Raw genomic sequence first — 90,235 nt, forward strand, 5'->3', positions numbered from 1 at the left:
CGGAGTCGTGAAGCGTCGCAACTCCATGATCACCGATGCGGCCTCACCCGCTCCTTGCGCCTCCACAGAGGCCAAACCCGTCTCGAAATCCCTGGTCAGCAGCCCGTCAGCCGACTACGCAATCGCCCTGGCTCCGGACGTACCGAGCACAGAAGCGGTAACGCAGCACATCAGGCCCTCGCGTCCGATGTGGCATGGGGGGTTTATCGCTACCGCCGCGATTACTGGTGGTCTCGGACATTCGTTGGTCCTCGTCGCCGGCGGCTGTAGGCACGGCTACGAGTGCAGGATCCATGCTCGGGCGCGCTTCGGGAAAGCAGGGGCGCAGCGTTAGCTCGCTTTGTTGACTGCTTCGAGGTGGGGCTCGACGAGGGCCAGTACTGCGTGGTGTGTGGCCGCGTCGGCCGAGATTATGAGGCCACGTCCGGTGTTCAGCGGGTCTCCCGCCAGGTCGCTGACCGTGCAGCCTCCCGCCTCGGCGATGGCGATCCCCGCCGCGAAGTGGAGGTTCTCGTGGAAGGTGCCATCGGAAACGTATACCGCTCTTCGGCCGGCTGCTACCCAGGCCACGCCCCAACGTAGAGGAGATGACGCGGTGCCCGTAAGCACCGCGCACCTGAGGATCATGTACGAGTTGTCCGCCGACGAACGGCCGATCGAGAGGGCCGTCGCAGTTGATCTCGATGAGGCCGGAGGCCGCAGACGGAGCCAGCGGACGGTCCTTGCCGTAGGCGCGCAGGTAGGCAGCCGATCCGTCGGTCCAGAAGACCTCGCCGGCGATCGGGTCGGCGCAGGCGGCGGCACAGCCTATCCCGTCTTGCAGTAGCGCGACGTTGACCGCGACCAGAGGTGTGGTGGCAGCGAAGTTCACAGTGCCGCAGAGCGGGTCGATGAGCCAGCGTCGTCTCGCTGCCCCGGAGCCAGACCCCCCGGTCTCCTCGCCGATGCTTGAGTCGGCGGGACGGTGACGCGTCAGGACCCTCACGATCGCGGCCTCCGCCTCCAGGTCCGTGCCGGTCGCGAAGTCAGTCGCAGACTTCGCGAAGCGAACATGGTCCGCACCGTAGTCCCGAACGACCACCTCGGTCCCCGCGAAAGCTGCCGCAATGGCAACCTCAGCATCCGTCAGGATCATGAGGCGACCCTAGCCACACGACCTACGCACCCGCACCAACCCGTGAACAAGGCCCGACTCGCGGCATGAACGCCGCACCAGGTGCGGCAAATCCGCGCACTACGCGTTCGCGGAGCCAATCTTGCAGACCAGCATGTACCCGTACGAGGGCTCCGCCCCCTCGGGTGGGGTGCTGCCCTGGAAAACCATGGCGAACCCGGCGGCGGCGAAGCGGTCCTCCATCTCCCGAGCCGAAAGCCAGTACCGATCAAAGTCGACGCCAAGACTCCCGACGCGGCTACCCGGACCGTTACGATGCCCTGACCCGTCGCCGTGCTTGAACGCCGCCACCAGATAGCCGCCCGGCCGCACGACCCGGGCCAGCTCGGCAAACGCCCGCACCCGTGCCTCCGGTGCCAGAAAGATCAACGAAAACCAGCACACCACCCCAGCCAGCGACGCGTCCCCGAACGGCAACTCCCGCAGATCGGCGACCTCATAGCCGAAACCCGGATGCTCCCGCCGCGCCACCTCCACCATCCCCGGCGACAGATCCACCCCGCACGGCGACAGACCCCGACCCGCGAGGTACGGAAGAAGCCGCCCGGTACCGCAGCCCACGTCCGCGACCTCCGCACCCACAGCCAAGGTCAACTCGGCGAACAGATCGAGCATCGCGCGCTCGACCGGCATGCCCTCCAGCACCCCGACCAGGTTCTCCGCATACCACTCCGACAACACGTCGTGCGCGTCCCGCAGCTCCTCAGTACTGGCGTCCATCCCCCGCTGACCCTCCCCATCCACTGCCGTCGCGGCAGCGAATCTACCTCAGGACGCCGAGCTCAACACTGAAAAGAAAATTCGACTCCACCCACAGCAAAGTTGCATGGCGTAACGACCCGATCGCGGTATGAGCGTGCGCTGTTACGACTCGGCCAGCCAGGCGAGGAATCGCGGTTCGTCCTCATCGGGAACAGGAATGTCGGTATCCACGCGCCAGAGGACAGGGTCGGATGTGCAGTGGCACCGCCAGGCGTCGAGCGGCCTGGGAGCGCGTCATACCAAGTCCTCGAAGGACTCTTCGCCGGGACGCCAGCACATACAGCGCCCGTCCCTGAAGCCACTCAAGAGCGCGATCTCCGGCCCGAGAACCTCGTCGACCTTGGGATGCAGACAGATCGCCCCTTCGTCGAACTCGATCCGAAGGCCACGGCCGGTCTCCTCAACCGTCGCAACAACGTGGCCCGGTATGAACGCGCGCAACGCGTCGGCGTAGCCCACCTGCCCCGGAGCGATCAGACTGGTCGGCGTCTCCACGACGGGAAACACATCGCAGTTGAGGACCGGCATGTCGTCCGTCGGACCATCAAAACGCAGTTGAACGTAGTCCATGACGAACTCGACCGAGTAGAGACGGAAGCCGACGAGACGACCCAGCAACGCGTTGGGAACGTATGCACCGTGCTGCAACGGCATGCCGTCATAATGCCCGAACAGCCGCCAGCGAAACATCCTCAATTCGGCATGACAGCGCGCCGCCGGTTGTCCCGGCAGGCCGGATCCCGCCGCCCTGCGATCCGCCCTGCCGGGCACGCGCCAGCGTGCCGCCGCAAAGGTCACCGGCGCTCGGCGGGGCGACACCGACCAGACCGCGTACGGGCGACCGCCGGGCCGCCCGTGACGAGAGCCCTGCTGGGATCCACCCACGCAGGACGCACGGCAAAACCGGTCGAAGGCGCCGCCATGACCCACCACGTTCTGCGGCACCGGCGCCGTGCCGGAATCAGATGCCCGTCCGACCCCCGACCGCCACCACCGGCACTCCCCCAGACCGGCACCCGGACACCCCACCGCCGAACCGGGCCCAGGTCAATAGCGGCCAACCGCCACAGGCACCACCAGACAAACAAGATCCACCACAAAGACCGCAGTGGACAGTAGGCCACCCTCACATACGGCACCCGGCCATGATCCAGACCAGGCGACACACAAACGCACTGGTCAGCACCACCCGGCACGAACCCCCACCCGGACCGCACGGTGACGCTCGAGCACCAACGGAGCACCACCGTCCCAACAGACGGGAAACACGGCCACGGAAGTGGGAAGGAAAATGGCCGTGACCGGCGTTTCCGCTGGTCACGGCCTTGATCGTTTGCGCGCCCGAAGGGACTCGAACCCCTAACCTTCTGATCCGTAGTCAGATGCTCTATCCGTTGAGCTACGGGCGCTGGTGCTCGGCCAGCATACACACCCGGCCTTCGCGCGGAGACTCCGGGATTCGAACCCGGGAGGGGCTTTAAGACCCCAACCGCATTAGCAGTGCGGCGCCATAGACCAGACTAGGCGAAGTCTCCCCGGTGGTCCGCAGACCACCGCGCCCGAGAATACAGGCCCGGCCCGGCCGGGAGCAAAGCGACTACCGGAACGAGCCGTACGCAGGGTGCCAGAACGTCTCCCGCTGTACGTTGCTGTGATCAGGACTACGCTCCATCGACATGCAGGAGCAGTCGCCCAGCGAGCAGAACCGCCGTGAGCCTGCTGAGGGAGCCCGTCGACGCTCCCCGGAGGCGACCTTCACGCCGCCTCCGGCGCCGGAACCGGCACCTCGGGAGGAGCAGGAGAAATCCCGTCCTCGGCGGGCGAAGGCGGCACCGAGGGTGCTCTTTCAGCCGCCGCCAGTGCCGGAGCAGCCGCTACCGCGCCAGCCGAGCTCGACTGCGTCCGGGCCGCCGACCACGCCGGTGCAGCCCTTCGCCGCTGGCGCGGAGTCGGCGGCGACCGGCCGGGGCGACGGCACCCCGTCACCGACCGCCGGAAAGGCAGCGGGCGCGACGTCGGCCGTCGGGAAGGCTGCCGCCGCGCCGTCGGCCGGTGAGAAGGCTGCCGCCGCGCCGTCGGCCGGTGAAAAGGCTGCTTCGGTGCCTGCGTCGCGTCGCCGTGGTCAGACTGACCGGTCGGCGGCAGCGGATGCCGCCGGGGCGAGGCAGACCCCAGAACAGCCGCTCGGGGGGACAACTGGAGCGGATGCGGCTCAGGCTGGCACTCGACCTCGGCCAGCCCGCAAGAGGACCACCCCGAGCAAGGCGCTACCGGCAACGACCGAATCATCCGGTTCCAGCGCCGAGCCTCCCGATTCCGACCCGGTGCCGGGCAGCGAGAGCGCTGACAACGCAGCCGCCGGGGCCGGGAAGGCTCCGGCGCGGAAGGCGGCGAAAGCAACGGCGCGGAAGAGGGTTCGGGCAGGCGACGAGCGGGCGGCCGAGTCGGCCACCGTAGAGAAGCCGAGGAAGGCCGCCCGGCGGGCGGGCCCCGCCACCGCCCCAGCCGCAGGTACTGCCGTGACCTCAAGCACAGGGACCGCCGCGTTCCCAAGCGCAGACACCGGCACGGCACCAAGCGCTGGCACCGCCACAGCCCCAGACACAGGTACCGGCACGGCCTCGGGCGTGGTTGGGGCGACGAGCGACACAGCGCCAACCGTCACCGAGCCGACGCCGTCGTCTTCTGAGCCAGAACCGATCAAGGCGGCCCGGAAGGCCACGAAGAGGACCGCCCGGAAGGCGACCAGGACCACCGGGGCAACAAGCGCCGCCCCCACAGCCGACGACGCAACGAGCGCGACCACCACAAGCAAGACGACCAGGAGCGAAATCGCCACGGGCGGGAAGACCACGGGCGCGGCGACCGACGAGGCCGGACCCGGGGCCGCGACTGAGGCCGACCGTGGCACCGGGCGGGACCTTTCGGGGCGTACGCCGGAATCGGAGCTGCGGATGCTCGGCGCGCGGGTGCTCGACCACCCGGGCTTCGCCCCGGAGTTGTTGGCGCTGAGCGCTGTGGAGGCCCTCGGGCCCGGCGCGGCCGAATGGGCGCGGCGGCTGCGGGAGTCGTATCCGGGAGCGGGCGCGCACGGGTTGGCTCGGCTGGCTACTCGGCGCTTCGTTCGGCAGGCCGGGGTCGGTGGGGCGACCGCCGCACTGACGGGGGTTTTCGCGCCGGTGGTCGAACTGGCGGCGGTGCTCTGGTCGCAGGCGAACCTGGCGCTGCACCTGGCGGCGGCGTACGACCATGATCCGACGCACCCGGACCGGGCGGTGGAGTTGCTGGCGCTGACCCAGGTGCACCCGGATCTCGTCAGCGCGCGGTCGGCGCTGGCGGCGGCGCGGGCGGCCGAGGGCCCGGAGACGGAGCCCGGCCCTCGGGCGGTCGAGGCGGCCTGGCGGCTGGCGGCACCGCTGGCCGCGCAGGCGGGCGGTTGGTTGGCGCTACGGCTGGCGTCCCGGCTGCTGCCGGGTTCGGCGGCGTTGGTCGCGTTGGCGGGCAACTCGGCGGGGGCCGAACGTCTGGCTGCCCGGGCCATCGCCCTTTACCGCCCACCGCACGGCACCGGCGGTCAGAGCCAGGAGAACCATTCCCGGGGCAGCAGGGCGTAGCCGACGAAGGCGACGATGTCGAGCAGGGCGTGGGCCACGATCAGTGGCATCACCCGGCGGGTACGCAGGTAGAAGAGGCTGAACACCACCCCCATCACCGCGTTGCCGATGAACGCCCCGAACCCTTGGTAGAGGTGGTACGAGGCGCGCAGCAACGCGCTCGTCGCGATGATCGCGCCGACCCGCCACTGGAGTTGGCGCAGCCGGGTCATCAGGTAGCCGACCACGATCACCTCCTCCAGGATGCTGTTCTGGAACGCGGCGAGGATCAGCACCGGCACCGTCCACCACAGGTCGGGCAGGGCCGCCGGCACCAGGGTGGCGTTGATGCCGAGCTGGGCCGCCACCCAGAACAGCGCCAGGCCGGGCAGCCCGATCAGCGCGGCCAGTCCGGCACCCCGGGCCAGGTCGTAGCCGGGTCGTCCGGCGTCCAGGCCGAGGGTCCGCACCGGGTCGCCGGGGTTGCGCGCCAGCAGGTGTACGGCGAGCAGCACCGGCAGCAGCGCGAAGGTGATGCCGAGCAGCTGGTACGTCAGGTCCAGGTAGGGGCGGGTCGACGCGGAGGTGTTCAGCGCGGCGGTCTGCCGCGACAGGCCGCCTTCGGCGGTCAACTTCGCGATGATCGACACGGTGGCGTAGACGGCCGACTGGCCGAGGGACAGGCCGAGTACCAGCATCGTCTCGGTGCCGAGCGTCCGGCGGGTCACCGGGCGGGCGAGCTCATCGGTCACCGGACCACTCTGCACGACCAGCCGTCCCCGGGTGTCGTTCACCCTCCGCCGAACAGCCTTCACGAGGCGATCGCACATTCTGTGCGACCTTCATACACGCTCCGTGGAGATTCTGGATGGGCCCGATCCGCCGTCAGAAGAAGGAGCGCCCCCGGTGGACAACTTCGCGCGGCTGCTGAAGGAGAGCTGGACCCTGGTCGAGGAGGACCGGGTTCGGCTGAGCGGTCACTTCTACGCCCGGCTCTTCCTCCTCGACCCCGAGTTGCGCAAGCTCTTCCCGGTGCAGATGGCCGGTCAGGGTGACCGACTGTTCGAAGCGATCATCGCGGCGATCCACACGGTGGACGATCCGGAGGGCTTCGACGAGTTCCTCCGCGCGCTCGGCCGGGATCACCGCAAGTACCACGTCGAGGCGACCCACTACGACACGATGGGCGTGGCGCTGCTGGACGCGTTGCGCAGCATCGCCGGTGACGGCTGGAACCTGGAGTACGACCAGGCGTGGCGGGAGGCGTACGCGGCGATCGCCGAGAGGATGCTCGCCGGAGCGGCATCGGACGACGACCCACCGTTCTGGCACGCCGAGGTGCTGACCCATCAGCGGTACGGCCCGGACACGGCGGTCTTGACCTGCCGGGCGCTCCAGCACCCGCTGACCTGGAAGGCGGGTCAGTACGTCAGCGTGGAGACGCCGCGCCATCATCCCCGGGTGTGGCGGACGTACTCGATCGCCAACGCACCGAACGACGACAACGTGTTGGAGTTCCACGTCCGTACGCCCGCTGACGCCGCCGGTTGGGTTTCCGGCGCGTTGGTCCGTCGTACCAAGCCGGGCGACCTGCTGCGGATCGCCGCGCCGATGGGTTCGATGACCATCGACCGCTCGTCCGAGCGGGACATCCTGTGTGTCGCCGGTGGTGTCGGGCTGGCCCCGATCAAGGCGCTGGTCGAGGAGCTGGCCGGCTACAACCGGGCGCGTTGGGTGCATGTCTTCTACGGCGCCCGGACCGAGGCGGATCTCTACGGTCTGGACCGGCTACGGGAGTTGGTCGCCGCCCATCCGTGGCTGTCGGTGACTCCGGCGTGCAGCGACGACCCGGATTTCGACGGCGAGCAGGGCGACATCTCCGACGTGGTGGCGCGCTACGGCCCGTGGACGACGCACGACTGCTTCGTCTCCGGCTCGGTGTCGATGGTGCGTTCCACGCTCCGGGTGCTCGCTGCGGATGATGTTCCGCCGCAGCAGACCCGGTACGACACGTTCGGCAACCTGTAGGACTTTTCTCCCCCCGAACCGGGGCGCGTGCCCCTGCCCCCTGGGGCACGCGCCCCGGTCCCCAACCGGGCGGACCGGCACCGCCCGCGCGCCACCTCGCCCGTCCGGCCGTCGTTCCCACCCGGGCGGGCGGGGTTGCGCTGCGACACGCGGTGCGTGATCGGCTCAGTAGCGCCAGGGGTTGCCGGATTCGCGGTACTCCTCGATCGGCACCAGTGGCACTCCGGGTGCCATCCGGTCGACGTAGAGCCGACCCTCCAGGTGGTCGATCTCGTGCGCGACCAGCCGGGCCATGCCGAACTCGAAGGATGTGATGATCCGGCTGCCGTCGTACTGGGCGTGTTCGACGTCCAGGCGCAGGGGTCGTGGCACCAGTCCGCGATGGTCGAAGAAGGAGAGGCAGCCTTCGTACTGCTCGTCGGTGTGTGGCGCCTCGTCGACCACCCGGGGGTTGAGCAGCACGATCGGCTCGGCGGTGCGGTCCGGCGGGCGGACCACCGTCGCGGCTCGGTCGATGTCGAGTTGCGGGGCGGCGATCCCCACTCCCTTGGTGAAGGGGTGCAGTTCGTCCAGCCTGGCCAGCGCGGCCAGCAGCCGGTCGATGATCTCCCGGGCGACCGGTTCCTCGCGGGGCAGGTCGAGCGGGCGGGCCGGCCGCCGGAGCAGGTCGGCGCCGCGCTGGACGATGCCGAGCCCACGCATCCGGTCGGACGGCCGGACTCGCCCACCCTCCGCCTCGGGCTCCGGTTGTGCCCGGAACCGCCATTGCAGCCGGTACCGGGCGTTCAGCGGCGGATCGTCGGTCGCCCAGTCGAAGATCGCCCGGTCGCCCTCGTCGCTTCGGGTCACCGCGGTCCGCAGCGGGCCCTCCTCCGCCGAGAGCGAGGTTTCCGCGCCCCAGACCTGCGGGTCCAGCGCCACCGGCAGGTCCAGACGTACGGCGAGGTGCCGGGTCGGTACGCGGACCGCCCGCTGGAACCACGGCCCCCACTTGTCCTGACCGACGGTGTACGCGTACTCGATGGTGGCGCGGCGGCCGGGGTAGAGCGGGAAGCGTCGTTCGCCGTTCTCGAAGAGCAGCCAGATCTCCTTGAACGCGTCCCGGTCGTGTTTGGCGCGCCAGTGCATGGCTTCCCGCTCGCCGGCCTCCTCGCGGTACGCGCACAGTTGCAGCTCGGCGAAGCTGAGTGGGTGTTCCCGGTGGTGCCGGTTGGAGCGGCCCGGATCGTTGGGGTAGCGGTCGACGGCGACGCGGACCAGGTATCGGGTGACCGGCTCGACACCGGCGTTGTACAGCTCACGTCGAATGACGCAGCGGTAGGAGTCGTCGGTGTGGGTGAGGGTGGCTATCTCCCGTTCCACGATCAGCCCGGTGCCGGGCGGCATCCATTGGCCGGGTATGCCGGGTTCCCGAGGGTGGCGTTCGTTGCGGGCGTGACGAAGCTCGTCGTACTCCCGGAAGCGTTGCCAGATCGCGCCGCTGGCCTCCAGGACGGCTTCGGCGCGGCGGGCGAAGTCCTCCGTGGGTCGGTGTCGTCGCCCCTCGACGTGGCTGACGTACGAGGGGTCGAATCCCATCAGGTTGGCTAGCTGTTTCTTGGACAGCCCCCGCTCCGTTCGATGCCGGGCGAGTTCGGCGGCGAAGGAGTCGGCAGCCCGATCGAGCGGTGAGGTCGTCATCAGCTTCCTCGTGGCCGGGAGTACCAAGTTTCACGTTGAGTCGCCGGGCGCACACACATCTGGCACCTTGTCGACAAGTGCCTTGACTGCTGGGGGATTCCTACCGATACTGCCCCGAGTCTCCGCGCCAGCACTGTGCGTAGTCATCGCCCGGCACGTGACCCGGGTCGCCTGTCTTACCCCTCCGTCGGGTTCCCCTGCGCCCGAAAGTGTGGTTAGGCTAGCCTTAGTTGGGCCATGACGGCTTCGCATCGGGTGGGTCGGGTGACGTGGGGGTGGATCAGGTGACAGCGGTGCTGCCCCTCAGGGATCCGGCAGCCACACCCCTGGCCCCGGTCACCGCGACCCTGCGGAGCATGTTCGGCACCGACGACCTTCCCGGGCTGACTCCGGGCCTGCTCGTCACCGACGAGGCCGGATGGGCTCCGGCGACCACGCTGACCGGCACCCGACTGCCGGAGCTGCTTGAGTCGGCCGTACGGCTCTGGGGTGGCACCCCGCACGCCTCCGCCGCGCTCGCCTGGAAGGCGTACAGCTACTGGACGGCGCTGCCGGTGGTGCTCGGCTGGGCCGCCGCTCGACGGGTGCCGCTACTCGACCACACCATGGCCTTGATCCACTTCGCCGATCCGCGGGCCCTGGTCACCGTGGGACTACGCGAGTCGGTCCCGGTCGCGGTGCTGCCCAACGATCCGCTGGCGCTGTCCGGGCCGTCCCAGGTCCGGGTGGTCGCCGACGAGCGGGAACTGCTCGCCACAATGCGGGCCACCCTGCTGGACGGGCACTTCTCGCCGCTGGTCACGGCGATCCAGGGCGAGGTTCGCATCGGCGCCCGTACCCTGCTCGGCTCGGTGGCCTCGGGCATCGCCCACGGGCTGCTGCGCGCCGCCGACGGGTTGCCCGGTTCCACGGTCGAGGCGATCGACACGCTGCTCGATGCGCTCGGCCTGGCCGACCTGGTGGAACTGGTACCCGGTCCGAACGGCGAGCCGACCGTGCAGCGCCGCACCTGCTGCCTGGCGTTCACCCTGCCCCAGCCGAAGGTTTGCCAGGGCTGCTGCATCCGCAGCTGAGCCGGCCCGCCGTTCACCCCGTCAGGGGGCGTACGTCCCAGACCCAGACGCCACCCACGTACTCGGGCTCGATGCCGGTCAGCTCGGTCATCCCGGTACGCAGTGCGTCGGCGTGCTCCTGCGGCCCGAGGATCACCACGCCGGCCCGCCAGTACCGCAGGTCCGCCACGGCCTCCTGGCGGGACCGCCCGGTGACCGGTGGCACCTCGCCGGTACGCCGGATGGTGCCGAAGAAGCTGCTGGTGGGCCGGGGTGGCGCGGAGAACAGGGCGACCAAGCCCCGGCCCGGTCGGGTGTCCGGGCCGAGGAAGTAGCCACGAGCGATCGGCATCTCCTGCCGGGTGTGCGCGGACCAGCGCAACGGCTCGGCATACTCGGTGTCGGGCAGCGGCAGGGTCACCACGCTGCGCCCGCCCTCCAGGTAGGGACGCCAGGCACCGGAGGTGACGAACTCGGGGGTCGGTTCGATCCGCTTCGTCGGCAACGGGGTGGGCAGCACCGGCACCAGCGCCATCGCCAGCCCGGTCACCGTGACGAAGCGGATCTGCGCCCGGCGGTCCGGATGCCGGGCCGCCACCTCACGGGCCTGCTCCGCGCCGTACGCCAGGAGCAGCCCGATGATCGGGGTGATGGCCAGCGCCCAGCGGGTCGGCACCACCGAGTGCAGGATCGGCAGGTCCTCCAGCAGGGCCCACGGCCCGGGAACACCGGTGTCACGACGGTCGAAGCGGATCTCCCGACCGAGCGAGAGCACCGCGAAGAGCAGCCCGAGCACGGCCAGCCCGACCACCACGGCGTTGCGCCGCAGCCACCACACCAGCGCCACCACGAGGATTACCAGGGGCCAGCCGAAGAAGGCGTTCTCCTCGGTCGGGTTCTTGGCGAGCCCGGCGGCGCTGCGGGCGTCACCGGCCAGCGACTCCCGCGAGTAGGCGAAGAAGGAGGCCAGGTCCGTGGAGTAGCCCCGGATCAGCCAAGGCAGCCCTCGGTAGGCGCCGGGACCGAAGAACTGCACGTAGAGCGGGTAGGCGAGCAGCAGGGCGGAGACGGCGGCGGCGACGCCGAGCCCGGCGGCGAACGGACGGGCCCGGGCCCGTAGCTCCGGCCGACCGATCAGCATCGCGCCGATCACCACGGCGAGGCCGATGGCGGTCATCAGCAGGATCTCCAGGTTCAGGAACGCCTGCCAGACGATCACCAGGGCGAGCAGCAGACCATTGCGCCACCACCGCCCGGCCTCGGCGAGCCGCAGCGTACGCCAGATGATCAGCGGCACCACGTACTGCGACACGATGTTCGGATGCGCGTTGGCGTGCGAGACCATGGCCGGCGCGTACGCGCAGAAGGTGGCGCCCAGCCAGGCCGGTCCCCGCGAGCCCGGCAGTAGGACGCGGGCGAGCAGGAAGTACCAGGCGGTGGCGGTGGCGATCATGCCGAGGGTGAGAAACACCAGAAACGCGGCCCGGGTACCGAAGAGCAGGGTTATCGGAGTCAGGGGCAGCGATACGGACAAAACCGATGTATTCGCCATCAGGTTGACCGATTCCGGCACATTCATCCGGTCTGACGTGAATGGATAGGCGAACTCGGTGACCACCCGCGCCCCATGCGCCATCATCCACTCGAATTGGGGCATATCTGTTGGGTTGTCCCGAATGCCGTCGCCGGGATTCAACCACATCCGCGCGGTCACCCAGAAGCCGAGTGCGGCGAAGCTCGCCACGGCGGCGACGTCCTTCCATCGCCCGCGACCGTCGCCCGCCGAGCGCTCCGACCGGTCAGCGGCCCGTCCCGCCTCGGACTGCGCGACAGGTCGGCCCGAATCGGGAGTAGTCATAACAATTCACAGCGTAGTCGGCTTATGTGGCCACCGTGCAGGGTTCGGGGCACTGGCGTAGTATCGGCCGAGTTCGCTGACCACCACCGATCGTGCACATAACCCCGACCGTTAATCGGCTATCGAGGGCCCCGATATCCCCGCCGTCCGGGCGGATGGTTCACTCAGTCGGTCCCGGCGCGGGTCGAGTCGTATCGTGAGGAATCGACGCATGGCAGAAATCACTGGGGATCAGCGCGTGCAGTCCGAGGTCTTGGAGGGTCTCGCCACAGCGGTGAATCACCGGCGCTGGTTCGTCGAGTTGGCCGTGCCCTACCTGGGCGACAATCCCATCGAGATCGGTAGCGGCCTCGGCGACTACGCCCTGGAGTGGAGCGAGCAGTTCCCCCGGTTCACCGCCACCGAGGCGGACCCGGACCGCCTGATCGCCCTCAAGGAGCGCCTCGCCGACCATCCCTCGATCGAGGTACGGCAGATGCTGCTGCCCAACTCGGAGCGGGGCGACTACAGCGCCGCGGTCTCGTACAACGTGTTGGAGCACATCGAGGACCACGTGGGCGCGCTGCGCAGCATGGGCCAACTGGTCCGGCCGGGCGGAGCCGTGGTCATCATCGTGCCGGCGTTCCAGTTCGCGATGAGCCCGGCCGACATCGCCACCGGTCACGTCCGGCGCTACACGAAGAAGACCCTGACCGCCGCGATGACCGAGGCGGGCCTCCGGGTGGAGAAGATCCACTACGCCAACGCGCTCGGCTTGATCGGCTACTTCATGGCCACCAAGGTCTTCCGCCTGATGCCGAAGGAGGGCCCGATGGTGAAGGTCTACGACACCCTCGTCCTCCCGGCGACCAAGGCCGCCGAGCAGATCGTCCGGCCGCCGTTCGGCCAGTCCGTCTTCGCCGTCGCCCGCACGTCGAGCTGACGCCCCCGCCACCACCCGCCGTCGATCATGAGGTCAGCGGCACACTGACCGTCGGCCCTGCCGCCAACCTCATGATCGATCGGGGATCGATGCTGGTCAGCCGGCGATCTGGTAGGTGGGGCGGATGGTGGCGCGGGCCAGGGTGTGGAAGGCGAGGTTGAAGCCGACGTAGGCGGGCGTCGACTCCGGCGTCACGTCGAGGCGTTCGACGTCGAGCGCGTGCACCGCGAAGACGTACCGGTGCGGACGGTCACCGGCCGGCGGGGCGGCACCGCCGAAACCGTGCTCTCCGTAGTCGTTGCGCACGGTGAACCCGCCCCGCAGATCGTCACCGGTCGCACCGCGCGGCAGCTCCGTCACGTCGGCCGGCAGGTTGACCAGCACCCAGTGCCAGAAGCCACTCCCGGTCGGCGCATCCGGGTCGAAACAGGTCACCACGAAGCTCTTCGTCTCCGCCGGGAAGCCCGACCAGGCCAGATGCGGCGAGACGTTGTCGCCGCCGGTGCTGCCGTGGGCGTGAGCCGCGTCCATCGGCTCACCGTTCTGCACATCTTCACTGGTCAGCGTGAAGGAGGCGACGGTCGGCAGCAGCTCGTACGGGTCGGGAGCGATGGGACGTTCCAAGGTCATCGACACAGGTCCTTCCGGAGGAGGCGGTGCTCTGCGCTCCTTTCTTACCCTGTGCGGCGCTGACATTCGACAGAACCGACCCTCATGTCTGCCGTAACCGAGAGCCCTTCACGGCGGTTGTCACCCTGCAACACCTACCCGAAGGAGTTCCTTGGCCAAGGTCTGGCGCGACTTCATCGCCGCCATCGTCGATGCCGTACGTCGGCGTGACGAGGCGGCCCTCAGCGACGAACGCCGCCGAGCAGTGGACCGGCTCGCCGACGAGAAGATCCGCGAGGAACAACGCAAACACCCACCAGAAAACACCTGAGGCGTACGCGACGGCTTCACGTCACCGCCCTGCCGGTCGCCCGGCGGAGGTGGCCGCATCACGACAAAGGCGGAGGGTGTGGGATTCGAACCCACGAAGACATCGCTGCCTTACCGGTTTTCAAGACCAGCGCCATCGGCCACTAGGCGAACCCTCCCGGACCACGCGGTGCGTGGCCGGTGCCTAGTCTGCCACGCCGGGCACGGCGGTGTATGAGCGAGCTACCCGGTGTGGCGCGACCACCGACAGCGGGTGGAGGTTGCGGGGGCCGAGGTGGAGGCGGCCGGTGATCGGGTAAGACTGGGCCATGCGCGCGATCACCATTGTCGAGCCGGGCGGACCTGACGTGCTGAGGTGGAGCGAGGTGCCCGACCCGCAGCCGGGGCCGGGTGAGGTGGTCGTGGACGTCCGGGCCACTGCGGTGAACCGGGCTGACCTGTTGCAGCGGCAGGGGCACTATCCGCCGCCGCCGGGCGCGCCCGCGTACCCCGGTCTGGAATGTTCGGGGGTGGTGAGCGCGACCGGTCCGGACGTGACCGGTGTCCAGGTGGGTGACCAGGTCTGCGCGCTGCTGGCCGGTGGCGGGTACGCCGAACGGGTGGCGGTGCCGGTCGGGCAGCTGCTGCCGGTGCCGGACGGCGTCGATCTGGTCGACGCCGCCGCCCTGCCGGAGGTGGCGTGCACGGTGTGGTCGAACGTGGTGCAGGTGGCTCGCCTGACGGCGGGAGAGACGCTGCTGGTGCACGGTGGTGGCAGCGGCATCGGCACGTTCGCGGTCCAGCTCGGCGCGGCGCTCGGCGCGACCGTGGTGGCGACCGCGCGGGCCACGAAGCACGAGCGGCTGCGTGAGCTGGGTGCCGACGTGCTTGTCGACTATCGGGAGCAGGACTTCGTCGAGGAGGTTCGGCGGGTCACCGACGGGCGGGGCGCGGATGTCGTCCTGGACATCATGGGCGCGTCCTACCTGGGCCGTAACGTGGCCGCCCTGGCCGCCGACGGGCGGTTGGTGGTCATCGGCTTGCAGGGTGGCCGTAAGGGTGAGCTGGATCTGGGCGCGCTGCTGGCCAAGCGTGGCACGGTCGCGGCCACCGCGTTGCGTTCCCGGCCGCTGGCGCAGAAGGCCGCGATCGTGCGTGGGGTACGCGAGCAGGTCTGGCCGCTGGTCGAGGCGGGCCGGGTGCGTCCGGTGATCGACCGGCGGCTGCCGATCGTGGACGCGGCGCAGGCGCATCGGCTGGTGGAGTCGAACGAGCACGTCGGCAAGGTGCTGCTCACCGTCGGTTGAGCGGCGCGGCAGCCGCGCCGCCGACACCGGGGGTCACCCGAAGGCAACCGGCGGGCGAGGGCAGCTACCGGCGAGCCGGTGGTCAGCCGGGCAGGACGAGGCGGGCGCCGGGGCCCTCGCCGCCCAGATTGTCCTCCGGGTTGTAGAGGGTGCAGCGGCGCAGCGAGAGACAGCCGCAGCCGATGCAGGCGTCCAAGTCGTCGCGGAGTCGGCTCAGCAGGCGGATCTTCTCGTCCAGCCGGGCCCGCCAGGCGGTGGAGAGCTCGGCCCAGTCCTCGGCGGTGGGGGTACGCGCGGCGGGCAGGGAGTCGAGCGCGGTACGAATCTCCTCCAGCGAGATGCCGACCTGCTGGGCGATCCGGATGAACGCCACCCGGCGCAGTTCGCTCCGGTGGTAGCGGCGTTGGTTGCCGCTGGTCCGCTCGGCGCGGATGAGTCCCAACCGCTCGTAGTAGCGCAGCGCGGACTGCGCCACCCCGCTACGGGCGGAGAGTTGACCGATTGTCAGAGCTTCCTGCATCACGTCGCCTTGATTTGAACCTCGCTTCAACTTGCAGGCTATCCGCATGACGATGCTCGCTACCACGGCCCGGGTCGCCGAGGCCGCCGCGCCGCTCGACGGCCGGGAACCACTCACCACGCTGCTGGAGCGCGTACGCGCCGGTCGAGAGTTCGGCCCGAACGTCCTGTCGACCCTCGACGTGCTCCAGGTGCTCTACGACCGGGTGCTGCGGATCACTCCCGCGACCGTCGACGACCCCGACCGCGACCGTTTCCTTCTCTCCAAGGGGCACGCGGTGGCCGGCTACTACGCGCTGCTGGCCGCGAAGGGATTCATCCCACCCGACTGGTTGGACGACCAGGGCGGGCCGGACAGCCGACTCGGTGATCATCCGGATCGCACCCTGATCCCCGGCGTGGAGATCGGTTCGGGCTCGCTCGGGCACGGACTGGGACTGGGTGTCGGCACCGCGCTCGGGCTGCGCGCCCAGGGTCTGCTCACCCCCCGGGTGTACGTGCTGCTCGGCGACGCCGAACTGGACGAGGGCTCAAATCACGAGGCGATCGCCTACGCCGGAGCGGTCGGCCTGGCCAACCTGACCGCGATCGTGGTGGACAACTCCTCCGCGACCCACGGCTGGCCGGGTGGCCTGGCCACACGTTTCACCGCCAACGGCTGGACAGCCGCGACCGTCGACGGGCGGGACCACACCGCTGTCCATACGGCGCTGACCGGGCACCACGGACATCGGCCGCACCTCGTGGTGGCGGTCGTCGAGGCTGGGGAGCGGTGACGATGCGGGACAGATTCGTGGACACCACCACCGCGTTGTTGGCCGAGGATCCACGTACCGCACTGGTCCTCGCCGACATCTCCGCCAGCGCGTTCGCCCCGGCGGCCGAACGGCACCCGGATCGGGTGCTCAACGTCGGCATCCGGGAGCAGTTGATGGTGGGTGTGGCCGGCGGGCTGGCGCTGACCGGGCTGCGACCGATCGTGCACACTTACGCGCCGTTCCTGGTGGAACGGGCGTACGAGCAGATCAAGCTCGACCTCGACCACCAGGATGCGAGCGCGGTGCTGGTCAGCGTGGGTGCCTCCTATGACCGGGCGGAGGCCGGCCGTACCCATCTCGGTCCGGCCGACGTGGCGTTGTTCGACACCCTGTCCGGGTGGACGGTGCACGCACCTGGTCATCCCGACGAGGTACCGGCGCTGCTGCGCGCGATGGTCGCCGCCGAGGGCTCGGCGTACCTGCGGCTGTCGACGCTGCACAACGCCGAACCGCACGGTGGTGACGGCGCGCTCGTGGTGGTCCGGGACGCGGGGCCGGGTGCGGCGCTGCTGGTCGCGGTCGGTCCCGTGTTGGACGCTGCTCTCGACGCGACCTCGGGCCTACCGGTCAGCGTGGCGTACACGCATCGGCCACGGCCGTTCGACACCGCCGGGCTGCGGGCGCTCGCCGACCGTGAGGTGATCCTGGTGGAGCCCTATCTGGCGGGCACCTCGACCCGGGTGGTCGCGGCAGCGTTGGCCGACCGGCCGCACCGGTTGCTGGCGTTGGGGGTGCGACGCGAGGAGTGGCGCCGCTACGGCTCGGCGACGGACCACGCGCGCTGGCACGGGCTGGACGCGAACGGGTTGCGCCGCTCGATCACCGACTTCCTGGCACCGGCGTTGGTGTGATCGCCACGCGGCATGTCGGCGGCGACGCACCGCCCCGACCTGCCGCGATCCGACGCCCGCCCGCAGTAACGGAGCGGTCAGGGGGTCAGTTGGGCGCGATGTCGCGCTTGCGGCGGGTGCGTTCCCGACCGAGGATCCAGAGCGCCTCGACGCCGTCCCGCCAGGTGATCTTCTTGCCTTCCTCCCGGCCCCGCGCCCGGTAGCTGATCGGCACCTCGTACGGCCGGATGCGGCGGCGCAGCAGCTTGCCGGTCACCTCGGCTTCCATACCGAACCCACGGGAACGGATGTCCAGGGAGCGGTAGAGCTCCACCGGCATCAGCTTGAAGCAGGTCTCCAGGTCGCCGATGTAGGAGTTGAACAGCACGTTCGCCGCCATGGTGACGCCTTTGTTGCCCATCACGTACCAGAAGCTGTAGGCACTGTGGCTGCCGAAGGTGCGGTTGCCGTAGACCACCGTCGCCCGCCCGTCCAGCACCGGGGCGAGCAGCTTGGGGATGTCCTGCGGGTCGTACTCCAGGTCGGCGTCGAGGATGACCATGTACTCGCCGTCGGCGTTGGCGACCGCCGTGCGGATGGCCGCGCCCTTGCCCGCGTTGCGTTGGTGCGTGATAACCCGCAGCCGGGCGTCATCGGCGCGGCCGAGGACCTCTCCGGTGCCGTCGCGGCTGCCGTCGTCGACCACCACGAGTTCGATCTCGCACGGGTATTCGACGGCCAGCGCCTGCTTGAGGGCATCCGCGATGCGTTCTTCCTCGTTGTAGACCGGCATGAGGATCGACAGCTTCACGGGAATCTCCACGAGGGCGCACAATGTGTCGGCCATAGCCTAGCCCGGCAGGTCAGCCCGCTGGTGCAGACCACCGATGGTGATCCATGGTTGGGCACCCAGGCTGATGGTGTTTACTTCCGGCCATGTCGGCCGCCGGCTTCCTGTTCGTCCTGTTTCCCGTCGCCACGCTCGCTCTGCTCAGCGTGGCGCTTCGACCACGGGTCGTGGGCGCGGCGACACCCCGACGGCTCGCGGTGGTCCGGGCGGCCCTCGCCGTCGGCGCCTTCGCGGTGGTGACCGTCGAGGTGCTGGGGGCACTGCGGCTGCTCAACCCACTCGCGTTCGGCTTGGCCTGGCTGCTCTGCCTCAGCGCGGCGGCAGCCGCCGCCTGGTGGCGGCATCGGGTGGACGCCACGGTCGCCGTGGCGGACGCGCCCGGGTTCACGGTCGTGGGCACCACCGCCGCGTCACCGGGCCGGGCCCTGGCGTCAGGATCGTCGGGCGTCCTCGCCGCACCGGCCGGTGGCGTGGCGGTCGACACGGTGACCGTGGGGCCCGATCGACCATCGGCACCGTCCGGGCCGGGCACCGTGGCGGCCGGCGGCTGGCGCGCCGCCGTCGGCGACTTCTGGCGTACGGCGAGTCGTGGCGAACGGCTGCTCACCGGTACGGTCGCCGGGCTGGTCCTGGTCGAGTTGCTGATCGCCCTGCTGGCCGCGCCGAACAACTTCGACTCGCAGACGTACCACCTGCCCAAGGTGGAACGCTGGGTGGCTCAGGGCGACCTGACGTTCTGGGCGACCGCGATCCACCGGCAGGTCACCATCCCGCCGGGTGCCGAGTATCTGCTGCTGCACCTGCGCCTACTCACCGGCGGCGACGCGTTGCACCACCTGGTCCAGTGGGCGGCCGGAGTGCTCTGCCTGCTCGTGGTGGCCCGGGTGACCGCGCAGCTCGGCGGTGGTCGCCGGGCCCAGGTCCTCACCGTCTTCGTGTTGGCCACCACGCCGATGGTGGCTCTCCAGGCGACCAGTACCCAGACCGACCTGGTCTGCGCCGCCTGGGTGCTCTGCACCGGGACGTTGGCCTTGGACGGGCTGCGCCGACGCGCACACCTGGTCGACCTGCTCGCCCTCGGTGCGGCCACCGGGCTGACCGCGGTCACCAAGACCAGCGGGCTGCTGGCGGTCGGTCCGCTACTCGTGCTGTGGGGGGTGGGCCAGCTTCGCCTGGCGTACGTCGACCGGCCGGTCCCACGCCGCCGGGCCCCGGTCGCGGAAATCGCCCGTACCGTCGGGGCCTCCGCGCTGATCCTGCTGGTCGCCGTCGCGGTGGTCGGCCCCTTCCTCGGTCGGGTGCACGCCGAGTTCGGTCACCCGCTCGGACCGGACCGGCTGCGCACGTCGGTTCCGATGGAGCGGCACGATCCGGCGTCGGTGCTGGTGAACGCGCTCCGGATCGGGCACACCGCACTGGACACTCCGCTGGCACCGCTGCGCGACGTCTCCGCCGAGGTGATCGTCGGGGTGGCCGGGCTGCTCGGGGTCGACCCACAGGACCGCGCGATCACCTTCGGGCAGGAGATCTTCCCGGTGGCGTCCTGGTATCCCGACGAGGATCGGGCGGCGTTCCCGCTGGCCGGGGCGCTGGTGCTGGCCGGTGTGCTGGCGGCACTGCGCCGCCCGGCCCGGATCAGTCCGGACGCGGCCGGTGCGCTGCGTGCGTACGCCGTGGTGATGGTCGTCGGCGTGGTGTTGCACACCGCAATGATCAAGTGGCAGCCGTGGGGGAACCGCCTGATCCTCTACGCCCTGGCGGCCTCGGTGCCACTGGCCGGGCTCTGGCTCGACGCCGTCGTCCGCCGTACGGGGCGGTTCGCGCCTGTCGAATCACCGCGCGGTGGCCCGGTGGGCAGGCGGCCAGTCGCCGCCGGACTCGCGGTGACGGTCCTCGCCACCTGTGCGTTGGCCGGGGTGTTGTCGGTGGCGTACGGCTTCCCGCGCCGACTGGTCGGCACCGCCTCGGTCTTCACCACCGCCGAGTGGGAGAGCCGGTTCGTGCGGCGTCCGCAGTGGGCGGAGGAGTACCGCTGGGCGGCGGACGCGGTCCGCGCTGCCGACGCGCGCCGGATCGGGCTCTCCCAGCGCAACGACGACTGGGAGTACCCCTGGTGGCTGCTGCTGCGCGACGCGGACGGTTCACCACCTGACCTGCTGGCACTTCAGTCGGTGTTGGACAACCGACCGCCGACCGACCCGGCCTCGGTCGACGCGATCCTCTGTGCGGGCAGCCGGAAGCTCTGCGCCGACCTGGTGCCCGCCGGTTGGCGGTTGGAGTTCCGCAGCTACGTCGGATACGCCCTGCCCGGCGAGCGGTGACCAGGCACGGGGCAGGCTCGAGCGGTCCGGGCTGAAAAGGGGCCATTGGCCCGGGTTGGCGCAGCGCGGAAGTATTCCGAGAGGTATTCACATACCTGCATCACAGGCGCTACCGTCCGGTAACTCGATCGACGTCCCGCGATCGTGCCGAAAGGAGTGCGTCGATGTCTGGTACCCCCACCAGGCGTGAACGGACGCATCGACGGCGCCTTGCCCAGGTCGCCGTCCTCGCCACCGCTCTCGTCCTGCCGATGCTGGCCACGGCCTCACCCGCCGCCGCGGCCGACCGTCCCGCCGTCCAGCCACTTCCCGCAAACCTCGAAACCATCCGTGCCGCCGAGGCGACCGCGCTCTACGGCAGTCCCGGCATCCGCCCGATCGACCAACGGCGTACCGCGCTGATCAGCATGGGCGACAGCCAGATCTCCGGCGAGGGGGTGGGCAACTACGTGCCCGGCACCCACCAGCCGGGCAACTGGTGCGACCGCTCGTACGACCAGGCGGTCTTCCGGACCGGTATCACCGCCGACGAGCGCTACAACATCGCCTGCTCGGGTGCCACCCCGTGGAACCTGATCGCCGGTGGCCCCACCCAGCACAACGAGCTGAACCAGGGTGACCAACTCGCGATCAAGGCACGCAACACGAACATCAAGCTGATCTGGGTGGTGGTCGGCGCCAACGGCGACGGCACCATCCAGTTCGGCCCGGTCGCCACCGACTGCGCCGTCCGCCGCGTCTTCTTCCAGGGCCCCTGCTGGCCCACCTACACCGACCAGTGGGCGGTACGCACCGACGGTAGCCGTCGGGCGGTCGAAGAGGCGCTGACCGACATCCGCCGCACGATGACCAACGCCGGTTACCTCGCCTCCGACTACGAGCTGGTGCTCATGTCGTACTCCAGCCCGGCCAGTCCGGACGTGGAGGACAACCCCAACTTCCCCGGCTGGTACTCCGGCGGCTGCCTGCTGTACCTGGCCGACGCCGCGTTCGCCCGGAACAAGGCGGTGCCGATGTTCGAGTCGGCGCTGCGGGCGGCGGCGGCCAACACCGGCACCCGCTACCTCGACGCCAGCCGCCTCTTCCACGGACACGAGGTGTGCACCGACAACACCTCGGTACGCGGGCTCTACATCGAGCTGGGCATCTGGGACGAGAACGCGGCCCGCCAGTCGTTCCACCCGAACAAGCGGGGGCACGGCATGTTCGCCCAGTGCATCACCCAGTTCTACGCCTCCGGCCAGCAGCAGGGGACCTGCGTCGACCCGGCCAGCACCGGCAACGGCCAGCTCTACCCGGGGCTGATGGAGTTCCGGCAGCTGCGTAACGCGGCCACCGGCACCTGCGTCGACGGCAAGGGGTACGACTCACGCAACGGCACCGTGCAGCAGTCGTACCGCTGCCACGGCGGGCGCAACCAGGGCTTCTGGTACGACCCGACCCGGCAGTCGCTGCACTCCGAGCTCTCGCACGACCGGTGCCTGGACGTCTCCGGTGGTTCGTTGACTTCGGGCACGGCGGTCAACATCTACGACTGCCACGGCGGCACCAACCAGAAGTTCACCTTCTCCGGCAACCAGATCCGCGCCGCCGGTAACACCAACCTCTGCCTGGCCTTCGACAACCCGCTGCTCGGTACCCCCCGACTGCGGCTGGCCACCTGCTCCAGCAGCTCCCGGCAGCAGTGGTCGTTCGAGTCGCGGTCGTTCGCCCAGCCGGTCGGCTATGGCCGGGACGACTTCATCGGCTCCCGCGTCTACTGACGGCAGAAAGCAGCGGGCCCGCCGTGCTCACCGTGCTGGTCGACCGACCATCACGGGTCGGGCACGGCGGGTCCGTGCTACGCCACGAGCGGCGCGAGGTCCGTCGCAGGCTCTCCGGTGCGGGGCCCGGTCAGCGGGCCGCGACGGGTTGGAAGGTGGCCGGTCGAGCGGTCGGCGACTCGGCGACGGTGGCCACGATCCGGGGCTGCTGACTGCGTACGCGGGTGCGGAAGGCATGGTTGAGCAACGCGTCCAGCTGCCACACCTGCTTGGGGTACTGGGTGCGGATCAGGAAGCGCTCGCGGATGCCGTCGATAGCGGTGGCGGCCAGTTCCACGCAGTGCAGTCGCGGGTCGGGGCTCCAGGTGACGTGGCTCAGCTCGCGCAGCTCCGTGTTGAGGTGCAGGCGGAGTCGGTGCAACACCCGGGTCTGCCGGGTGACCACGAGCCGCCGGTGGGTGAGCAGCAGCAGGTACTCCCCCTTGACCGGTCGGTCGGGCCGACTGCACCGGGTGACCAGGATGGTGGCGTCGCCGGAACCCACGCAGCGACGGAACACCGGCATGTGCCGGCTGGCGGTCTGAAGCGCCAGGCCAGCCTCGGCGGCGGCCGGAAGGAACGTTCGGGAGAAGACGTCCATGACCTGCCCAACGACCCTGCCGGTGCCGTGACGTGGCCGATGGACATGCTTTTTGCAATTTCCACATCACGCGCCGTCGGCACGCACCGTCCGCCGCCGACGATCGGTGCCGCCGCTCCGGCCGTCGGGTGCTACCTCCGGCTGCTCAGAGCAGCTCGACGATGGTCGCGTTGGCCATCCCGCCGCCCTCGCACATGGTTTGCAGACCGTAGCGGATTCCGTTGTCCCGCATGTGCGCGAGCATGGTGGTCATGATCCGGGCACCCGACCCGCCGAGTGGATGCCCGAGGGCGATCGCGCCACCGCGCGGGTTGAGCCGCTCCGGGTCCGCCTCGGTCTCCGCCAACCAGGCCAACGGCACCGGGGCGAACGCCTCGTTCACCTCGTACACCCCGATCTCCTCGATGCCCAGCCCCGCGCGGCGCAGCGCCTTCGCGGTAGCCGGGATCGGCGCGGTCAGCATGGCGACGGGGTCGTCGGCCGCCACCACCGCCGTGTGGATGCGGGCCAGTGGGCGCAGCCCGTGCCGGCTGGCCCATTCGCTCGTGGTCACCGCGAGTGCGGCGGCCCCGTCGGAGATCTGCGAGGCGGAACCGGCGGTCACCACGCCCTCCGGATCGAACGGGGTGGCCAACTCGCCGAGCTTCTCCAGCGAGGTGTCACGCCGGATGCCCTCGTCCATCGCGAACTTGCCGCCGTCGGCGAGCACCACCGGGGCGATCTCGGCCTCGAACGCGGCGGCGTCCTGCGCGGCAGCGGCCTTGTCGTGGCTGGCCAGCGCGAACTCGTCGAGCTGGGTACGGGACAGCCGCCAACGTCGGGCGATCAGCTCCGCCCCCACGCCCTGGTTGAAGGGGAGCGGGGAGTCCTCGGCGACCCCCTCGACCCCCCGGTAGCGGGCCAGGATCTGCTCGCTGAACGGCATCCCGCCGGCCACGCTGGAGCCCATCGGCACCCGGGTCATCGACTCCACACCGCCCGCGACGACCAGGTCCGCCTGCCCGGAGAGCACCGTGGCCGCGGCGAAGTGCAGCGCCTGTTGGCTCGAACCGCATTGCCGGTCCAGGGTGGTGCCGGGCACCGACTCGGGCCAGCCGGCGGCCAGCACGGCGTTACGGGCGACGTTCCACGACTGCTCACCGACCTGCGAGACGCAGCCCCAGATCACGTCGTCCACCTGGGCCGGATCGATCCCGGTGCGCTCGGCGAGGGCGCGCAGCACGTGGGCGGACAGGTCCACCGGGTGCACCGTGGCCAGGCTGCCCTTGCGCCGCCCGACCGGGGTACGCACCGCACCGACGATAACCGCGTCACTCATGTCTACTCCCCGGTAACTTGGGCTACCCCGATCCTACGCCCACCCGGACCGACCGTCCCGTCCCCGCCCTCCCGTGCCGTCTCCACCGCCGCCGGATGCCGGGATACGACGGCACTGGCATCCTGGGTGCCGTGGCGTACGACACGATCGCGCAGCAGTGGCGGGTGCCGCTGGCCCTGCCGATCCTCAAGCTGGTCACGGCGATCGCCGTGCTCGCCCTGGGGGTCCTGTTCGCCGAGGGCGACCCGCTCCGGCCGGTGCTCGGCGGGTTGGCTGCGGCGGTCCTCACGGGTTGGGGCCTGCGGGACCTGGTCACGCCGGTCCGGCTGGCGGTGGACGCGACCGGCATCACCGTGCCGGCGGGGCTGCTGAGCCGACGCCACCTGCCCTGGCCGACGGTGGAGACCATCCAGGTGCAGCGATCCGGCCGCGCGTTCGCCGGCCCCACGCTGGAGATCGACGCGGGCGATTCACTGCACCTGTTCAGCCGACTCGACCTCGGCACCGACCCGGCCGAGGTCGCCGAGGCGTTGCACGCCGTCCGCGCCGGACGCCACGACGACGTCGGCTGACCCACCTCGTGCCGGTGAGACCGTCGGGCCGCGCGGCGGGCCGTGGTCAGCCCAGCAGTGCCGCCGTACGGACCAGGGCCATCGCGAGCAGCACCACGACGATGACCGCCCCGCCGACGAACTGCACCAGAGTCCGACGCGACCGGGGAGCGTAGGCCAGCACCAACGCCATCAGCGCGCCGAACACCAGGCCACCCAGGTGCCCGGCGATCGAGATCTGCGGCACGGTGAAGGTGAAGATCAGGTTGATCACCAGGATGGGGAGGATGGCCGAGGTGTCCCGGCCCAGCCGTCGCATGATCACGAAGATTGCCGCGAAGAGGCCGAAGATGGCGGTCGACGCACCCGCCGACATCTGGTTGGGCGCGCTGAACACGTAGACCGCGACGTTGCCGCCGAACCCGGCGATGAAATAGAGCGCGGCGAAGCGCAGCGGCCCGAGCACCGCCTCCAGCGAGCGGCCCAACACCCACAGCGCCCACATGTTCAGCAGCAGGTGCACCACGCCGTAGTGCAGGAACATCGCGGTGATCAGGCGGTACCACTGGCCCTCGGCCACGCCGCCGATGGTGCCGTCGAGGAACATCGCCCGGCCCAGCACCGCACCCCACTCGGTCAACGGGGTGCTGCCGCCCATCAGCCCGCCGAAGCCGTTCCCGCCGGCCGCCGCGTCCCCGCCCCGGTCGGAGGCGATCGAGGCCAACATGACCAGCAGGTTGAGCGCGATCAGGGTCTTGGTCACGTAGCCGTGTCGACCGGCGACGCCGCCACCGAAGGCGGTCCGTGCCGGGCGGACGCTACGCCGCCCCTCCGCCACGCACTCCGGGCACTGGAACCCGACCGATGCCTCGTTCATGCAGTCCGGGCAGATCGACCTGTCGCACCGGGTGCAGCGGACGTACGTCTCCCGTCCGGGATGGCGGTAGCAGGCCGGCGTGGTCGGCGGGGACTCGCTCATCGCCGACCCCAGATGCCCGAGCGCTCAGTCATGCGAGCAAAGGTACCTTGAGCCTTCTCCCACACGCTCTCTCCGACGGGTCGCGGCTGGCCCGGACACGGGTGTCGTGCCCGGGCCAGCCGCCGACGCCACGGTCGTCGTCCGCCCACCGCCGGTGGTCGCGACCAGCGAAACTGGTACGCCGGACCGCAGCACTCGCAGGCCGGTCCGACGCCCCCTGCGGACGTACGCTCAGGCCGACCGCTCGATCTCGACGCGCTCGATGACGACGTCCTGAAGCGGCCGGTCACTGGGGCCGGTCGGGGTGTTGGCGATCGCGTCCACGACTTTGGCGGACTGCTCGTCGGCCACCTGCCCGAAGATGGTGTGCCGGTTGTTCAGGTGCGGAGTCGGCGACACGGTGATGAAGAACTGCGAGCCGTTGGTGCCCGGCCCGGCGTTCGCCATCGCCAGCAGGTACGGCCGGTCGAACCGCAGCTCGGGGTGGAACTCGTCGGCGAAGGTGTAGCCCGGCCCGCCACGGCCGGTCCCGGTCGGGTCACCCATCTGGATCATGAACCCGCTGATCACCCGGTGCGCGATGGTGCCGTCGTAGTACGGCCCTTTGCCCGGCTGCCCGGTCCGCGGGTCGGTGTACTCGCGCGTGCCCTCGGCCAGCTCGACGAAGTTGCGGACGGTCTTCGGCGCGTGGTTGGCGAAGAGTTCCAGCCGGATCGGGCCGGCATTGGTGTGCACGGTGGCGTAGACAGCCTCGGCCACGGGTACTCCTTACTCGTTGGTCAGTTCCATGCGGATCCTCCCATGTGCCCGATCTGGACATGCGGAGGCATCCGAAGGTGGAGGATGAGACAGAGCAACTCCCAGGAGGTGGGACCGTGTTTGGAAACTGGCGGCGCAAGACCCAGGCGCAGTTGGCCCGGGCCGAACTGAACCGCGGCGTCGGTCATCTGAGGCAGGCCGCCACGCATGCCGCGAGGGGAGCCGGCGACACGGTCGGCCCGCGGTTCCAGGCGGCCCGCAGTGCGGTGGCACCGACCGCCGTCGTCGTTCGGGACCGGGCGTCCAGCGGTCTCGCGTCGACGGCCGCCGCCCTCGCACCGCTCGCCCTGGCCGTACGTCAGGCGCAGTCCGAGGCGGCCGATCGGGCCGGCAAGGGGAAGAAGGCCGCTGCTGCCAAGCAGACGTCGGTCAGCAGGAAGGCGAAGAAGATGAAGGCGAAGAAGAAGTCCCGCCGGAGCGGCACGATGGTCGGTCTGCTGGCCGCCGGTGTGGTTGCCGGACTGGCCGGCGCGGTGGCCCTGCGGCGATACCGCGAGCAGCAGGAGTGGGCCGAGTACGACGCGGGTGCCGCGTTGGAGCCGATGCACGAGGAGGTGGAGACCATCGAGGTGCGCACGGCCGGTCCGGCCGGTGCCGGCAAGGCGGCGACCGGAGCGGGCAGCTCGGCGGTGGCCGGCGGCGACAGCGCCTCCACCACCCCCACCGCCACCGCCTCCCGGGTCACCCCCAACGACAAGGTCCCCTCCGTCGCCGAGGGCGCCCGGACCAGCTCCGGCCGTCCCGCCGACGACCTGACCAAGGCCACCAACCACAAGGCCCAGACCCGTCCCTGAGCACGCGTCACCCACATCGATCATGAGGTTGTTGCCGCGCCGTTGCGCGGCAACAACCTCATGGCCGACGGGCGCGGTCAGAGCCAGTCGTTGCGGCGGAACCAGCGGTAGAGGGCCAGGGACGTGGCGAGCATCAGGGCCAGCACCCCGGGATAGCCGTAGGTCCAGCTCAGCTCCGGCATGAAGTCGAAGTTCATGCCGTAGACACCGGCGATCGCCGTCCACACCGCGGCGATCGCCGCCCACGCGGCGATCTTGCGCATGTCGTTGTTCTGGTCGACCGTCACCTGGGCCAGTCGCGCCTGAAGAATCGAGTTCAGCAGGTCGTCGTGGGAGTTGACCTGCTCCACGGTGCGGCTGAGATGGTCCTGCACATCCCGGAAGTAGCGGCGCACCTCCTTGGGCACGTCCCGGTTCATCTGCGCGGTAAGCGTCAGCAGTGGGCGCTGCAACGGCATCACCGCCCGCTTGAACTCGACCAGTTCGCGTTTCATCTGGTAGATCCGCTGGATTCGGCCGCTGGTCTGGCGGTCGAACACCTCCGTCTCCAGCACGTCCATGTCGTCCTCAAGCTGATCGGCAACCTCCAGGTAGAGGTCGACGACCCGGTCGGTGATCGCGTACGCGACGGCCCAGGGGCCGTTGAGCAGCAGCTCCTGACGCGCCTCCAACTCCTCGCGTACGGGTGCCAACCGGCAGGCGTCACCGTGCCGGACACTGATCAGGAACTGCGGGCCGATGAAGAGCATCACCTGCCCGGTCTCCACCACATCGGAGTGCTCGGTCAGCTCGGTGTGCTCGCAGTACCGGGCGGTGCGCAGCACCAGGAAGCTGACGTCGCCGAACCGCTCCAGCTTCGGGCGCTGCTGGGCCTTGACCGCGTCCTCCACGGCCAACTCGTGCAGGCCGTAGGTGGTGGCGATCTCGGTCATCTCGGCGAGGTCCGGCTCGTGCAGGCCGAGCCAGACGAACCCGGACTCGGCGGCGTGGGCCGCTGCCAGCGCGTCGGCGTAGTTCCAGTCCCCGGCCTGCCGCTGGCCGTCGAGGTAGAGCGCGCAGTCGACCACCGCACTGCGCCGTTGGCCGGTCGGCGGCTGGCCGGGCTGCGCTGCGTCCGGGCTGAGTCGACGCGTCACGGCCCGCATCGGCGACCAGTTCCGAGGCCGCAGGGAGCGACCTGCGCTGGTGCTGGTGGTCCGGTTGTCCTCGGCGGCCGGGTCGTCCGGTGAGGCGGCCCTGGCCCGCTGCGTCCGCTCCGTCATCACGGCCCTCCCCCCGCCGACTGCGGCTTGCAGGTTACGCCGCCGCAGCGAGCATGGTCGTGCGGCAGGGGTGGCGCCGGACGGACCGGACCGCATCCGGGGGGTGAGGGGGGCGATCCGGCCCGCCCGGCGCCATTGGGGGCGGGGGGTTGTGCTGGCCGCGTCACACCAGCGCGCGGGCGGCTGGGCCGCACCGGTGGCCGGGGGTGGGGCGGGTGCGGGCCGCCCCGATCTCCCGTACGCGTGGTGAGTGACGCTCGCAGCATTGTGGGCCGCGAGTCGCTTCGACGGGAGTCCCAGGCTGACGGATATCGCTGTTCTGTCAGAAAGACGACAGAAAATTAGCCGCGTACCGCCTTCATCGCGTCGGCCAGCCGCCGAACACCCTCGTCGATCCGGTCCGCGGTGACCGCCGAATAGGCCAGGCGGAGGGCGTGCCGCCCACCGTCCATGACGAAGTCGCTGCCCTTGACCACCGCGACCCCGCGCTCGGCCGCCGCCGGGGCGAGCCGCTCGACCTCGACGTCCTCCGGCAACTCGACCCAGAGGAAGTAGCCACCGTCCGGCTCCACGAAGCGGGCCTCGGGAATGTGCCGGCGCAGCGACTCGGCAAGCACCGAGGCCCGCTCACCGAGGGCGGCCCGGACCGTCTCGATCGACCGCTGGATGTCCCCCGAGACGCAGAACTGGTGCACGATGGCCTGCGAGACCATGCCGGGAGAGATGTAGAGGCTGGTCGCCTTCTTCGCGATGTCCCCGATCAGGTCCGCCGGGCCCACCAGGTAACCGACCCGCACGCCGGGGCAGACGGTCTTGGTGAAGCTGGAGGCGTGCACCACCACGTCGCGGGTGTCCATCGACAGCATCGACGGCAGCGCCTCGCCCCGGAACCGGATGTCCGCGTACGGGTCGTCCTCGAAGATCGTGAAACCGAACTCGGCGGCCAGGTCCAACAGTTCGCGACGCTTCTCCAGGGACAGCGTCACACCGGCCGGGTTCTGGTAGTTCGGGATGACGTGGGCCAGCCGGGGGCGGACCCCGGACTCCAGCAGCTTGCGCAACTCGGCGGTGTCCAGACCGTCCGGCTGGATAGTGACGGCGTGCAGTTCACTGCCCAGGTTGCGCAGGTTGAGCAGGGTGCGGTCGTAGGTGGGGCGCTCCACCACCACCGCGTCCCCGGGACGGACCAGGTGATCGAAGAGGAAGGCGTCGGCCTGCAACGAGCCGTTGGTGACCAACACCTGCTCCGCCTCGACGCCGTGCTTCTCGGCGATCCACTTACGGAGCGGGACGTAACCGACGGAGGTGCCGTACGCGGTCACCCCGGCGGGGTCGGCGTCGAAGGCGCGAACGGCGGCGGCCTTGAGCCCCTCGACATCGACGATGTCCAGCGAGGGGGCGCCACGGGCGAAGGAGATCAGCTGCTCGGCGGTCATGGCTGTTCAGCGTACGGCCGGTGGCGGGAGGTACGCCGACGGCACGACGATGTCCGCATCCTGAGCCACCGGGTCGGGTGAACGACGCCCCCGGTGGATGGCCCCCTCCCGCCGGCTGTGCGGCAGGTCAGGCCGCCAGCCGCACCGGTCCACGCGTCATCCGCCGCTGCCGACCATCCGGCTGGCCGCCCACACCCGCATGATGTCGCGTACGGAGATGACGCCGGCCACCTCACGACCATCGAGGACGACGAGGTGCCGGAACCCACCTCGGGCCATCGCCGCCGCCGCTTCCTCGATCGTCCACTCCGGCCCGGCGTACACGACGTCCCAGGTCAGGTGAGCCCCGGTCCGCTCGACATCACAGTCGAGCCCGGCACCGATCGCGTTGAGCACGTCCCGCTCGGTCATGATCCCGACGCCCTCGGAATCCGGGTCGATCACCACCGCCGACCCGACGCCGCGCTCCGACATCATCCGCGCCGCCTGACGGAGCGTGTGCTCCGGACCGACCACGAGGATCTCACTGGACATAGCTTCCCGAACCTGCATGACACATCACCCCTTTGGGACGGCCGCACCCGGATACCCGCAATGGTGAGGCCCGTAGGTTTCCGGGACAAGACCGGACAACGTCACGGGTGCGGCGGCCACGGTTACAGTTCTCCATGTGTCCACCGAGCCGCTGCGCTGCGCCGGAGCGTTGATCGTCGCTCCGGACGGGCACCTGTTCTTCCAGCGCCGTTCCCCACACCGGCGGCTCTTCCCCAACTGCTGGGACATCGTCGGCGGGCACCTCGAACCAGGCGAGTCCGTGCAGGAGGCGCTGTACCGGGAGGTCACCGAGGAGACCGGTTGGCGGGTGTCCGAGGTGATCGCCGAGGTCGGCGAGTACCGCTACGTCGGCGACGACGGCCTGACCCGGATCGAGAGCGACTGGCTGGTCCGGGTCGACGGCGACCTGACGGCCCCGGTGCTGGAGGCGGGCAAGCACACCGAGTACCGCTGGCTCGGACCCGACGATCTCGACCTGCTCGACGAGCACCGCGACGTCAACGACGGACTGATCCGGCGGATCGCCGAGCAGGGCTTCGCCGTCCTGCGGTCCATCGGTTCGTGAGCGGCCCGGTCGAGCTGCCTCCGCACTGGTACGCGGCGCTGGCCGCGCCCGCTATCCTCCTCCGGTGAGCGCCACGAGAACAGGAACTGATGCCGGCATGGTCGGAATGGTGTTGGCAGCTGGTGCCGGCCGACGGTTACGCCCCTACACCGACACCCTGCCCAAGGCGCTGGTGCCGGTGGACGGCGAGACCACCATCCTCGACATCGCGCTGCGTAACCTGGCCGAGGTGGGCCTCACCGACGTCGTGGTGGTGGTGGGATACGCCGCGGACGCCGTCCGGCAACGTCAGGCCGACCTGGAGCGCCGGTACGGAGTCACCCTCACCCTCGTGCACAACGACAAGGCCGAGGAGTGGAACAACGCGTACTCGCTCTGGCTGGCGCGTGACTGGTTCTCCCGTGGCGTCCTGCTGGTCAACGGGGACACCGTGCACCCGGTGAGCGTGGAGAAGACCCTGCTGGCCGAGCGTGGCCCCGGTGTGCTGCTGGCGGTCGACACCATCAAGCCGCTGGCGGACGAGGAGATGAAGACCACCTTCGACGCCGCCGGCCAACTCACCCGGATCACCAAGCTGATGGACCCGGCCGAGGCGTACGGCGAGTACATCGGGGCGACCCTGATCGAGCCGCAGGTGGCCGAGGCCCTCGCCGACGCGCTGGAGGCCACCTGGCGGCGCGACCCGAACCTGTACTACGAGGACGGCTACCAGGAGTTCGCCGACCGAGGCGGCGAGGTGCGGGCCGCGCCCATCGGCGACGTGCCCTGGGTCGAGGTCGACAACCACGCCGACCTGGCCCGGGCTCGGGAGATCGCGTGCCGCTACTAGCCCGTACGGTCACCACGCCACTGTCGATCGAGGTCCGCCGCGGCGCGGTGACGGACCTCGGCGCACTGTTGGCCGACCGGCGGATCTCCGGTGGCGGGGACGTCGCGGTGGTGGTCGGCCCCGGGCAGGGCGAGAAGATCGCGGAGCTGTGCCAGCCGTCCCTCGGCTCGGCCGACATCTTCACCGTCAGCGGCGGCACCGTCGACTCGGCCAACGAGCTGGGTGACCAGCTTCGCCGCCGGCACTACGACGCGGTCGTCGGCATCGGCGGTGGCAAGACCATCGACACGGCCAAGTACGCGGCCACCCGCTACGCCCTCCCGATGGTCACCGTGGCGACCAGCCTCGCCAACGACGGCATCGCCTCCCCGGTGGCGTCGCTGAGCCACGAGGGCGGCAAGGGCTCCTACGGGGTGCACATCCCGATCGCCGTCCTGGTCGACCTCGACTTCGTGGAGAACGGGCCGGGCCGGCAGACCCAGGCCGGGATCGGCGACGCGGTGAGCAACCTGAGCGCCTGCGCCGACTGGGAACTGGCCCACCGGGTACGCGGCGAGCCGATCGACGGTCTGGCCCTGACGCTGGCCCGCACCGGCGCGGAGGCCCTGCTCAACCACCCAGGCAAGATCACCGATGACGCCTTCCTGACCACCCTGGCCGAGGCGCTGATCCTGGGCGGCATCTCGATGTCGATCTGTGGTTCCAGCCGACCGGCCAGCGGCGGCGACCACGAGATCTCCCACGCCATCGACCATCTCTTCCCGGGCACCGGCTCACATGGGGAGCAGGTCGGCCTCGGCGCGCTGTTCTGCACCTTCCTCCGTGGCGATCTGGAACGCTTCGGGCAACTGGCCCGCTGCCTGCATCGGCACGGGCTGTCCACCCGACCGGGCGACCTGGGCCTCACCGACGAGCAGTTCGTCGAGGCGGTGACCTTCGCGCCGCGTACCCGGCCGGACCGTTACACGATCCTCGAACACCTCGCGCTGTCCGCTGACGACCTTCGTATCCGGCTGGGAGACTACGTTGACGCCCTCCGTGAGCACCTTGGCTGAGCCGTCCCGCCCCACGGTCGCCGACTTCCACCGGGTGAACCGGGGCGGTGGCCTGTTCAGCGAGTCGATCAGCCAGTGGATCGGTGCGGTCTTCGCGCTGGTCGCCCAGCGTCTCGGGCTCCGGCCGACGGTGCTGACCATCACCAACCTGCTGCTCGGGTTGGCCACCTCGGTCACCGTGGTCGCCCTCGCCGGCCCGGTCGCCGCCGGGGACGTGCCCGCTCCGGTGGTGGGGTTGCTCGCCCTGGTCGGCTGGCAGGTGGCGTACGCCCTGGACTGCGCCGACGGGCAGTTGGCCCGGGTGACCGGCCAGGGCAGCGCGGCGGGTGCCCGGGTCGACGTGCTCTGTGACGTGGCCGCCCAGATCGCCCTGGTCGCCGCGTTGGCGGCGACCGCTGTGGCACAGCGCCCGTCGACGCCGGTCTGGCTGGTGGCCGCCTTCGCCGGGACCTGGATGGTCAACCTGGTCACCTCGGTGATGCAGTCCGGGCCGAACGCGGCCAGCATGGTCACCTCGACGTCGCTGCCCGTACGCCTGGTGAAGCTGGTCCGCGACTACGGCGCGGTGATCTTCGCCGCCGCCCTGGTGTTGACCTTCGCCCCGGCGCTGGCGTTCTGGGTGATCGTGGCGTTCACGATCGTCAACGGCGGCTTCCTGCTGGCCAGCATCGCCTTCTCCGCCCGCGCCAGCCTGTAGCTCTTCTCCCCGGAGAGCAAGACGCGTTCGGCGGCCGTCACGCGCCCGATTTTTCCGATGCGTCCGCCACGCCGGGGCCATTGATAGAGGTCATCGGCAATTATTGACACCTCAATCAATGCCGTGGGAAGATCCTCATAGATGAAGATCGCTTCATGTCGAAGCTGACGTCAGTCTTCCCATGCCACCCCACCACTGGGAGATGTCATGCCCAAAACCGCCAAACGGATCGCCTCGGTCCTCGGTGCCACCGCCCTGACCACGTCCCTGGTCGCCACGCCCGCAGCCGCCACCGAGCCGGAGCGGGAGCCGTTCAAGTCGCCTGACCAGGGCCTGGTCCTCTACACCGCGAACAGCGCCTACGTGGTCGCCCGGCACACCGAGGTCGACGACCTCTGCCACCCGATGCAGGACGCGGTCACGTCCATCGCCTGGACTCCCGTGTACGCGATCGCCTACGCGAATGACGACTGCACCGGTCCCGGGTTGGGGCTCGGCATCTGGCGGAGCTGGAACTCCGGCCAGTTCCTCTCCTACAAGCTCGTCTCCTACTAACCCCACTATTTCGCCTGAACGGCGGTGTCCGCGTGGGTCGGATACCGCCGTCCGGCGGAATGGAGTCGATCAGGAACGGGCGAGGTCCGCGTACACGGCGAGGAGCTGCTTGGTGACCACGTCGGGGTGGAAGACCCGCTCGTAGCGGGACCGGGCAGGCACCGCGAGCGCGGCGGCACCGGCTGCGGCCAGCGGCAGCGCGGCGGCGAGCGCCGCCGGGTCCGGCGGCACCACCCAACCGGCCTCACCAGCCTGGACCCCACCCGGCAGCGCACCCTCGGTGCCCGACGCACCGCTCAAACCGGCCGGGCCGCTGGGAGCGGGTGGGCCACCGGGGCTGGCCGGGGCGGAGGCCGTGGCGGTCGCGGCCGGGCCGGTGCCCGCAGGCTCGCGCGGAGTGTCCGCGCCGACCAGGTACGGAATGCCACCCAACGCGGTGCCGAGGACCGGACGGCCACTGGCCAGCGCCTCGAGGATCACCGTCGGTAGTACGTCGTGCCAGGTGGAGGTCGCCAGCACCACGGCGCTGGCGGTCAGCGCCTCGCGGACCCCGGCCCGGTCCAGCGGCCCGAGGAAGGTCACGTCGGCTCGTTCGGCCGCCGCCGCCTCGACCAGCGGACGCAACTCACCGTCACCGGCCACCCGCAGCGGCCCGAGCGCCCCGTCGGGGTGCCGACGCCACGCCTCCAGCAGCAGGTCGAGCCCCTTCTCGGGGGAGAGCCGGCCGAGGAAGAGGAAGCCCTGACCGAGCGGGGTCGGCATGCCGGGATCGGGGATGCCGTTCGGCTTGACCACGATCCGGGAGTCCGGAATGCCGTAGTCACGCAGGTGGTCGGCGACGGCGCTGGTCAACGCGATGAACCGGTCCACCGACTTCCAGGTGCCCCGGTGCACGGCCAGGGTGGTGGCCATCAGCGCGCTCTGCGCCCGCGACCCCCGGTAGCAGCGGTGCACCACCGCAGGAACCCCCAGGGCCCGGCCCCGGCAGTCCTGGCAGATCACGCCGTCGCGGAAGTACAGCCCGGAGGAACAGACCTGGCGGTAGTTGTGCACCGTCTGCACCACCGGCACGCCGTGTTTGTGCGCGGTCCGCACCACCCAGGGCGACAGCAGCGGGTACGGGTTGTGCAGGTGCAGCACGTCCGGCCGATGCTCGGTGAGCAGCCGGGACAGCTCCTGCTGGGCCCGGGGCGCGTAGATCGGGGAGATCGGCAGCAGCGCCTTCGCCGTCCTCGGCATCGACGGGATCTCGTCGGAGCTGCGCAGGAAGGGCAGCACCTCCACACCGGCGGCGGTGAGCTGGGAGATCTCCGCGTCGACGATGGTGTTCTCACCGGAGGGCTGAGCTTCCCGGTACCGGTTGTGCGCCACCACGATTCTCACGGGAAAGAAGGCTACCGTTGGGACGTGCCCGAACTACCGGAGGTGGAGGCGCTCGCCGGTTACCTGCGACAGCGCGCCGTGGGCAGGCGGGTCGACCGCCTGGAGATCGCCGCGATCAGCGCCCTGAAGACGTACGACCCGGCGCCGAGCGCCGTCGCCGGCCGCCCGGTGACCGACGCCCGGCGGCACGGCAAGTTCCTCGACGTGGTCTTCGACGGTGACCTGCACCTGGTGGTCCACCTGGCCCGCGCGGGCTGGCTGCACTACCGGGAGGCGTTCGCCTCGAACGTCCCGTTACGGCCCGGCAAGGGCCCGATCGCGATCCGGGTACGCCTCGACGACGGCTCCGGTTTCGACCTGACCGAGGCCGGCACGCAGAAGAAGCTCGCCGCCTATCTGGTGACGGACCCGCAGGTGGTGCCCGGGATCGCCAGGCTCGGGCCGGACGCGCTCTCGGCCGACCTCGCCACCTTCGCCGGTGCCCTGCGCAGTCGTCGGGGCCAGGTCAAGGGGGTGCTCACCGACCAGGCGGTGCTCGGTGGGGTCGGCAACGCGTACTCCGACGAGATCCTGCACGCGGCGAAGCTCTCGCCGTTCGCGTTGACCGACCGGCTGACCGACGACCAGATGGCGACCCTGCACACGGCGACCCGCCGGGTGCTCGGCGACGCGGTGACCCGCTCGCTGGGGCAGCGGGCCGCCGAACTCAAGGGCGAGAAGCGATCCGGGCTGAAGGTGCACGCCCGCACCGGGCTGCCCTGTCCGGTCTGTGCAGACACCATCCGGGAGGTCTCCTTCGCCGATTCCAGCCTCCAGTACTGCCCGACCTGCCAGACCGGCGGGAAGCCTCTTGCTGACCGACGGTTGTCGAGACTCGTACGGTGAGTAACGCCACTGCCGATTACGGAGCGGAATCGGACGGCCGGTGCGCAACCACTGGTCTGGCGCTCTACCCGGGCCGCCATCCATCGGTATAGTGGCCCGGTCCCCAGCCTCCGAATGGGTGGGGCCGGCCAGATCCCAGGCGGTAGGTGGCCGTCGTGCAATGTCTCTCGGGTCAGCGACGGAACGGAACGCGCGTGGGAAACTGGAGCGGTGGGCGACCCGGGGCGGTCACGGCGAGTGAACGTGACGGGTCATGCGGGAGGACATGGGTGAGGTGACGGCTAGCCTCCAGCGCCCGGTTACCAACGAAGGCCGGAGCAAACTCGTGCGGCACGTCGACAGCTTCGAGATCGAGCCGCCGAACCCGTCGTCCACGAACGGTGTACCCCGATCGGCGTGGGCCCGGGCCCGGCGGCGCGTGTCGCGCTGGCACCGGCCCTACACGGCGATCCTGCTGCTGCTCGACTTCGCCGCGGCCGCCTTCGCCAGCTTCACCGCGATCCGCACCTTCGACCAGGCCACCGCGGGCTTCTACGACGCCCAGAACGACCCGACCTGGTTCTACACCGTCGCGTTCCTGCTGCTGCCGCTCGGCTGGCTGATCATCCTCTGGTTCAACGGCGCCTACGACCGGCGCTGTCTCGGGCTCGGGCCGGACGAGTTCAAGCGGGTGATCCGGGCCGGGGTGGCCGTCTGCGCGGCGGTGTCGTTCCTCGCCTTCGCCACCGTGACCAACCTGTCCCGGTTCACCGTCGGCACGGCGCTGCTGCTGGCCCTGCTGCTGATCCTGCTGGGCCGGATCCTGGCCCGTTTCGTGCTGCACACCATCCGGCGCAACATCCAGCAGGCGGCGCACCGGATGGTGCTGGTCGGGACCCTGCCGGAGTGCCTGGAGGTGTACACGGCGGTCACCCGCACCCCGGCAGCCGGGCTCGTCCCGGTAGCCATCCACATCACCGACGGCTACGCGGCGGCCAAGGGCGTGCAGACCCCGGTTCCGGTGTACGCGGGCCGTGACGTGCTGGCCCTGGTACGCGAGGTCGGCGCGGACACCATCGCGGTCTGCGGCTCGGCCAGCGCCGAGCCCGGCGAGCTGCGCCGTCTGGCCTGGCAGTTGGAGGGCTCCGGGGTCGACCTGGTGGTGGCCCCGCAGCTGACCGACATCGCCGGTCCCCGGGTGCATATCCGCCCGATCGAGGGCCTGCCGCTGCTGCACGTCGAGGAGCCCACCCTGTCCGGGCCGGCGCTGCTGGCCAAGAGCATGATGGACCGCGTCGCCGCCGGAATCGGGCTGCTCATGCTGGTCCCGGTGTTCGTCGCGATCGCCATCGCGATCCGGATCTCCGATCCGGGTCCGGTCTTCTTCCGGCAGCCCCGGGTGGGGCACGAGGGGCGCACGTTCCGGGTGTGGAAGTTCCGGACCATGTACGTCGACGCCGAGGACCGGCTGGCCAGCCTGGTCGACCAGAACGAGACCGACGGCCTGCTGTTCAAGATGAAGGAGGACCCCCGGGTCTTCCCGGTGGGTCGTTTCCTGCGGGCCTCGTCGCTGGACGAGCTGCCCCAGTTGATCAACGTACTCAAGGGGGAGATGTCGCTGGTCGGGCCGCGCCCGCTGCCCGCCGACGACGGTGACTTCCTGGGTGATGTGCGACGTCGACTACTGGTCCGCCCCGGCATGACCGGTTTGTGGCAGGTGTCCGGCCGCTCCGATCTCTCCTGGGACGAGGCCGTCCGGCTCGACCTGTACTACGTCGACAACTGGTCGCTGGCGTACGACCTGGGCATCCTGTGGCGCACCATCGGCGTGGTGGTGGCCCGCAAGGGCGCATACTGACGCACACCGCCCCTTCCCCACAGCGCCCGAAACCAGCAGGATCGTCGACGTGGGTGGCAACATCTCCGCCGTGATCGGCGTCTTCTCTCTGGTCAGCGTGCTGGCCGGGGCGCTGTTCGCGGTCGGTCGGCTACGCGGTCGGCGTGGCATCGCCACTCCCGGGCAGCGGGCCACCTACGAGGTGCTGCACACCGCCGGGCTGGCGGCCGAGCCGTTGCGGGCCGGACTGAACCCGGCCGGCGCGGCGAAGGCCGCCCGCCACCTGCGCACCCTGATCGGCTCCGAAGGGCTGGCGTTGGCCGACACCGACGACCTGCTCGCGCTCGACGGACGCGGCGCGCACCATCGGGAGCAGTTGCGGGCCGCCGCTCGTCGGGTGATCACGTCGGAACGGTCCACCGTGCTGGGCGAGGCGGAACTGACCTGCAACCGGATCGACTGCCCGGTCCGGGGCGCGGTGGTGGCCCCCCTCGGTGGGGCGTCGGGCCGGATCGCGGGCGCGCTGGTGGCGGTCACCGGCGGCGCGCCCGCACCCGGTCTGGTCCAGGCCACCCTGGAAACCGCCCACTGGGCCGGCAGTCAGGTGGCGCTGGCGGAGCTGGACTCGTCGCGGGAGCGGTTGGCACGGGCCGAGGTACGCGCGCTGCGCGCCCAGATCAGCCCGCACTTCATCTACAACGCGCTGACCGCGATCGGCTCCTTCGTCCGGACCGATCCGGAGCGGGCCCGGGAGCTGATCCTGGAGTTCGCCGAGTTCACCCGCTACTCGTTCCGGGCACACGGCGAGTTCACCACGCTGGCCGAGGAGCTGCGCTCGATCGACCGCTACCTGACCATCGAGCGGGCCAGGTTCGGTGACCGGCTCCAGGTGCGGCTCCAGATCGCCCCGGAGGTGCTGCCGGTGACCCTGCCGTTCCTGTGCCTCCAACCGCTGGTCGAGAACGCGGTGCGCCACGGGTTGTCCCGCAAGCCGGGCACGGGCATGGTGAGCATCGAGGCCCAGGACGCGGGCGCCGAATGTCACATAACGGTGGAGGACGACGGAGTGGGGATGGATCCGGCCACGCTGACCGCAGGAATAGCAGAGCTGGCCGGGTCGACCGGCGACCCGGGCGACGACCCGGGCCAACACGTCGGGCTGTCGAACGTCGACGAGCGCCTGCGGTCGGTCTTCGGCGACCGCTTCGGCCTGGTCGTGGAGACCGGCGTCGGTTCGGGCACGAAGGTGAGCATGCGGGTGCCGAAGTTCCATCCCGGCGTACGGGCGGGTTCGTGACCGCCACCGGCCCGGCCCCGGTCACCGGCTTCCTGCGGGTGCTGGCGGTCGACGACGAGCCACCGGCGCTGGACGAGTTGGCCTACCACCTGCGAGCCGACCACCGGGTGGCCCGGCTGCACACGGCCGGCGACGCCACCGAGGCGCTGCGGGTGCTCCGCGACGACGACGTGGACGTGGTCTTCCTGGACATCCGGATGCCCGGCCTGGACGGCATGGAACTGGCCCGGGTGCTGCGCCGCTTCGCCCGGCCCCCGGCGATCGTCTTCGTCACCGCGTACGACGACGGTGCGGCGGACGCCTTCGACATGGGCGCCACCGACTACGTGCGCAAGCCGGTACGCGCGGAACGGCTGGCCGAGGCGTTGCGCCGGGTGGTCGGCTCGCGGGTGGTGCCCGCCCATCCCGCCGCGTTGGCCAGGGCTGAGGAGGATCCCACCATCCCGGTCGAGCTGGCTGGCACCACCAGGATGCTGCCCCGCTCCGCGGTGCGGTGGGTCGAGGCGCAAGGTGACTACGCCCGGCTGCACACCGCAGACGGGTCGCACCTGGTGCGGGTGTCGCTGGCCACGCTCGCCGAGCGGTGGGGCGACGCCGGTTTCGTCCGGATCCACCGGTCGTACCTGGTGCAACTGCGGCTGATCGCCGAGCTTCGCCTGGTGAACAGCGGCTATGTGGTGGTCATCGACGGCACGGAGTTGCCGGTGAGCCGCCGGCACACCCGGGAGCTGAAGGACAAGCTGGTCCGGGCCGCCAAGCAGGAGTGGAGCCGCTGATCGGCGGCACTGTCCACCGGGTTGTCCACAGGCTCGACCCGTTATCCACAAGTTGTCCACAGCCCTCTTGACATTCCCGTCCGGCGGACAAGACTGCCGGGATGGCCGCCGAGGATGCACTGCCGGCACCCCGCCGTCCCGATCCCGCCGAGACCTCCGCCGAGCCGGTCGGCTCCGGACCTCCCGGGCGTACCCGGGTGGTGTTGGCCGAGGTGTCCCGCCGACCGCACTGGGTCGCCGGCATCCACACCGAGCTGACTCAGCAGACCCGGGTCGGTGAGGCACTCATCCGTGGGCTGGTCCGCGCGCAACTGGCCCTGGCGTTGCAGTTGTCGGCGGTGGTGCTGATCGGGTTGGGCGGGCTGCCCTGGCTGTTCGCCATCGCACCCTCGGTCGGCCGGATGACCGTGCTCGGCGTCAACCTCCCGTGGCTGCTGCTCGGGGTGCTCTCCTTCCCGTTCCTGGTCGCCGTCGGATGGACGTACGTGCGCCTGACCGAGCGCAACGAGCAGGACTTCACCGACCTGGTCCAGCGACCGGAGCGCTGACGTGGGCAACGACCTCGTCGTACCGGCGATCGTGGCGGTCACGCTGATCACCGTCGCCATCGGTTTCTACGGGCTGCGGCTGGCCCGCACCACCTCCGATTTCCTGGTCGCCTCCCGGGTGGTCAGCCCCACCTGGAACGCCGCCGCGATCGGCGGCGAGTACCTCTCGGCGGCGAGTTTCCTCGGCGTCGCCGGGTTGATCCTCAAGTACGGCGTGGACGTGCTCTGGTATCCGGTCGGGTTCGCCGCCGGCTATCTGGCACTGCTGCTGTTCGTGGCCGCGCCGCTGCGCCGATCCGGTGCGTTCACCCTGCCCGATTTCTGCGAGCTGCGGCTCGGATCCCGCCGGCTACGGACGCTGGCCACCATCTTCGTGATCTTCATCGGCTGGCTCTACCTGGTGCCGCAGCTCCAGGGCGCCGGCCTGACGCTGGCCACCCTGACCGGCTCGCCGTACCCGATCGGCGCGCTGGTGGTGGGCGCTGTGGTGACCGCGAACGTGGCGCTCGGTGGGATGCGCGCGGTCACCTTCGTGCAGGCGTTTCAGTACTGGCTCAAGCTGACCGCGCTGGCCCTACCAGCGATCTTCCTGGCCCTCCAGTGGCAGGCCGACGGCCGCCCGGCGGTGACCCCGCCCGACGGTGCCACGTTCCGGACGGCGACCACCGTCGTGGTCGAGCAGCGTGCCGTGCTCACCCTGGGCGACGGTCAGACCCTGGAGGTACGCCCCGGCGACGAGCTGAGCTTCGCCGAGGGTGAGCCGGTTCCGGAGGTCTCCGGCGTCGCCAACGGGGCCACCGACTGGCTGCTGCCCAGCGACGCGGGTTCCGACGACCGAGGGCTGTTCGCCACGTACTCGCTGATCCTGGCGACGTTCCTGGGCACCATGGGGCTGCCGCACGTCCTGGTGCGCTTCTACACCAATCCCGACGGGGCCGCCGCCCGCCGGACCACCCTGGTGGTGCTGGCCCTGGTCGGCGTCTTCTACCTGCTGCCCACGATCTACGGCGTGCTGGGTCGGATCTACACGCCACAACTGCTGGTCACCGGGCAGACCGACGCGGTGGTGGTGCTGCTGCCGGAAGCGGCGCTCGGTGCCGGGACGACCGGTCGCCTGCTGGCCGCGTTGGTCGCCGCCGGAGCGTTCGCGGCATTCCTGTCCACCTCGTCCGGGCTGCTCACCAGCGTCGCCGGAGTGATCTCCACCGACGTACTCGGCCGGGGCTCGGTACGCGGCTTCCGGCTGGCCACGGTGATCGCCGGGGTGGTGCCGATGGTCCTCGCCCTCAACGTCTCCGGGATGGACGTCTCGCAGGTGGTGGGGTTGGCGTTCGCCGTCGCCGCGTCCAGCTTCTGCCCGCTGCTGGTGCTCGGCATCTGGTGGCGGGGCCTCACCGACGCGGGTGCCGCCGCCGGCATCCTGGTCGGCGGCGGCGCTGCCGTGACGTCGGTCCTGGTCACCGTCCTCGGTCCGGCCCTGACCGGCTGGCCGGCCTCCCTCATCGCTCAGCCGGCCGCCTGGACGGTGCCGTTGGCCTTCACGGTGATGGTCGCGGTCTCCCTGGCCACCCGACGCCGCGCCCCGACCGACGTCGGCCGCACCATGCTCCGGCTGCACGCTCCCGACGCCCTGCGATCGTGAGGGGCCCCGGTCACGCCGGATGGCGGCCCACCGGTGCCAGCCCCGGCCCGTCGGTGTGGGCACCGGGGTTCCGCTGCGCCTCCAACTCGGGGATGAGCTGCGGATCCTCCTCCGGTCGGGCGGCGAGCTGGTCGAGACCGGATACGGTCGGGCGCATGACTGGAGAGCACCCGGCGCTGGCGCTACGTGGCCTGGCAAAGAGCTTCGACGGCAAGGTCGCGGTGAACGGCGTGAATCTTGACGTGCCGGCCGGATCCTTCTACGGGCTGCTCGGCCCGAACGGTGCCGGCAAGACCACCACCCTGTCGATGGCGGTCGGTCTGCTGCGGCCCGACGCGGGCGGCGCGTGGGTGCTCGGCCACGACGTGTGGGCCGACCCGGTCACCGCGAAGCAGTTGCTCGGCGTCATGCCGGACGGGGTACGCCTCTTCGACCGGCTCACCGGCGCGGAGCTGCTGGCGTACCACGGCCTGCTGCGCGGCATGGAACCGGACGTGGTCGACCAGCGGGCGGCGGAGCTGCTCGACGTGCTGGCCCTCGCCGACGCCGGTCGGACCCTGGTGGTGGACTACTCCGCCGGTATGAAGAAGAAGATCGGTCTGGCCTGCGCGCTGCTCCACGGGCCCCGACTGCTGGTGCTTGACGAACCGTTCGAGGCGGTCGACCCGGTCTCGGCGGCGCTGATCCGGGACATCCTCCAGCGGTACGTGACCGGTGGCGGGACGGTGGTCTTCTCCAGCCACGTCATGGAGGTCGTGCAACGGCTCTGCACCCACGTGGCGATCCTCGCCGAGGGCATCATCAAGCGGGTCGGCACGCTGGAGCAGGTACGCGGCGACCGCTCGCTGGAGGAGGTCTTCGTCGAGGTGGTCGGCGGGCGCACCGCCACCGGTGAGGAGTTGGCGTGGCTGGCCCAGTGACCACACCGGCCGCCCAGGCGCGGCCGGTCTCGGCGCGTCACTTCGTCCGGCTCAAGCTGCGGGTGATGGGCAACAACTTCCGCGGTCAGGGTTGGCGGGTGGCGCTGTTCCTGGTCGGCTCGCTGCTCGGGCTCTGGTTCGCGGTCGGCGCCTTCTTCGGCCTGGCGGCGCCCGGCCTGATCGGCAACGACCGGTACGCCCTGATGATCGCCGCGTTCGCCGGCGGGCTGATGGTGCTCGGTTGGCTGGTGCTGCCCCTGGTCTTCTTCGGCGTCGACGAGACACTCGACCCGGCCCGGTTCGCCCTGCTGCCACTGCCCCGCCGCACCCTGGTCATCGGGTTGTTCGCGGCGGCACTGGTGAGCGTACCCACGGTCGCGGTGCTGCTCGCGCTCTCCGGCCTGGTGGTCACCGCCGGGGTGTTCGGCGGCTGGTCGGCCGCCCTGGTCGCCGCCGTCGGCGTGGTCTGCGGGCTGCTTCTCTGCGTCGCCGGTGCCCGAGCGTTGACCAGCGCGTTCGCCTCCATGCTCCGGTCCCGCCGGGTTCGTGACCTGGCCGCCGTGCTGCTCGCGGTGGTGGCCGCGCTGCTCGGGCCGTTGCAGATCGCCGGTGTGGCCGCGATCCAGGACACCGACTGGGACCGGCTGACCGGCTTGGCGACGGTGATCGGCTGGACTCCCCTCGGCGCCCCCTGGACGGCGGGCATCGACGTGGCGCAGGGCCGGGCCTGGGCGGCACCCCTGAAGCTGCTGATCACCATCGCCACGATCGTCGCGCTGCTGGCCTGGTGGTCGCGCTCGCTGGAGTCGGCGATGACGGGCGTGGCCAGCAGCGGGCCGAACCGGGCGAAGCCCGAGGTCACCGGCGCGGTGGTGGCCCAGCTCTTTCCCCGGGCCGCCGGCTGGCTGCGGCGGGACCGGTTCGGTGCCCTGGTCGCCCGCGAGGCCCGCTACTGGTGGCGGGACGCGCGACGGCGAGCCAACCTGATCACCGTCGCGGTGGTCGGTCTCTTCGTGCCGGTGATGGTCAACTTCGGTGGGCAGGGTTTCTCGTTCGACAGCACGGAGGGCTTCACCCCTGCCGGCAGTTCGTCGCCGGTCCTGGCCAGCCTCTCCATGGTCTTCGTCGGCCTGCTCGCCGCGGTGACCCTGGCCAACCAGTTCGGTTTCGACGGCAGCGCGTACGCGGCCAACGTGGTGGCCGGCGTGCCCGGCCGGCTGGAGCTGCGCGCCCGGATCACCGCCTTCTCGCTCTACATCCTTCCGATGCTGGCGGTGGTCGCGGTGGTGATCGCGCTGGTGCTGGGCGAGCCGACGTGGATCGGGCTCATGGCGGGTGCGCTGGTCGCCACCTACGGTGTCGGGCTGGCGGTCAACTCGTTCGTCTCCGTGCTGGGCGCGTACTCGTTGCCGGAGACCAGTAACCCCTTCGCGATGAACAGTGGCGCCGGGGTGGTGAAGGGGCTGCTGACCCTGCTGGCCATGGCCGCCACCGCCGCGCTCGCCGTGCCGATGGTGGTCGCCGCGGCGCTGCTCGACGACGTCTGGCTCTGGCTGGGCCTGCCGCTGGGCCTCGCGTACGGCGTCGGCGCGGCGCTGCTCGGCGTCCACCTGGCCGGCGACGTGCTGGACCGCCGACAGCCCGAACTCCTCGCCCTGGTCACCCCCCGCCGCTGACGCCGGGCGCGCCCTCGCCCGGCGTCAGCGGCGGGGTGCACGGATGCGACACACCCCGACGTGGGGCTCCGGCCCGCGAACCGGATCCAGGGGGTCAGAATGTTTCACGTGAATCATGAGCCGGGTGCCCGGATCCACCACACCGACCCGTTCGCCGCGCCAGCCGACACGCGTTCGCCGGTGCGCCGGCTACGGGGGCGGCTCGCCGCGCCGGTGACGCTCTGGACGGCACCCGGCCCGGCCGGGCTGACGGTGTCGTCGACCCTGGTCGCCGAGGGCGAGCCGGGACGGCTGCTGGGCCTGCTCGACGCCGAGTCGGACCTGTGGGCGGCGGTCGAGGAGACCGGCCGTTTCGCCGTGACACCGCTCGGCCCTCCGCACCGGCAGCTCGCCGACCGGTTCGCCGGTCTCTTCCCGTCGCCGGGCGGCCTCTTCGCCACCGGTGGGTGGCTCGACACGCCATACGGGCCGGTGCCGGACGACGCGGGTGGCTGGGCCGGTTGCCGTCTCGACGGTGCCCGGGAGTACGGGTGGGCCCTGCTGGTCGAGGCGACCATCGAGCGGGTGGAACTGGCCGACGAGGCCGAGCCGCTGCTGCACCACAGGGGGCGTTACCGGGAACTGGCGTGACCATGACGACGAATCACCCACCCGCTGCTCTAGGCTGACCGGTCATGAAGGTTGAGCAGCGCTTCGGTCCCGGTCACCGGGTCCTGGTCACCGGCGGTGCCGGTTTCGTTCCCTCACACCTGGTGGATTCGCTGGTCGAGCGCGGCTGCACGGTCGTCGCCCTCGACAACTTCGTCACCGGGTCCAAGGAAAACGTCGCCCACCTGCTCGACACCCCGACCTTCACCCTGGTGGAGGCAGACATCTCCGACGGGCTGCCCAGCCACCCGGCGTTGGCCGAGCGGTTCGACGCCATCCTGCACATGGCCTCACCGGCCAGCCCGACCGACTTCGAGAAGCTGCCGGTCGAGATCCTGCGGGTCGGCTCGGTCGCCACCCTGCACCTGCTGGACCGTGCCGCCGCCGACGGCGCCCGGTTCCTGTTGGCCTCCACCTCCGAGGCGTACGGTGACCCGAAGGAGCACCCGCAGCGGGAGACCTACTGGGGCAACGTCAACCCGATCGGCGTGCGCAGCGTCTACGACGAGGCCAAGCGCTTCTCGGAGGCCGCGACGATGGCGTACCGCCGTAGTCGGGGCGTGGACACCGCGATCGTGCGCATCTTCAATACTTACGGGCCGAGGATGCGGCCCGACGACGGACGCGCCATCCCGACCTTCATCTCCCAGGCGCTGCGCGGCGAACCGATCACCGTGCACGGCACCGGCAACCAGACCCGGTCCATCTGCTACGTCGCGGACCTGGTCCGGGGCATTCTGCTGCTGCTCGACTCGACCGAGGCCGGGCCGGTGAACTGCGGCACCGAGCACGAGATGAGCATGCGGGAACTGGCCGAGACGATCGTGTCGCTCTGCGACAGCCAGTCGCAGGTGACGTATGTCACGCGCAGTGCGGACGACCCCGAGATGCGGCGACCGGATCTCACCCTGGCCCGGGAAACGCTCGGCTACGAGCCGACCGTCGCGCCCGAGGAGGGGCTGCGGCGCACCATCGAGCACTTCCGCCAGCGACTCGGGTAGGCCGCGCCGGCACCGCCATGAGGGCGTTGTTGGCTTGTGCTGCGTACATTGAGTGACATGTCAGCGACGTTTCCCGCCGTACTGCCGGTCCTTCGTCTGCCGCGCAGCGCCGGCCGGGCGGCGGTACCGGGCCCGGGACGCGGCAGCCGGGCCGGCGAGCCGTCCCAGACCCGGTGGTATCCCGCGTACGACGATGAGCCGGTCCCGTCCGGCGGGCCAGGGGGCCCGCGTGGCCCGGTGGGCCCGGGTGGGCCCGGTGCTGGTCCTCCGGCGCGTCGGCGGGGACCGCACTGGCGTCGCATCGCGCTGGTGGCGGGCGTGGCCGTGCTGGTGCTGGCCCTGGTCGGCGGCGCGGGTGCCTGGTTCTACGCCCGCAGCCTCGACAACAACATGGCCCGCACCGACCCGTTCTCGGAGATCACCGGCGGTCGGCCGGCCAAGACCGTCGACGGCACGCTGAACATCCTGCTGGTGGGCACCGACTCACGGGATCCGGACGCACCGATGGACCGGGCCGGCGAGTGGCGGGCCGACACGATCATCATCATGCACATCCCCGCCGACCACCAGCAGGCATATCTGGTCTCCATTCCACGTGACCTGTACGTGCCGATCCCGGAGAGCGCCGGGGCGGGCTGCGAGACGGGCCAACGACGCAAGATCAACGCTGCCTTCGCGTTCGGTGGGCTGCCGCTGGCGGTACGCACCGTCGAGTGCTTCACCGACGTGCACATCGACCACGTGATGGCCATCGACTTCGCCGGGTTCAAGCAGGTCACCGACGCCCTCGGCGGGGTGGACCTGGAGGTGGAGCGGACCATCACCTCGATCCACAAGCCGTATCGCAAGTTCACCAAGGGCACCAACCACATGAACGGCACCGAGGCCCTGGACTGGATCCGCCAGCGCAAGCAGTTCCCGGACGGTGACTTCGCCCGGATGCGCCACCAGCAGGACTTCCTCCGGGCCCTGATGGACAAGGCGGCGAGCACGGGCACACTGACCAACCCGAAGAAGCTCAACGCCTTCCTCCGGTCGGTCACCGACGCGGTCACCGTCGACCAGGGCTTCTCGCTCACCGACATGGCGGTGCAGTTCCGCAACCTGCGGGGCGAGAACCTGACCTTCGTCACCAGCCCTCACCTGGGCAGCCAGACCATCAACGGCGAGTCGGTGGTGGTCTCCGACCGGGAGAAGGCCCTGACCCTGTACCGGGCGATAACGGCGGACACCATGGCCGACTGGATGCGGGCCAACAAACCGACGACCACCGGCAACGGCTGATCACGGCCGAGTAGGCGAGGAATAGTCGATCGGCTGATTTGTTCTGGCCGATCGGCTATTTCAGCAGGATGTCGCGGCAAAGAACGCGAATTGGGCACCAGGTGAACTCGCCACCACGGGAACGCGAACGTAAAGTGTTCCCGCCCCCCTCTGCGAACACGAACTGGAGCACGCATGCCGGTTCACAGCCCCTCACTGCTTGAGCCGTCGCACGCGTCCGCAGCCCCACCCACCGCGCCGGACGGAGGTTCCGGCAAGTCCGGCAAGAAGCGCACCCGACGCAAGGACCCGCTCTGGGCCCGACTCACCGTGATCTTCGGTGCCGCGTTGATGATGACCAGTGGCGTGGCGATCGTCGGTAGCAAGGCGGTCATCAGCCAGGCCACCGGCAACATCGCCCAGCGCAACCTGCTCGGCGACGCGAGCAAGACCACCGAGGAGGGTGGGGCCGACCTCAAGGGCCCGATCGACATGCTGCTGCTCGGGGTCGATGCCCGGGAGCGGTGGGCCGCCGACGACGTACGCGCGGACAGCATCATCGTGTTGCACATCCCGGCCACTCACGACCAGGCGTACCTGATCTCGATCCCGCGCGACACCGAGGCGCGGATCCCGCCCTTCGAGAAGACCGGTTACCGGGGCGGCGTCGGCAAGATCAACTCCGCGTTCCAGGCCGGTGCGCAGAACGGCGGCGGCTGGGAGGGCGGCGCCCAGCTGATGGCACAGACCATCAAGGAGATGACCGGCGTCAGCTTCGACGGCGCGGCCATCATCAACTTCGGCGGCTTCAAGAAGGTGATCGACGCCCTGGGCTCGGTGCGTATCTGCCCGAAGCAGGACGTCAAGTCGATCCACATGTCGTACGTCGACGGCAAGCCGATGTGGAACGCGGACGCCAAGAAGACCGGCAAGCCGCGTACCCCGGTGGTGCACAAGAAGGGCTGCCAGGAGATGGAGGGCTGGGCTGCCCTGGACTTCTCCCGCCAGCGGTACGGCCTGAAGAACAGCGACTACGACCGCCAGCAGAACCAGCAGCAGCTGATCAAGGCGATGGCCAAGAAGGCCACCCAGAACGGCAGCCTCACCAACCCGGTGAAGTTGAACGAGCTGGTCAAGGCGGCCGGTCAGGCGTTCATCCTGGACACCGGCGGCGTCTCGATCGAGGACTTCGTCTTCACCATGCGCGGGGTCACCGGGAACGAGCTGATCATGCTGAAGACCAACGGTGGCACGTACAACGCCAAGGGCAACGGCAACGAGGCGCTCAGCGAGCAGACCCTGGACATGTTCCGGGCGGTTCGCAAGGACAAGCTCGCCGAGTTCGTCTTCTACAACCCCGAGGTGATCTCCTCCCGCAAGTGACCGGCAGGAGCATCACGGATAGCCGAAACCGCCGTCACGATGAGTGGACCTTCCGTAGCCTGATGTGAGCCACATTCACGTCAGGCCCACGGGAGGGACGTCACGGCCAGGACACGGCGTACGGGGGAAAAGCGGACGAGCCGGCACGTCCGGACACCGCGATGGCCCCGCGTACTGCTCGGCATCGGGCTGGCAGCGGTGTTGCTGGCCGGGCTCGCCGCAGGCGGAATCCGGATGCTCACCGACCGGTACGAACGCACGATGACCCGGGCGGAACTGCTCGACCCGGCCGCTCGGGCGGACCGCACCGACCTGGACGGCCCACTCAACTACCTGCTCGTCGGCTCGGACCGGCGACCCGGTGACGCCGGTTCCGGGCAGCGCACCGACACCATCCTGATCGTGCACGTGCCACCCGGGCTACGCGAGGGCTACCTGGTCTCCGTGCCGCGCGACCTGCTGGTGCCCATCCCGCCGGGCGGCGGATACCCGGGCGGCGAAGACAAGATCAATACGGCGTACGAGTACGGCGGGGGCGGTCAGCCCGGCGCGTACCTGCTCTCGGCCACCCTGTCCCAGCTCACCGGCATCCGATTCGACGGTGCCGCCCTGGTCGACTTCGCCGGCCTCCGCAACGTGATCGACCTGCTCGGCGGCGTCGACATGTGCGTACGCAGCGAGGTGCGGTCGATCCACACCGACCGGGTCTTCCACCCCGGCTGTCAGCGGATGGACGGCGCGCAGGCGCTCGACTACGTACGCCAGCGCTACGACCTGCCGGGCGGTGACTACGACCGGCAGACCCACCAGCAACAGCTGCTGGGGGCGATGCTGGAACGGGCCGGTGAGACCCGACTGCGTACCGACCCGGTGCGGCTGCACCGGTTGATCGGCGCCGTCGGCGGCTCGTTGACCGTGGACACCAACGGCGTACCGGTGGAGGACCTGCTGCTCGCGCTGCACGGCCTGGCCACCGACGGACTACGGGGAGTGCGGGTGCCGTCCTACCCCCAGGTGATCGACCAGGTCTCCTACGTCCGGCTCGACCAGGACAGTGACGGGCTGTTCGAAGCGGTACGCGGCAGCCGGATGACGGAGTGGGCCGGTGCTCATCCGCGCTGGGTGACCCAGCTCTGAGACCACCGACGGGCGCTCCCGCCGGGTGTCGTCCGCCGGGCCGGGGCAGCCGCGCGACGAGGTTCTAGGCTTGGTACCCGTGTTCGGACCTCAGATACCCACCGTGACCGTGCCCGAGATCAACGACGAGACGTACCTGCTCGACGTCCGTGAGGACGACGAGTGGGCCGCCGGTCACGCCCCCGGCGCGCACCACCTGCCGATGATGGAGCTACCGGCCCGCCTGGCCGAGGTGCCGACGGACCGGGACGTGGCCGTCATCTGCCGCTCCGGCGGACGTTCCGCCCAGGTCGTCGCATACCTGCTGCGCAACGGCTGGGAGCAGGTGAGCAACGTCGCCGGTGGGATGGGCGACTGGGAGGCAGCCGGTCGGCCGGTGGTCGGCTCGGACGGGCAACCCGGCCGGGTGCTGTAGGACGACGGCCGTGGACGGACCCCTCGTCTTCGCCCACCGGGGTGCCTCGTACGACCTTCCGGAGCACACCCTCGCCGCCTACCTACGCGCCCTCGACGAGGGTGCCGACGGGTTGGAGTGCGACGTCCGGTTGACCCGCGACGGGCACCTCGTCTGCGTGCACGACCGGCGGCTGGACCGGACCAGCAACGGCCGGGGCCTGGTCAGCGCCCGTACCCTCGCCGAGCTGGAGCAGCTGGATTTCGGTTCCTGGCACCCCGGCGGCGTGCCGGCCGACGGCGACGAGGTGCTCGACGACTCACACACCCGGCTGCTCACCCTCGAACGCCTGCTGGAGGCCGTGCTCGCCGCCGACCGCCGGATCCGACTGCTGGTGGAGACGAAACATCCGACCCGCTACGGCGGCAACGTGGAGCGCCGCCTGGTCGCCCTGCTGCGCCGGTACGGGCTGGCCGAACCGGGTCCGGACGCGCCCGTGCAGATCACCGTGATGTCCTTCTCCCCGCTGGCGATACGCCGGATCCGCACGCTGGCCCCCGCGCTGCCGACCGTGCTCCTGCTGGAGGTGCTGCCCCGCTGGCTGCCGCTGGGGCGACTGCCGTTCGGCGCGGGCATCGCCGGGCCGGGGCTGGCACTGGTCCGGGCCCGCCCCACCCTGGTGCCGGCGCTGCGGGCCGCCGGGAACCAGGTCTACGTCTGGACCGTGAACGAGCCACCCGACCTCGACCTCGTGCTCTCGGCCGGGGTGGACGGCGTGATCACCGACCGCCCGGCGCAGACCCTCGCCCGGTTGGGGCGGTGAGCGACCGACGGCAGGGCGAAAGGGATGCGGGCCACTCGGGGGTGCCGGGGAACGTGAGCCGCGGTGCACACTCGGGTCATGCCCGACCGCACCGACTACTCGGCTCTCATCGCCGGGCACACCACCGTCATCGAAATGATCAATTCCGGTGACGCGGGTCTGCCGGTCCTGACCCACCTGCTCCGGGTGACCCAGCCGGCGCTGGGCGCCGCCGGGATGGCGTTCGTGGAGTTCGCGCCCAACGGCGGCCGGGTGATCGCCGCCACCGGAGCCGCCGAGTGGACCGTCGGTCGGCCACTGCCCGTCAACGACCCGGCCACCATCTGCCTGCTCGGCGGTCCTCGGGTGCAGTGCGTACGCACCGACCAGTTCACCAACCCGCTCGTCAGCGAACTGGCCCAGCGCGGGCTGCACCGGATGGTCGTCTCCCGGGCCGAGATCGGCGGCCACACCGTCGGCAGCCTGCACGCGCTCTACCTCGCCGAAGACGGGGAGCCCAGCGCCGAGCACCACACCGTGATCGGGTACCTCGGATCCTGCATCGCCCACATGTACGGCGACCAGAGCGGCCTGCCGGTGCACGGCGACGGCCCGGTGGTCGCGGCGCTCGCCGACGGGCTGGCGGTGGTCGACCGGGACGCCCACGTACGCCTCTGGAATCCGGCCGCCGCCCAGGTCACCGGCCGGTCCGCCGACGAGGCGATCAACAAGCCGTTGCCCTTTCCGCTTCCGCCCTCCGGGCAGGTCCTCGATCACCGCCTGCCCAACGGTCGCTGGTTGCGGATCACCTCGGGGGAGTTGCCAGGACCGGGCACCCTCCGGGTGGTCACCTTCCGGGACACCACCGACCAGCAGCGGCACGACCACGAACGGGACCTCTTCGTCGCGGTCACCAGTCACGAGCTACGCACCCCGGTGACCGTCATCAAGGGCTACGCGGACACTCTCACCGACCATTGGGAGTCGCTCACCGAGACCGACCGGCGGCAGGCGGCCCGGGTCATCGGCCAGCGGGCCAACGAGCTGGCCCGCCTGCTCGACCGGCTGCTCTCCTCGGCAGCCGAGGCGTGGCCGGGCGACGGACCGCCGGCCGCCTTCGACCTCGCCGAGACGCTCCGGGTCGCGATCACCGACCTGCCCACCGACCTGCGGCGGCGGATCACCCTCCAGGTGCCGGCCGACCTGCCCAGGGCGATCGGGCACCGGCAGAGCCTGGCCACCGTGCTCACCGAGCTGGTCACCAACGCCGGCAAGTACTCCCCACCCGACTCCGCGATCGACGTCACCGCCGACGCCGACCGGCAGACTGTCTGCTTCCGGGTCAGTGACCGGGGCATCGGTGTCCGCCCGGAGCACGTGGAACGGGCTTTCGACCGGTTCTGGCAGGGCGACTCGGGTGACCGGCGTCGCTATCCCGGCACCGGTCTGGGCCTCTATCTCGTCCGCAGGATCGTTGAACAACAGAATGGCTGGGTATTCCTCCGACCGAGAAGCGGTGGGGGTACGGTCGCAGAGGTGCGGCTGCCCCGGAGGTGACAGTGGGGGTCACGGGGCGAAAGAGGGGCAGAGGTGGCGACGACGACGGCCGAACGAGCGTGGTGCGTGGTGGTGCCGCACCATGCCAGCGGGGCACGAATCGCCCGGCACCGACTCGCCGCCGAGTTGGCCGGGGCGGTCTCCCCGGCGATGCTGGCGGATCTGGTGGCGGTCCTGGCCGAGCTGGTCGGTAACGCGGTCCGGCACGCCGACCCGCTGCCGGGTGGTGTGGTCCGGGTCGCCTGGCGGCTGCGGGAGACGCCCGACGGTCCGCAGCTCCGGCTGCGGGTCACCGACGGCGGTGCCGCCTGCGCCCCGTGCGTCCGCCCGCCGAACGTGGACGCGGCCGACGGTCGGGGCCTGCACATCGTTTCCGGCCTGGCCACCGACTGGGGTGTGGAGCGCGACGGTCTCGGTCAGAGCGTCTGGGCCGACTTCGACCCGGCCGGTGACCGGCCGCCACTGGTGACCGCCGGCTGACCGACTGTCCCGGCGGGGCGGGTCCGGCCCCCATCGACGGCCGGTGGGCTCTAGGCTGTCTCGCCGTGAGCAAGCGTCGAAAGAACCAGCGGGCCGCCTCCTCGTCCAGCAAGCGCGAGCGCGTCCGGGACGTCTTCGTCCCCCGTCCCTTCGAAGGGCTGGCCGACGAGTCCGAGTGGATCGCCCTGCGGGAGCTGGTGCCGGCCGCCTCCGCACCGCTGCGCCTCACCCCGGCGATCGTCGACGAGTACGGCGACCGGCCGGTCACCCTGGCCACCGTGCTGCCGATGGCCGCTCCCGCGATGAGCCGGGACGACGGTCACGTCTTCATCGGGCTCCAGCGTCACCTTCAGTCCGGTGACGTCTCCCGCGACCTCGCCGAGTCGCTGCTCTGCGCGCTGCGTACCGCCCCGGGTGCCCAGGTCACGGTGCCGCCGCTGCCAGGTCCGGGGCCACGGCTGCAGGACATCCTGGTCGACGGCCCGCTGGAGGTCAGCCTGCACGAGGGCTTCGAGTTCTGGCTGTCCCCGGAGGCCGCCGAGAACCCGACCGTGCAGGCCAGCCTGGAACGGGCCAACGCGGCGATCTATCCGACGGTGCGGCTGGCTGCCGCGCGTGCCGCGTACTGGTGCCGGGTGACGGACAAGGCCCACGTCCGCTGGGTGCTGCCCGAGGCGGAGGAGGCCGCCCTGGACGCACTGGCCCGGCTGAGCGCGGCCGGCTCACTGACCCTCGGCGAGGAGACCAAGTTCGCCGGCATGTTCCGCGCCCACGGGCGGCTGGTGCCGGTCTGGGATCTGCCCGAGGAGATCCCGGCCGGTGACTGGGAGCAGCCCGTCGCCGACTTCGCCAAGCGGTACGCCGACGCCCTCACCGAGACCGGTCCGCTCGACGCCGCCGCCCGTCGGTCCCGCCAGGGGTTGCTGGGCCGCCAGCTCACCCTGCGCTGACCCTGTTAGGAAGGGTCCCCTCCTATACCGCAGGCGTTAGGAAGGGGCCCTTCCTTGCTCGCGGAGCAGGGGGCAGGACATGCAGCGGGGGCCGCCGCGCCCCGAGCCCAGCTCCGAGCCGGCGATCGGGATGAGTTCGATCCCGGCCCGCTCCAGTTGGGCGTTGGTCTCGACGTTGCGCTCGTAGCCGACGCAGAGACGGGGCGCGATGGCCAGGGTGTTGTTGCCGTCGTCCCACTGTTCCCGCTCGGCGGTCACCGGGTCGAGCCCGGTGTCGATCACCCGTAGCCGGTCCAGGTCCATCGCGTCGGCGGCGGCCCGCAGGAACGGCGCCGGTCCGTCGACCCGCGGGTCCTCGCCGTCGGCACCGGCGATGACGGTGTACGCCGACAGTGTGTTGGCCACGTTCGGGTACATCAGCACCGCGTCGGTGTCGACCATCGTGCAGATGGTGTCCAGGTGCATGGTCGCCCGTTCCTGGGCGATCGGGACGACGAGGATGGTGTGCGCCAGTCCGGCTGCGAAAACCCGGCGGGCGAGCCGCTCGGCACCGGCCGGGGTGGTCCGCTCACCCACGCCCACGGCCAGCACCCCGGGTCCCAGCAGTAGCACGTCGCCCCCTTCCAGCGGCTCCAGGCCCGGTCGGTAGACGAACTCGGTGCCGGCGAACCGGGGATGGTGACGGTAGATCGCGTCGGTCAGCGTCGTCTCCCGCCGCCGGGCGGGCATCGCCAGACTCGTCACACCGACCCGGTCGCCGATCCAGAGTGACGAGTCACGGGTGAACAGCAGGTTGGGCAGCGGGTCGATGATGAAGTCGTGTCGGTCCATCAGGGTGTAGACGAGGCCACCCCGGCGGCCTCCGCCGAGCCGCAGCTCCTCGTGGGCCAGACCGGCGACGAGGACGTCGGTCAACGCGGCCGGATCGAGGTACGCCAGGTGCCCGGCGACCCGGGCCCGCAGGGTGTCGCCGAGCCGGGGCGAGTTGAGCACCTCGTCGGTCAGTTCCGCGCGGGCGTCCGGCACGGCCAGTGTCTCGGTGAGCAGGTCGGTCAGGTAGAGCACCTCGACGCCGCGTTGCCGCAACGCCGCCGCGAAGGCGTCATGCTCCTCCTGCGCCCGGCCCACCCAGGGGATCGCGTCGAAGAGCAGCGAGTCGTTGTTGCGTGGGGTGAGCCGGGCGAGTTCCGGCCCCGGCCGGTGCAACAGGACGGTGCCGAGCCGGCCGACCTCACTGTCCACGTAGTGGCTCACTATCGCAGCGTAGGACAGGGTTTGGCGGCATCCGGTAAAACAACCGTGGGTGAATATGGCATTCATCCACAGTCATTCCGGCGCTCCGGCTTGCCGAGCACCGGGACTAGCAACGTAGGGTAGTGAGAACGTAACTTCGAGGGACCTTTTGCCGGAGGTCGCGATGACTGTCTACCCCACTCGTCGAGCCGTACCGTCCGCCAGGGCACTGCCGCCAGTGGCGGTACCGCACCCACGGGTCGAGTCGCCAGGGGTGGTCGCGGCTCCTCGCCCGTCCCCGTTGGAGTGGGCACGCCGCCGCCGGGCGGAGCGGGGCGCGCGGCGGCTGGAAGCGGCCGGGGCCCGCGCTCTCGGTCAGCTCAACCATCTCGGGCCGGCGTGGCACGTCATCGACTGGCCCCGCACCGACGCGACCGACGTCCTGCTCGACGACCACGCGGACAACCGCGCCGGGTTCCTGGCCATCGGGCCGAGCGGGCTGTTCGCCGTCACCATCGCCGACCACGGCCGCGCCCGCGTCCTGGTCGCGGGTGATGTGGTGCAGATCAACGGCAAGCGCCCGCCGTACGTCGCCGAGGCGCGCCGCGACGCCCGGCGGGCGAGCAAGGCGCTGACCGAGGCGGTCGGTCACCCGATCCCGGTGACCCCGGTGCTCACCTTCGTGGGTTCGGGGGTCATCAGCGTGTACGGCCTGCCCAAGGACTGCCTCATGGCGACCCACCGGGAACTCGACCGGCTGCTCGTGGCCAGTGGAAACCGGATCAGCCCGGCCACCGCCGAGAAACTGTCCCGGGTCGCGCAGCACCCCAGCACCTGGGGAAACAGCGGCTACCCGCCGGCGGCGGACTACCGGTGGTACGAGGACGGCCGAACGGCCGCTGACAAGCCGGCCAGCCGCCGGTAACGTCAGCGGCGAGGCCACGCGGCCGGGCACGGCTCAGCTCCCGCCGGCCCGCGCCGTCGCCGACCGGGCGCTGATCAACACCGACGGCACCGTACGCCCAGCACGGTCGGCGGTCGCTACCGCGACCGGCTAGCGTGGACGTACCGTCGGTGTGCATAGGAGGCTCGGTGGCCCACGTCGAACTCTCGCTCTCGGAAGTGTTCGTGCCGTCCGGCCAGACACCGACAGAGCCTGGGTGCGACAACATCGGCCGCTGGTCGGCCACGGTTTCCAGCGCCCACGAACCCTGCCTGCTGATCGACGCCGAAACCCGGGTGCTGGCCGTCTCCACCGCCGGTTGCGAACTGCTCCAACTCGGCGCGCCGGAGGACGTGATCGGTCTGCCGCTGCTGGAGGGCGGGCTACGGCTGCTGGACTTCACCGCGTACCGGGGTGAGTTGACCGAGCCCGAGATCGACAAGATCCCACCGCTGCTGGCGCTCACCTCCGGCCGTCTGGCCCGTGGGCTGCTGCGGATCGAGGCGGCTACGGAGGGCGGTCCCGACGCGACCGTGGACGCCATCTCCACACCCGTTGTCGCCGACGGTGCGGTAGCCGGCTCCCTCACCTTCTTCTCCGAGGTCTGACTTCCTCCTACCATGGGCTCGGCCCCCCGCCACCCCGAGTCTCCTGCCCTGAGGACCACCCCGTGCCGCCCACCCCGCCGTCGCACGCCGAGCCCGACCGCCGCACCGTCGGCCGCCGGTGCGGTGTCGGCGTCACGCCCCGGCCGTACCGTCGGCTGGCCGGTGTCGCCGTGCTGACCGTGCTGCTGACCGCCGGATGCGGCGAGCCCCCGGAGGTACGCGACAGCGGAGGCAGGCTACCGACCCAGGCCGCCACCACATCTCCGAGCAGCTCCCCCACGTCGTCGTTCGACGCACTTCCGGAGGTTGTGCCGACCCTGCCGTCCGCCGACCCGGGGCTGGTCGCGGTGGCCTGCACCGGTGAGCCGTCGGCGCAGCGGATCATCGAGCTGGTGCGCGGTCGCCGTGGGCTGCTGCCCGGCAACGCCCGGGTCAGCGTCCGCAGCGGTCCGATGTGTGCCGCCGACTGGCAGTTGACCGTCCTCGACGTGGCCGGGTACGAGCCGCTCCAGGTGGTGACCCGCGACCGGGCCGGCACGCTGAGCCTGGTGACCGCCGGCACCGACGTCTGCACGGCCGAGGTGCGGGTCGCCAGTCCGGCCGGCATCCAGACGCTGGCCTGCGGCAGCGACGGCGGCGGCTTCCCGGCACCGGTCGACCCGCCGACCTCGTCGACGCCGTCGCCCTCGACCTCACCTTCGCCGTCGGCCTCGTCGCCGACTCCGGGTGCGTAGGCTGGGCGCATGCCGGGAACGCCACCGACTCGTTTCGTCTACCTCGGGCCCGAGGGCACCTTCGCCGAGCAGGCGCTGCGTACCATACCCGCCGCGGAGCGGGGTAGCCGTACGCCGGCCCGCAGCGTCGGCGAGGCGCTGGAGGCCGTCCGCGCCACGGAGGCCGATGCGGCTCTGGTGCCGCTGGAGAACTCCATCGGAGGCGCGGTCGGGGTGACCCTCGACGAGTTGGCCGAGGGCGAACCACTGGTCATCACCCGGGAAGTGATCCTCCCGGTGGAGTTCGTGCTCGGGGCGCGTGCGGGCACGCTGCTGTCGGCTATCCGCAGCGTCGCCGCACACCCGCAGGCTTCCACCCAGTGCCGGGGCTGGCTGCGGACGCACCTGCCCGACGCGGTCGTGGTGGACGTGCTGTCGAACGGGGCGGCAGCGGCCGGGGCGGCCAACGGTGAGTACGACGCGGCCATCTGCGCCCCCATCGGCGCGGCCCGGCACCGACTCGCCGTCCTGGCCGACAAGATCGCTGATCACCCCGACGCGGTGACCCGTTTCGTGCTGGTGTCGCGGCCCGGTCCGCCCCCACCGCCCACCGGCGACGACGTGACGTCGCTCGCCGTCTACATCGCGCACGACCGGGTGGGCGCACTGCTGTCCGTGCTGATGGAACTGGCTGTCCGGGGCGTCAACCTGACCCGGATCGAGTCCCGACCGACGGGTGAGGCACTAGGCCGCTACGTCTTCTTCCTCGACTGCACCGGGCATGTGGCCGACGACCGGCTCGGTGAGGCGTTGCAGGGGCTGCGGCGGGTCTGCGCCGACGTCCGCTTCCTCGGCTCCTACCCGCGACACCGGTGGGAGGAGTCGGCCCGGCAACGGCCGGTGGCCGCCCCGGCGGGCCTCTCCGACGCCGACTACACCGACGCCGCCGCCTGGCTCGCCCGCCTGCGCGCGGGCGAGCTGACCTGAGCGGCCCGGCTCAGCCGAACAGGCCGCCGAGCACCCCGCCCTGGTCCTGCTGGCCACTACCCATGATCGGCGGTTCCTCGGAGGGCTGGACGACGACGAAGCCGTGCCCGGCGAAGCTCATCGTGTACGCCTCACCGGTGGTGCGTCCCAACAGCGTGCCGAGCCCGATCTGGTCGGCCCGGTGGTAACCGGTCTGTAGGTTCGCCGACCAGCAGACGGCGGCCTGCGGGTCGACGTAGGTGGGCGCGTCGACGGCGAGCACGACCGGGGTTCCCCGGGTGGTGACGGCGATCCGGCCGTGCCCGGTGAACACGCAGTTGAACAGGCCGGTGGAGGCCATGCCGGCCCCGCCGACCATCCTGATGTCGTACTTCAGGGTGCTGTCGAACGCCAGCACGCTGGAGCCGTTGATGGACAGGGCGTCGCCCGGCTCCAGGTCGATGATGTGCACGTCCTTGGCGAAGTCGGCGAGGAACACGTCACCGCGCCCGGTGAGCCTCATCAGCGGTACGCCCTCGCCGGTGAGCTTCTGCTTGAGAAAGTTGCCCAACCCGCCGGAGCCGAGCGCCTGGAACTGCACCTGACCCTGGTACGCGACCATCGAGCCGACCCGGGCCAGCGCCTCGCCGTTGAGTTCGATCTTCAACATCTTGGCGTTCTGCAAGCGCATGCCGGGCTGGGCCGACTGCTGCTCCAGATTCGCCGCCGAGAACAACTCGCTGCGCATGGGTGCCTCCCGCACTCGCCGTACCTGGTCGAGACGGTAGGGCCAGCCCGCAACCCGGCCCCGGGACGCTCAGCCCCAGCCCAGCTCGTGCAGGCGTGCGTCGTCGATGCCGAAGTGGTGGGCGATCTCGTGGACCACGGTCACCGCCACCTCGTCGATGACGTCCTCGTCGGTGTCGCAGATGCGAAGGATGGGGTTGCGGTAGATGAGGATGCGATCCGGCAGCACGCCCGCGTAGTCCCAGCCCCGGTCGGTCAACGCGTGGCCCTCGTAGAGGCCGAGCAGATCCTCGCCGGGCGGCGGATCGTCCTCGACCAGGATCACCACGTTGCTCATCAGCGCGAGCAGTTCCTCCGGAACCTCGTCGAGCGCCTCCCCCACCAGTTCCTCGAACCGCTCACGCTCCATCTCCACCGGCACAGCGTCATTCTCCCCACCCATCCGCGATCGTGCACTCCCGGTCGCCGCGACGCGGCCGACAGCCGGTGACGGCCGACCGGGAGGGCACGATCGACGCGGGTCAGGAGGTGAGGCGGGCGGTGAGGGTGATCTCGGCGCCGGGTGAGAGCAGCCGGGAGATCGGGCAGTTCTGCTTGGCGGCCTCGGCCAGCTTGGCGAACTGCGCCTCGTCGATGCCGGGCACCGCACCGACGGTGTCCAACTCGATCCGGGTCACGGTCATCCCGGCGTCGGTCTTGTCCAGGTGCACCTTCGCGGTGGTCTCCACCGAGGTCGGCGTGGTGCCGGCGTCGGCGAGCGCCTTGGAGAAGGCCATCGAGAAGCAGCCGGCGTGCGCGGCACCGATCAACTCCTCGGGGTTGGTGCCCTCACCCTCCTCGAACCGGGACTTGAAGGAGTAGTTCCCCTGGAGCCCGCCCTTGCCGGTGCGGATGGTGCCGGAACCCTCGGTCAGGTTACCCTGCCAGCGTGCTGAAGCGGTACGGATAGGCATACACCTGACGCTAGTCCACCGGGAGCCGGCAGGCGACCGACCGCCCCGGCCGCGCCCGTGTTCCTCGCGTCACGCTCCGGTTGTGTCATGATGCGACACATGCCCCACGGGGCACGGCGGCCTGGCCACCAGGAGAGGTGAGCGATGACCAACGACCTCCCCATACCTCGGCAGGACGACCGCTCCGAGGAAGCCAGCGTCATCGAGTGGGGCACGGCGGAGGAGTCACCCACGGCGGGACGGTTCCGTCGAGCGCTCGGCGGTCTCGGGCGGGACCACCGGGTGCCGGTGCTGCTGGCCGGTCTCGGCGCGGTGGCCGCCTTGGCGTCACTGCTGGGCGAGTGGTCCACGATCACGGTTCCCAACGGCGGGCCGGAGCCGCAGACGCCGCTTCGGTTGACCAGCGGTGTGGCCGACATCGGGCTGGGCCCGGCGTACGTGGTCGGACTCCTGGCGCTCGCCACCGCGGTGGCGCTCGCGCTGCGCGGCACCGACTCCGTGCGGGCCAATGCCCGGGTGGCCGGGTTGGCCCTCGCCGCCGGCGTTCTCGCGCTGCTCGCGACCATCGCGGTGTCATTCGACGACACGATGCGACGGACCATGTACTACAACACGGAGTGGACCTTCGTCGTCGCGTACGAGCGCGGGCTGATCGTCGCCTTCGTCGCCGTCGGTCTGTTCGCTGCGGCGCTCCTGCGGACGGCGGCCGGAGCACGGCCGGCCTCGGACGGGCCGCGACCGGGCAACCGGCGGTCGTCCGAGGAGGCGGAGCCGGAGGACAGACACCCACCTGCGGACATCACCGTCACGCCCACCGTTCCCTTCGCCCGGGGCGCCTCGCTCGACTGATCCCCGGTCATCTCCGGCACATCGCCCGTTGGCATCCGATTCGCCTGGAAGCCGTGGTTGCGACCGGTTCTGCGAGGTACGGTTGCTGCCCGCCGTCACACCGGTCGCCGATCGACGAGGCGAACGGCTGGTCGCGACGGCGGCGGGCGAAGGAGGAACGATGACCCGCCCGGGCCTGCCCAAGCTGATCGCCACCGACCTCGACGGGACGCTCGTCCGCAGCGACGACACCGTGTCCGCGTTCACGCACGAGGTCCTCGACCGGGTCCGCGCCGCCGGTATCCCGGTGGTCGGCGCCACCGGTCGCGGTCCCCGACTGACCGAACTGACCCGCAACGACATCCGCGCCGCCGACTTCCTCGTGCTGGCCGGTGGCGGCCGGGTGGTCGACCAGAGCGACCCGGAGGGGCCGGTGGTGCTGCGGGACGACCGCCTCTCCAGCGAGGTGCTGGCCGCCCTGTTGGCCGAGCTGGAGGCTGCGGTCGGCCCGCTGACGGTCATGGTCGAGGCGTCGGACGAACACGAGGCCCCGCTCTGGGGCGACTACCATCCCGCCTGGCCCTATCAGGACGCGTTCGAGGTGCGTAGCCGCGCCGAGTGCCTCGCCGGTGACGTGATCAAGGCGTTCGCGCGTACCGCCGACCACCACGTGGACGAGCTGCTGGCCGCCGCCCGGGAGATCGTCCCGCCGCATCTCGCCACCCTCACCCAGGCGGGCCTGGGCTTCATCGAGATCTGCCCGCCCGGGGTGGACAAGGCGTCCGGCCTCAGCGTGATCGCGCAGAACCTCGGGGTGGATCCGGCCGACGTGCTGGTCTTCGGTGACATGCCCAACGACCTGCCGATGTTCGAGTGGGCCGGCTGGGGACGGGTGGCCGTGGCCAACGCCCATCCGACCCTGCGGTTGGCAGCCGACGAGATCACCCTGCGCAACGACGACGACGGGGTGGCCGTTTATCTCGACCGGCTACTGTCCCGGTGATGGATTCCACGCCACACCTGGTTGCCAGCGACATCGACGGGACGCTGCTGCGCGACGACCGCACCCTCAGCGCCCGCACCGCCGACGTGCTGGCCCGGATCTCCGCCCGGGGCACGCCGGTCGTCCTGGTCACCGGTCGGCCGATCCGCTGGCTCCGGCTGGTGTACGAGCAGCTGGCCGCGCCGCTGCCGGCGGTCTGCGCCAACGGCGCGGTGGTCTACGACCCGCACAACGACGAGGTGTTGCGGGCCGACCCGCTGGCCCCGGAGCTGCTCGCCGAGGTGGTCCGACGCCTGCGGGCCGAGATATCCGGGGTGAGTCTGGCCGTGGAGATCGTGGACAGCCGGCAGATGCGCCACGAGGCGCACTATCCGCTGCGTTGGGACGCCGACGCCGAGGCGATCCGGGCGGTGGAGACCGCCGAGGAGTTGCTGTCGGTGCCTGCGGTGAAGCTGCTGGCCCGAGCCGGCGAGCAGCAGGACCCCGACCAGTTCACCCGGCTGGTCACCGCGGCCCTCGCCGGAATCGCCGAGGCCACCCACTCCTCACGCTCGGGGTTGGTGGAGATCTCGGCGGCCGGCGTGACGAAGGCCGCAGGTCTGGCCTGGTACTGCCACCGAATCGGGGTCGCCGCACCGGACGTGCTCGCCTTCGGTGACATGCCCAACGACCTGCCGATGCTCACCTGGGCGGGGCGAGCCGTAGCGGTCGCCAACGCGCATCCGGAGGTGCTGGCGATCGCCGACGAGGTCGCCCCGGCGAACTCGTCCGACGGTGTGGCCACGTACCTGGAGAAGGTTTTCGGGGTGGACTAAGCCCGGCCATCCGGCTGCGGCGCGGGCCGCAGCCGGATGCCGATGTCAGAGGTACTGGCCGGTGCTGTGTCCCTCGCCGCCGCCCGACTGCCCCATGCCGGGCATTCCCGGCAGCATCGCCCCTGCCGGTCCGCTGGGCAACGCCTGCCGCCCGGAGCGCATCTGCTCCAGCTGCACCCGCGCCGCCATCTGCTGCGCGACCAGGGCTGCCTGGATGCCGTGGAACAGCCCTTCGAGCCAGCCGACCAGCTGGGCGTGGGCGATCCGCAGCTCCCCCTCGCTCGGTGCGTGGTCCTCGGAGAACGGCAGCGAGATCCGCTCCAGTTCCTCCCGCAGCTCGGGGGCGAGACCCTCCTTCAGCTCGCCGATCGACCGTTCGTGGATCTCCCGCATCCGATGCCGGCTCGCGTCGTCGAGGGGAGCGGCCTTGACCTCCTCAAGCAGCTGTTTGATCATGCTGCCGATCCGCATCACCTTGGCCGGCTGTTCCACCAGGCGCGAAGGGTCCTCGCCCGGTCCGTCGTCGGTCTGCACGGTCCCGACCGGCCGGCCGTCAGGTCCCACCACCACCACGGTCCCGGAGGGGCCGGCACCGTCCCGGCCAGGCTCGTCGTTCTGTCCAGCGGAGCGCGCTTCGGTCATGCCCTCCATCTTTACCCAACCGGGCCGGTCAGCACCCGTCGGCCCGTCGGTGCCCGCAGCCGGGGCGACGCACATCCTGCCGGGGCCCACGAACCGCGCTACCGTCGGTCGATGTCCTCCGATCCCCGGGCGGTGTTGACCCGCCCCGCGCCCGAACCGGACGTGACGGTCGCCTACGGCGGTCACCCGGACCAGATCGCCGACCTGCGCCGACCGGCCGGCTCCGGTCCACCCCGGCCGCTGGTGGTCGTGATACACGGTGGTTTCTGGCGCGCGGAGTACGACCGCCGGCACACCGGGCCGCTGGCGAGCGCACTGGCCACCCTCGGATACCCGGTCGCCCAGCTGGAGTACCGGCGGACCGGGCAGCCCGGTGGCGGCTGGCCCGGGACCCTGACCGATGTGCTGGCGGGGGTCTCCGCGCTACCCGAGTTGGCCGCGACCGCACTGCCGGGGCGGGTCACCTCGGCACCGCCGGTGCTGGTCGGCCATTCGGCCGGCGGCCACCTGGCGCTGTACGCGGCGGCCCATGCGCCCGGTGCCGTCGCCGGGGTGCTGGCCCTCGCGCCCGTCGCCGACCTGGTCGAGGCGTACCGGCTGGATCTGGACGCCGGCGCCGTGGCCGCACTGCTCGGCGGCGGGCCGGCCGACGCACCGGAGCGGTACGCGACCACGGATCCGCGGTCGCTGGTCCCCCTACAACCACGGACGGTAGTGGTGCACGGAGCACTGGACCAGCAGGTGCCGATCGACATATCTCGAAATTATGTTACCGCCGCCCGTGCGGCGGGTGCCGATATCCACCTGATTGAGCTGCCGGATTGCGAGCACTTTGGGCTCATCGCTCCCGGCTCGTCGGCATGGCCCAAGGTTACCGACGCGTTGCGTTCTCTGCACGAAGATCACTAGCCATTGACGCAGCGTCGCCAACCAGGTAGAACGCCGGAGGGGCGGATGCGCCCGGCTACACATTCGAAGGGAACCCGGTGTCGCAGATGAACCGCAGGCGCGCACTCCAGTTGCTGGCCGCGCTCGGTACGGGCGGACTCGCCGCTGGGTGTGCCTCCGACGCCGAGCCGAAGGATACCGGCGCAGAACGCCCGGTCAAGATCGGGCTCATCGCGCCTCAGTCCGGTGCGGGCAAGGCCATCGGCGACGAACTCAGCAACGGCTTCGAGCTGTACCTGGACCTCAACGACAGGCGCCTGGGCGGCCACCCGGTCGAGCTGGTCACGGCCGACGAAGGTGACAACGTCAAGTCCGGCCAGGCCGCCGTGGAGGGGCTACTCAAGCAGGGTGTGCTCGCCCTCACCGGGGTCGCCAGCTCCTCGGTCATGTTCGGCATCAGGGACATCGTCGAGCAGGCCCGGGTTCCGTTGATCGGCTCGAATGCCTCACCGACGAACCTGCAGAGCGTCGTCTACATCTGGCGTACGTCGTACGTGCTCGACGAGGCGGGCCGGGCACTCGGCCGCTACCTGAAGGACGAACTCGGCTCCTCCGACCGGGTCGCGACCATCCTGCCGGAGGGGGTCGTCGGCGTCGAGGACGTGCTGCGTGGCTTCCGCGAGGAGTTCGGCGAGGCCGACCCGCGCATCGCCGCCCCGGTGGTCTGGACCTCCGGCAGCAGCAACCCCAGCCGGACCGCCTACGTGTCGGACATCAACCGCGCCCTGGCCAACAACCCGTCGGTGGTCTTCTGCTTCTACTCCGGCGCGGCGGCGGTCGAGTTCATCATGCAGCTGCGTGACGCGGGGTTCCGGGGCCGGATCTACGCTCCCGGCTTCCTCACCGAGGGGTCGGTGCTGGAGGACATCCGGCCGGCGAGCGACGCCATCGGCATCCGTACCGCGCTGAACTACTCCGCCGACCTGAACAACGCGGCGAACCGCCGGTTCGCCTCGGCGTACCGCAAGAAGCACAACGCTTCCCCGACCACGTACGCGATGGCCTCGTACGACGCGGCCAAGGTGCTCGACCAGGCGATCCGTCTCGCCGGTGCGACACCCACCGCACAGCAGGTCAACCTCGCGCTGGGTCGGATCGGGCAGATCGACAGCCCGCGCGGCGCCTGGCAGTTCAACCAGCCCCGGACGCCCCAGCAGAAGTGGTACCTGCGCGAGGTGCAGCGCGACGGCCAGGTGGTGTCGAACGTGCTGGTCAACGAGTTGGCCACGCTCGGCTGAGTCGAGGTACGCGACGAGGTCGCCCCGGCCGGGGCGACCTCGTGACGGGACCTCAGTACCGCAACTCGGCGACGCAGCACTTCACGCTGCCGCCGCCCTTCTTCAGTTCGGCCAACTCCACCGGCACCGGGGTGTAGCCGGCCGCCTTCAGTCGACCGGCGAGCCGGCTGGCCTCGCTGTTGAGCACCACGTTGGCGCCGTCGCTGACCAGGTTGAGCCCGAAGGCGAGGGCGTCCTCGTCGTCGGCCAGCACGGCGTCCGGGAAGAGTTGCGCGAGCACCCGCTGACTGGCGGCGGAGAAGGCACCGGGGTAGTAGACGATGTTCCCGTCGTCGATCGAGGCGAGCGCCACGTCCAGGTGGTAGAAGCGCGGGTCGACCAGCCGCAGCGAGATCACCGGCCGACCGAGCGTCTCCTGCGCCTCGGCGTGCGCCGGCAACTCCGTCCGGAAGCCGTGCCCGGCCAGGATCAGCCCGCCGTGCGCCTCCGGCAGGTACGCGAAATCGCCCTCGCCCTCGTTGGTCTCGTTCGGCGCGATGAACCGCCAGCCCTGCGACTCGTGGAAGGTCCGGTGAGTGGCCGCCTCGGCGGACCGCTGCTCGTGCTTGAACCGCGCCCCGTAGACCGTGCCGTCAACCATGAACGCGCCGTTGGCGGCGTAGACCATGTCGGGCAGGCCGGGCTCGGGCACCAGCAGATGCACCTCATGGCCGAGGCCGACCAGCGTCTCGCGCAGCCGGTCCCACTGCTTGACCGCCAGTTCCGCGTCGACCGGGGCGGTCACGTCCATCCACGGGTTGATCGCGTACTCGACCGCGAAGTGCTCGGGAGAGCACATGAGATATGTCCGCTTTCGCGGCACTCGCTGCTGGTTCACGATGACCAAGGGTAGGTACCCTACAACTTTGGTAACAGCCGCAAACATTGCTTCCCAGAGGCGGAACGTTGCAGATCGACACCGTAGACCAGCGAATCATTGCGTTGCTTGTTGCTGACGCCCGTGCCTCGTACGCGGACATCGGCACCCGGGTGTCGCTCTCCGCTCCGGCGGTGAAGCGCCGGGTCGATCGACTGCGGGCCGCCGGGGTGATCAGGGGATTCACCGCCATCGTGGATCCCGCCTCGGTCGGCTGGACCACCGAGGCCTTCGTGGAGCTGTTCTGTGCCGGCCGGACCACGCCGGCCCAGATCGGGGCCGCCGTGCGTCGCCATCCCGAGGTGGTCGGCGCGTACACCGTCTCCGGCGAAGCCGACGCGTTGGTGCATCTGCGCGCCGCCGACATCGCGCACCTGGAAGAGGCGCTGGAGCGGCTGCGGGCCGAGACGTTCGTGACCTCCAGCCGCAGCACCATCGTGCTCTCCCGGCTCGTCGAGTCCCCGGGCGTCGGCCCCTCCACCAGCTGACCCCCAACCGCTCGCGCCCGAGTGGAACCGGACGGAGCGTCGCCGCGTCGAACCGCCCATGAAACGGGGCACCAAGCTCGCCACGACCGGCGGTTCGCTGCTCGTGCTCACCCTGCTTGCCGGCAGCATGGCCGTGTCGCAGTCGTCGCCGAACGAGCCCGGAACCCCCACCGCACCGACCGCGCCGATGGTGCCGGTCGGCCTGGTCTCCTTCGACTCCTGCGCCGACGCCCTCGCGGAGCTGCGGGCGGCGGCCACCGCGTCGGTCGGCCCGTACGGCTTCGCCGGTGACGCGGTGCTGTTCGGCGACCGGACCGCCGCGATCGGCGGCGCGGAGTCCAAGGCCCGCACCTTCGCCGAAGCACCGGGAGACGCCGCCGTCCGGGACGCCGGAGCGGGTCACTCGACGACCAACAACCACGAGGCCGGCGCGGACGAACCCGACCTGGTCAAGACCGACGGGCGACGGATCGTCACGGTCACCGGCGGCGTGCTGCGGGTGGTCGACCCGGTTACCCGCCGGGTCACCGGGCGGCTCGACCTGACCGACGACCGGGAGGAGCTGCGCTGGCAGGAGCATCGGCTGCTGCTGCTCGGCGACCGTGCGCTGGTCCTGCGCGAGGATCCGCCGCGCCCAGCCGACTCGCTGCGCTCGATCCGGCGTGCCGGTGCGACCCGGCTACTGCTGATCGACCTGTCCGCCCGTCCCCAGCTGCTCGGCACGTACCGGGTCGGGGGCAGCACGGTCGACGCCCGGCTGACCGGCCGCACCGCCCGGGTGGCGGTCCGTACCTCCGCGCAGCTGCGGTTCCCGCCGATGGCCGAGGGCACCGACCGGGTCCGGACGGAACGCAACCGGGCGGTCATCGCCCGCGCCGGTGTCGAGGCATGGCTGCCGGAGTACGAGTGGACCGCCGGAGCGGAGCGGCACACCGGCCGGGTCGGTTGCGACCGGCTGAACCGGCCGGACCGGATGACCGGCTCGTCCACCCTCACCGTGCTCAGCTTCGACCTCACCGCCGACCGGCTCGGCGACGGTGACCCGGTCGCCGTGGCGGCCGACGCCGACACCGTCTACGGCACGGCGACCAGCCTCTACCTGGCGGGTCGCCGACCGGCTCCGATCACCGGCGCACCCCGCTGGCAGCCGCCCTCCACCGAACAGGTCACCGACGTCTACCAGTTCGACACCGCCGAGCCGGGCCGTCCCCGTTTCCTCGCCGCCGGATCGGTGCCCGGTTGGCTGATCAACCAGTACGCGCTCTCGGAGTGGGCGGGACACCTGCGGGTGGCCACCACCACCGGCGAGTTCGTCGGTGACGGCACCGCTTCCGAGTCGGCGGTTCGGGTGCTCCGGCGTGACGGCGGAGCACTGGTGCCGACCGGCGAGGTCGGCGGCCTCGGGCGGGGTGAACGCATCTACTCGGTGCGCTATCTCGGGCCGGTCGCGTACGTCGTCACCTTCCGGCAGACCGATCCGCTGTACGCGCTCGACCTCACCGACCCGACCGCTCCCACGGTCACCGGCGAGCTGAAGATCACCGGCTACTCCGCGTACCTGCATCCGTTGCCCGAACAACGCCTGCTCGGGGTCGGTCAGGAGGCCGACCGTCAGGGACGTACCAAGGGCTTGCAGGTCTCCCTCTTCGACGTCCGCGATCCCGGCCGACCGAACCGCCTGGACCAGTGGCACCTGCCCGGTGGGTGGTCCCAGGCGGAGTACGACCCGCACGCCTTCCTGTACCGCCCGGACACCGGTCTGGTGGCGCTGCCGGTCAACGACGGTGTCCGACTGTTGCGCGTCGGGAACGACACGATCAGCGAGATCGGCGAGGTGACCCATCCCGCCGCGAGCGTCCGGGACGGAGTGCGGTGGGCCCCACCGGTACGGCGGTCACTGGTGGTCGACGACGTGCTCTGGACGGTCTCCGAGGCGGGTCTGCGCGCCACCGACCCGGCCTCGGCACGCAACCTCGCCTGGATCGCCGCCACCTGAACCTTCCTCCCTCAAGGGTGGGGCCCGGTTTCTCGGGGTTTCCGGGCCCCACCCGCCTCAGCCTCGGGCGACCACCGCCAGCGGTACGCGCGAGGTCGAGCGGGCGACCTCAGAGGTACATGCCGGTGCGGTGCTCGCCACGTCCCGGCTTGTCTCCCTCGCCGAAGAACCGCTTGCCGCCGAACTCGCCGTGCAGGCGGTCGTCCAGTTCGTCGGCCAGCCCGGTCATCACCTGCACGGCCAACATGAGGTGGGTCGGCTGGAAGTTGCGGCCGAAGACCGGGATCGACGCCCAGACCGTGTCGTCGGCGCAGTAGAGCCGACCGATCGGCATCCGGTTGGTCAGCTCGGAGAGCTTGACGTAGAGCCGCTCGGTCGGCTCGACCTCCGTCAGCACCGGCGAGAACACGTCGACCAGTGGCGGATTGTCCCGCACCCGGACGAACACCATCGCCGAACCAGCCCGGATGTTGATGTCACCGTCGGAGTCGACCTGTAGCCGATCCGAGTCGGACCTGAGCATGGTCGACACGACCGTACGGACCCGCTCGGCCAGATCCAGCACCTCGGCGTCCGCGCCGTCCTCGTCGGCCACGGCCAGCGCCTTCTCCAACTCGGAGCCGATCTCACGAGCCAGGTTGGCCGCGCTGCGGGCGGTCCCCAGCGCCCCTCCGGGGATCGGTTCACCCTCGCCGTCCTCGATCGAGTAGACGAGGAAAGCCGGATGCGGGGCACCGTAGATGTCGCGCAGGGTGCGGGCGAGCAGCGCGGCCAGCCGAGGAGCTTGGTCCGCTGCGGAATCCAACCCGAACTGGTCCCCCGAACCGTCCACCACACCCGGCGGTGACCAGCCCAGCGCGACCATGTCGGCGACCGCCGCACGGTCCAGCCGGTATCCCGGCGGCAGGTTGGCGTTGCCCACCGCCCGCGCGGCGAACCGGCCGTCGGCGCTCACCTCGACGTAGACGGAGTAGACGGCCTCGTCGGTGCCGGAGGCGGTCGGGTCGAGGGTCAACGCCACCTGCGCGCCCGGTGGCAGCGCGGACAGCCGCTCCGCCAACGCCCGAGCGAACTCCCGCCACGCCTGGGTCACCTTCGCCCGCAGGTCGGCCGTGCTCGGCTCGTCGAGCAGGATCGACTCCGGGTGCACCGACGTAGCGGGCGGTGCCGAGGGGTGGTCAGCCGTCATGATCGCCTCCGTCCGTTCCGGCCACCCTACCCAGCCGACCGCCGGTACGGATCAGGGCGACCGTGATCGGACAACAGCCGCCGACCGTCAGTCGCGGACGGGTCCGTCCGGGTCGCTTCTCGGGTGCGGGTCACCGCCCAACTCCACCGGCCAGGTACCGGCCAACTCGGAGAGCCGGGCGGCTGTCGCGGCCGGATCCGCTCCCCGCCCGACGGCCAGACCGAGCAGGTACGCGGTGACCGGCGCACCGGGCCGCAGCACCTGGTGGGCCACGTCCCGGGCCAGATCCAGCACCGCCGGCACCGGTACCTGACCCGGGTCGAGACCGAGTTCCGCGCAGGCGGCCGTGACCCAGTCGTCCAGCACCGTCATCGCATCCACCCCTCCGCCCGGCGTAGGTCACGCTCAGTGTCGCAGTCGAACCAGGGCTCCGGGCCGTCACCGTGCCAGCTGACCGCACGCACGCTCAGGTCCGCGAGCAGTTCCCGCAGCGGCGCACCGGTCACGTCGCCGCCCCGCCGAACGGTGAGGCGATCGAGAGCAGTACGCAGCGCGGCCGGTCGCCACACCCCGCACAGCGTCTGCCGCCGTCCCGCCCCGTCCACGTAACAGGCGCCGTCGACAGCCGCCCCGCTAGCCGACGTCGCGCCGTCGTGGCGCTCGACGCCGGTGCGGTGCAGTTGGTCCAGCAGGTCGCCGACGGCCGAGCGGGTCAGCAGCGGCAGGTCGGCGGCGAGTAGCGCGACAGCGGGCACGTCGGTGTCGAGCAGGGCCAGCCCGGCGGCGACGGCCGCCACCGGTCCGCCGCCCGGCGGCACCTCCCGGGTCAGCCGTACTCCGGCGACCGCCGGTCCGGGGCCGACCACGATTCGGGGCGAGGCGTCCGCCACCGCGGCCAGCACCCGCTCCCGCATCGGCACCCCACCGACCGGCATCGCGGGCTTGTCGCGTCCGCCCATCCGACGCCCGGCACCCCCCGCGAGCACCACCGCCGCGTACGCCGTCATTGCGCCACGTTAACCGCCCGCGCCGCGCGGGAGTGTTCCGTGCCGCCCCCGGTAGGCAGGTCCTGCGCCGAGCGGGAAGGGTGAGCGGGGGACTCGGGTGGCGGGGGGTGCCCGCGACTGCGGTCGGCCGGGGCAGGATGGACGGCGTGGGACGGGCTTCCGATCGGCGTGGTGTGGTGCGGGTGGACCTGGATGCGGCGGAGGCGAGCCGACGTCGGGTTCGGCGGCCGGACACGATCGCCGCCGAGGAGCCGTTGGAGTTGCGGGTCGGCCCGGCCGGGCCGGGGCGGCGTCGACCGCTGACCGTGACCATGCGTACTCCCGGAGCCGACCTCGACCTCGCTGTCGGCTTCCTGTTCACCGAAGGACTGATCCGCTCGGCGGACGATGTGGCCACCGCGCAGTTGTGCGCCGGGGCGGAGACCCCGAACACCTACAACGTGGTCGACGTGACCCTCGTGCCCGGCGTGCCGGACCCGGTCTCCGACACGACCCGGCACTTCCACACCACCAGCGCCTGCGGGGTGTGCGGCAAGGCGAGCATCGACGCGGTGCGTACCCAGTCACTCTTCGACGTCGGCGACGACCCGCTCAGCGTGCCTGCGGAGCTGTTGGCCGAGTTGCCGCAGCGGCTGCGGGCCGGACAGCGGGGTTTCGACCGGACCGGCGGGCTGCACGCCGCCGGCCTGTTCTCCGCGGACGGCGACCTGGTGGTGCTGCGCGAGGACGTGGGCCGACACAACGCGGTCGACAAGGTGGTGGGCTGGGCGGTACGCGAACGTCGGCTGCCGCTGAGCGGCCACATGCTGCTCGTGTCGGGCCGGGTCAGCTTCGAGTTGACCCAGAAGGCGTGGATGGCCGGGGTGCCGTTGCTCGCTGCGGTCTCGGCCCCGAGCACCCTCGCGGTCGACGTGGCCGCCGAGGCGGGACTGACCCTGGTCGGGTTCCTGCGGGGGCGGACGATGAACGTCTACACCGGCGAGCACCGGGTCACCAGTTGACGGCGGTCGGCCCGACCGTCAACGGGCCAGCAGCTCGAACAGCTCCAACCGGGCCGCCGCGTCGCGGGCGATCAGGAAACCGGCGATGCCCAGAACCCAGCCGAGCATGCTGCCCGAGGAACGGACGATCCACGCGTTGAGCCGGGCGAGCACCGGCTCCACCGCCCTCGGCCACGCCACCCGCGCGCCGAGCAGCAGCATCGCCGGCAACACCATGACCAGGCAGTATCCGGCGAGCAGCGCCACGCTGGTGGGCACCGCCAGACCGGAGGTGGTGAGCAGGCCCAGGGCACCGAGGTACGGCAGCATCGTCGCCACCTCGGCCAGCGCGGCGAACAACGCCAGCCCCACCAGCCAACGCGACGACGAGTCACCGGCGGTCACCCGGTCCCGCCAGCGCAACACCCGCCCGGTGCCGGTGCCGCGCTTGCCGTCGTACCGGAAGCTGAGCACGAACAACCCCACCCCGAGCACCAACTGGCCCCAGAGCACCGGCCGGTTGTCCAACGCCCCGCCCAGGAACTCGGCCAGGGCGCTGCCGCCGAAGTACAGCAGCAACCCGACCGCGAAGTAGAAGCCGGCGATGGTGCCGAGGTAGGTCATCACCCGCCGGACGTTCACTGGCCCGGGAGTGAGCAGCAGCCACACCGGGATGAACAGGGTGCCGATGCTGGTGCTGTCCACCAGCGCCAACCCGGCCAGGGAGAGCAGCAGAGCAAGACTCATGTCACACCAAGATCAAACGAGGACATGCAGTGATTATCCGCCATCGCCGCACCCGGCCACCTGCGCGGATTGATCATCGGGGGCGTCGACGTGCGCGTCGTCTCGCCCGACGCCGTGCTCTCGGTAGCCCCGTAGCCGGCCAGCCGTCCAGGCGAGACGGAGGCACTCCCCGGCGGAGCAGGTCGTCCAGCAACAGCGCCAGCGAGTAGGTCGGATGGTCGGCCAGCACCCGTTCCAGGGCCACCGCCGCGAGCGCGCCCTGCCCGTCCCGCCAAGCGGCGAACGCGAGCAGCGAACCGGGGGCGGCGATCAACTCCGGCGCGGACCGACGCAACATCTCGGCCCAGAACACGACGTCCTCGTCGCGGCCGTCGGTGCGCTCCCAGGCGTGGTCGCGTACCGGCAGGTGGGTGAGGAGCAGACAGAGCCAGGCGATCTCGTCGTCGGTCAGCCGTGCGCCGTCGCGGTGGCGACGCCGCGCGGTCCGCAACGCCGCCGCGCCGGCCGTACGCACGGCCCGAGCGCCGAGCAGGTCGGCGGCGGGTGCGGCGACCAGCAGCTCGGTGAGACGTCGCTGCGCCCGTTCGACCGCCTGCCGCATCGCCTCCCCACCGACCGGGGCCACCTGCGCGGCGAGTGCCGCACGATCGGGTAGCGCGACCTGGCCGGCGAAGACCGCCGCCGCGGGCACCGTGCTGGCCAGCGGGTCGTACGGAGTGCCCTCGGGCGGGCAGCAGCTCGGCTCGTCGCAGATGTAGGACCACCACCGCCCGTCGGTGACCCGCAACGCGTCGAGAACGGCCAGCCCCGCCTCGGTCAGCGCGGCCCGGACCGCGTCCACCGCCGGGGTGACCCGGTCGGCCGGGCCGTACCCGACCACGGTGGCGGAGTCGGCGCCCTGGCGGGCGGTCACCGCCGCGATGTGTTGACCGGGCTCGTAGGGATCGGCGTCGCCAGGCAGATCACCGCGCGCCGCGAAGATGATCCGCTTACCGGACAGCGCCACCACCACGATGCTGTCGGCGGGATGGAACCCGAGCAGGTACGGCACGGCGGCGATGAGATCGGCGGGAGAGCGTACGGACAGTGGGGGCAGGTCGGTCGAGTTCATGCAGGCAGACTGCGATCCGGCGGCCGGCTGCGCCGCCCCTGTGGACGACACTCGGGTTATCCACAGTCACCGAGCGTGTTTACGCTGCTCACGCCGAAACGGCGACGGCCAGGAACCCCACCGCACGTCCGGTTGGCGATACGTTGCGGGAATGGACCTGGCGTACCTGCGGGCGCATCCCGAGCAGTTGCCCACCTTCCTGACCCATCAGCGCATCCGGGAGACGCCGGTGTCCGGCGGCGACATCTGCGCCGCCTCCCGGCTGACCCTGGACGACGGTCACTCGGTGTTCGCGAAGACCTGGCCGGAGGACGCGGGGCGGCCGGTGCCGGAGGGGTTCTTCGCCGCCGAGGCGGCCGGGTTGCGCTGGCTGCGCGAGGCCGGCGCGGTCGCCGTCCCGGCGGTGCTGGTCGCGTTGCCGGAGTTGCTGGCGTTGGAGTGGGTCGAGCCGGGCGAGCCGAGCCCGGAGGCAGCCGAGCGGTTCGGGCGGGAGTTGGCCGAGTCACACCGGGCGGGCGCGCCGATGTTCGGTGCCGAGTGGCCAGGGTTCATCGGTGCGCTACCGGCGGACAACACGCCTGACGACGGCCCGTGGGCGCAGTGGTTCACCCGGACCAGGCTGCTGCCCTACCTGCGCCGCTCGGTCGACGGTGGCGCCCTCACCAGCGCCGACGCCGCCCTGGTCGAGCAGGTCATGGCCCGCATCGACGAGTTCGGCGGTGACGAGCCACCGGCGCGCATCCACGGTGACCTCTGGCCGGGCAACCTGCTCTGGGGCGCCGAGGACCGGGTTTGGCTGGTCGACCCGGCCGCGCACGGTGGCCACCGGGAGACCGACCTGGCCCAGTTGGCGCTCTTCGGCGGCCCGCCGCACCACGATCGGATCCTGGCGGCCTATCAGGAGAGCTGGCCACTGGCCGACGGGTGGCGGGCCCGGGTGCCGCTGCACCAACTGCACCTGCTGCTCGTGCATACCGCGCTCTTCGGTGCCGCGTACCGTGATTCGGTAATCAGGACCGCCCGGGACGCCCTGAGCGGGGCTGGTCGCGCTACCGTCGACCGGTGAGCCTTCACCCGCCGACCGGCCTCGTCGACCGGTACGGTCGTGTCGCCCGGAGCCTACGGGTGTCCCTGACCGACAAGTGCAATCTGCGCTGCACCTACTGCATGCCGGCTGAGGGTCTGCCCTGGCTGGCCGGGCCGCAGGTGCTCACCGACGACGAGTTGGTCCGGCTGATCCGGATCGCGGTGTGCCAGCTCGGCGTCGACGAGGTGCGGTTCACCGGCGGTGAACCCCTCATCCGCCCAGGTCTGGTCGGCATCGTCGCCGCCGTCTCGGCACTCGACCCGCGCCCCCGGATCTCGTTGACCACGAACGGCATCGGTCTGGACCGGGTCGCTCCCACCCTCCGCGCCGCCGGTCTCGACCGGGTGAACGTCTCACTCGACACCCTGGACCGGGAACGCTTCCTCCGGCTCACCCGCCGGGACCGGTTGGCCGACGTGCTGACCGGGCTGGCCGGTGCGGCCACCGCCGGGCTCACCCCGGTCAAGATCAACACTGTGTTGATGCGGGGCGTCAACGACGACGAGGCACCGGCGTTGCTCCGCTTCGCCCTCGATCACGGCTACCAGCTGCGGTTCATCGAACAGATGCCGCTGGACGCCCAGCACGGCTGGGATCGCGCCGCCATGGTGACCGCCGACGAGATCCTGACGGCGCTGCGGTCCGCGTACGATCTCAGCCCGGATCCGGCCGAGCGCGGTGCCGCTCCTGCGGAGACCTGGCTGGTCGACGGTGGCCCGGCCCGGGTCGGCGTGATCGGCACGGTGACCCGGCCCTTCTGCGGCGACTGCGACCGGACCCGCCTCACCGCCGACGGGCAGATCCGCAACTGCCTGTTCGCCACCGAGGAGTCCGACCTACGCGGCGCGTTGCGGGCCGGAGCCGACGACGAGGAACTCGCCCGCCGCTGGCGGGCGGCGATGTCGAGCAAGCGGGCCGGGCACGGCATCGACGATCCGTCCTTCCTGCAACCGGCCCGGCCGATGTCGGCCATCGGAGGCTGATCATGGCGACCGTCACGGTCCGGTACTTCGCCGGGGCGCGCGCTGCGGCAGGCCGCGCCGAGGAGTCCACCATTGCCGGCCGGTCATTGGACGAGGTGGTGGCTGAGCTGGCCGAACGGCACGGTGAGCGGCTGGTTTCGGTCTTGGCGGTGTCGAGTTTTCTGATCGACGGCGTGACCTGTCATGATCGGCGGAAGCCGCTGCCGGCCGGGGCGACGATCGACGTCCTGCCCCCCTTCGCCGGCGGCTGAGGGGGATTCCACACGTGTTCGCGGTACTCGGCTTCGTGACCACCCTTGCCGTGATCACCGGGTTGATCCATCTCTACCTGTGGAAGCGGCTGGTCAAGGACACCACCACCGCCGGGCGCTGGCGGCGGATCGGCACCGTCACCGCCGTGGTGCTGGCCCTGCTCGTACCGGCGACCATGATCGGCACGCGCGCCGGGATGTACTGGCTGGCCTGGCCGGGCTACCTATGGCTCGCGCTGATGTTCTACCTACTGGTGCTGCTCGTCGTGCTGGAGGTCCCGATGCTGGTGGCGCGGCTGGTGCTGCGCCGCCGGGCGGGCCTGTCCGCACCGCAGCCGGTCCTCGTCGGCCCGGACGGGGCCGAGTCGTCGGACGGCCGGTCGACCACCGAGCCGCCTCCGCCGACCGGCGACGCCCCGGTGGCTCCCCCGGCGGTCGGTGCCGTCGGCGGTGACCACGATCCCAGCCGTCGCCTGCTGCTCGCCCGCAGCGCCGCGATCTTCGCCGGGCTCACCGCCACCGGTCTGGTCGGCTACGGCGTACGCACCGCGATGGGGCCACCACGGCTGGACCGGGTGCAGATCCCGCTGGCCAAGCTGCCCCGCAGCATGGACGGACTGCGCATCGCCACCGTGTCGGACATCCACATCGGGCCGCTGAGCGGTCGGGCGCACACCGAGCGGATCGTGGCCGCGATCAACCGGCTGGACGCCGACATCGTCGCCGTGGTCGGGGACCTGGTCGACGGCACGGTCGCCGAGTTGGGCAACGCCGCGGCGCCCCTGCGCGACCTGCGGTCGCGGCACGGCAGCTACTTCGTCACCGGCAACCACGAGTACTACTCCGGCGTGGAGGAGTGGGTGACCGAGGTGGACCGGCTCGGGCTGCGGGTGCTCCAGAACCGACGGCTGGAGATCGCCACCCGGGGCGGGGCGATCGACCTGGCGGGGGTCAACGACGTCTCCGCTGCCGGCAGCGGCGTCTCCGCGCCGCCGGACTACGACGCCGCGCTGGGCGACCGCGATCCGTCCCGGCCGGTGGTGCTGCTGGCCCACCAGCCGGTGGCCGCGTTGGAGGCCGCGCGGTACGGGGTCGACCTGCAACTCTCCGGCCACACCCACGGCGGCCAGATCGTCCCCTTCAACCTGCTGGTCAGGCTCGAACAGCCGGTCGTCTCCGGGCTCGGTGAGGTGGACGGGACGAAGGTCTACGTGACCAACGGCGCCGGCTTCTGGGGCCCGCCGGTACGCGTCGGCGCGGAGCCTCAGATCACCCTCGTCGAGCTTCGCTCGGCATAGCGCAGCTCACCTACGTGCGTGGCGCCGAGCGGGAGCGCGGCCGGTCGTGGCAGGATGCGGCGTGCCTCCGTTCAGCGCCGTACCCCCCGGTGGCCCCCCGCCCTTCGTCGCGGACCTGCACATCCACTCGAAGTACTCGCGGGCCTGTAGCCGTGACCTGACCCTGCCGAACCTCGGTTGGTGGGCGCGACGCAAGGGCATCGCGGTGCTCGGTACCGGCGACTTCACCCACCCCGCCTGGTACGACCACCTGCGGGAGACGTTGCACCCGGCCGAGCCGGGCCTGTACCGGCTGTCACCGGAGGCGGAACGGGACATCGCCCGGCGGCTGCCACCCCGGCTGGCCAGCACGGCGGAGAGCGACCCGGTCCGGTTCATGCTCAGCGTGGAGATCTCCACGATCTACAAGCGGGACGACCGGACGCGCAAGGTCCACCACCTCATCTACCTGCCGGACCTGGACGCCGTGGGCAGGTTCAACGCCGCCCTCGGCCGGATCGGCAACCTCGGCTCGGACGGCCGTCCCATCCTCGGCCTCGACTCGCGGGACCTGCTGGAGATCACGCTGGAGGCGAGCGAGGACGGGTACCTCGTCCCGGCGCACATCTGGACCCCGTGGTTCTCGGCCCTCGGCTCGAAGTCCGGCTTCGACGCGATCGCCGACTGCTACGCCGACCTGGCGGAGCACATCTTCGCGGTGGAGACCGGGCTCTCCTCCGACCCGGAGATGAACTGGCGGGTGGGCAGCCTGGACCGCTATCGGCTGGTGTCCAACTCCGACGCGCACTCGCCACCGGCGCTCGCCCGGGAGGCCACGGTCTTCACCTCACCCCGGGACTACTTCGGCATCCGGGAGGCGCTGCGGACCGGTGACGGCCTCGCCGGGACGATCGAGTTCTTCCCGGAGGAGGGCAAGTACCACGCCGACGGGCACCGCCTGTGCGGGGTGAACTGGGCACCGGAGCGCACCAGGGAAGCCGGGGGACGCTGCCCGGAGTGCGGCAAGCCGCTGACGGTGGGCGTACTGAGCCGGGTCGAGGACCTGGCCGACCGACCCGAGGGGTATCGCCCGCAGCACGCTCCCGAGGTGACCCACCTGATCCAGCTCGCCGAGATCCTCGGTGAGATCAACAAGGTCGGTCCGCGCTCCAAGCGGGTCGAGGGGAAGCTCACCGAGCTGGTCGCCGCGCTCGGCCCCGAATTGGAGATCCTCACTCGCGTACCGCTGGACGAGATCGGTCGGATCGGCGGCGAGGTGCTCGCCGAGGGTATCGGTCGGCTCCGCCGGGGCGAGGTTCGTCGGGTGCCCGGCTACGACGGCGAGTACGGCGTGATCACCCTGTTCGACCCGACCGAGCTGAGCGGCACTACGGCGTCCACCGGCCAGGAGACGCTGTTCGACGTACCGGTGCCCGCGCAGCGGCGTGCTCCGCAGGCCGCACCGAAGACGGAAGCCGGTGCGCGGCGGACGGCGGCGAAGCCCGAGCCGAAGCGCCGGGCGGCGGCGACCCCGGCACCGCCCATCGCGCCGGCCCCCTCCCCGCACGAGCCGTTCGAACCGATGCTCGCCGGCATGGAGGAGGTCGGCACCGGTCTGCTCGACCGGCTCGACGCGATGCAACGGGTGGCCGCCTCGGCCCCCGGAGGCCCGCTGCTGATCGTCGCCGGGCCGGGCACCGGCAAGACGCGGACGTTGACCCACCGCATCGCGTACCTCTGCGCCGAGCTGAACGTCTTCCCCGAGCAGTGCCTGGCCATCACGTTCACCCGGCGGGCTGCGGAGGAGCTGCGGCATCGCCTCGACGGCCTGCTCGGCCCGGTCGCCGAGGACGTCACCGTCGGCACCTTCCACTCGCTCGGGCTGACCATCCTGCGGGAGAACGCCGAGGCCGCCGGTCTGCCCGAGGATTTCCGCATCGCCGACGACGCGGAGCGGGCGACCGCGCGGACCGATGCCGGGGACGATCCGGCCCGCTACGCCGCGCTGCTGCGCAAGCAGGGACTGGTGGATCTGGACGATCTGCTCACCCTGCCGGTGGCGCTGCTGCGGGAGGACCGCAAGCTGGTCGACCGGTACCGGCAGCGGTGGCGGTGGATCTTCGTGGACGAGTACCAGGACGTCGACGCGGTGCAGTACGAGCTGTTGCGGCTGCTCAGTCCGGCCGACGGCAACCTGTGCGCGATCGGCGACCCGGACCAGGCGATCTACTCGTTCCGGGGGGCCGACGTCGGGTACTTCCTGCGCTTCTCGCAGGACTTCACCGACGCCCGGCTGGTCCGGCTCAACCGCAACTACCGGTCCTCGGCACCGATCCTGGCCGCCGCGGTGCAGGCGATCGCCCCGTCGTCGCTGGTGCGGGGTCGCCGGTTGGATCCGGCCCGGCTCGACCCGGAGGCACCGCTGGTCGGTCGGTACGCGGCGGCGTCCGTCGCCGACGAGGCCGACTTCGTGGTACGCACCGTGGACGAACTGGTGGGCGGCCTGTCCCACCGGTCGCTGGACTCCGGCCGCATCGACGGCCGGTCGACCACGCTGTCCTTCTCGGACATCGCGGTGCTGTACCGCACCGACTCGCAGGCCGCGCCGATCGTGGACGCTCTGGCCCGAGCCAACATCCCGGTGCAGAAGCGCTCGCACGACCGGCTGCGGGACCGGCCCGGGGTGACCGCCATCGCTCGCGAGCTGCGGCACGCCACCGGTGTCGACGGTGCGCTGCCCGCACGGGTACGCCTCGCCGGACAGGTGCTCGCCGACCGGTTCGCCACCCCGACTCTGGACGGCTCCGGCGGCGTACGCCCGGAGGATGTCCGTACCGCCGTCGACCTGTTGACGCCACTGGCCCGTCGATGCGGTGACGACCTGGAGATGTTCCTGTCGCAGCTGGCCACCGGCGCTGAGGTGGACGCGCTCGACCCGCGCGCCGAGGCGGTCACCCTGTTGACCCTGCACGCCGCGAAGGGGCTGGAGTTCCCGGTGGTCTTCCTGGTCGGCGCCGAGGACGGTCTGCTGCCGTTGCGCTGGCCCGGCACCACGCCCGACGAGGCCGCGATCGCCGAGGAGCGACGGCTCTTCTTCGTCGGCTTGACCCGGGCCCAGGACCGGCTCTACGTCAGCCATGCCGCCCGCCGGTTCCGGCACGGCGCGGAGCGGGACTGCCGCCCCTCGCCGTTCCTCGACGTGGTGGACCCGGGCCTGTTCGAGCGCCTCGGCGACAGCGAGGGCCCTCGGCGACCCAAGGACCGGCAGCTACGCCTCATCTGAGGATCGGCGGTCCGCCCGGGCACCGGTTCGTCGGTAAGGACGGTGAGTGCCCCCGACGCCCGCTACCCTTCCGGCAGGCGCGGGGTCGCTTGGCTACCGTACGCACTGGCGGTGTGCGGCGGACAAACCCACCGGCTTCCACCCCCGAAGGCTCAGGAGGGCGTGCATGGGGAACTACGGACCACCGGGTCCAGGCCCGCAGCCGTGGCACGAGCCGGAACCCGGTGAGCACCCGTGGCGCGAGCCGCAACCCGAGCAGTGGTACGGCCACGGTCAGCCGCCCGGCCCCTCCCACGACCCGGGCCGCGCCTACCAGCCGGGTCAGCCCTACGGTGACCAGTCCTACGGCGACCAGTCCTACGGTGGCGCTCCCGGGCGGACCTACGGGTCGGGTCCGGAGTACCCGCCCGCCCAGCACCACGGGTACGGCCAGGACTACGGCTACGGGGATGGCCAGCGGTACGGGTCCGGCCAGTCGTACGACCCGGGCGGCGAGCGGTACGACGCGACCACGGCGGCACCGGACGGGTGGACGCAGTCCGCCGACCGACCTGATGTGGCCACCGGCTACGCCGGCACACCCGCGCCCCCGCCGCAGCGTCGGCGCGGCTGGATGCTCGTCGCCCTGGCCGCCGTGCTGGTGCTGGCGTTGGGCGGCGCGACCACGTACTACCTGGTCGGGCAGGACGACGAGACAACCACTCCGGTGGCTGCTCCGACCGAGGAGGTGGCATCCACGCCGGATGCGGGGGACGAGGAGGATCTCCCCGACGAGCCGGCTCCCGCCTCCTCCGCAGACGCCCGCTTCGTGCAGGCCGGGCAGTGCGTACGCAACGAGGCAGCCGCCGGTGACCAGCCCAGGTTGGCGCTGAGCGACTGCGTGCCGAGGTCGTACGAGGTGCTGAAACGCTTCGACGGCAAGACCAGTGGCGAGCGGGACGCCGAGGAGAAGTGCGCTGCGGTGGACGGTTACACCAACTGGTACTTCTACGACAGCGAGCTGGATTCGCTCGACTTCGTGCTCTGTCTCAAGCGGCGCGACTGACGGCCGATTCCCAAAACTAGCGCTGTCTAGCGTGGAGGCTAGACAGCGCTAGTTTCTGGTCGAGGGCAACACGCCGATGCCGCCGTCTATCCATGTCTAGCCTCTCCTCTAGACAGCCCGATACTCTGCGATGCGTGGATCCGGTCCGCAACCCGTACGCCCCCGGCGCCGGTCAGCGTCCGCCCGAACTCGCCGGTCGGGGGCGGGAACTGGACGTCTTCGACATCGTCCTCGAACGCATCGCGCGGGGCCGACCGGAACGCAGCCTGATGCTCACCGGGTTGCGTGGCGTCGGCAAAACCGTTCTGCTGAACACGCTGCGCTCCCAGGCGATCAACCGGCTCTGGGGCAGCGGCAAGATCGAGGCCCGCCCGGATCAGTCGTTACGCCGACCGATCGCCGCCGCCCTGCACATGGCCATCCGGGAGCTGGCACCGCGACACCGGGCACCGGAGCGGATCGACGCCTTCCTCGGGGTGCTCAAGGCATTCGCCCAACGTGGCACACCGACCAAGGGCGGCAGGTCCGCGCCGAAACTGCGCGACCGTTGGCAACCCGGCATCGACGTACCGGCGGCCAGTGGCCGGGCCGACTCCGGCGACATCGAGATCGACCTGGTGGAACTGCTCACCGACGCCGCCTCGGTCGCCAGCGACGTCGGCACCGGCGTCGCCATCTTCATCGACGAGATGCAGGACCTCGGGCCGGAGGACGTCTCCGCGCTCTGCGCCGCCTGCCACGAACTCTCGCAGCTCGGCGCGCCGCTGATCGTGGTCGGTGCCGGCCTGCCGCACCTACCGGCGGTGCTCAGCGCGGCCAAGTCGTACTCCGAACGGCTGTTCCGCTACCAGCGCATCGACCGTCTCGACCGGATCGCCGCCGACCACGCGCTCTGCGCGCCAGCCGAGCGGGAGGACGTCGAGTACGAGGCGAAAGCCCTCGATCTGCTCTACGAGAAGTCCGGCGGGTATCCGTACTTCGTGCAGGCGTACGGGAAGGCCACCTGGGACCATGCCCCCCGGTCACCGATCACCCCGGCCGACGTACGCGTGGCCGCGCCGGAGGCCGAGGCGGAGTTGGCGGTGGGTTTCTTCGGCTCCCGTTTCGAGCGGGCCACTCCCGCCGAACGCGAGTACATGCGGGCGATGGCGACGCTCTCCCTGGTCGAAGGGGAGAGCGACGGCGGTGGCCGGGACGACATGGACGCGGCCGTGCCGACCGCGGAGATCGCCCGAGCGCTCGGCCGTAAACCCGCCAGCCTCTCCCCGGCCCGGGACGCGCTGATCAAGAAAGGCCTGATCTACTCCGGAGAACGCGGCACGGTCGCCTTCACCGTCCCGCACTTCGGCCGCTACCTGCGCACCCAGCCCGCCTGATCATCGACGGGCCTGGCCGAAGGCATCCCCTGGCAGACACGCACCGCCACCGGACCGGCCCGACTTCAGACCTTCGACCAGGGCGGCGGGAAAACCACCTCACCCTGCGGTGGCGGTGGCTCGTCGCTGGTCGCCGGTGGCAACACCAGTGCCTGCCACGGCTCTCCGAGACCGGACCACGGGCTGGTCAGGCCCATCTGGTCCGCGCGGCTGAAGCCGAAGCGCCGGTAGTAGGCCGGGTCGCCGAGCACCACCACCAGCCGCTCGCCGAGCTCGGTAGCCGCTTCCAGGGCGGCCTGCACCACCGACGTGCCGAGCCCGATCCGCTGCCGGTGGGGGGCCACCGCCACCGGGCCCAATGCCAACGCCGGCGTGGTGCTCGTACCCGACTTGACCATCACCCGGGAGAGCAGGGCGTAGGCGACGATCTCACCGCCGTACTCGGCCACCATCGCCAACTCCGGCAGCCACGCGTCGCTGCCGCGCAGCTCGTCGACGAGGCGTACCTCCGGCGGGACGGCCACGTCGGGTCGGGCGAACGCCGCGGCCAGCACCCGGCGGATCGCGCCGGTGTCGGCCGGGTCCTCGGGTCGCAGCCGCAGGGTCGTCACGCGGCGTAGGGTACCCCGGAACACGCGTCCATCCGCGACGGTCTACGAACCCGGGCGCGGCGTCACCGGCCACCCGATCGATCGACATCCCCCGAGGCGGGGCGTAATGGTGACCGGGACAGGGTATGACTGATCCATGACGCCCGTACGATCCCTCGCCCGCGCCATGCTCAGCGGCATCTTCGTGGTCAGCGGTGCCCGCAACTTCGCCAACCCCGGCCGCCTGGTGCCCGCCGCGAAGCCCGTCGTCGACCGGGTCACGCCGCTGTTGGAGCGGACCGATCCACGAATCCCCACCGACACGGAAACGCTGATCAAGGCAAACGCGGCAGTGCAGTTCGGAGCCGGGCTGATGTTGGCCACCGGGCGGTTCACCCGGCCGGCGGCCCTGGTGCTGGCCGGCACGCTGATCCCGGTCACGCTCGCCGGGCATGCCTTCTGGACCAACGACGACCCGGCCGCGAAGCAGAACAACCAGATTCACTTCCTGAAGAACCTGGGCCTGTTCGGTGGGTTGCTGCTCGCTGCCGCGGACACCGAAGGAAAGCCCGGTCTGCGCTGGCGGGCCGGTCACCGGATCGGCCACTCGCGACGGTCGGTGCGCCGCGCCGTCCGGACCGCCCGTCGGGAGGCGCGGATCGCCCTACGGTCCGCCTCCACCGCTCGGCGACTCCCTGGCTGAGCTGCGAATCCTCCACCCCATCCCCGGCTAACGCCGCGAATCACCTGAACCGCCCGGTAGGCGTTAACGCGGTGGAAATGTCAAAAGAATGTGTGGGATCGGACACGGTCGCATAACGCGGGAGGCAGTGACGTGAGGCGCCGTTCTAGGCTCCGTACCGGACCTGGACGGGTAGGACGACCTTGGTATGGGGGTGGCCACGCCATGCCGACGATCGTCGGTAAAGGGCTGGACCGCCTCGCCACAGTCCGCCGCGTGACGCGTGGGATCGATCGTAGGACAGTCGTACGGGCCGGCATCGTCGCCGCCGTCGCCTACGCCGCATGGCTTGCCATCGGCGCGTTCGGGCGTCCGTACAACTTCTTCGACATGAAGATCTACCATGGCGCGGTTGTCTGGTGGGCGAGCGGTCACGAGCTGTACGAGTTCGTCGCGCCGGACACAACCCTGGGCTTCACCTACCCACCCTTCGCCGGGCTCGCCATGCTGCCGATGGCGCACCTGCCGGTGACCCTGGCCGGTCTGGTCAACGCCGTGGTCAGCATCGCCGCCCTGGCCGTGGTGCTGGCCGCGCTGCTGCGCCCGATCGTCGACCGGCTGGGCTGGCCACTGTGGTACACGGTGGCCATCGCCACACCGCTGGCCGTCGCCATCGAGCCCACCCGGGAAACCCTCGGCTACGGTCAGGTCAACCTGCTGCTGTTCGCGCTGATCCTGGCCGACCTGATCGCCCTGCGCTGGCGGTCGCGTCGGGGCACCCACCAGGCCGAGGACGACGGCCCGCTGCTGCGGTTCGTCTACGGCGGCGCCTGGGCCGGTGTCGGCATCGGCCTGGCCACCGCCATCAAGCTGACCCCGGCCCTGTTCATCCTGTACCTGATGATCACTCGACAGTGGCGGGTGGCCGCGACCGCCATCGGTACCGCCGTCGCGGTGACCATCGGCAGCTTCGGCATCGTCGGTGCCGAGTCCCGCGACTACTTCGGCAGCGTGCTGTGGCAGACCGAGCGGGTGGGCGCCGCCGACATGACGCCCAACCAGTCCCTGGCCGGTCTGCTGGCCCGGCTCTACGACTCGATCGAAACCCCCGGCCTGCTCTGGCTCGCCTTCTCGGTGCTGGTGCTGGCGCTCGGTCTGTCCCGCGCGTCCGACGCACACTCCGACGGCGACGAACTGACCGCCTTCACGCTGGTGGGCCTGACCGCCAACGTGATCAGCCCGATCTCCTGGACGCACCACCTCGTCTGGGTCATCCCGGCCATCATCGTCCTCGGTGACGCCGCGATCCGTCGCCATGAGGCCAGCCGGGGACCGGTGGCACGGTCGGCGTCAGGAGCGTACGGCGGGCCGCCCGGAGTGTCCGCTCTCCGATCACCCATCTGGTACCCGACCCTGACCGGGTTCCGCCACGGCATCGCCGCCATCGGGCTCTACCTGCTGTTCCTGATCTCCCCCATCTGGCCGTACGAACACCAGTTGCCGGAGGTCTCCCACTACGAGGACGGCCTGTTCGGCGCGTTGATGGAGAACTCCCTGGCGCTGGCGCTGATCGTGCTGGTGGCGGCGCTGCCGTGGCGGCCCGGGGCGGAACCCGCGTTCCACACCGATCGGGCGGCACGCGCCTTGATGTCGCACGGACGGCGGTAGGTAGGCCGCCCGTCACCGGTCAGGGGCAGTTGACCCATTCCTCGGTGCCGTCGGTGAACACCTGCCGCTTCCAGATCGGCAGCCGGGCCTTCGCCTCGTCCACCAGGCGGGCGCAGGCCGCGAACGCGGCGGCCCGGTGGGCGGTGCTGACCGCCGCCGCCAAGGCCACGTCGCCGATGCCCAGTGGACCGATCCGGTGTGACACCGCCACCGCGTACACGTCGGGATCGGCGGCGATCTCGTCGGCGACCTCCCGGAGCACCTGCCCGGCGCTCGGGTGGCCCTCGTACTCCAGGCTGACCACCGACCGTCCGTGGTCGTGATCGCGGACCACCCCGGCGAACGAGACCACCGCCCCGGCCCGGCGGTCGGCGACCGCCGCCTCGTGGGCGGCGAGATCCAGTGGCTGGTCGGTGACGGTGCTGATGACGGTCACCATGCCCGCTCCCCGGGGAGCAGCGGCAGCGGCACGATCGGCACCCGGTCGCCCACCGAGCCGGTGGTGCCCGGCCCGATCACCGCGAACCCGTCCGCGTTGGCAAGCCCCCGCAGCATGGCCGAACCGACGTGCCGAACCGGACGGGCCGTCCCGGCGACCCGGTCGAGCCGGACCAGCGCCAGGTGGGTGTGATCACCACGACCGGGAACAGGATCGGCGAGGGCCGCGTGCCCGAGCACCGGCTGCGGCCGACCGGCGAGCCCGGCCAGCAGCGGGGCGACCAGCGACACCAACGCGATGATGGCGGACTGCGGATTGCCGGGCAGCCCGGCCACGAACCGCACCTTCCCGTCGGCGTCGACCAACCGGGCCAGCAGCATCGGGAAGCCGGGACGCACCGCGACCGTGTTGACCACGTAGTCGGCACCCAACGCCGCCAGTGCCGGATGCAGGTGGTCGACCGGGCCGTGCATGGTGCCACCCGTGGTGCAGACCAGATCGGCGTCGGTCAGGGCGGCCCGCAGCGCGGCCACATGGGCGTCCAGCGTGTCGGCGACGGGGCCGACCACGTCGTTCGGATCGATCTGACAGCCGTACCGGCGTAGCCAACCCGGCACCGCCGGGCCCAACGCGTCGCGTACCCGCCCAGCACCGGGCGGGCCCACCGTGAGCAGCTCGTCGCCGAAGACCAGCAGCGCGGCGCGCGGTTGTCGGCGTACCCGCAGAGTGTCGTGGCCGCAGGAGGCGGCCAGACCGATCACCGTGGGATCGACAGGTGTCCCCGCCGGCAGCAGTTCCTCACCGGCGGTGGCCTCCTCGCCGGGCTGCCGCCACTCCGGCGTTGGGCGGGGCACGCCGTCGACCAACCCCGCCGGGGTACGCCTCGACTCCTCGACCCGGAGCACCGCCGCGGCACCCGGCGGCACCATCGCCCCGGTGGCGATCTCGACCGTCGTACCGTCCTCGGTCAACGGGGCAGCCGTACTCCCGGCGAGCACCCGACCGACCACCCGCCAGGGGCCCGCGCCGCGCACCGCCCAGCCATCCACACTCGACGTCGGAAACGCCGGCAGGTCGGTGCGCGGGGTGAGCGGGTCGGCGAGGGTGTGCCCGTCGGTCTCGGCGAGTGGGCGCTCGACGGCGGGCAACGCGGCGGCCAGACCCGCCGCGTACGCCTGGGCACGCGCCTGGGCCCAGTCGGCCGGTGGTGGCGCGGAGACCTCGTCGGTGGAGGCGGTTTGCATGCTCACCGGCCGAGCCTAACCGGCCGTCGGATGGTCGCCACCGCGCAACTGATCGATGGTGTGGGCGAGAATCGGCCCCAGCACGGCGAGGCCGTCGCGTGCCCCGCCGGTCGAACCAGGCAGGTTGACCACCAGCGTGCGGCCGGCCACCCCGGCCACCCCACGGGACAGCGCGGCGGTCGGCACCTTGTCGCGGCTGTACGCACGGATCGCCTCGGCGATGCCGGGGATCTCGTAGTCGAGCAGGGCCCGGGTCACGTCGGGAGTTCGATCGGTGGGGGTGACCCCGGTGCCGCCACTGGTCAACACCACGTCCACGCCGTCCGCCACCGCCATCGAGATCGCCTGACCGACCGGGTCGCCGTCCGGCACCACCGATGCTTCGTCCACCTCGCAGCCCAACTCCCGCAGCCCGGCGACAAGAAGCGGGCCGCTGGTGTCGGCGTAGACCCCAGCGGCGGCCCGGTTGGAAGCCACCACCACCCGGGCGCGGATCACGGCCGCTCCTCCGGGCGCTCCCAGTGGCCGGTCTTGCCACCCTCCTTGCGCAGTACCCGGATCGCGTCGACGCTGGCCGCCGGATCAACGGCCTTGACCATGTCGACCAGGGCCAGCCCGGCGACCGCGACCGCGGTCAGCGCCTCCATCTCCACCCCCGTGCGGTCGGCGGTGCGGGCGGTGGCGGTGATCTCGACCGTGTCGGCGGTCAGCGTCAGGTCGACCGAAACGCCGTGCAGGGCGATCGGATGGCACAGCGGGATCAGATCGGGAGTGCGCTTGGCGCCCATGATGCCGGCCAACCTCCCGACCGCCAGGGCATCGCCCTTGGGCAGCCCTTCCCCGCGAAGCAGGTCGATCACCTCGCGGGTGGTCCGCAACCGACCGGCGGCCGTGGCCGACCGACCGGAGACCTGTTTGGCGGAGACATCGACCATGCGGGCCGCGCCGGTGGTGTCGACGTGGGTGAGCTGGGCGGGTTCGGTCACGGACGCGAGCCTATCCCTGCCCTGTGACAGTGGTGGTCCCGGAAGGAGCGGCGCGGGGACACCGCTCCTTCCTTGCCTGCCTCGGGGCTGCTGGGGACGCCCGGCGGCAGGGGTCGCGACGAGATCCGACAACCGCCGGATCTCCCCCCGTCGGCGACCGCCCCAGAGACTAGCCTCGGTCTTTCGCTAGCTGTTGATCAAGGCCGTGATCTGGGCAGTTGATCTTCTCGGTTTGGGGTTGGGTT

General features: G+C 71.0%; 90 protein-coding genes and 3 tRNA genes. 56 read left to right on the forward strand and 37 right to left on the reverse strand.

Annotated elements, in window-relative coordinates; translation table 11 throughout:
• Positions 1-106 precede the first annotated feature (106 nt).
• The 5 genes from FF096_RS21700 to FF096_RS21720 form a co-directional block, all read right to left on the reverse strand.
• On the reverse strand, positions 107-1,135 hold the full coding sequence (locus tag FF096_RS21700; RefSeq protein ID WP_309223728.1) for an inositol monophosphatase family protein: 1,029 nt from the start codon (positions 1,133-1,135) through the stop codon (positions 107-109).
• Positions 1,136-1,234: 99 nt separating this feature from the next.
• Positions 1,235-1,894, reverse strand: a complete 660-nt coding sequence (locus FF096_RS21705) for a class I SAM-dependent methyltransferase (protein ID WP_155221411.1) — start codon at positions 1,892-1,894, stop codon at positions 1,235-1,237.
• A gap of 276 nt (positions 1,895-2,170) precedes the next feature.
• Positions 2,171-2,734 carry a hypothetical protein gene (locus tag FF096_RS21710; protein ID WP_230462840.1) on the reverse strand — a complete coding sequence of 188 codons (564 nt, stop codon included), beginning with the start codon at positions 2,732-2,734 and terminating at the stop codon, positions 2,171-2,173.
• 538 nt (positions 2,735-3,272) lie between these two features.
• Positions 3,273-3,345: transfer RNA gene (locus FF096_RS21715), tRNA-Arg, on the reverse strand.
• Positions 3,346-3,380: 35 nt separating this feature from the next.
• Positions 3,381-3,471: transfer RNA gene (locus FF096_RS21720), tRNA-Ser, on the reverse strand.
• A 1,419-nt stretch (positions 3,472-4,890) separates the two neighbouring features.
• On the opposite strand from FF096_RS21720, the gene FF096_RS21725 reads away from it, so the two are divergent.
• Positions 4,891-5,550 carry a hypothetical protein gene (locus tag FF096_RS21725; protein ID WP_230462851.1) on the forward strand — a complete coding sequence of 220 codons (660 nt, stop codon included), beginning with the start codon at positions 4,891-4,893 and terminating at the stop codon, positions 5,548-5,550.
• Here the strand turns inward: FF096_RS21725 and FF096_RS21730 are convergent.
• Positions 5,511-6,281, reverse strand: coding sequence for a type II CAAX endopeptidase family protein (locus FF096_RS21730; protein ID WP_309223729.1), 771 nt, complete (start codon positions 6,279-6,281; stop codon positions 5,511-5,513). The genes FF096_RS21725 and FF096_RS21730 overlap by 40 nt on opposite strands.
• Positions 6,282-6,435: 154 nt before the next feature.
• Here FF096_RS21730 and FF096_RS21735 point away from each other — a divergent pair, with 154 nt between their 5' ends.
• Positions 6,436-7,557 carry a globin domain-containing protein gene (locus FF096_RS21735; RefSeq protein WP_309223730.1) on the forward strand — a complete coding sequence of 374 codons (1,122 nt, stop codon included), beginning with the start codon at positions 6,436-6,438 and terminating at the stop codon, positions 7,555-7,557.
• 165 nt (positions 7,558-7,722) lie between these two features.
• On the opposite strand, the gene FF096_RS21740 is transcribed toward FF096_RS21735, so the two are convergent.
• Positions 7,723-9,237: a peptide deformylase gene (locus FF096_RS21740; RefSeq protein WP_155221413.1), complete on the reverse strand. Its 1,515-nt coding sequence runs from the start codon at positions 9,235-9,237 to the stop codon at positions 7,723-7,725.
• 356 nt (positions 9,238-9,593) lie between these two features.
• On the opposite strand from FF096_RS21740, the gene FF096_RS21745 reads away from it, so the two are divergent.
• Positions 9,594-10,310, forward strand: a complete 717-nt coding sequence (locus FF096_RS21745; RefSeq protein WP_196222608.1) for a ferric iron reductase — start codon at positions 9,594-9,596, stop codon at positions 10,308-10,310.
• A 13-nt stretch (positions 10,311-10,323) separates the two neighbouring features.
• Here FF096_RS21745 and FF096_RS21750 read toward each other — a convergent pair whose 3' ends face one another.
• Positions 10,324-12,147: a hypothetical protein gene (locus FF096_RS21750; RefSeq protein WP_155221414.1), complete on the reverse strand. Its 1,824-nt coding sequence runs from the start codon at positions 12,145-12,147 to the stop codon at positions 10,324-10,326.
• A 211-nt stretch (positions 12,148-12,358) separates the two neighbouring features.
• Here FF096_RS21750 and FF096_RS21755 point away from each other — a divergent pair, with 211 nt between their 5' ends.
• Complete coding sequence (locus FF096_RS21755; RefSeq protein WP_155221415.1) at positions 12,359-13,069, forward strand: class I SAM-dependent methyltransferase; 711 nt, start codon at positions 12,359-12,361, stop codon at positions 13,067-13,069.
• Between the two features lie 96 nt (positions 13,070-13,165).
• Here FF096_RS21755 and FF096_RS21760 read toward each other — a convergent pair whose 3' ends face one another.
• Positions 13,166-13,699 (reverse strand): YbhB/YbcL family Raf kinase inhibitor-like protein, encoded by a 534-nt coding sequence (locus tag FF096_RS21760; protein ID WP_155221416.1) that lies wholly within the window; start codon positions 13,697-13,699, stop codon positions 13,166-13,168.
• A gap of 151 nt (positions 13,700-13,850) precedes the next feature.
• On the opposite strand from FF096_RS21760, the gene FF096_RS21765 reads away from it, so the two are divergent.
• Entirely contained in the window at positions 13,851-14,009 is a 159-nt protein-coding gene (locus FF096_RS21765) for a hypothetical protein (protein WP_155221417.1), read from the forward strand.
• Between the two features lie 70 nt (positions 14,010-14,079).
• Here the strand turns inward: FF096_RS21765 and FF096_RS21770 are convergent.
• Positions 14,080-14,166: transfer RNA gene (locus FF096_RS21770), tRNA-Ser, on the reverse strand.
• Between the two features lie 150 nt (positions 14,167-14,316).
• On the opposite strand from FF096_RS21770, the gene FF096_RS21775 reads away from it, so the two are divergent.
• Positions 14,317-15,294 (forward strand): NAD(P)H-quinone oxidoreductase, encoded by a 978-nt coding sequence (locus FF096_RS21775; RefSeq protein ID WP_155221418.1) that lies wholly within the window; start codon positions 14,317-14,319, stop codon positions 15,292-15,294.
• A gap of 82 nt (positions 15,295-15,376) precedes the next feature.
• On the opposite strand, the gene soxR is transcribed toward FF096_RS21775, so the two are convergent.
• On the reverse strand, positions 15,377-15,814 hold the full coding sequence (gene soxR, locus FF096_RS21780) for a redox-sensitive transcriptional activator SoxR (protein ID WP_155221419.1): 438 nt from the start codon (positions 15,812-15,814) through the stop codon (positions 15,377-15,379).
• Positions 15,815-15,860: 46 nt separating this feature from the next.
• Here soxR and FF096_RS21785 point away from each other — a divergent pair, with 46 nt between their 5' ends.
• Both FF096_RS21785 and FF096_RS21790 read left to right on the forward strand, forming a co-directional pair.
• On the forward strand, positions 15,861-16,589 hold the full coding sequence (locus FF096_RS21785; RefSeq protein ID WP_155221420.1) for a transketolase: 729 nt from the start codon (positions 15,861-15,863) through the stop codon (positions 16,587-16,589).
• A gap of 2 nt (positions 16,590-16,591) precedes the next feature.
• Entirely contained in the window at positions 16,592-17,482 is an 891-nt protein-coding gene (locus FF096_RS21790; protein WP_155221421.1) for a transketolase family protein, read from the forward strand.
• Positions 17,483-17,567: 85 nt separating this feature from the next.
• Here the strand turns inward: FF096_RS21790 and FF096_RS21795 are convergent, their stop codons facing one another.
• Positions 17,568-18,272 carry a glycosyltransferase family 2 protein gene (locus FF096_RS21795; protein ID WP_309223731.1) on the reverse strand — a complete coding sequence of 235 codons (705 nt, stop codon included), beginning with the start codon at positions 18,270-18,272 and terminating at the stop codon, positions 17,568-17,570.
• A gap of 125 nt (positions 18,273-18,397) precedes the next feature.
• Here FF096_RS21795 and FF096_RS21800 point away from each other — a divergent pair, with 125 nt between their 5' ends.
• Positions 18,398-20,632 (forward strand): DUF2142 domain-containing protein, encoded by a 2,235-nt coding sequence (locus FF096_RS21800; RefSeq protein WP_155221423.1) that lies wholly within the window; start codon positions 18,398-18,400, stop codon positions 20,630-20,632.
• 164 nt (positions 20,633-20,796) lie between these two features.
• A complete protein-coding gene (locus tag FF096_RS21805; protein WP_155221424.1) occupies positions 20,797-22,395 on the forward strand; it encodes a ricin-type beta-trefoil lectin domain protein in 1,599 nt (532 codons plus the stop codon).
• A 130-nt stretch (positions 22,396-22,525) separates the two neighbouring features.
• Here FF096_RS21805 and FF096_RS21810 read toward each other — a convergent pair whose 3' ends face one another.
• Entirely contained in the window at positions 22,526-23,035 is a 510-nt protein-coding gene (locus FF096_RS21810) for a hypothetical protein (protein WP_155221425.1), read from the reverse strand.
• Positions 23,036-23,180: 145 nt separating this feature from the next.
• Positions 23,181-24,353 (reverse strand): acetyl-CoA C-acyltransferase, encoded by a 1,173-nt coding sequence (locus tag FF096_RS21815; protein WP_155221426.1) that lies wholly within the window; start codon positions 24,351-24,353, stop codon positions 23,181-23,183.
• 131 nt (positions 24,354-24,484) lie between these two features.
• On the opposite strand from FF096_RS21815, the gene FF096_RS21820 reads away from it, so the two are divergent.
• Positions 24,485-24,925, forward strand: coding sequence for a PH domain-containing protein (locus tag FF096_RS21820; RefSeq protein WP_309223732.1), 441 nt, complete (start codon positions 24,485-24,487; stop codon positions 24,923-24,925).
• Between the two features lie 46 nt (positions 24,926-24,971).
• On the opposite strand, the gene FF096_RS21825 is transcribed toward FF096_RS21820, so the two are convergent.
• Positions 24,972-25,883: a rhomboid family intramembrane serine protease gene (locus tag FF096_RS21825; protein ID WP_155221428.1), complete on the reverse strand. Its 912-nt coding sequence runs from the start codon at positions 25,881-25,883 to the stop codon at positions 24,972-24,974.
• 231 nt (positions 25,884-26,114) lie between these two features.
• Positions 26,115-26,642, reverse strand: a complete 528-nt coding sequence (locus FF096_RS21830) for a peptidylprolyl isomerase (RefSeq protein WP_309223733.1) — start codon at positions 26,640-26,642, stop codon at positions 26,115-26,117.
• 59 nt (positions 26,643-26,701) lie between these two features.
• Between FF096_RS21830 and FF096_RS21835 the strand changes: the two genes are divergently transcribed.
• Complete coding sequence (locus FF096_RS21835) at positions 26,702-27,496, forward strand: hypothetical protein (RefSeq protein WP_155221429.1); 795 nt, start codon at positions 26,702-26,704, stop codon at positions 27,494-27,496.
• A 77-nt stretch (positions 27,497-27,573) separates the two neighbouring features.
• Here FF096_RS21835 and corA read toward each other — a convergent pair whose 3' ends face one another.
• The 3 genes from corA to FF096_RS21850 form a co-directional block, all read right to left on the reverse strand.
• A complete protein-coding gene (gene corA / locus FF096_RS21840; protein ID WP_155221473.1) occupies positions 27,574-28,641 on the reverse strand; it encodes a magnesium/cobalt transporter CorA in 1,068 nt (355 codons plus the stop codon).
• A gap of 458 nt (positions 28,642-29,099) precedes the next feature.
• Entirely contained in the window at positions 29,100-30,194 is a 1,095-nt protein-coding gene (locus tag FF096_RS21845; protein ID WP_155221430.1) for a PLP-dependent aminotransferase family protein, read from the reverse strand.
• A gap of 156 nt (positions 30,195-30,350) precedes the next feature.
• Entirely contained in the window at positions 30,351-30,746 is a 396-nt protein-coding gene (locus FF096_RS21850) for a cyclic nucleotide-binding/CBS domain-containing protein (protein ID WP_155221431.1), read from the reverse strand.
• Positions 30,747-30,864: 118 nt separating this feature from the next.
• On the opposite strand from FF096_RS21850, the gene FF096_RS21855 reads away from it, so the two are divergent.
• The 5 genes from FF096_RS21855 to FF096_RS21875 all read left to right on the forward strand — a co-directional run bounded on the left by FF096_RS21855 (position 30,865) and on the right by FF096_RS21875 (position 34,450).
• Positions 30,865-31,314 carry an NUDIX domain-containing protein gene (locus FF096_RS21855; protein ID WP_309223734.1) on the forward strand — a complete coding sequence of 150 codons (450 nt, stop codon included), beginning with the start codon at positions 30,865-30,867 and terminating at the stop codon, positions 31,312-31,314.
• Positions 31,315-31,411: 97 nt separating this feature from the next.
• On the forward strand, positions 31,412-32,143 hold the full coding sequence (locus FF096_RS21860; RefSeq protein ID WP_155221475.1) for a sugar phosphate nucleotidyltransferase: 732 nt from the start codon (positions 31,412-31,414) through the stop codon (positions 32,141-32,143).
• A complete protein-coding gene (locus tag FF096_RS21865; RefSeq protein ID WP_309223735.1) occupies positions 32,131-33,198 on the forward strand; it encodes an iron-containing alcohol dehydrogenase family protein in 1,068 nt (355 codons plus the stop codon). The genes FF096_RS21860 and FF096_RS21865 overlap by 13 nt, the downstream gene beginning before the upstream one ends.
• Positions 33,182-33,895, forward strand: coding sequence for a CDP-alcohol phosphatidyltransferase family protein (locus FF096_RS21870; RefSeq protein ID WP_309223736.1), 714 nt, complete (start codon positions 33,182-33,184; stop codon positions 33,893-33,895). Before FF096_RS21865 ends, FF096_RS21870 begins: the two co-directional genes overlap by 17 nt.
• Positions 33,896-34,102: 207 nt before the next feature.
• Complete coding sequence (locus FF096_RS21875) at positions 34,103-34,450, forward strand: hypothetical protein (protein ID WP_155221434.1); 348 nt, start codon at positions 34,103-34,105, stop codon at positions 34,448-34,450.
• A gap of 69 nt (positions 34,451-34,519) precedes the next feature.
• Here the strand turns inward: FF096_RS21875 and FF096_RS21880 are convergent, their stop codons facing one another.
• Positions 34,520-35,833: a glycosyltransferase family 4 protein gene (locus FF096_RS21880; protein WP_309223737.1), complete on the reverse strand. Its 1,314-nt coding sequence runs from the start codon at positions 35,831-35,833 to the stop codon at positions 34,520-34,522.
• 24 nt (positions 35,834-35,857) lie between these two features.
• Between FF096_RS21880 and FF096_RS21885 the strand changes: the two genes are divergently transcribed.
• The 6 genes from FF096_RS21885 to FF096_RS21910 all read left to right on the forward strand — a co-directional run bounded on the left by FF096_RS21885 (position 35,858) and on the right by FF096_RS21910 (position 42,797).
• The gene (locus FF096_RS21885; protein WP_309223738.1) at positions 35,858-36,718 is read left to right on the forward strand and encodes a DNA-formamidopyrimidine glycosylase family protein; all 861 of its coding nucleotides are present in this window, start codon (positions 35,858-35,860) and stop codon (positions 36,716-36,718) included.
• 265 nt (positions 36,719-36,983) lie between these two features.
• Complete coding sequence (locus FF096_RS21890) at positions 36,984-38,555, forward strand: sugar transferase (protein ID WP_155221477.1); 1,572 nt, start codon at positions 36,984-36,986, stop codon at positions 38,553-38,555.
• Between the two features lie 49 nt (positions 38,556-38,604).
• A complete protein-coding gene (locus FF096_RS21895; RefSeq protein WP_309223739.1) occupies positions 38,605-39,831 on the forward strand; it encodes a histidine kinase in 1,227 nt (408 codons plus the stop codon).
• Complete coding sequence (locus tag FF096_RS21900; protein WP_309223740.1) at positions 39,828-40,607, forward strand: LytTR family DNA-binding domain-containing protein; 780 nt, start codon at positions 39,828-39,830, stop codon at positions 40,605-40,607. The genes FF096_RS21895 and FF096_RS21900 overlap by 4 nt, the downstream gene beginning before the upstream one ends.
• Before the next feature lie 101 nt (positions 40,608-40,708).
• Complete coding sequence (locus tag FF096_RS21905; RefSeq protein WP_230462841.1) at positions 40,709-41,155, forward strand: hypothetical protein; 447 nt, start codon at positions 40,709-40,711, stop codon at positions 41,153-41,155.
• A gap of 1 nt (position 41,156) precedes the next feature.
• Positions 41,157-42,797, forward strand: coding sequence for a cation acetate symporter (locus FF096_RS21910; RefSeq protein ID WP_309223741.1), 1,641 nt, complete (start codon positions 41,157-41,159; stop codon positions 42,795-42,797).
• Between the two features lie 10 nt (positions 42,798-42,807).
• Here the strand turns inward: FF096_RS21910 and FF096_RS21915 are convergent, their stop codons facing one another.
• Complete coding sequence (locus FF096_RS21915) at positions 42,808-42,954, reverse strand: hypothetical protein (protein ID WP_155221435.1); 147 nt, start codon at positions 42,952-42,954, stop codon at positions 42,808-42,810.
• Here FF096_RS21915 and FF096_RS21920 point away from each other — a divergent pair.
• The 12 genes from FF096_RS21920 (at position 42,953) to FF096_RS21975 (ending at position 55,008) form a co-directional block, all read left to right on the forward strand.
• Complete coding sequence (locus tag FF096_RS21920) at positions 42,953-43,717, forward strand: ABC transporter ATP-binding protein (RefSeq protein ID WP_155221436.1); 765 nt, start codon at positions 42,953-42,955, stop codon at positions 43,715-43,717. The genes FF096_RS21915 and FF096_RS21920 overlap by 2 nt on opposite strands.
• Positions 43,702-45,393: an ABC transporter permease gene (locus FF096_RS21925; RefSeq protein ID WP_309223742.1), complete on the forward strand. Its 1,692-nt coding sequence runs from the start codon at positions 43,702-43,704 to the stop codon at positions 45,391-45,393. Before FF096_RS21920 ends, FF096_RS21925 begins: the two co-directional genes overlap by 16 nt.
• 60 nt (positions 45,394-45,453) lie before the next feature.
• On the forward strand, positions 45,454-46,023 hold the full coding sequence (locus FF096_RS21930; RefSeq protein ID WP_309223743.1) for a flavin reductase family protein: 570 nt from the start codon (positions 45,454-45,456) through the stop codon (positions 46,021-46,023).
• A 44-nt stretch (positions 46,024-46,067) separates the two neighbouring features.
• The gene (locus FF096_RS21935) at positions 46,068-47,042 is read left to right on the forward strand and encodes an NAD-dependent epimerase/dehydratase family protein (protein ID WP_155221438.1); all 975 of its coding nucleotides are present in this window, start codon (positions 46,068-46,070) and stop codon (positions 47,040-47,042) included.
• Positions 47,043-47,099: 57 nt separating this feature from the next.
• Entirely contained in the window at positions 47,100-48,326 is a 1,227-nt protein-coding gene (locus FF096_RS21940) for an LCP family protein (RefSeq protein WP_155221439.1), read from the forward strand.
• A 174-nt stretch (positions 48,327-48,500) separates the two neighbouring features.
• On the forward strand, positions 48,501-49,688 hold the full coding sequence (locus tag FF096_RS21945) for an LCP family protein (protein ID WP_230462842.1): 1,188 nt from the start codon (positions 48,501-48,503) through the stop codon (positions 49,686-49,688).
• A gap of 198 nt (positions 49,689-49,886) precedes the next feature.
• Positions 49,887-50,825 carry an LCP family protein gene (locus tag FF096_RS21950; RefSeq protein WP_309223744.1) on the forward strand — a complete coding sequence of 313 codons (939 nt, stop codon included), beginning with the start codon at positions 49,887-49,889 and terminating at the stop codon, positions 50,823-50,825.
• Positions 50,826-50,904: 79 nt separating this feature from the next.
• A complete protein-coding gene (locus FF096_RS21955; protein ID WP_203998508.1) occupies positions 50,905-51,240 on the forward strand; it encodes a rhodanese-like domain-containing protein in 336 nt (111 codons plus the stop codon).
• 10 nt (positions 51,241-51,250) lie between these two features.
• Positions 51,251-52,042 (forward strand): glycerophosphodiester phosphodiesterase family protein, encoded by a 792-nt coding sequence (locus tag FF096_RS21960; protein WP_309223745.1) that lies wholly within the window; start codon positions 51,251-51,253, stop codon positions 52,040-52,042.
• A 78-nt stretch (positions 52,043-52,120) separates the two neighbouring features.
• Positions 52,121-53,578: a PAS domain-containing sensor histidine kinase gene (locus tag FF096_RS21965; RefSeq protein ID WP_155221441.1), complete on the forward strand. Its 1,458-nt coding sequence runs from the start codon at positions 52,121-52,123 to the stop codon at positions 53,576-53,578.
• A gap of 66 nt (positions 53,579-53,644) precedes the next feature.
• Positions 53,645-54,058: an ATP-binding protein gene (locus tag FF096_RS21970; protein ID WP_309223759.1), complete on the forward strand. Its 414-nt coding sequence runs from the start codon at positions 53,645-53,647 to the stop codon at positions 54,056-54,058.
• A gap of 65 nt (positions 54,059-54,123) precedes the next feature.
• Entirely contained in the window at positions 54,124-55,008 is an 885-nt protein-coding gene (locus FF096_RS21975) for a DUF5926 family protein (RefSeq protein WP_309223746.1), read from the forward strand.
• A gap of 36 nt (positions 55,009-55,044) precedes the next feature.
• Here the strand turns inward: FF096_RS21975 and FF096_RS21980 are convergent, their stop codons facing one another.
• Complete coding sequence (locus FF096_RS21980) at positions 55,045-56,265, reverse strand: arginine deiminase (protein ID WP_309223760.1); 1,221 nt, start codon at positions 56,263-56,265, stop codon at positions 55,045-55,047.
• Between the two features lie 160 nt (positions 56,266-56,425).
• On the opposite strand from FF096_RS21980, the gene FF096_RS21985 reads away from it, so the two are divergent.
• The 4 genes from FF096_RS21985 (at position 56,426) to pheA (ending at position 59,492) form a co-directional block, all read left to right on the forward strand.
• Entirely contained in the window at positions 56,426-57,166 is a 741-nt protein-coding gene (locus FF096_RS21985; RefSeq protein ID WP_155221443.1) for a hypothetical protein, read from the forward strand.
• A 167-nt stretch (positions 57,167-57,333) separates the two neighbouring features.
• Complete coding sequence (locus tag FF096_RS21990) at positions 57,334-57,792, forward strand: PAS domain-containing protein (protein ID WP_309223747.1); 459 nt, start codon at positions 57,334-57,336, stop codon at positions 57,790-57,792.
• Positions 57,793-57,854: 62 nt separating this feature from the next.
• On the forward strand, positions 57,855-58,526 hold the full coding sequence (locus FF096_RS21995; RefSeq protein WP_309223748.1) for a hypothetical protein: 672 nt from the start codon (positions 57,855-57,857) through the stop codon (positions 58,524-58,526).
• 9 nt (positions 58,527-58,535) lie between these two features.
• On the forward strand, positions 58,536-59,492 hold the full coding sequence (gene pheA, locus FF096_RS22000) for a prephenate dehydratase (RefSeq protein ID WP_155221444.1): 957 nt from the start codon (positions 58,536-58,538) through the stop codon (positions 59,490-59,492).
• A gap of 10 nt (positions 59,493-59,502) precedes the next feature.
• Here the strand turns inward: pheA and FF096_RS22005 are convergent, their stop codons facing one another.
• From FF096_RS22005 to FF096_RS22015, 3 genes are all read right to left on the reverse strand, one after another.
• Positions 59,503-60,219: an AIM24 family protein gene (locus FF096_RS22005; RefSeq protein WP_155221445.1), complete on the reverse strand. Its 717-nt coding sequence runs from the start codon at positions 60,217-60,219 to the stop codon at positions 59,503-59,505.
• Positions 60,220-60,288: 69 nt separating this feature from the next.
• A complete protein-coding gene (locus tag FF096_RS22010; RefSeq protein WP_309223749.1) occupies positions 60,289-60,633 on the reverse strand; it encodes a metallopeptidase family protein in 345 nt (114 codons plus the stop codon).
• Between the two features lie 106 nt (positions 60,634-60,739).
• Positions 60,740-61,171, reverse strand: a complete 432-nt coding sequence (locus FF096_RS22015) for an OsmC family protein (RefSeq protein ID WP_155221446.1) — start codon at positions 61,169-61,171, stop codon at positions 60,740-60,742.
• A gap of 144 nt (positions 61,172-61,315) precedes the next feature.
• On the opposite strand from FF096_RS22015, the gene FF096_RS22020 reads away from it, so the two are divergent.
• The 3 genes from FF096_RS22020 to FF096_RS22030 all read left to right on the forward strand — a co-directional run bounded on the left by FF096_RS22020 (position 61,316) and on the right by FF096_RS22030 (position 63,817).
• Positions 61,316-62,020 (forward strand): hypothetical protein, encoded by a 705-nt coding sequence (locus FF096_RS22020; protein WP_155221447.1) that lies wholly within the window; start codon positions 61,316-61,318, stop codon positions 62,018-62,020.
• 160 nt (positions 62,021-62,180) lie between these two features.
• A complete protein-coding gene (locus tag FF096_RS22025) occupies positions 62,181-63,002 on the forward strand; it encodes an HAD family hydrolase (RefSeq protein WP_155221448.1) in 822 nt (273 codons plus the stop codon).
• On the forward strand, positions 63,002-63,817 hold the full coding sequence (locus tag FF096_RS22030) for an HAD family hydrolase (RefSeq protein WP_155221449.1): 816 nt from the start codon (positions 63,002-63,004) through the stop codon (positions 63,815-63,817). The genes FF096_RS22025 and FF096_RS22030 overlap by 1 nt, the downstream gene beginning before the upstream one ends.
• Positions 63,818-63,862: 45 nt before the next feature.
• Here FF096_RS22030 and FF096_RS22035 read toward each other — a convergent pair whose 3' ends face one another.
• Positions 63,863-64,468, reverse strand: coding sequence for a bacterial proteasome activator family protein (locus FF096_RS22035; protein WP_155221450.1), 606 nt, complete (start codon positions 64,466-64,468; stop codon positions 63,863-63,865).
• A 102-nt stretch (positions 64,469-64,570) separates the two neighbouring features.
• Here FF096_RS22035 and FF096_RS22040 point away from each other — a divergent pair, with 102 nt between their 5' ends.
• Both FF096_RS22040 and FF096_RS22045 read left to right on the forward strand, forming a co-directional pair.
• Positions 64,571-65,368, forward strand: coding sequence for a S9 family peptidase (locus tag FF096_RS22040; RefSeq protein WP_155221451.1), 798 nt, complete (start codon positions 64,571-64,573; stop codon positions 65,366-65,368).
• A gap of 77 nt (positions 65,369-65,445) precedes the next feature.
• Complete coding sequence (locus FF096_RS22045; RefSeq protein WP_309223750.1) at positions 65,446-66,645, forward strand: ABC transporter substrate-binding protein; 1,200 nt, start codon at positions 65,446-65,448, stop codon at positions 66,643-66,645.
• Between the two features lie 52 nt (positions 66,646-66,697).
• Here FF096_RS22045 and ddaH read toward each other — a convergent pair whose 3' ends face one another.
• Positions 66,698-67,531, reverse strand: a complete 834-nt coding sequence (ddaH, locus tag FF096_RS22050) for a dimethylargininase (protein WP_196222607.1) — start codon at positions 67,529-67,531, stop codon at positions 66,698-66,700.
• Between the two features lie 59 nt (positions 67,532-67,590).
• Between ddaH and FF096_RS22055 the strand changes: the two genes are divergently transcribed.
• Together FF096_RS22055 and FF096_RS22060 are read left to right on the forward strand one after the other, a co-directional pair.
• Positions 67,591-68,049 carry an Lrp/AsnC family transcriptional regulator gene (locus FF096_RS22055; protein ID WP_155221453.1) on the forward strand — a complete coding sequence of 153 codons (459 nt, stop codon included), beginning with the start codon at positions 67,591-67,593 and terminating at the stop codon, positions 68,047-68,049.
• 58 nt (positions 68,050-68,107) lie between these two features.
• Entirely contained in the window at positions 68,108-70,045 is a 1,938-nt protein-coding gene (locus tag FF096_RS22060; RefSeq protein WP_155221454.1) for a beta-propeller domain-containing protein, read from the forward strand.
• Between the two features lie 109 nt (positions 70,046-70,154).
• On the opposite strand, the gene FF096_RS22065 is transcribed toward FF096_RS22060, so the two are convergent.
• The 3 genes from FF096_RS22065 to FF096_RS22075 form a co-directional block, all read right to left on the reverse strand.
• Complete coding sequence (locus FF096_RS22065; protein ID WP_155221455.1) at positions 70,155-71,234, reverse strand: hypothetical protein; 1,080 nt, start codon at positions 71,232-71,234, stop codon at positions 70,155-70,157.
• Positions 71,235-71,321: 87 nt separating this feature from the next.
• The gene (locus FF096_RS22070) at positions 71,322-71,606 is read right to left on the reverse strand and encodes a DUF6457 domain-containing protein (protein ID WP_155221456.1); all 285 of its coding nucleotides are present in this window, start codon (positions 71,604-71,606) and stop codon (positions 71,322-71,324) included.
• Positions 71,603-72,241: a molybdenum cofactor guanylyltransferase gene (locus FF096_RS22075; RefSeq protein WP_155221457.1), complete on the reverse strand. Its 639-nt coding sequence runs from the start codon at positions 72,239-72,241 to the stop codon at positions 71,603-71,605. Before FF096_RS22075 ends, FF096_RS22070 begins: the two co-directional genes overlap by 4 nt.
• Positions 72,242-72,387: 146 nt before the next feature.
• On the opposite strand from FF096_RS22075, the gene fdhD reads away from it, so the two are divergent.
• Positions 72,388-73,242, forward strand: coding sequence for a formate dehydrogenase accessory sulfurtransferase FdhD (gene fdhD, locus FF096_RS22080; protein WP_309223751.1), 855 nt, complete (start codon positions 72,388-72,390; stop codon positions 73,240-73,242).
• 18 nt (positions 73,243-73,260) lie between these two features.
• Here the strand turns inward: fdhD and FF096_RS22085 are convergent, their stop codons facing one another.
• Together FF096_RS22085 and FF096_RS22090 are read right to left on the reverse strand one after the other, a co-directional pair.
• Complete coding sequence (locus tag FF096_RS22085; protein ID WP_155221458.1) at positions 73,261-73,968, reverse strand: GAP family protein; 708 nt, start codon at positions 73,966-73,968, stop codon at positions 73,261-73,263.
• A gap of 73 nt (positions 73,969-74,041) precedes the next feature.
• Positions 74,042-75,079: a DUF4192 domain-containing protein gene (locus tag FF096_RS22090; RefSeq protein ID WP_155221459.1), complete on the reverse strand. Its 1,038-nt coding sequence runs from the start codon at positions 75,077-75,079 to the stop codon at positions 74,042-74,044.
• Between the two features lie 151 nt (positions 75,080-75,230).
• Here FF096_RS22090 and FF096_RS22095 point away from each other — a divergent pair, with 151 nt between their 5' ends.
• From FF096_RS22095 to FF096_RS22125, 7 genes are all read left to right on the forward strand, one after another.
• On the forward strand, positions 75,231-76,145 hold the full coding sequence (locus FF096_RS22095; protein ID WP_155221460.1) for a fructosamine kinase family protein: 915 nt from the start codon (positions 75,231-75,233) through the stop codon (positions 76,143-76,145).
• On the forward strand, positions 76,142-77,149 hold the full coding sequence (moaA, locus tag FF096_RS22100) for a GTP 3',8-cyclase MoaA (protein ID WP_309223752.1): 1,008 nt from the start codon (positions 76,142-76,144) through the stop codon (positions 77,147-77,149). Before FF096_RS22095 ends, moaA begins: the two co-directional genes overlap by 4 nt.
• Before the next feature lie 2 nt (positions 77,150-77,151).
• A complete protein-coding gene (locus FF096_RS22105) occupies positions 77,152-77,400 on the forward strand; it encodes a MoaD/ThiS family protein (RefSeq protein ID WP_155221461.1) in 249 nt (82 codons plus the stop codon).
• Between the two features lie 14 nt (positions 77,401-77,414).
• Positions 77,415-78,698: a metallophosphoesterase gene (locus tag FF096_RS22110; protein ID WP_309223753.1), complete on the forward strand. Its 1,284-nt coding sequence runs from the start codon at positions 77,415-77,417 to the stop codon at positions 78,696-78,698.
• 61 nt (positions 78,699-78,759) lie between these two features.
• Positions 78,760-81,960 carry a UvrD-helicase domain-containing protein gene (locus tag FF096_RS22115; protein WP_309223754.1) on the forward strand — a complete coding sequence of 1,067 codons (3,201 nt, stop codon included), beginning with the start codon at positions 78,760-78,762 and terminating at the stop codon, positions 81,958-81,960.
• A 166-nt stretch (positions 81,961-82,126) separates the two neighbouring features.
• Entirely contained in the window at positions 82,127-83,005 is an 879-nt protein-coding gene (locus FF096_RS22120) for a flagellar basal body protein FliL (protein WP_155221463.1), read from the forward strand.
• Between the two features lie 134 nt (positions 83,006-83,139).
• Positions 83,140-84,381, forward strand: coding sequence for an ATP-binding protein (locus tag FF096_RS22125; RefSeq protein WP_309223755.1), 1,242 nt, complete (start codon positions 83,140-83,142; stop codon positions 84,379-84,381).
• 65 nt (positions 84,382-84,446) lie between these two features.
• Here FF096_RS22125 and FF096_RS22130 read toward each other — a convergent pair whose 3' ends face one another.
• Positions 84,447-84,992: an N-acetyltransferase gene (locus FF096_RS22130; protein WP_309223756.1), complete on the reverse strand. Its 546-nt coding sequence runs from the start codon at positions 84,990-84,992 to the stop codon at positions 84,447-84,449.
• Positions 84,993-85,128: 136 nt separating this feature from the next.
• Between FF096_RS22130 and FF096_RS22135 the strand changes: the two genes are divergently transcribed.
• Together FF096_RS22135 and FF096_RS22140 are read left to right on the forward strand one after the other, a co-directional pair.
• Positions 85,129-85,674 (forward strand): DoxX family protein, encoded by a 546-nt coding sequence (locus tag FF096_RS22135; protein ID WP_155221465.1) that lies wholly within the window; start codon positions 85,129-85,131, stop codon positions 85,672-85,674.
• Between the two features lie 204 nt (positions 85,675-85,878).
• Positions 85,879-87,321 (forward strand): glycosyltransferase 87 family protein, encoded by a 1,443-nt coding sequence (locus tag FF096_RS22140; protein WP_155221466.1) that lies wholly within the window; start codon positions 85,879-85,881, stop codon positions 87,319-87,321.
• Positions 87,322-87,340: 19 nt separating this feature from the next.
• On the opposite strand, the gene FF096_RS22145 is transcribed toward FF096_RS22140, so the two are convergent.
• From FF096_RS22145 to moaC, 4 genes are read right to left on the reverse strand one after another with little or no spacing between them, the layout of a single operon-like run.
• Positions 87,341-87,760 carry a molybdenum cofactor biosynthesis protein MoaE gene (locus FF096_RS22145; protein ID WP_155221467.1) on the reverse strand — a complete coding sequence of 140 codons (420 nt, stop codon included), beginning with the start codon at positions 87,758-87,760 and terminating at the stop codon, positions 87,341-87,343.
• A complete protein-coding gene (locus FF096_RS22150; protein WP_155221491.1) occupies positions 87,754-89,004 on the reverse strand; it encodes a molybdopterin molybdotransferase MoeA in 1,251 nt (416 codons plus the stop codon). The genes FF096_RS22145 and FF096_RS22150 overlap by 7 nt, the downstream gene beginning before the upstream one ends.
• A gap of 15 nt (positions 89,005-89,019) precedes the next feature.
• Positions 89,020-89,502 carry a MogA/MoaB family molybdenum cofactor biosynthesis protein gene (locus tag FF096_RS22155; protein WP_309223757.1) on the reverse strand — a complete coding sequence of 161 codons (483 nt, stop codon included), beginning with the start codon at positions 89,500-89,502 and terminating at the stop codon, positions 89,020-89,022.
• Positions 89,499-89,990 (reverse strand): cyclic pyranopterin monophosphate synthase MoaC, encoded by a 492-nt coding sequence (gene moaC / locus FF096_RS22160; RefSeq protein WP_309223758.1) that lies wholly within the window; start codon positions 89,988-89,990, stop codon positions 89,499-89,501. Before moaC ends, FF096_RS22155 begins: the two co-directional genes overlap by 4 nt.
• Between the last annotated feature and the right edge of the window lie 245 nt (positions 89,991-90,235).

Origin of the sequence: Micromonospora sp. CP22 (assembly GCF_009712475.1) — a bacterium.
Taxonomy (GTDB): Bacteria; Actinomycetota; Actinomycetes; order Mycobacteriales; family Micromonosporaceae; genus Micromonospora.

Excerpts from the sequence above, each read along its gene's own strand:
- FF096_RS21700 (WP_309223728.1), bottom strand. The coding sequence starts at position 1,135 with ATGATCCTGACGGATGCTGAGGTTGCCATTGCGGCAGCTTTCGCGGGG.
- FF096_RS21705 (WP_155221411.1), bottom strand. The coding sequence starts at position 1,894 with ATGGACGCCAGTACTGAGGAGCTGCGGGACGCGCACGACGTGTTGTCG.
- FF096_RS21725 (WP_230462851.1), top strand. The coding sequence starts at position 4,891 with ATGCTCGGCGCGCGGGTGCTCGACCACCCGGGCTTCGCCCCGGAGTTG.
- FF096_RS21740 (WP_155221413.1), bottom strand. The coding sequence starts at position 9,237 with ATGACGACCTCACCGCTCGATCGGGCTGCCGACTCCTTCGCCGCCGAA.
- FF096_RS21745 (WP_196222608.1), top strand. The coding sequence starts at position 9,594 with ATGTTCGGCACCGACGACCTTCCCGGGCTGACTCCGGGCCTGCTCGTC.
- FF096_RS21750 (WP_155221414.1), bottom strand. The coding sequence starts at position 12,147 with ATGACTACTCCCGATTCGGGCCGACCTGTCGCGCAGTCCGAGGCGGGA.
- FF096_RS21755 (WP_155221415.1), top strand. The coding sequence starts at position 12,359 with ATGGCAGAAATCACTGGGGATCAGCGCGTGCAGTCCGAGGTCTTGGAG.
- FF096_RS21760 (WP_155221416.1), bottom strand. The coding sequence starts at position 13,699 with ATGACCTTGGAACGTCCCATCGCTCCCGACCCGTACGAGCTGCTGCCG.
- FF096_RS21775 (WP_155221418.1), top strand. The coding sequence starts at position 14,317 with ATGCGCGCGATCACCATTGTCGAGCCGGGCGGACCTGACGTGCTGAGG.
- soxR (WP_155221419.1), bottom strand. The coding sequence starts at position 15,814 with ATGCAGGAAGCTCTGACAATCGGTCAACTCTCCGCCCGTAGCGGGGTG.
- FF096_RS21785 (WP_155221420.1), top strand. The coding sequence starts at position 15,861 with ATGACGATGCTCGCTACCACGGCCCGGGTCGCCGAGGCCGCCGCGCCG.
- FF096_RS21790 (WP_155221421.1), top strand. The coding sequence starts at position 16,592 with ATGCGGGACAGATTCGTGGACACCACCACCGCGTTGTTGGCCGAGGAT.
- FF096_RS21800 (WP_155221423.1), top strand. The coding sequence starts at position 18,398 with ATGTCGGCCGCCGGCTTCCTGTTCGTCCTGTTTCCCGTCGCCACGCTC.
- FF096_RS21805 (WP_155221424.1), top strand. The coding sequence starts at position 20,797 with ATGTCTGGTACCCCCACCAGGCGTGAACGGACGCATCGACGGCGCCTT.
- FF096_RS21810 (WP_155221425.1), bottom strand. The coding sequence starts at position 23,035 with ATGGACGTCTTCTCCCGAACGTTCCTTCCGGCCGCCGCCGAGGCTGGC.
- FF096_RS21815 (WP_155221426.1), bottom strand. The coding sequence starts at position 24,353 with ATGAGTGACGCGGTTATCGTCGGTGCGGTGCGTACCCCGGTCGGGCGG.
- FF096_RS21825 (WP_155221428.1), bottom strand. The coding sequence starts at position 25,883 with ATGAGCGAGTCCCCGCCGACCACGCCGGCCTGCTACCGCCATCCCGGA.
- FF096_RS21835 (WP_155221429.1), top strand. The coding sequence starts at position 26,702 with ATGCGGAGGCATCCGAAGGTGGAGGATGAGACAGAGCAACTCCCAGGA.
- corA (WP_155221473.1), bottom strand. The coding sequence starts at position 28,641 with ATGCGGGCCGTGACGCGTCGACTCAGCCCGGACGCAGCGCAGCCCGGC.
- FF096_RS21845 (WP_155221430.1), bottom strand. The coding sequence starts at position 30,194 with ATGACCGCCGAGCAGCTGATCTCCTTCGCCCGTGGCGCCCCCTCGCTG.
- FF096_RS21850 (WP_155221431.1), bottom strand. The coding sequence starts at position 30,746 with ATGCAGGTTCGGGAAGCTATGTCCAGTGAGATCCTCGTGGTCGGTCCG.
- FF096_RS21860 (WP_155221475.1), top strand. The coding sequence starts at position 31,412 with ATGGTCGGAATGGTGTTGGCAGCTGGTGCCGGCCGACGGTTACGCCCC.
- FF096_RS21875 (WP_155221434.1), top strand. The coding sequence starts at position 34,103 with ATGCCCAAAACCGCCAAACGGATCGCCTCGGTCCTCGGTGCCACCGCC.
- FF096_RS21890 (WP_155221477.1), top strand. The coding sequence starts at position 36,984 with ATGGGTGAGGTGACGGCTAGCCTCCAGCGCCCGGTTACCAACGAAGGC.
- FF096_RS21905 (WP_230462841.1), top strand. The coding sequence starts at position 40,709 with ATGGCCGCCGAGGATGCACTGCCGGCACCCCGCCGTCCCGATCCCGCC.
- FF096_RS21920 (WP_155221436.1), top strand. The coding sequence starts at position 42,953 with ATGACTGGAGAGCACCCGGCGCTGGCGCTACGTGGCCTGGCAAAGAGC.
- FF096_RS21915 (WP_155221435.1), bottom strand. The coding sequence starts at position 42,954 with ATGCGCCCGACCGTATCCGGTCTCGACCAGCTCGCCGCCCGACCGGAG.
- FF096_RS21935 (WP_155221438.1), top strand. The coding sequence starts at position 46,068 with ATGAAGGTTGAGCAGCGCTTCGGTCCCGGTCACCGGGTCCTGGTCACC.
- FF096_RS21940 (WP_155221439.1), top strand. The coding sequence starts at position 47,100 with ATGTCAGCGACGTTTCCCGCCGTACTGCCGGTCCTTCGTCTGCCGCGC.
- FF096_RS21945 (WP_230462842.1), top strand. The coding sequence starts at position 48,501 with ATGCCGGTTCACAGCCCCTCACTGCTTGAGCCGTCGCACGCGTCCGCA.
- FF096_RS21965 (WP_155221441.1), top strand. The coding sequence starts at position 52,121 with ATGCCCGACCGCACCGACTACTCGGCTCTCATCGCCGGGCACACCACC.
- FF096_RS21985 (WP_155221443.1), top strand. The coding sequence starts at position 56,426 with ATGACTGTCTACCCCACTCGTCGAGCCGTACCGTCCGCCAGGGCACTG.
- pheA (WP_155221444.1), top strand. The coding sequence starts at position 58,536 with ATGCCGGGAACGCCACCGACTCGTTTCGTCTACCTCGGGCCCGAGGGC.
- FF096_RS22005 (WP_155221445.1), bottom strand. The coding sequence starts at position 60,219 with ATGCGCAGCGAGTTGTTCTCGGCGGCGAATCTGGAGCAGCAGTCGGCC.
- FF096_RS22015 (WP_155221446.1), bottom strand. The coding sequence starts at position 61,171 with ATGCCTATCCGTACCGCTTCAGCACGCTGGCAGGGTAACCTGACCGAG.
- FF096_RS22020 (WP_155221447.1), top strand. The coding sequence starts at position 61,316 with ATGACCAACGACCTCCCCATACCTCGGCAGGACGACCGCTCCGAGGAA.
- FF096_RS22025 (WP_155221448.1), top strand. The coding sequence starts at position 62,181 with ATGACCCGCCCGGGCCTGCCCAAGCTGATCGCCACCGACCTCGACGGG.
- FF096_RS22030 (WP_155221449.1), top strand. The coding sequence starts at position 63,002 with ATGGATTCCACGCCACACCTGGTTGCCAGCGACATCGACGGGACGCTG.
- FF096_RS22035 (WP_155221450.1), bottom strand. The coding sequence starts at position 64,468 with ATGGAGGGCATGACCGAAGCGCGCTCCGCTGGACAGAACGACGAGCCT.
- FF096_RS22040 (WP_155221451.1), top strand. The coding sequence starts at position 64,571 with ATGTCCTCCGATCCCCGGGCGGTGTTGACCCGCCCCGCGCCCGAACCG.
- FF096_RS22060 (WP_155221454.1), top strand. The coding sequence starts at position 68,108 with ATGAAACGGGGCACCAAGCTCGCCACGACCGGCGGTTCGCTGCTCGTG.
- FF096_RS22065 (WP_155221455.1), bottom strand. The coding sequence starts at position 71,234 with ATGACGGCTGACCACCCCTCGGCACCGCCCGCTACGTCGGTGCACCCG.
- FF096_RS22070 (WP_155221456.1), bottom strand. The coding sequence starts at position 71,606 with ATGACGGTGCTGGACGACTGGGTCACGGCCGCCTGCGCGGAACTCGGT.
- FF096_RS22075 (WP_155221457.1), bottom strand. The coding sequence starts at position 72,241 with ATGACGGCGTACGCGGCGGTGGTGCTCGCGGGGGGTGCCGGGCGTCGG.
- FF096_RS22085 (WP_155221458.1), bottom strand. The coding sequence starts at position 73,968 with ATGAGTCTTGCTCTGCTGCTCTCCCTGGCCGGGTTGGCGCTGGTGGAC.
- FF096_RS22090 (WP_155221459.1), bottom strand. The coding sequence starts at position 75,079 with ATGAACTCGACCGACCTGCCCCCACTGTCCGTACGCTCTCCCGCCGAT.
- FF096_RS22095 (WP_155221460.1), top strand. The coding sequence starts at position 75,231 with ATGGACCTGGCGTACCTGCGGGCGCATCCCGAGCAGTTGCCCACCTTC.
- FF096_RS22105 (WP_155221461.1), top strand. The coding sequence starts at position 77,152 with ATGGCGACCGTCACGGTCCGGTACTTCGCCGGGGCGCGCGCTGCGGCA.
- FF096_RS22120 (WP_155221463.1), top strand. The coding sequence starts at position 82,127 with ATGGGGAACTACGGACCACCGGGTCCAGGCCCGCAGCCGTGGCACGAG.
- FF096_RS22135 (WP_155221465.1), top strand. The coding sequence starts at position 85,129 with ATGACGCCCGTACGATCCCTCGCCCGCGCCATGCTCAGCGGCATCTTC.
- FF096_RS22140 (WP_155221466.1), top strand. The coding sequence starts at position 85,879 with ATGCCGACGATCGTCGGTAAAGGGCTGGACCGCCTCGCCACAGTCCGC.
- FF096_RS22145 (WP_155221467.1), bottom strand. The coding sequence starts at position 87,760 with ATGGTGACCGTCATCAGCACCGTCACCGACCAGCCACTGGATCTCGCC.
- FF096_RS22150 (WP_155221491.1), bottom strand. The coding sequence starts at position 89,004 with ATGCAAACCGCCTCCACCGACGAGGTCTCCGCGCCACCACCGGCCGAC.